Annotated in this window: 102 protein-coding genes, 2 tRNA genes and 1 pseudogene; 64 read left to right on the top strand and 41 right to left on the bottom strand. The window is 66.0% G+C overall.

Translation table 11 applies throughout. The features are described 5' to 3' along the window. Positions 1-40 precede the first annotated feature (40 nt). The 3 genes from F3K02_RS04360 to F3K02_RS04350 form a co-directional block, all read right to left on the bottom strand. Positions 41-1,468: a phospholipase D-like domain-containing protein gene (locus tag F3K02_RS04360; protein WP_177133696.1), complete on the bottom strand. Its 1,428-nt coding sequence runs from the start codon at positions 1,466-1,468 to the stop codon at positions 41-43. A 60-nt stretch (positions 1,469-1,528) separates the two neighbouring features. Then, positions 1,529-1,603: transfer RNA gene (locus F3K02_RS04355), tRNA-Arg, on the bottom strand. A 46-nt stretch (positions 1,604-1,649) separates the two neighbouring features. Next, positions 1,650-2,585 carry a LysR substrate-binding domain-containing protein gene (locus F3K02_RS04350; RefSeq protein WP_177133694.1) on the bottom strand — a complete coding sequence of 312 codons (936 nt, stop codon included), beginning with the start codon at positions 2,583-2,585 and terminating at the stop codon, positions 1,650-1,652. Positions 2,586-2,720: 135 nt separating this feature from the next. Between F3K02_RS04350 and F3K02_RS04345 the strand changes: the two genes are divergently transcribed. After that, positions 2,721-3,365, top strand: coding sequence for an FMN-dependent NADH-azoreductase (locus F3K02_RS04345; RefSeq protein WP_177133692.1), 645 nt, complete (start codon positions 2,721-2,723; stop codon positions 3,363-3,365). A gap of 108 nt (positions 3,366-3,473) precedes the next feature. Here F3K02_RS04345 and F3K02_RS04340 read toward each other — a convergent pair whose 3' ends face one another. The 4 genes from F3K02_RS04340 to F3K02_RS04325 are packed head-to-tail and all read right to left on the bottom strand — an operon-like array spanning position 3,474 to position 11,651. Beyond that, complete coding sequence (locus F3K02_RS04340; protein WP_177133691.1) at positions 3,474-7,598, bottom strand: translocation/assembly module TamB domain-containing protein; 4,125 nt, start codon at positions 7,596-7,598, stop codon at positions 3,474-3,476. A gap of 5 nt (positions 7,599-7,603) precedes the next feature. Further along, positions 7,604-9,577 carry an autotransporter assembly complex protein TamA gene (locus F3K02_RS04335; RefSeq protein ID WP_177133689.1) on the bottom strand — a complete coding sequence of 658 codons (1,974 nt, stop codon included), beginning with the start codon at positions 9,575-9,577 and terminating at the stop codon, positions 7,604-7,606. A 6-nt stretch (positions 9,578-9,583) separates the two neighbouring features. Then, on the bottom strand, positions 9,584-10,771 hold the full coding sequence (locus F3K02_RS04330; RefSeq protein ID WP_177133687.1) for a vWA domain-containing protein: 1,188 nt from the start codon (positions 10,769-10,771) through the stop codon (positions 9,584-9,586). A gap of 37 nt (positions 10,772-10,808) precedes the next feature. Next, complete coding sequence (locus F3K02_RS04325; RefSeq protein ID WP_177133685.1) at positions 10,809-11,651, bottom strand: AAA family ATPase; 843 nt, start codon at positions 11,649-11,651, stop codon at positions 10,809-10,811. Positions 11,652-11,814: 163 nt separating this feature from the next. On the opposite strand from F3K02_RS04325, the gene F3K02_RS04320 reads away from it, so the two are divergent. Further along, on the top strand, positions 11,815-12,483 hold the full coding sequence (locus tag F3K02_RS04320) for a c-type cytochrome (RefSeq protein ID WP_177133683.1): 669 nt from the start codon (positions 11,815-11,817) through the stop codon (positions 12,481-12,483). A 46-nt stretch (positions 12,484-12,529) separates the two neighbouring features. On the opposite strand, the gene F3K02_RS04315 is transcribed toward F3K02_RS04320, so the two are convergent. After that, positions 12,530-12,967, bottom strand: a complete 438-nt coding sequence (locus F3K02_RS04315) for a DUF1841 family protein (RefSeq protein WP_177133681.1) — start codon at positions 12,965-12,967, stop codon at positions 12,530-12,532. A 77-nt stretch (positions 12,968-13,044) separates the two neighbouring features. On the opposite strand from F3K02_RS04315, the gene pcaF reads away from it, so the two are divergent. Further along, the gene (gene pcaF, locus F3K02_RS04310; protein ID WP_177133679.1) at positions 13,045-14,247 is read left to right on the top strand and encodes a 3-oxoadipyl-CoA thiolase; all 1,203 of its coding nucleotides are present in this window, start codon (positions 13,045-13,047) and stop codon (positions 14,245-14,247) included. A gap of 43 nt (positions 14,248-14,290) precedes the next feature. Here the strand turns inward: pcaF and F3K02_RS04305 are convergent, their stop codons facing one another. After that, positions 14,291-14,929 (bottom strand): trimeric intracellular cation channel family protein, encoded by a 639-nt coding sequence (locus F3K02_RS04305; protein ID WP_177133677.1) that lies wholly within the window; start codon positions 14,927-14,929, stop codon positions 14,291-14,293. Positions 14,930-14,949: 20 nt separating this feature from the next. On the opposite strand from F3K02_RS04305, the gene F3K02_RS04300 reads away from it, so the two are divergent. The 3 genes from F3K02_RS04300 to F3K02_RS04290 all read left to right on the top strand — a co-directional run bounded on the left by F3K02_RS04300 (position 14,950) and on the right by F3K02_RS04290 (position 17,021). Next, positions 14,950-15,699 carry a sulfite exporter TauE/SafE family protein gene (locus F3K02_RS04300; protein ID WP_177133675.1) on the top strand — a complete coding sequence of 250 codons (750 nt, stop codon included), beginning with the start codon at positions 14,950-14,952 and terminating at the stop codon, positions 15,697-15,699. A gap of 49 nt (positions 15,700-15,748) precedes the next feature. Continuing rightward, a complete protein-coding gene (locus tag F3K02_RS04295; RefSeq protein WP_177133674.1) occupies positions 15,749-16,366 on the top strand; it encodes a ParA family protein in 618 nt (205 codons plus the stop codon). A gap of 199 nt (positions 16,367-16,565) precedes the next feature. Continuing rightward, positions 16,566-17,021, top strand: a complete 456-nt coding sequence (locus tag F3K02_RS04290) for a MaoC family dehydratase (protein ID WP_177133672.1) — start codon at positions 16,566-16,568, stop codon at positions 17,019-17,021. Positions 17,022-17,141: 120 nt separating this feature from the next. Here the strand turns inward: F3K02_RS04290 and F3K02_RS04285 are convergent, their stop codons facing one another. The 3 genes from F3K02_RS04285 to F3K02_RS04275 form a co-directional block, all read right to left on the bottom strand. After that, positions 17,142-17,465, bottom strand: coding sequence for a hypothetical protein (locus tag F3K02_RS04285; RefSeq protein ID WP_177133670.1), 324 nt, complete (start codon positions 17,463-17,465; stop codon positions 17,142-17,144). Between the two features lie 145 nt (positions 17,466-17,610). Then, on the bottom strand, positions 17,611-18,084 hold the full coding sequence (trmL, locus tag F3K02_RS04280) for a tRNA (uridine(34)/cytosine(34)/5-carboxymethylaminomethyluridine(34)-2'-O)-methyltransferase TrmL (RefSeq protein WP_177133667.1): 474 nt from the start codon (positions 18,082-18,084) through the stop codon (positions 17,611-17,613). 173 nt (positions 18,085-18,257) lie between these two features. After that, positions 18,258-18,995, bottom strand: coding sequence for a ComF family protein (locus F3K02_RS04275; protein WP_177133666.1), 738 nt, complete (start codon positions 18,993-18,995; stop codon positions 18,258-18,260). Positions 18,996-19,053: 58 nt separating this feature from the next. Here F3K02_RS04275 and F3K02_RS04270 point away from each other — a divergent pair, with 58 nt between their 5' ends. From F3K02_RS04270 to F3K02_RS04240, 8 genes and pseudogenes are all read left to right on the top strand, one after another. Next, on the top strand, positions 19,054-19,962 hold the full coding sequence (locus tag F3K02_RS04270; protein WP_218179351.1) for a methyltransferase domain-containing protein: 909 nt from the start codon (positions 19,054-19,056) through the stop codon (positions 19,960-19,962). A 198-nt stretch (positions 19,963-20,160) separates the two neighbouring features. Next, complete coding sequence (locus tag F3K02_RS04265) at positions 20,161-20,643, top strand: DUF2244 domain-containing protein (protein ID WP_177133664.1); 483 nt, start codon at positions 20,161-20,163, stop codon at positions 20,641-20,643. 176 nt (positions 20,644-20,819) lie between these two features. Next, a pseudogene (gene coxB / locus F3K02_RS04260) lies at positions 20,820-21,620 on the top strand (cytochrome c oxidase subunit II); the annotation flags it as partial. Positions 21,621-21,669: 49 nt separating this feature from the next. Then, complete coding sequence (gene ctaD, locus F3K02_RS04255; protein WP_177133662.1) at positions 21,670-23,289, top strand: cytochrome c oxidase subunit I; 1,620 nt, start codon at positions 21,670-21,672, stop codon at positions 23,287-23,289. A 22-nt stretch (positions 23,290-23,311) separates the two neighbouring features. Continuing rightward, positions 23,312-23,422 (top strand): cytochrome oxidase small assembly protein, encoded by a 111-nt coding sequence (locus F3K02_RS27275; protein WP_218179350.1) that lies wholly within the window; start codon positions 23,312-23,314, stop codon positions 23,420-23,422. A 33-nt stretch (positions 23,423-23,455) separates the two neighbouring features. Then, on the top strand, positions 23,456-24,064 hold the full coding sequence (locus F3K02_RS04250) for a cytochrome c oxidase assembly protein (RefSeq protein ID WP_177133660.1): 609 nt from the start codon (positions 23,456-23,458) through the stop codon (positions 24,062-24,064). Continuing rightward, on the top strand, positions 24,061-24,270 hold the full coding sequence (locus F3K02_RS04245) for a DUF2970 domain-containing protein (RefSeq protein WP_177133658.1): 210 nt from the start codon (positions 24,061-24,063) through the stop codon (positions 24,268-24,270). The genes F3K02_RS04250 and F3K02_RS04245 overlap by 4 nt, the downstream gene beginning before the upstream one ends. Before the next feature lie 70 nt (positions 24,271-24,340). Continuing rightward, positions 24,341-25,222: a cytochrome c oxidase subunit 3 gene (locus tag F3K02_RS04240; RefSeq protein ID WP_177133656.1), complete on the top strand. Its 882-nt coding sequence runs from the start codon at positions 24,341-24,343 to the stop codon at positions 25,220-25,222. Between the two features lie 86 nt (positions 25,223-25,308). Here the strand turns inward: F3K02_RS04240 and F3K02_RS04235 are convergent, their stop codons facing one another. Continuing rightward, a complete protein-coding gene (locus F3K02_RS04235; RefSeq protein ID WP_177133654.1) occupies positions 25,309-25,554 on the bottom strand; it encodes a twin transmembrane helix small protein in 246 nt (81 codons plus the stop codon). Positions 25,555-25,640: 86 nt separating this feature from the next. On the opposite strand from F3K02_RS04235, the gene F3K02_RS04230 reads away from it, so the two are divergent. The 5 genes from F3K02_RS04230 (at position 25,641) to F3K02_RS04210 (ending at position 29,887) form a co-directional block, all read left to right on the top strand. Beyond that, positions 25,641-26,405, top strand: coding sequence for an SURF1 family protein (locus F3K02_RS04230; protein WP_425485563.1), 765 nt, complete (start codon positions 25,641-25,643; stop codon positions 26,403-26,405). Then, positions 26,386-27,057, top strand: a complete 672-nt coding sequence (locus F3K02_RS04225) for an SCO family protein (protein WP_177133652.1) — start codon at positions 26,386-26,388, stop codon at positions 27,055-27,057. Before F3K02_RS04230 ends, F3K02_RS04225 begins: the two co-directional genes overlap by 20 nt. Before the next feature lie 159 nt (positions 27,058-27,216). Further along, positions 27,217-28,368, top strand: a complete 1,152-nt coding sequence (locus F3K02_RS04220) for a COX15/CtaA family protein (RefSeq protein ID WP_177133650.1) — start codon at positions 27,217-27,219, stop codon at positions 28,366-28,368. Next, complete coding sequence (gene cyoE, locus F3K02_RS04215) at positions 28,368-29,276, top strand: heme o synthase (protein WP_177133648.1); 909 nt, start codon at positions 28,368-28,370, stop codon at positions 29,274-29,276. Before F3K02_RS04220 ends, cyoE begins: the two co-directional genes overlap by 1 nt. Further along, positions 29,273-29,887, top strand: coding sequence for an SCO family protein (locus F3K02_RS04210; RefSeq protein ID WP_177133646.1), 615 nt, complete (start codon positions 29,273-29,275; stop codon positions 29,885-29,887). The genes cyoE and F3K02_RS04210 overlap by 4 nt, the downstream gene beginning before the upstream one ends. A gap of 73 nt (positions 29,888-29,960) precedes the next feature. Here the strand turns inward: F3K02_RS04210 and F3K02_RS04205 are convergent, their stop codons facing one another. Both F3K02_RS04205 and F3K02_RS04200 read right to left on the bottom strand, forming a co-directional pair. Continuing rightward, the gene (locus F3K02_RS04205) at positions 29,961-30,935 is read right to left on the bottom strand and encodes a Bug family tripartite tricarboxylate transporter substrate binding protein (protein WP_177133644.1); all 975 of its coding nucleotides are present in this window, start codon (positions 30,933-30,935) and stop codon (positions 29,961-29,963) included. Between the two features lie 46 nt (positions 30,936-30,981). Then, positions 30,982-32,013, bottom strand: a complete 1,032-nt coding sequence (locus F3K02_RS04200; RefSeq protein ID WP_177133641.1) for a CDP-6-deoxy-delta-3,4-glucoseen reductase — start codon at positions 32,011-32,013, stop codon at positions 30,982-30,984. A gap of 82 nt (positions 32,014-32,095) precedes the next feature. Here F3K02_RS04200 and F3K02_RS04195 point away from each other — a divergent pair, with 82 nt between their 5' ends. After that, a complete protein-coding gene (locus tag F3K02_RS04195) occupies positions 32,096-33,016 on the top strand; it encodes an SDR family oxidoreductase (protein ID WP_177133639.1) in 921 nt (306 codons plus the stop codon). Here the strand turns inward: F3K02_RS04195 and F3K02_RS04190 are convergent, their stop codons facing one another. Continuing rightward, entirely contained in the window at positions 33,017-33,991 is a 975-nt protein-coding gene (locus tag F3K02_RS04190; RefSeq protein ID WP_177133637.1) for a calcium/sodium antiporter, read from the bottom strand. It abuts the gene before it with no gap. A 122-nt stretch (positions 33,992-34,113) separates the two neighbouring features. On the opposite strand from F3K02_RS04190, the gene F3K02_RS04185 reads away from it, so the two are divergent. The 21 genes from F3K02_RS04185 (at position 34,114) to F3K02_RS04090 (ending at position 50,666) form a co-directional block, all read left to right on the top strand. After that, a complete protein-coding gene (locus F3K02_RS04185; protein WP_210828637.1) occupies positions 34,114-34,857 on the top strand; it encodes a glycoside hydrolase family 24 protein in 744 nt (247 codons plus the stop codon). A gap of 99 nt (positions 34,858-34,956) precedes the next feature. Then, the gene (locus F3K02_RS04180) at positions 34,957-36,162 is read left to right on the top strand and encodes a tyrosine-type recombinase/integrase (protein WP_177133635.1); all 1,206 of its coding nucleotides are present in this window, start codon (positions 34,957-34,959) and stop codon (positions 36,160-36,162) included. 466 nt (positions 36,163-36,628) lie between these two features. Continuing rightward, positions 36,629-37,144, top strand: coding sequence for an ImmA/IrrE family metallo-endopeptidase (locus F3K02_RS04175; RefSeq protein ID WP_177133633.1), 516 nt, complete (start codon positions 36,629-36,631; stop codon positions 37,142-37,144). After that, positions 37,144-37,563: a hypothetical protein gene (locus F3K02_RS04170; protein WP_177133631.1), complete on the top strand. Its 420-nt coding sequence runs from the start codon at positions 37,144-37,146 to the stop codon at positions 37,561-37,563. The genes F3K02_RS04175 and F3K02_RS04170 overlap by 1 nt, the downstream gene beginning before the upstream one ends. Before the next feature lie 71 nt (positions 37,564-37,634). Beyond that, complete coding sequence (locus F3K02_RS04165; protein ID WP_177133629.1) at positions 37,635-38,132, top strand: hypothetical protein; 498 nt, start codon at positions 37,635-37,637, stop codon at positions 38,130-38,132. A 486-nt stretch (positions 38,133-38,618) separates the two neighbouring features. Next, positions 38,619-38,858, top strand: coding sequence for a hypothetical protein (locus F3K02_RS04160; RefSeq protein WP_177133627.1), 240 nt, complete (start codon positions 38,619-38,621; stop codon positions 38,856-38,858). A gap of 3 nt (positions 38,859-38,861) precedes the next feature. Then, complete coding sequence (locus F3K02_RS04155; RefSeq protein WP_177133625.1) at positions 38,862-39,158, top strand: hypothetical protein; 297 nt, start codon at positions 38,862-38,864, stop codon at positions 39,156-39,158. Further along, a complete protein-coding gene (locus F3K02_RS04150; RefSeq protein ID WP_177133623.1) occupies positions 39,155-39,433 on the top strand; it encodes a hypothetical protein in 279 nt (92 codons plus the stop codon). The genes F3K02_RS04155 and F3K02_RS04150 overlap by 4 nt, the downstream gene beginning before the upstream one ends. After that, on the top strand, positions 39,430-39,756 hold the full coding sequence (locus F3K02_RS04145; RefSeq protein WP_177133621.1) for a hypothetical protein: 327 nt from the start codon (positions 39,430-39,432) through the stop codon (positions 39,754-39,756). Before F3K02_RS04150 ends, F3K02_RS04145 begins: the two co-directional genes overlap by 4 nt. A 130-nt stretch (positions 39,757-39,886) precedes the next feature. Next, complete coding sequence (locus tag F3K02_RS04140) at positions 39,887-40,618, top strand: hypothetical protein (protein WP_177133619.1); 732 nt, start codon at positions 39,887-39,889, stop codon at positions 40,616-40,618. Positions 40,619-40,807: 189 nt separating this feature from the next. Further along, positions 40,808-41,125 carry a helix-turn-helix transcriptional regulator gene (locus tag F3K02_RS27945; protein ID WP_425485562.1) on the top strand — a complete coding sequence of 106 codons (318 nt, stop codon included), beginning with the start codon at positions 40,808-40,810 and terminating at the stop codon, positions 41,123-41,125. Further along, positions 41,122-41,334 (top strand): helix-turn-helix transcriptional regulator, encoded by a 213-nt coding sequence (locus tag F3K02_RS27940; protein WP_177133615.1) that lies wholly within the window; start codon positions 41,122-41,124, stop codon positions 41,332-41,334. The genes F3K02_RS27945 and F3K02_RS27940 overlap by 4 nt, the downstream gene beginning before the upstream one ends. Continuing rightward, complete coding sequence (locus F3K02_RS04125; protein WP_177133613.1) at positions 41,331-41,687, top strand: hypothetical protein; 357 nt, start codon at positions 41,331-41,333, stop codon at positions 41,685-41,687. The genes F3K02_RS27940 and F3K02_RS04125 overlap by 4 nt, the downstream gene beginning before the upstream one ends. Next, the gene (locus F3K02_RS04120) at positions 41,684-41,971 is read left to right on the top strand and encodes a hypothetical protein (protein ID WP_177133611.1); all 288 of its coding nucleotides are present in this window, start codon (positions 41,684-41,686) and stop codon (positions 41,969-41,971) included. The genes F3K02_RS04125 and F3K02_RS04120 overlap by 4 nt, the downstream gene beginning before the upstream one ends. Beyond that, a complete protein-coding gene (locus F3K02_RS27745; protein WP_281362716.1) occupies positions 41,961-42,089 on the top strand; it encodes a hypothetical protein in 129 nt (42 codons plus the stop codon). The genes F3K02_RS04120 and F3K02_RS27745 overlap by 11 nt, the downstream gene beginning before the upstream one ends. A 32-nt stretch (positions 42,090-42,121) precedes the next feature. Next, the gene (locus tag F3K02_RS04115; RefSeq protein ID WP_177133609.1) at positions 42,122-42,697 is read left to right on the top strand and encodes a hypothetical protein; all 576 of its coding nucleotides are present in this window, start codon (positions 42,122-42,124) and stop codon (positions 42,695-42,697) included. A 68-nt stretch (positions 42,698-42,765) separates the two neighbouring features. Next, on the top strand, positions 42,766-43,869 hold the full coding sequence (locus F3K02_RS04110; protein ID WP_177133607.1) for a hypothetical protein: 1,104 nt from the start codon (positions 42,766-42,768) through the stop codon (positions 43,867-43,869). Positions 43,870-43,953: 84 nt separating this feature from the next. Continuing rightward, positions 43,954-47,091, top strand: a complete 3,138-nt coding sequence (locus tag F3K02_RS04105; protein WP_177133605.1) for a tape measure protein — start codon at positions 43,954-43,956, stop codon at positions 47,089-47,091. A 3-nt stretch (positions 47,092-47,094) separates the two neighbouring features. Continuing rightward, the gene (locus F3K02_RS04100) at positions 47,095-47,391 is read left to right on the top strand and encodes a hypothetical protein (protein ID WP_177133603.1); all 297 of its coding nucleotides are present in this window, start codon (positions 47,095-47,097) and stop codon (positions 47,389-47,391) included. Continuing rightward, entirely contained in the window at positions 47,388-49,766 is a 2,379-nt protein-coding gene (locus tag F3K02_RS04095) for a DUF927 domain-containing protein (RefSeq protein ID WP_177133601.1), read from the top strand. The genes F3K02_RS04100 and F3K02_RS04095 overlap by 4 nt, the downstream gene beginning before the upstream one ends. Before the next feature lie 372 nt (positions 49,767-50,138). Then, positions 50,139-50,666, top strand: a complete 528-nt coding sequence (locus tag F3K02_RS04090) for a hypothetical protein (protein WP_177133599.1) — start codon at positions 50,139-50,141, stop codon at positions 50,664-50,666. An 895-nt stretch (positions 50,667-51,561) separates the two neighbouring features. Here the strand turns inward: F3K02_RS04090 and F3K02_RS04085 are convergent. Continuing rightward, positions 51,562-51,646 (bottom strand) — tRNA-Leu (locus tag F3K02_RS04085). A gap of 39 nt (positions 51,647-51,685) precedes the next feature. Here F3K02_RS04085 and cysM point away from each other — a divergent pair. From cysM to F3K02_RS04065, 4 genes are all read left to right on the top strand, one after another. Then, complete coding sequence (cysM, locus tag F3K02_RS04080) at positions 51,686-52,588, top strand: cysteine synthase CysM (RefSeq protein WP_177133597.1); 903 nt, start codon at positions 51,686-51,688, stop codon at positions 52,586-52,588. Between the two features lie 4 nt (positions 52,589-52,592). Beyond that, positions 52,593-53,153 (top strand): NUDIX domain-containing protein, encoded by a 561-nt coding sequence (locus F3K02_RS04075; RefSeq protein ID WP_177133594.1) that lies wholly within the window; start codon positions 52,593-52,595, stop codon positions 53,151-53,153. 91 nt (positions 53,154-53,244) lie between these two features. Continuing rightward, a complete protein-coding gene (locus F3K02_RS04070; RefSeq protein WP_177133592.1) occupies positions 53,245-53,472 on the top strand; it encodes a sulfurtransferase TusA family protein in 228 nt (75 codons plus the stop codon). Positions 53,473-53,523: 51 nt separating this feature from the next. Then, the gene (locus tag F3K02_RS04065) at positions 53,524-54,567 is read left to right on the top strand and encodes an NAD(P)-dependent oxidoreductase (protein ID WP_177133590.1); all 1,044 of its coding nucleotides are present in this window, start codon (positions 53,524-53,526) and stop codon (positions 54,565-54,567) included. Positions 54,568-54,603: 36 nt separating this feature from the next. On the opposite strand, the gene F3K02_RS04060 is transcribed toward F3K02_RS04065, so the two are convergent. The 3 genes from F3K02_RS04060 to F3K02_RS04050 all read right to left on the bottom strand — a co-directional run bounded on the left by F3K02_RS04060 (position 54,604) and on the right by F3K02_RS04050 (position 59,514). Further along, positions 54,604-57,510, bottom strand: coding sequence for a valine--tRNA ligase (locus F3K02_RS04060; protein WP_177133589.1), 2,907 nt, complete (start codon positions 57,508-57,510; stop codon positions 54,604-54,606). Positions 57,511-57,580: 70 nt separating this feature from the next. Further along, the gene (locus tag F3K02_RS04055; protein ID WP_177133587.1) at positions 57,581-57,781 is read right to left on the bottom strand and encodes a DUF2783 domain-containing protein; all 201 of its coding nucleotides are present in this window, start codon (positions 57,779-57,781) and stop codon (positions 57,581-57,583) included. Then, positions 57,778-59,514 carry an FAD-dependent oxidoreductase gene (locus F3K02_RS04050; RefSeq protein WP_177133585.1) on the bottom strand — a complete coding sequence of 579 codons (1,737 nt, stop codon included), beginning with the start codon at positions 59,512-59,514 and terminating at the stop codon, positions 57,778-57,780. The genes F3K02_RS04055 and F3K02_RS04050 overlap by 4 nt, the downstream gene beginning before the upstream one ends. Positions 59,515-59,831: 317 nt before the next feature. Between F3K02_RS04050 and F3K02_RS04045 the strand changes: the two genes are divergently transcribed. The 6 genes from F3K02_RS04045 (at position 59,832) to queF (ending at position 65,001) form a co-directional block, all read left to right on the top strand. Further along, positions 59,832-60,254, top strand: coding sequence for a rubrerythrin family protein (locus tag F3K02_RS04045; protein ID WP_177133584.1), 423 nt, complete (start codon positions 59,832-59,834; stop codon positions 60,252-60,254). 184 nt (positions 60,255-60,438) lie between these two features. Beyond that, positions 60,439-61,788 carry a (Fe-S)-binding protein gene (locus tag F3K02_RS04040; RefSeq protein ID WP_177133581.1) on the top strand — a complete coding sequence of 450 codons (1,350 nt, stop codon included), beginning with the start codon at positions 60,439-60,441 and terminating at the stop codon, positions 61,786-61,788. A 10-nt stretch (positions 61,789-61,798) separates the two neighbouring features. Beyond that, positions 61,799-62,389, top strand: a complete 591-nt coding sequence (locus tag F3K02_RS04035) for a DUF3501 family protein (protein WP_177133579.1) — start codon at positions 61,799-61,801, stop codon at positions 62,387-62,389. 75 nt (positions 62,390-62,464) lie between these two features. After that, the gene (gene yaaA / locus F3K02_RS04030) at positions 62,465-63,241 is read left to right on the top strand and encodes a peroxide stress protein YaaA (RefSeq protein WP_177133577.1); all 777 of its coding nucleotides are present in this window, start codon (positions 62,465-62,467) and stop codon (positions 63,239-63,241) included. A 3-nt stretch (positions 63,242-63,244) separates the two neighbouring features. After that, on the top strand, positions 63,245-64,144 hold the full coding sequence (locus F3K02_RS04025; RefSeq protein WP_177133575.1) for a 2OG-Fe(II) oxygenase: 900 nt from the start codon (positions 63,245-63,247) through the stop codon (positions 64,142-64,144). Positions 64,145-64,155: 11 nt separating this feature from the next. Next, complete coding sequence (gene queF / locus F3K02_RS04020) at positions 64,156-65,001, top strand: NADPH-dependent 7-cyano-7-deazaguanine reductase QueF (RefSeq protein ID WP_177133573.1); 846 nt, start codon at positions 64,156-64,158, stop codon at positions 64,999-65,001. A 13-nt stretch (positions 65,002-65,014) separates the two neighbouring features. Here queF and F3K02_RS04015 read toward each other — a convergent pair whose 3' ends face one another. From F3K02_RS04015 to F3K02_RS03995, 5 genes are all read right to left on the bottom strand, one after another. After that, positions 65,015-65,794 carry an anti-sigma factor gene (locus F3K02_RS04015; RefSeq protein ID WP_177133571.1) on the bottom strand — a complete coding sequence of 260 codons (780 nt, stop codon included), beginning with the start codon at positions 65,792-65,794 and terminating at the stop codon, positions 65,015-65,017. Further along, on the bottom strand, positions 65,791-66,363 hold the full coding sequence (locus F3K02_RS04010; RefSeq protein WP_246309166.1) for a sigma-70 family RNA polymerase sigma factor: 573 nt from the start codon (positions 66,361-66,363) through the stop codon (positions 65,791-65,793). Before F3K02_RS04010 ends, F3K02_RS04015 begins: the two co-directional genes overlap by 4 nt. Before the next feature lie 68 nt (positions 66,364-66,431). Beyond that, a complete protein-coding gene (locus tag F3K02_RS04005) occupies positions 66,432-67,091 on the bottom strand; it encodes a cupredoxin domain-containing protein (RefSeq protein ID WP_177133569.1) in 660 nt (219 codons plus the stop codon). After that, positions 67,088-67,570, bottom strand: coding sequence for a group I truncated hemoglobin (locus F3K02_RS04000; protein ID WP_177133567.1), 483 nt, complete (start codon positions 67,568-67,570; stop codon positions 67,088-67,090). The genes F3K02_RS04005 and F3K02_RS04000 overlap by 4 nt, the downstream gene beginning before the upstream one ends. A 34-nt stretch (positions 67,571-67,604) precedes the next feature. Continuing rightward, positions 67,605-68,558: a DUF3034 family protein gene (locus tag F3K02_RS03995; protein ID WP_177133565.1), complete on the bottom strand. Its 954-nt coding sequence runs from the start codon at positions 68,556-68,558 to the stop codon at positions 67,605-67,607. Between the two features lie 262 nt (positions 68,559-68,820). On the opposite strand from F3K02_RS03995, the gene F3K02_RS03990 reads away from it, so the two are divergent. Together F3K02_RS03990 and F3K02_RS03985 are read left to right on the top strand one after the other, a co-directional pair. Next, positions 68,821-69,420, top strand: coding sequence for a ferritin-like domain-containing protein (locus F3K02_RS03990; RefSeq protein ID WP_177133564.1), 600 nt, complete (start codon positions 68,821-68,823; stop codon positions 69,418-69,420). A 93-nt stretch (positions 69,421-69,513) separates the two neighbouring features. Beyond that, positions 69,514-70,062 (top strand): DUF3455 domain-containing protein, encoded by a 549-nt coding sequence (locus F3K02_RS03985; protein WP_177133562.1) that lies wholly within the window; start codon positions 69,514-69,516, stop codon positions 70,060-70,062. Positions 70,063-70,203: 141 nt separating this feature from the next. Here the strand turns inward: F3K02_RS03985 and F3K02_RS03980 are convergent, their stop codons facing one another. Continuing rightward, a complete protein-coding gene (locus F3K02_RS03980; RefSeq protein WP_177133560.1) occupies positions 70,204-71,265 on the bottom strand; it encodes a histone deacetylase family protein in 1,062 nt (353 codons plus the stop codon). A 157-nt stretch (positions 71,266-71,422) separates the two neighbouring features. On the opposite strand from F3K02_RS03980, the gene F3K02_RS03975 reads away from it, so the two are divergent. The 3 genes from F3K02_RS03975 (at position 71,423) to F3K02_RS03965 (ending at position 73,818) form a co-directional block, all read left to right on the top strand. Continuing rightward, positions 71,423-71,791 (top strand): TspO/MBR family protein, encoded by a 369-nt coding sequence (locus F3K02_RS03975; RefSeq protein ID WP_177133558.1) that lies wholly within the window; start codon positions 71,423-71,425, stop codon positions 71,789-71,791. 64 nt (positions 71,792-71,855) lie between these two features. Continuing rightward, positions 71,856-73,073 carry a 6-phosphofructokinase gene (locus tag F3K02_RS03970; protein ID WP_177133556.1) on the top strand — a complete coding sequence of 406 codons (1,218 nt, stop codon included), beginning with the start codon at positions 71,856-71,858 and terminating at the stop codon, positions 73,071-73,073. 154 nt (positions 73,074-73,227) lie between these two features. Beyond that, positions 73,228-73,818, top strand: coding sequence for a CBS domain-containing protein (locus tag F3K02_RS03965; protein WP_177133554.1), 591 nt, complete (start codon positions 73,228-73,230; stop codon positions 73,816-73,818). 27 nt (positions 73,819-73,845) lie between these two features. Here F3K02_RS03965 and F3K02_RS03960 read toward each other — a convergent pair whose 3' ends face one another. Together F3K02_RS03960 and F3K02_RS03955 are read right to left on the bottom strand one after the other, a co-directional pair. Continuing rightward, positions 73,846-74,691: an enoyl-CoA hydratase-related protein gene (locus F3K02_RS03960; protein ID WP_177133552.1), complete on the bottom strand. Its 846-nt coding sequence runs from the start codon at positions 74,689-74,691 to the stop codon at positions 73,846-73,848. Beyond that, complete coding sequence (locus tag F3K02_RS03955; protein WP_177133550.1) at positions 74,654-75,964, bottom strand: Y-family DNA polymerase; 1,311 nt, start codon at positions 75,962-75,964, stop codon at positions 74,654-74,656. Before F3K02_RS03955 ends, F3K02_RS03960 begins: the two co-directional genes overlap by 38 nt. A gap of 83 nt (positions 75,965-76,047) precedes the next feature. Between F3K02_RS03955 and F3K02_RS03950 the strand changes: the two genes are divergently transcribed. Beyond that, positions 76,048-76,770 (top strand): SIMPL domain-containing protein, encoded by a 723-nt coding sequence (locus F3K02_RS03950; RefSeq protein WP_177133548.1) that lies wholly within the window; start codon positions 76,048-76,050, stop codon positions 76,768-76,770. 204 nt (positions 76,771-76,974) lie between these two features. On the opposite strand, the gene F3K02_RS03945 is transcribed toward F3K02_RS03950, so the two are convergent. Continuing rightward, positions 76,975-77,205 carry a DUF3079 domain-containing protein gene (locus tag F3K02_RS03945; RefSeq protein ID WP_177133546.1) on the bottom strand — a complete coding sequence of 77 codons (231 nt, stop codon included), beginning with the start codon at positions 77,203-77,205 and terminating at the stop codon, positions 76,975-76,977. An 8-nt stretch (positions 77,206-77,213) separates the two neighbouring features. Next, the gene (locus F3K02_RS03940) at positions 77,214-77,732 is read right to left on the bottom strand and encodes an anti-sigma factor (RefSeq protein ID WP_177133544.1); all 519 of its coding nucleotides are present in this window, start codon (positions 77,730-77,732) and stop codon (positions 77,214-77,216) included. A gap of 117 nt (positions 77,733-77,849) precedes the next feature. On the opposite strand from F3K02_RS03940, the gene F3K02_RS03935 reads away from it, so the two are divergent. Beyond that, positions 77,850-78,854, top strand: a complete 1,005-nt coding sequence (locus F3K02_RS03935; RefSeq protein WP_177133543.1) for a BLUF domain-containing protein — start codon at positions 77,850-77,852, stop codon at positions 78,852-78,854. Positions 78,855-78,979: 125 nt separating this feature from the next. Here F3K02_RS03935 and F3K02_RS03930 read toward each other — a convergent pair whose 3' ends face one another. Beyond that, positions 78,980-80,137 carry an alpha-hydroxy acid oxidase gene (locus F3K02_RS03930; protein ID WP_177133541.1) on the bottom strand — a complete coding sequence of 386 codons (1,158 nt, stop codon included), beginning with the start codon at positions 80,135-80,137 and terminating at the stop codon, positions 78,980-78,982. Between the two features lie 203 nt (positions 80,138-80,340). Between F3K02_RS03930 and F3K02_RS03925 the strand changes: the two genes are divergently transcribed. Beyond that, a complete protein-coding gene (locus F3K02_RS03925) occupies positions 80,341-81,645 on the top strand; it encodes a hypothetical protein (protein WP_246309165.1) in 1,305 nt (434 codons plus the stop codon). A 15-nt stretch (positions 81,646-81,660) separates the two neighbouring features. Here the strand turns inward: F3K02_RS03925 and F3K02_RS03920 are convergent, their stop codons facing one another. The 3 genes from F3K02_RS03920 to F3K02_RS03910 all read right to left on the bottom strand — a co-directional run bounded on the left by F3K02_RS03920 (position 81,661) and on the right by F3K02_RS03910 (position 87,372). Beyond that, entirely contained in the window at positions 81,661-83,214 is a 1,554-nt protein-coding gene (locus F3K02_RS03920; protein WP_246309163.1) for a bifunctional aminoglycoside phosphotransferase/ATP-binding protein, read from the bottom strand. A 99-nt stretch (positions 83,215-83,313) separates the two neighbouring features. Continuing rightward, a complete protein-coding gene (locus F3K02_RS03915) occupies positions 83,314-85,110 on the bottom strand; it encodes a sensor domain-containing diguanylate cyclase (RefSeq protein ID WP_177133537.1) in 1,797 nt (598 codons plus the stop codon). Positions 85,111-85,122: 12 nt separating this feature from the next. Next, on the bottom strand, positions 85,123-87,372 hold the full coding sequence (locus F3K02_RS03910; RefSeq protein WP_343066979.1) for a carotenoid biosynthesis protein: 2,250 nt from the start codon (positions 87,370-87,372) through the stop codon (positions 85,123-85,125). A gap of 103 nt (positions 87,373-87,475) precedes the next feature. On the opposite strand from F3K02_RS03910, the gene F3K02_RS03900 reads away from it, so the two are divergent. Both F3K02_RS03900 and F3K02_RS03895 read left to right on the top strand, forming a co-directional pair. Then, positions 87,476-88,999 (top strand): class I adenylate-forming enzyme family protein, encoded by a 1,524-nt coding sequence (locus F3K02_RS03900; protein WP_177133535.1) that lies wholly within the window; start codon positions 87,476-87,478, stop codon positions 88,997-88,999. A 157-nt stretch (positions 89,000-89,156) separates the two neighbouring features. Further along, positions 89,157-89,663 (top strand): hydrolase, encoded by a 507-nt coding sequence (locus F3K02_RS03895; RefSeq protein ID WP_177133533.1) that lies wholly within the window; start codon positions 89,157-89,159, stop codon positions 89,661-89,663. A 142-nt stretch (positions 89,664-89,805) separates the two neighbouring features. On the opposite strand, the gene F3K02_RS03890 is transcribed toward F3K02_RS03895, so the two are convergent. Next, positions 89,806-90,762 carry a hypothetical protein gene (locus F3K02_RS03890; protein WP_177133531.1) on the bottom strand — a complete coding sequence of 319 codons (957 nt, stop codon included), beginning with the start codon at positions 90,760-90,762 and terminating at the stop codon, positions 89,806-89,808. Between the two features lie 165 nt (positions 90,763-90,927). Beyond that, the gene (locus tag F3K02_RS03885; RefSeq protein ID WP_425485561.1) at positions 90,928-91,359 is read right to left on the bottom strand and encodes a GNAT family N-acetyltransferase; all 432 of its coding nucleotides are present in this window, start codon (positions 91,357-91,359) and stop codon (positions 90,928-90,930) included. A gap of 171 nt (positions 91,360-91,530) precedes the next feature. Here F3K02_RS03885 and F3K02_RS03880 point away from each other — a divergent pair, with 171 nt between their 5' ends. Then, complete coding sequence (locus F3K02_RS03880) at positions 91,531-91,734, top strand: YjfB family protein (RefSeq protein ID WP_177133529.1); 204 nt, start codon at positions 91,531-91,533, stop codon at positions 91,732-91,734. Between the two features lie 14 nt (positions 91,735-91,748). Here F3K02_RS03880 and F3K02_RS03875 read toward each other — a convergent pair whose 3' ends face one another. Together F3K02_RS03875 and F3K02_RS03870 are read right to left on the bottom strand one after the other, a co-directional pair. Then, complete coding sequence (locus F3K02_RS03875) at positions 91,749-93,278, bottom strand: MFS transporter (RefSeq protein ID WP_177133527.1); 1,530 nt, start codon at positions 93,276-93,278, stop codon at positions 91,749-91,751. 97 nt (positions 93,279-93,375) lie between these two features. Continuing rightward, positions 93,376-93,738 carry a GFA family protein gene (locus tag F3K02_RS03870; protein WP_177133525.1) on the bottom strand — a complete coding sequence of 121 codons (363 nt, stop codon included), beginning with the start codon at positions 93,736-93,738 and terminating at the stop codon, positions 93,376-93,378. A 215-nt stretch (positions 93,739-93,953) separates the two neighbouring features. On the opposite strand from F3K02_RS03870, the gene F3K02_RS03865 reads away from it, so the two are divergent. Together F3K02_RS03865 and F3K02_RS03860 are read left to right on the top strand one after the other, a co-directional pair. After that, a complete protein-coding gene (locus tag F3K02_RS03865; protein WP_177133523.1) occupies positions 93,954-95,144 on the top strand; it encodes a hypothetical protein in 1,191 nt (396 codons plus the stop codon). A gap of 116 nt (positions 95,145-95,260) precedes the next feature. Continuing rightward, the gene (locus F3K02_RS03860) at positions 95,261-96,451 is read left to right on the top strand and encodes a hypothetical protein (protein ID WP_177133521.1); all 1,191 of its coding nucleotides are present in this window, start codon (positions 95,261-95,263) and stop codon (positions 96,449-96,451) included. A 17-nt stretch (positions 96,452-96,468) separates the two neighbouring features. On the opposite strand, the gene F3K02_RS03855 is transcribed toward F3K02_RS03860, so the two are convergent. From F3K02_RS03855 to F3K02_RS03845, 3 genes are all read right to left on the bottom strand, one after another. After that, positions 96,469-97,671 (bottom strand): ammonium transporter, encoded by a 1,203-nt coding sequence (locus F3K02_RS03855; protein WP_177133519.1) that lies wholly within the window; start codon positions 97,669-97,671, stop codon positions 96,469-96,471. A 203-nt stretch (positions 97,672-97,874) separates the two neighbouring features. Then, positions 97,875-98,669 carry a Crp/Fnr family transcriptional regulator gene (locus F3K02_RS03850; protein ID WP_177133517.1) on the bottom strand — a complete coding sequence of 265 codons (795 nt, stop codon included), beginning with the start codon at positions 98,667-98,669 and terminating at the stop codon, positions 97,875-97,877. A 146-nt stretch (positions 98,670-98,815) separates the two neighbouring features. Next, on the bottom strand, positions 98,816-99,311 hold a 496-nt coding region (locus F3K02_RS03845; RefSeq protein WP_343066978.1), incomplete at its 5' end, for a bacteriohemerythrin.

The raw sequence follows: 99,311 nt of genomic DNA, 5'->3' as shown, positions 1-99,311 counted from the left end.
GCATGGGGGTCTCCTGGAAGGTGGAACACACAGGTTTGCGCTACAGCCAGTATTCGGCGAGCCGCGCCGCCCATTCCTGCAGCCGCAGCAGGATCGAGCGGCGCTCCCACTGTTTCAGATCGATGGCGTTGGATTCGGCCAGGTCGCGGGCAAACATGGCCTCCAGCTGCGCTGCGAAATCGCGGCCCAGCACCGCGGCATTGATCTCGTCGTTGTGCAGGAAGCTGCGCCAGTCCAGGTTGGTGGAGCCGACGGTGGACCACACGCCATCGATGGTGGCGGTCTTGGCGTGCATCACGGCGCCTCGCCGTTCGTGGATGCGCACGCCGGCGCGCAGCAGCGCGCCATAGTGCGAGCGACCGGCGTGAAACGTCGCCCACGAGTCGGTGTGGCTGGGCAGGATCAGCTTCACATCGACACCGCGCTGCGCCGCAGCGGTCAGCGCCGCCATCAGCTGCGGATCGGGCACGAAGTACGCGATCGTGAGGTGGCTGCGCTGCTCGGCGTGCTGGATCGCCGACAGCAAGGTGAGGTAGATCAGGCTGCGGGGATCGCCGGCGGCGCTGCCGATCGCGCGCACGATGTTGTCGCCCTGCGGTTCCAGCCGCGGGAAGGGTTGGCCGGTGGCCAGCGCCGGCCCCTTTTGTTTCTGCCAGGTGTCGAGGAACAGTTTCTGGAACTCCGCCACCACCGGCCCTTCGATCTGCAGATGGGTATCGCGCCAGCCCGCATCGCCGGTGGCTTTGGGCCCGCTCAGGTGGATGGACGAACCGCTGGAATAGGCCTCGCTGATGTTGATGCCGCCGATGAAGGCGATGCGGCCATCGACCACCAGCAGCTTGCGGTGGTCGCGGTTGTTCAGCCGCCAGGCCTTCTGGTGGCTGGCCAGCGGATTCACGGGGTTGAATTCCAGCACCTGGATGCCGCCCGCGCGCAGGCGATCGAAAAACGCACGGGGCGTGTTCAGGCAGCCCACACTGTCGTAGATCAGGCGCACCGGGACGCCGGCCGCCTGCTTGGCCAGCAGCAGGTCGGCGAACTGCTGGCCCACCTCGTCGTCGGCAATGATGTAGGTTTCCAGGTGGATGTGGTCCCGGGCCTCGCGCATCACGGCAAACATGGCCGCGTAGGTGGCGGGGCCGTCCTGCAGCAGCGTGAGCTTGTTGCCCAGCACCAGCGGGCTGTCGGCGTTGATCGCCTGTTCCACGGCCAGGTGTTTGTCGAGGATGTCGCTGTCGCCAGCGCTGCGTTCCAGCGACTGCACGATGGCCGCGCTCTTGCCAGCCGACACCTCGCCGCGGGCGTTCTCGAACGCCACCGCGGTCACGGGCTGATCGGTCGGCTCCAGGGCCTCGGGCGACAGGCTGGTGCAACCGGTGGTGGTGAGCGCACAGGCCACAGCCAGCGCGCCCAGCGCTGCGGCCTGCCAGCGGAGCCAGGTCGGGATCGGAGTGGGGAGGCGGGACATGCGCACGATTCTCGCGTGCCTGCTGCTCGGGCGTGCGACTTTGTTGCGTGCGGTCCGGGGTGGTACCACCAACAGGAATCGAACCTGTATCTAGCGCTTAGGAGGCACTCGTTCTATCCATTGAACTATGGCGGCGGGGAACGGCGCATTGTAAAGGTGGACTGCGGCCCGGGCCTCTGGCTCACGGCGTACCGACGGGGGCCTCGCGGCTGCGCAGGCTGCTGTGGGTGGGTACGTGGTCGCCCAGGAAGTCGAGGAAACAGCGCACGGCGGGCGTGAGGCCGCGGCGCGAGGGGAACACCGCGTGCACCAGGCCGCGCGGTGTCTGCCAGTCGGGCAGCAGCCGGACCAGCCGGCCCTGGCGCAGATCGTCTTCGCACATGTAGCTGGGCAGCCAGCACATGCCGGTGCCGGCGAGCGCGGCCACGTGCAGCGTGAGCAGGTCGTCGGCCACGTAGCGCGGGGTGTGCTGCAGGGTGGTCTGGCGCCCGTCCGGGTCGGTCAGGGGGATGCTGGCGCGGCCGTCGGTGGTGGACATGGCCATGCTGTCGAGCCGGCTCAGCTCGTCCAGTGTGGTCGGTGTGCCCTGGCGGGCCAGCAGGGCGGGGCTGGCCACCAGCACGGGCGCGTCGTCGCCCAGGCGCTTGACCACCAGGCTGCCGCTGTCCTCCAGCGTGGTGCGCACGCGCAGCGCCACGTCCACGCCTTCTTCCACCAGATCGACCACGCGGTTGCTCACCAGCATCTCCATGCGCACCAGCGGGTGGCGCGCCAGGAAGTCCGGCATCAGCTCGGCCAGCACGGTCTGCGCCAGCGTGACCGGGCAGGCCACGCGGAGGGTGCCGCGTGGTTCGGTCTGCACCTGGGCCACGGTGTCGGCCGCGGCCTGGGCCGATTCGCGCAACGCCTGGCAGTGGCGCAGGTAGGCCTCGCCGACCTCGGTGAGCGAGAGCTTGCGCGTGGTGCGCTGCAGCAGGCGCACACCCAGCTGCGCTTCCAGCCCGGCCACACGGCGCGACAGCCGCGACTTGGGCAGGCCCAGCGCCCGGCCGGCCGCGGCGAAGCCGCCGCGTTCCACGACTTCGGCGAACAAGAGCATGTCGTTCAGGTCCTGCATGGCGCATCTCTCCCGGGTAATTGTCCTGATTATGGAACGATCAATATTAAATATGGGGACTTATCAATGAATCGCAACGAAATCACAATCAATTCACCGCCACGCCACGTGGCCCACCCCTTTCAGGAGATCACCATGCAACTGCTGCACATCGATTCCGCCATCACCGGCGAACAGTCCGTTTCCCGCCAGCTCACCGCCCGCACCGTGGCCGCCTGGGTGGCCACCCACCCCGGCACGCAGGTGCAGCACCTCGACCTGGCCGCCGACGTGGTGCCCCACCTGGGCGCTGACGCCCTGGGCTTTCGCACCGGTCAAGCCGCCGAAACCGCGATCCAGCGGGAAGAAAACGCGCTGTCCGAAGCGCTGGTGAGCCAGTTCCTGGCCGCCGACGTGGTCGTGATCGGCGCTCCGCTCTACAACTTCTCGGTGCCGAGCCAGCTCAAGGCCTGGATCGACCGCGTGGCCCAGATCGGCCGCACCTTCAAGTACACCGACAAGGGCCCGGTCGGTCTGGCCGGCGGCAAGACCGTGATCGTGGCGATCACGCGCGGTGGCGTGTATTCGACCAGCGAAGCCGGTCGCGCCATGGAGCACCAGGAGAGCTACCTGCAGACGGTGTTCGGCTTCCTCGGCATCACCGATGTGCGCTTCGTGCGCGCCGAAGGCGTGGCCTTGGGCCCGGACGCCAAGGCCCAGGCCCTGACCACCGCCGAAGGCGAGATCAGCCGCCACACCGCGGCAGCGGCGAACCAGGCAGTGGTGGCTGAAGCAGCCTGAGTAAACACGGCTCCGGAGCGCAGTGTCTGAACCCAGAACACGGCGGAACCGGCTTTGCCGGGCCGCTCGTGTTGCCCCCTGGGGGGTCGCGCGCAGCGCGGCGGGGAGTCAATCAAATCTTTTGGTGAAGATCAGGTCGACCGCGTTCTCGGTGCCGGCGCGCGCGCGCAGGGTCAGGCGCTTGGAGAGGTCGTACAGGATGGACACGGTGCTCATCGCGCCGGTCACGCTCTGTTCGTAGCTCAGGTAGAGGTCGTTGGAGAGGCGCTTGCCCAGCGTGAGGGCGGCGTCGGTGGTGGTGGTGCCGTCGGCGTTGGTGCGGGTGCCGGTGCTGGAGAACCCGATTTCGTCCAGCCCGAGCGACTGGGCCAGCGCGCCTTCCAGCGGTTCGCCGCCGCGCGAAAGCAGCCGGCGCGCAGCCTGCTGCAAGACGAAGGCCTGTGCGCCAGCTGAGGACGCCGGGCGGCCGAGCACCAGCCAGGCCAGCTTGTCGCCATCGGGCAGGTCGGGATCGGCGAACAGGCCCACGCGCGGCGCCTGTGCGTTGCCGGTGATCAGCACGCCCACACGCTGTTCGATGTTTTCAGGCAGCTTGCGCGTGGCACGTATGTCCAGCGCCGGGTCGTCGTAAGGCCCGGTGAAGCGCATCACGCCGGTCTCGATGTTGAGTTGCTGGCCGTAGGCGCGGTAGGTGCCGCTGGCGGTGCGCACTTCGCCGATCACGCGCGGTGTGGGCAGGGCCGGCGTGGCCAGCACGGTGAGCTGGCCTTCGAGCCGGGTCTGTATGCCCTGGCCGCGCACCTCGAACTGCGGACCCAGGTCCAGGCGGATGGACACGTCGGGCAACACGCGCTGCGCATCGCCGGCCTCGGTGGGCAGGGTGCGGGTGGTGCGCACGACCACGTCGGCGTCGAGGCTGGGGGCCGTTTCGTCGGGCAGGATGAACAGCGCCGAATCGGCCTTGAGCTGTCCGCGCAATTGCAGCTCGCGGCCGGCGAGTTTCGCGCTCACTTCGCCCGAGAGCGTGAGGCGGCGGTCGGCCCGGTTGGACACGCGCAGGCGCTGCGCCTGCACCTGCAGCTCGATGAAGGGCTGGCGCAGCAGGCTGCCGGGCACGGCGCGCCATTCGGCCTGGCCGCTGGCTTCCAGGGTGCCGCCGACGGCGGCGCCACCTGGGCCTTGCAGGCTGAAGCGGTCCACGCTGATGCGGTCGCCGACGAGGGTGGCGCGCAGTTGCCCGTTGCTGAAGGCGAAGCCGTCCACCAGCGAGCGCAGCGCCAGCTCGTCGCCCTGCAGGTTGCCGCGCCATTCGGGCGCGCCGCGCGTGCCGCCCAGTGTGGCGTCGGCCGTGAGCGTGCCGTTCATGCGCCAGCCCGGCGGCGCCAGCATGGACCACACGCCCACCTGCGGCAGCCGCACCTGCGCCGTGCCGCGGATCGGCGTGCTGGTGGGCCACCAGCGTTCGAGCGCGCTGGCGTTGGCCGGCGCGCTGCCCGGGTTGAGCCGGGAGGACGCGTCGGCGCTGGCCTGGCCCAGGCGTTCGGTGTCCCAGCGCAGCAGTGCCTGCAGCTCGCGGTCTTTCACGCTCAGGCTGATGCGCGCGTCTTTCACGCCGGCCGTCACCGGGCTGCCGGGGGTGGCACCGGGTGTGGCCGACGCGGCGCTGCCGTTGCCCTGCCAGCGCAGGTCGCCCGCACGGCGCTGGAGCGAGGCCGAAAGCGTCAATGGCGAGGCCGTGTCGGCGGGCACGCGCAGGTCCCATTCGCCATCGAACACCAGATCGCCGCTCAGGTTGTTCGCCGCGATCAGCCCGCGGCCCGGCGGCTGGCCCAGCGCCGTCAGCGCATCGATCCAGGGCAATGAGAGGCCTTGCAGGCGTCCCTGGGTCTCCAGCGCCTGCGCACGCCAGACCAGGCGCTGCCAGCCGAGGGTGACGGGCGTGTTCAGGGCCGGTGCCGCGCCGGGCTGGGGCCGCAGCTGCAGCTCGCCCGTGCCGGCGTCCACGGCCAGACCGGTGGCCGCCGTGTTTTGCCAGCGCAGCTGGAGCGGCTGGGCGTTTTGCAGCGTCCAGCCGGTGGGGGTGGTGGTGTCGCCCGGCTGGTTTGCCAGGCTCAGCGACAGGCGGCTCAGGTCCAGTCGGCCAGCGCCGGGTGTCAGGGTGCTGTTGCCGGCGGCGGCCAGCGTGGCCTGCCAGGGTGGGGCGCTGGCGCTGCCCTGGGCGCTGAGTTGCAGGGCGTTCATCGGACCCTCGGCCCGGAGCGACACGCCGCTGAACACGGTGGCGGTGGCCTGGCCGGTCTGCAGGCTCAGGCGCGGCACGGTCACCGAGGCTTGCAGCCGGGGCGCTGCAGCGCCACCTTCCGGGCGGGTCTCACCCGGCGGCACCGGCCAGCCCAGGGCACCCAGACCCCCCACCCAGCCCAGACGGGCACCGCCGCTGCCCTCGGCACGCAGCGCGTCCTGGCCGTCCAGCGCCGCGCGCACGGACTTGCCCACAAAAGGCAGGTTCTGCAGGCTGCGCACCCAGGCCAGCACGCGGGCTGCGCTGTCGAGCTGCAGGCTGGTTTCGCCCTGTCCCTGCGCGTAGGCGGCCTGGCCCTTCGCTTCAAGCCGGGCGCCGGGCACCTGCAGGCTCAGCAGGCCGTCGTAGGCCCAGCGCGTGGTATCGAGTTGGCCGCTGGCATCCAGCTGGGCGTCGGCCATGCGCACGCGCGCCTCAACGAGTTCGAGCACCCCCCGGGCCGGCGAGGCGGCGTCCGGTCGCCATTGCCCTTTGACGCGCACCTCGCTCAGGCGCAGGCCACCGAGTTGGGCGCCGGCCGGCTGGCGGGCCGAAGGCAGGACGCGGGCACTCAGGTCCAGCGCGTTGGGTGCCTTGGCGTCGGGGGCGGCCTGGGCGCTGAACTGGCCGTCCAGCGCACCCGGGGCCAGCGGGCTCCAGAGCAGGGCGGGGCGGATGCCCTGGGCCTGGAGTTCGCCCTGCCACTGGCTGACGGTGGTGGTGACGCCCGAGGTGTCGAGGTTGAAACCGCCCTGGCCCTTCAGTTCACCACCGCCCAGGCGCGCTTCCAGGCCGGAGACGGTCCAGCGCTGGCCGAGCTGCTGGATGTCGGCCTTCAGGCTTTGCAGCGGCAGGCCTCGCTGATCGGCGGGGCCGATGAGCGTGTTGTCGAGCGCGAGCTGCGCGCGCCAGCCCTCGCCCTCGGGCCGGGCCTGCAGCCGGCCGCTCAAGGCCGTGGCGGGCGCGGTGGGCCAGAGCGCGGCGAGGTTCAGGGCTTGGGTGTTCAGGTCGGCGCTCACCAGCGGCTGGTCGGCCCAGGGCAGGACGCGGGCGGTGAGCGCGAGCGTGGTTTCAGGGCCGGCGGTGCCGGGCGCGCCCTGAGCGTTCGCGCTCAGGTCCAGCGCGGCTTGTGCACCGGCGAGCGTGCCGCGTGCCCGGGCTTCGGCGGCCAGGCTCAGGCCGGCACCGTCGGGCACGGTGGTGCGGATGTCGCCCTGCAGGTCCAGTGCCAGCGGCATCGGCGCTTCGCCGCCGAGGCTGAGTTGTGCGCGGTAGTGGCCGTCGGCGAGCTGCAGCGCGTCCAGGCGCAGGCGGTGGGCGGTGCTCAGGCCGGGGGTGTCGGGCAGCGCGGGGGCGTCCCCGCCGTCGCTCAGGGCGCCGTAACGGTAGTGCCCGCGGATGCCGTCGAGCTGGAGCGTTGTCTTGCCCGTGAGTTCAAAGTGGTCCACGCTGAACGCCAGGCTCAGCGGCAAGGGCAGCGTGAGCGCCTGCATCGGTTCGCTGGGCGTGGGCGGGCGCTCGTCGTTCACCCGCAGCGTGCGGATGGTCAGCGCCTTCGGGTGCGCACCGCGGCCGAGCAGCGCGCCGGTCCACAGCGCCTCGTTCCAGTCCAGCTGCACGCCCTCGGCCTGCACGCTGAGCGCACCCCGCGTCCAGCGCAGCGCGGCGATGCGCCCGCCGCCGCGCAGGCTGCCTTCGACGCCTTCGGTGTGCAGCTGGCCCAGGGTTTCGGTGCGCCCCTGCATCCAGCGTTGTGCCCAGCCCAGCGACTGCGCCAGCGAGCCCGGTGTGGCGGCCCAGAGCCAGAACGCCACGCCGCCGGCGAGCAGCAGGGCGAGCGCCGCGCCGGGCAGCCAGGCAGCCACCCAGCCCAGGCGCCGCCAACCCGAGCGCGCGCCGTGCTGGGGCGCCGTGGCTTCGGGCGCTGGGGAAGGGCTGTCGTGTTCGGCCATGCGGATCAGAAGCTGAAGCCGACGTTGAGGTGGACGCGGAACCGTTTGGCGTCCACGCCGTAGGCCAGGTCCAGCTGCAGCGGCCCCACCGGGCTGTTGTAGCGCAGGCCCGCGCCCACACCCAACTGGGCATCCACCTGCGAGGTCTGGTTGCTCACCACGCCCGCGTCCACGAACAGCACGCTTTCCCAGGGTGTGCGCACGCTGTTGCGCCAGATCGGGCGCTGCCACTCGAAGCTGGCCACGCCCAGGTAGCGCCCGGCGGTGACGCTGCCGTCGGGCTGCACCACGCCGATGTCGCGCAGGCCGTAGCCGCGCACCGTGGTGTCGCCGCCGGTGAGGAAGAGCAGGGTGTCGGGGATGGGGGCGTCGGCGTCGGCCAGCACCGCGCCGCCTTGCAGGCGCAAGGCCAGGCGGCCGTTGCGGCTGCTGGACGCGGGTTTGTCCGGCGCCTGGCCGATCGTGAGCAGGTCGTCCAGCACCTCGGTCACGGGGTCCAGCGGCCAGTAGCCGAGCCAGCGCGCCTGGGTGCTGACGAAGGGCTGGCGCACGCCGCCCAGCGTCGTGCCGACACCGAGCGTGAGCCCCAGGCCGTAGCCCCGGTTGGGGTAGGGCAGGGTGTCGAAGCGGCGCCAGGTCCAGCCATAGTTGGCCGAGATGGCGGCGTCGTTGCCGTCGGACGAGGCCAGTCTTGAGACGGTGTTGACGGTGCGCGCGCGGTCGAACTGCAGGAAATAGCGGCGATCCAGCAGGGCGCTGGCCTGCGCCTTGCCCGCGCTCAGCCGCAGGCTGGAAATGGTGGTTTCGTCGTCGATCTGGCGCGCCAGGCGCCCGCCGGCGAGCCAGTGCCAGCCGTCGTCTTCGATCGGCGCGCTCCAGTCGGACGAGAGCTGCTGGTCGTTGCGTTCGAGCTGCAGCTTGCTCAGCGCCTGCCAGCCGATGACGGGCAGGCGCAGGTGTTTGTGTTCGGCCGAGAGGCGCGGGCCATTGTTGGTGCTGCCGCCCACACCGAGCACGACACTTTGCAGCTGCGCTTCTTTCACCTGCACCACCACCGGCGCCCCGGTGGCCGGGTCGTCGCCGGGCTCCAGATCGACGTAGGCGAAGACCGAGGTGTAGTAGCCGCTGTCGGCGATTTTCTGCTGGGCGTCCTGCAGCCGGGTGAGGCTGTAGTCGGCGCCGGGCCGCAGGCCGGCCAGGCGCACCAGGCGCTCCACGGTGGCCGTGCCGTAGCGCTCGGCGCCCTCCACCCGCACGGTGCCGACCTGTACCGGCAGGCCGGAGTCGAGCTCGATGTGCCAGTGGGCGGCGTTCGCCGTGGCGTCGATGTCGCTCAGGCTGTTGACGATGCGGCCCCGCGGATAGCGCTCGTTGGTGAGCAGGCGCAGGGTGTCGGACTTCACGCGGCCCCAGCCGGCTTGCGTGAAGTCCTGGCCCACCGCCTGCTGGCCGCTGCGCTGGATGGTTTCGCGCTGGGCCGTAGCGGCTTCGGCGTTCGCGATGTCGCCCCGGAAATAGACGTTGGAAGAAGCCACCGAGGTGATCGGACCCGGCTTGATGCGGATGCGCACCGTGCCCAGCGCGGGCGCCGCTGCGCCGCCCGGGGTGGCGGGCTCGCGGCCGACGCTGATCTGCGGTGAAAAGTGGCCCTGCGTGCCCAGCAGGTCGCGCAGGTTGTCGGGGGCCGCGATCAGCAGCCGGTCGAGTTCGCTGCCGTCGAGGTCCTGCAGGTTGCGGTAACGCTGGAGATCGAGGTGGCGCAGCAGGAAGGGCTGGATCGTTGCGGGCGCTTCGAGCTGGATGTCGAAGCGCGCCGGGCCTGTTGCGGCACCGTCGGGCTCAAGCTGCGGAGCGGCGGCCGTGCCGGCGGCGTCGGGTCCGGACGCGGCGGGTGTCTGCGCCGCGGCCCCGAGCGGCAGCAACAAAAGCAGACAAAAAAGCCGTGTGGAAGCCACACGGCGCAGAAGGGGGAGGTTCATGCGGGGCTATTTCGAGAGCATCCTCATCGTGTCCTCCAGCCCCTTGAGGGTCAGCGGGTACATGCGCTGGCCCATCAGTTGCTGGATCACGCTGATGCTCTGTCGATACTGCCACACCCCCTGGGGTTCCGGATTGATCCACGCGAATTTGGGAAACGTGTGTGTGAGCCGTTGTAACCACTCGGCGCCCGCTTCCTCGTTGTTGTATTCCACGCTGCCGCCGGGTTGCAATATTTCATAGGGGCTCATGGTCGCGTCGCCCACGAAGATGAGTTTGTAGTCCTTGTTGTACTTGCGCATGATGTCCCAGGTCGGGAACTTCTCGGCGTAGCGGCGGCGGTTGTTCTTCCACACGAAGTCGTAGACGCAGTTGTGGAAGTAATAGAACTCCAGGTGCTTGAACTCGCTCTTGACCGCGCTGAACAGCTCCTCGACGCGCTGGATGTGTTCGTCCATCGTGCCGCCCACGTCCATCAGCAGCAGCACCTTCACGTTGTTGTGCCGCTCCGGGATCATCTTGATGTCCAGCCAGCCGGCGTTGGCGGCGGTGGCGCGGATGGTGTCGGGCAGGTCGAGTTCGAGGTCGTTGCCTTCGCGCGCGAACTTGCGCAGGCGGCGCAGCGCCACCTTGATGTTGCGCGTGCCGAGTTCCTGCGTGTCGTCGTAGTCGCGGTAGGCGCGCTGCTCCCACACCTTGACGGCCGACTTGTTGCCGCCCTTGCCGCCGATGCGGATGCCCTGCGGGTTCTTGCCACCGTGCCCAAACGGCGAGGTGCCGCCGGTACCGATCCACTTGCTGCCGCCCTCGTGGCGCTCCTTCTGTTCTTCGAGCCGCTTCTTCAGCGTCTCCATCAGCTCGTCCCAGTCCATCTTGGGCGCGTTGGCGATCTGCTCGGCCGAGAGGATGCGTTCCAGTTCCTGGCGCAGCCAGTCGGCGGGGATCGGCTTGGTGAAGTCCGCGATCATCTCCACGCCCTTGAAGTAGGCGGCGAAGGCGCGGTCGAACTTGTCGAAATGCTTCTCGTCCTTCACCAGCGCCGTGCGGCTGAGGAAGTAGAAGTCGTCCATGGTGCAGGCGTCCGGATTCGTCGGCCCCACCACGTCCTGCTTGAGCGCTTCAAGCAGGGTCAGGAATTCCTTGACCGAGACCGGCAGCTTGGCGGCTCGCAGGGTGTAGAAGAAGTCGATCAGCATGGCAGGACCTCCAGATCGAGGACGCAAGAACCGCCGGTCACCGGTTCCGCTGGTTCATGAACACCAGCTTCTCGAACAGCGTGGTGTCCTGTTCGTTCTTCAGCAAGGCGCCCACCAGCGGCGGGATGCTGACCTTGCTGTCGGCGCTCTGCAGCGCTTCGAGCGGGATGTCTTCGGCCAGCAGCAGCTTGAGCCAGTCCAGCAGCTCGCTGGTGCTGGGCTTTTTCTTCAGGCCGGGCAGGTTGCGCACGTCGTAGAACGTTTTCATCGCCGCGGTCAGCAGGTCCTGCTTGAGGTCGGGGAAGTGCACGTCCACGATGCGCTTCATGGTCTCGGCGTCGGGGAACTTGATGTAGTGGAAGAAGCAGCGGCGCAGGAAGGCGTCGGGCAGTTCCTTCTCGTTGTTGGAGGTGATGAACACCAGCGGGCGGTGTTTGGCCTTGACCAGTTCGCGTGTCTCGTAGCAGTAGAACTCCATGCGGTCGAGTTCGCGCAGCAGGTCGTTGGGGAACTCGATGTCGGCCTTGTCGATTTCGTCGATCAGCAGCGCCACCGGCTGGTCGGCGGTGAAGGCCTGCCAGAGCACGCCCTTGATGATGTAGTTGTGGATGTCCTTGACCTTCTCGTCGCCGAGCTGCGAGTCGCGCAGGCGGCTCACCGCGTCGTATTCGTACAGGCCCTGCTGCGCCTTGGTGGTGCTCTTGATGTGCCACTGCAGCAGCGGCAGCTTCAGCGCTTCGGCCACTTCCTCGGCCAGCATGGTCTTGCCGGTGCCGGGCTCGCCCTTGACGAGCAGCGGGCGCTTCAGGGTGATGGCCGCGTTGACGGCCAGCATCAGGTCCTGGGTGGCGACGTAGTTCTGGGTGCCTTGGAATTTCATGTCGGGGGCTTCGGGTTGGGAAGGGAAAACGCTGCGGGTGTGGGCCGCGATCCACAGGCCGCAGGGCCGGGGATCAGGGTAATCAATAAGTGGCCGGTGATGATCGAGTCTATATAATCGAGCATTGATTTTTATCAATCATTCATCTCATTGTGCTTGCAAAATGAACCAACTGTTGCCCATGATCGCCCGTTCACTTGTCGCCGCTGCGACGTTTTCTGCGGTCGCGTTGACCGCCCAGGCGCAGGGCCTCACCGGCAACGCTGAGGCGGGTCAGAAGAAGGCCGACATGTGCATCGGCTGCCACGGCATTCAGGGTTACCAGAACAGTTTTCCTGAAATCCACAAAGTCCCCAAGATTTCGGGCCAGTCGGACAAGTACATCATCTCGGCCCTGACGGCGTACAAGAAGGGTGAACGCAAGCACCCGTCCATGCGCGGCATCGCCGGATCGCTGAGCGAGCAGGACATGGCCGATCTGGGCGCTTTCTACGCCTCGCAGGCTTCCAAGACCGCGGCCGAGACGCCCAAGGCCCCCGACCAGGTCACGCAAGCCCTGATCGAAAAGGGCGCCTGCGCGTCCTGCCACGGCGCCAACTTCAGCAAGCCGATCGACCCGACCTACCCCAAGATCGGTGGCCAGCACGCCGACTACCTGTTCGTCGCCCTCAAGGCCTACACGGTCGAGGGCAACCAGGTGGTGGGTCGCGCCAACCCCATCATGGCCGGCATGGCCAAGCAGTTCTCCCCCACCGAAATGCGCCAGATCGCCAAGTACCTGGCTTCGCTCGATGGCGAACTGTCGGTCGTGCCGCAGCCGCGCTTCCGCTGATCGCTGCAAGCTTCAAAAAAGCCGCTCAACGAGCGGCTTTTTTGTTTCAGTCTTTCGTCGCCCGGCGGCGCACCTGGTCGATGTAGGCCTGGCCGTCGGGCGGTCGGCCGGCGCGCTGGCTTTCCCAGAGCATGGTGCCCAGGCACTCCATCACCTCGTGGTGCGCAGCGTGCAGGTCGCCACGGCGCGCGGCCAGCAGCTCCACCGCCTGGCGGATGCCCGGTGGCTGGTCGATGCTGCACTGCTCGCTGATGGACAGGTGCATGGACAGGTGCAGGAACGGGTTCTCGCTGGTGCCGCTGCCTGGTTCGCCAAGGCGGGTGAGGGCCGCGTCCACGTCGGACAGCTCGGCGTGGTATTCGGGGTGTTCGGCGATCCACTGGCCGGCCAGGGTTTCGATGGCCTCCATGGGTTGTTCGTCCAGGCGCTTGGCGTGGACCGAACAGAAGAATCGCCGCACATCGGTTTGAGACGGATTGAACATGGGGGCATTGTCCCGCAAGCAACGACACCCCGTGACCCGCTTGGGTACAGTGGTGCCCACTGTTCAGGAGACACAACATGACCCAGGCCTTCATCTGCGACGCCATCCGCACCCCCTTCGGCCGCTACGGCGGCGCACTCTCCAGCGTGCGCACCGACGACCTCGGCGCCATCCCGCTGCGCGCCCTGATGATGCGCAACCCGAACGTCGACTGGGCCGCCATCACCGACGTGCTCTTCGGCTGCGCCAACCAGGCCGGTGAAGACAACCGCAACGTGGCCCACATGAGCAGCCTGCTGGCCGGCCTGCCGCTGGAGGTGCCGGGCGCCACCATCAACCGCCTGTGCGGCTCCGGCCTGGACGCCGTGGGCACGGCCGCGCGCGCCATCAAGAGCGGCGAAGCCGGCCTCATGATCGCCGGCGGTGTGGAGAGCATGAGCCGAGCGCCCTTCGTCATGCCCAAAGCCGAGAGCGCTTTCAGCCGCAACAACGCCGTCTACGACACCACCATCGGCTGGCGCTTCGTCAACAAGCTGATGAAAGCCCAGTACGGGGTGGACTCCATGCCCGAAACGGCAGAGAACGTGGCCACCGACTACGGCATCGAACGCGAAGCCCAGGACCGCATGGCGTTGGCCAGCCAGATGAAAGCCGTGGCCGCGATCAAAGCCGGGCACCTGGCGCGCGAGATCTGCGCCGTGAGCATCCCGCAGAAAAAGGGCGACGCCATTGTCGTGGACACCGACGAACACCCGCGCGAAACCAGCCTCGAAACACTCGCCAAGCTCAAGGGCGTGGTGCGGCCCGACGGCACCGTGACCGCCGGCAACGCCAGCGGCGTGAACGACGGCGCCTGCGCACTGCTGCTGGCCGACGAAGCCACCGCCGCCAAGAACGGACTCACACCGAAGGCCCGCATCGTCGGCATGGCCACGGCCGGCGTGGCCCCGCGCATCATGGGCATCGGCCCGGCGCCGGCGACGCAGAAGGTGCTGGCGCTCACGGGCCTGACGCTGGAGCAGCTCGACGTGATCGAACTCAATGAAGCCTTCGCCGCGCAAGGCCTGGCGGTGCTGCGCACCCTGGGTCTGCAGGACGACGATGAACGCGTCAACGCCTGGGGCGGCGCCATCGCGCTGGGCCACCCGCTGGGCGCCAGCGGTGCAAGGCTGGCCACCACGGCGGTCAACCGCCTGCACGCCACCAGCGGGCGCTACGCGCTGTGCACCATGTGCATCGGGGTGGGGCAGGGCATTGCGCTGATCATCGAACGGGTCTGAAGTCCAGGGTCGGGCACGCGAAGCAGCGAAGGGGGGTGCCCAGTCAATGCCTCCAGGCCGGCAGCTGCCAGTTGCGCCACAGCGCCAGCGCCCGCAGCCCGGCCGTGACGGCCACGCAGGCGACCAGCGCCAGCCAGCCGGGCGCGTCCATCTGCCACAGGCCCACATACACCCAGCCACCCACGAAAGCGCACACCGCGTAGGGGCGGTGGTCGTGGAAAGCGGTCGGGATTTCATTGCACACCACGTCGCGCAGCACACCGCCGAATACGCCCGTGATCAGGCCCATGAGCACGGCCACCAGCGCGGGCAGTTCCAGCAGCAGCGCCTGGTGCACGCCGGTGGCGGCGAACAGGCCCAGGCCCAGCGCGTCGGGCCACTGGATGGCCTTTTCGGTCAGGGCAAAATGGCGCACCCGCAAAAACAGCATGGCCAGCACGCACAGGGCCAGCACCCCCCACAACATCTCCACATGGCGCACCCAGAAAAACGGCCGCTGGTCCAGCAGCAGGTCGCGCAGCGTGCCGCCGCCGAACGCGGTAAGGAAGCCCACCACACACACGCCGACCGCGTCGAGCCGCTTGCGGGCGCCTTCCATGATGCCCGACAGCGCGAACGCGGCCGTGGCCGCCAGCTCCACCAGCAGGCGCAGGGTTTCGCCCCAGAATTGAACGTTGTGCATCGCCGGATTGTCGTCGCCCCATGCCCCTGATCACCGATCCCTTCTTCTACGCCGTGGCGATCCCTGCGGTGCTGCTGCTGGGGGTGAGCAAGAGCGGCTTTGGCGCCGGCTTCGGCTCGCTCGCCGTGCCCATGATGGCGCTGGCGGTCACGGTGCCGCAGGCGGCGGCGATCCTGATGCCGGTGTTGCTGGTGATGGACCTGCTGGGCATGGCGGCGTTTCGAAAGAACGTGGATCGCCGCTTGCTGCGTTTTCTGCTGCCCTTTGGCCTGCTCGGCATCGTGATCGGTGCGCTGCTGTTCAAGGTGCTGGACGCCCAGGTGGTGGCCGGCATCGTGGGCGGCTTCACCCTGCTGTTCCTGGCCCAGCGCCTGCTGTTCCCGCCCAGGGCCGACAGCCCGCCGCCACCCCAATGGGTGGGCGCCCTCCTGACGGCCACCTCCGGTTTCACCAGCTTCATTGCTCACGCGGGCGGTCCCCCGATCAACGCCTATGTGATCCCGTTGCGGCTCTCGCCGGTGCTGTTCACCGGCACCATGGCGTTCTTCTTTTTCTTCATCAACCTTTCGAAGTGGATTCCCTACGCCTGGCTGGGCCTGCTGGACCTGCGCAACATGCTGACCTCGCTGGCGCTGCTGCCGTTTGCGCCGATCGGGGTCTGGGTGGGGGTGCGCATTGCGCACCGCATCCAGCCGCTGCTGTTCTATCGGCTGGTCTACACCGGCATGTTCCTCACCGGCGTCAAGCTCGTGTGGGACGCCTGGCGCTGAAGGCGTGGCGATAACATAGACCCAGTTTTTAGACAACGAGGAGGTCGGTATGCCGGTCGTGGTGGTTGCGAATCCCAAGGGTGGCGTGGGCAAGTCCACGCTGTCCACCAACGTGGCCGGTTATTTCGCCAGTCAGGGACACAGCGTCATGCTCGGCGATGCGGACCGCCAGCAGTCCTCCGCGCTCTGGCTCAAGCTGCGGCCCGAGGCGGCCCGCCCGATCGCCACCTGGGCCATCTCGCACGACCTGATCGCCCGCCCGCCGCGCGACGCCTCGCACGTGGTGCTCGACACCCCGGCTGGCCTGCACGGCTGGCGCTTCAAGGACGTGCTCAAGCTGGCCGACAAGGTGCTGGTGCCGCTGCAGCCCAGCATTTTTGACATCTACGCGACCCGGGCGTTTCTCGACGAGCTGGCTGAGACGCGCCACGCCGACCAGCTCGACATCGGCATCGTCGGCATGCGGGTCGATGCGCGCACCATCGCCGCCGACAAGCTGCACGAGTTCGTCGACAGCCTCGGCCTGCCGGTGCTGGGCTACCTGCGCGACACGCAGAACTACATCCACCTTGCCGCGCGCGGGCTCACGGTGTTCGATGTCTCGCCGAGCCGGGTCGAGAAGGACCTGCAGCAGTGGCAGGGCATCTGCGACTGGTTGAACAGTTGAAACACCCCCGCCGCGCTGCGCGCGACCCCCTCAAGGGGGCGGCACTGGCCGTCCGGCAAAGCCGGCCCGGCGGTGCCCTGGGCTGCACCCCTTCATGCATCGGTGTGGCGCTCCGGCGCCATTGAAAACAGATATCCACGGCGGTAGCTTGTCGCGCGGCCGACACCCGCAGCAGGGTTGGCCGACTAGAGTCGCGGCCATGAAAACCTTTGAAACCCTGGCCGATCTGGCCGCGTGTGTGGGCCAGGAAGTGGCCGTGAGCGACTGGGTCACCATCACCCAGGAGCAGGTCAACCGGTTTGCCGAAGCCACCGGGGACCACCAGTGGATCCACGTGGATGTGGAGCGGGCCCGCGCCGGTCCTTTTGGTGCGCCGATTGCACACGGCTTTCTCACGCTGTCACTTCTGCCGGTGTTTTTCGACTCGTCCTTCGAGATACGGCAGGCTGGCGTGGGCGTGAACTACGGGCTCAACAAGGTGCGTTTCACGGCGCCGGTGCCGGTGGGCAGCCGTCTGCGCGGGCACCTGACGCTGCTCAGCGCGGAGCCGATCGAGCGCGACGGTCTGCAGATGCTGTGGTCGGTGGCGGTCGAACGCGAGGGCTCGGACAAGCCGGTGTGTGTGGCCGAGTCGCTGGTGCGGCGCTATCCCTGATACCGATTGGCCTTCAAAGCGATAACGGCCTTGCGCAGCCTGGCCATGCCAAAGCACTGTCTGCGGCTTCGCGCCTTGTTCTCACTTTGAATGCAAACGGTGTGCGCCACGAGCGCGCGGCTATTTGATGCGCACCAGCTGGCTCGGTTCGAGCCAGCCTTCGAAAGCCGAGATGAGGTCGTTGATGCGGGCTGCCGCCGCGCTCTGGCTGTGTTGTTGCGAAATCAGCTGGTAGGCGTCGTTGCGCAACATCCAGAGTTCCTTGGCGGTCTGGGTGGCGGCGATTTTGTGGCGCAGGCGTTGCGCGGGCGCGCTGTCGCAATCCTCCACGCTTTGAAGCAGGGCGTTGCGAATGACTTGAATGTCTTTCAGGCTGGGCGTCTTGCGCGCGGTCGAGCGCGGGCTGAGCGTCCCCCTGATGATGCGGGCGATGGTGGGAATCAAGCGGGCCTCCGGGCGACCTGGTGGGGCGCAGGGACAGGTGGTGCGGCGGCGGGTCTCGCTCGGCGCGGGCAAAGGAAGCTCGTTATTGTGTTGGAACCCTGGGTGCCGGTGTGGGTGTGGCTCCCCATTGCCAAAGTGACGGTTTTCACAGACGTGTGGTCCCGAAGTCCTGCTGGCGCCAGGCTTCGTAAACAACCACCGCCACCGAGTTGGACAGGTTCAGGCTGCGCTGGCCTTCGATCATGGGCAGGCGCAAACGCTGGCTGTCGGGAAACTGCGACCGCACCGCTTCGGGCAGGCCCTGTGTTTCCGAGCCGAAGACCAGCCAGTCGCCGGGCTGGAAGCGGTTGTCGTACACGCTGCGGCTGCTGCGGGTGGTGCAGGCAAACAGGCGCTGCGGGTCGGGTTGTTCGGATTCGAGAAAGCGGGCCCAGTCTGCATGGCGACGGACCTGTGTGTACTCGTGGTAGTCGAGTCCCGCTCGCCGCATCTGCTTGTCGTCCATCGAAAAGCCCAGGGGCTCGATCAGGTGCAGTGTGCAACCCGTGTTGGCGCTGAGCCGAATGACATTCCCCGTGTTGGGTGGAATTTCGGGCGCAACGAGAACGATGTGGAACATGAAGACAGGTCAAGGTGCTGTGGCGCGCGCAAGGTGTCGGGCCGTTGGCCTGACCTTGTGTGCTCCCTGCTTGGCCGCGATGATAAGCGCAATTCGGCGTGTTCCCGTTGCACCGCGCCGTCCCTGGTTGCCCATCGCAACCGTCCCTGCTTTTGATCAGAAGCCGGTGAGATTCAGTGGCCGCTGGTTCGGGCCAGCACCAGGGCGCTGACACGACCGGTGCCCGCCTTCAGCAGCGCCTGGGCGGCGCTGTTGAGCGTGGTGCCGGTGGTGCTGACGTCGTCCACCAGGAGCACGTGGGTTTTCTGCAGGCGGGCCACGTGGTGCGGATGGGTGACAAAGCTGCCCTGCAGGTTGCGCAGGCGCTGTTCACGGGGCAGCGGGTGCTGGTCGGGCGCGTTGCCGATGCGCACCAGGGCGTCGGACAGCGCCAGCGCCCGGGTATCGGCCGCCTGTCGACGCAAGGCCTTGATCAGTTCCCACGCCTGGTTGTAGCCGCGCTCGGCCAGTCGAGCCGCGGTGACCGGGACCGGCACCACCACATCGCACGCGCGCAGCAGCTCGCCCACCCCCGGCTGGCGCAGCATGAGGGCGGCGAGTGGACCCGCCCAGCCGGGCTCGCCCCGGAACTTGAAGCGGGCGATCAGACCGTCCCACGGGTAGGCGTAGTCCACCGCGGCCACCAGGGTCTGCAGGCTGTGCGCGTGCGAGCCCTCGCTCTGTGAGAGGCAGGCGCCGCAGTGCGTGGAGCCTGGCGGCAGGCGCCGGGCGCAGGTCGGGCAGCGGGGATCGGGCGGCGCGTGGCGTGTTTCGCAGGCCGGGCACACCGGCAACGAAGGCCAGCGGCCACACACCTGACAGGTGCCGGGCAGGCGCTGCATGAGCTGGTACAGAGGGTGGCGGCCGGACATGGGACCAATATACTGGCGCCGACGCCGCATACGCGCGCCCGAGCGAGCACCACGACCCTTGAAAACCACACCTGAAACCGCTTCTGCCGTGCCCGGATTGGATCCGCGCGCGGCCTCGCGCTGGCTCGATCAGCCGCGGACCCAGAGCCCGTGGCTGCACGAAGAGGTGGCCACACGCATGTCGGAACGGCTGAAGTGGTTCCGGAATGCCCCCGCAAGCTGGCTGCATTGGGAGCCGGTCGACGGTGGCCTGACGGCGCACCGGCGCCTGCGCGAGCAGCTGCCCCTGGCCGAGTGCCATGTCGAGTCGCGGCACATTCAGCGGGCCCTGCAGGCCACGCTGGAGCCGGCGAAACGGTCCTGGAACCCGGCCCACTGGCGCCGCGCCTTCAACCCGCAGCCGGCGACCGACGACACGCGCGTGGCGATGCTCTGGGCCAACATGGCCCTGCACCACGAACCCCAGCCCCTGGACCTGCTGAAACGCTGGCACAGCCGGATCCAGACCGATGGTTTTCTGATGTTTTCCTGCCTCGGTCCGGACACGCTGCGCGAGCTGCGGGCGGTGTACGCGCGGGCGGGCTGGCCCGATCCGGCGCATGCATTCACCGACATGCACGACTGGGGTGACATGCTGGTGCACAGCGGGTTTGCCGAGCCGGTGATGGACATGGAACGCATCAACCTCTCGTACAGTGGCGCAGAGCCCCTGCTGCGCGATCTGCGCGAACTCGGGCGCAACCTCAGCGCCGGGCGTTTCCAGGGCCTGCGTTCCCGCGGCTGGCATGCCGAACTTTGCCGGGCGATCGAGGACGGGTTGCCACGGTCCGACGATGGGCGCCTGTTGCTCACTTTCGAGGTGATTTACGGGCACGCTTTCAAGCCCGCTCCCCGTGTGCCACTGGGCCCCACCCAGTCGGTTTCGGTCGAGGACATGCGCGCCATGCTGCGCGCCGGCCGCAGCTGAGAGGCCTTCCCGGATCGTCTGCCGGGTCGTCGCAAGGTCTGGAAAACCAGGCACGGACGGGCAGAATTTGGCCGCGGCGCCAGAAAAACCGGGGTGTCCGGCCGCTACAATTGACATAAATCAAACCTTTCGGAGCGTTTTCTCCGCAAGGCTGATCCGGTCTGCGGGCCGCGCAGGGCCCGGTCTGACGAGGCAAGGATGAGTCCATCCCTCCCACCCTTCCGCTGGGCAACCGTGTCTGCCGAGGGCACGCTCTGGCTGTTGCGGCGCAATTGTTCGGTCTCGCCGAAGCAGGTGGGCTGGTTTTTTGCGGGCTTGTGCGGGGTGTCGCTCGGTGTGGCCGGATTCTTCTGGTCGCAGGGCGCCACGCTGGTGCTGCCGTTCACGGCGGTGGAGCTGATGGCGGTGGGCACGGCCTTTCTGGTGTTTGCCCGCCACGCCACCGACCGGGAGCGCATCAGCCTGCGGGACGGTCGCCTGGTGGTGGAGCTGGAGATGGCGGGTGAGACGCGGCGGTGTGAGTTCGTGAGCCAGGGCGTGCGGATCGACACCGGGCAGGGCCGAGAGGGGTTGATCGAGCTTCGAGGGGGCGGTCATGCGGTTCACGTGGGCCGCTACCTGCGGCCAGACCTCAGGCCCGAGCTGGCCAGGGAAATCGCCCTGGCGTTGAGAGAAGGTTGACAGGTGTGGGTCGCGCGTTTGGGTATTCCCTGAGTGGGGCGGTGCACGGAATTTGTTCTAATTGGCATTGATATAAATCAATACTTATATTTGAGGCGGAAAAAGTGAGAATGACCAATCAAGCAGGAAAGCTCCTCGGCAACGCACTGTCCCGGTTCCGGTCGGTGACCGCGACCATGGCCCTTGGCTCGGCCGTCTGGGTGATGGAGGCGGCACATGCGGTCAACGACCTGCCGGGCGGCCCGGCGGTCAACCAGCTCAACTTTGCGCCGCCAGCCACCAAGATCGCCGAAGAACAGCACTGGCTGCACTGGTTCATGATGGCCATCTGTGCCGTCATCTTCGTGGTCGTGTTCGGCGTGATGTTCTATTCCATCGTCAAGCACCGCAAGTCGGTGGGCCACAAGGCGCAGGCGCTGTCCGAGCCGATCTGGGTGGAGCTGGGCTGGACCATCATTCCGTTGCTGATCGTGATCGGCATGGCGCTGCCCGCCACCAAAGTGCTGGTGGCGCAGAAAGACACCACCAACAGCGACCTGACCATCAAGGCCACAGGCATGCAGTGGAAGTGGGGTTACGACTACATCAAGGGCGAAGGCGAAGGCATCTCGTTCCTGTCGACGCTGGACAACAGCCACCGCGAAATGTCCAACAGTGGCAACCCGCCTGCGACGGACGACTACCTGCTCAAGGTGGACAACCCGCTCGTGGTGCCTGTGGGCAAGAAAATCCGCATCATCACCACCGCCAACGACGTGATCCACGCCTTCATGGTGCCGGCCTTCGGCATCAAGCAGGACGCCATCCCCGGCTTCGTGCGCGACACCTGGTTCCGCGCCGAGAAGACCGGTGACTTCTATGGTCAGTGTGCCGAGCTGTGTGGCAAGGAACACGCCTACATGCCGATCCACGTCAAGGTGCTGAGCGCCGAGGCGTACACCGCCTGGGTCACCGAGCAACAAAAGGCCGTGGTCGCTGCGAAGTGAGCAGTGGACTGAAGAATTCAAAGTATCCAAGGAATCAACGATGAGTGCAGTTCTCGACCACCACGACGCGCACGGCCATGACCACGACCACCACGCCCCGTTGGGCTGGCGCCGCTGGGTCTACGCCACCAACCACAAAGACATCGGCACGCTGTACCTGCTGTTCGCCTTCACCATGCTCATGGTGGGCGGCGTGCTGGCGCTGCTGATCCGCGCCGAGCTGTTCCAGCCCGGCCTGCAGCTGGTCAACCCCGGGCTGTTCAACCAGCTCACCACCATGCACGGCCTGATCATGGTGTTCGGCGCCATCATGCCGGCCTTCGTGGGCTTCGCGAACTGGATGATCCCGCTGCAGATCGGCGCCGGCGACATGGCCTTTGCCCGCATGAACAACTTCAGCTTCTGGCTGATGATTCCTGCGGCCATCATGCTGGTGGCCTCGTTCTTCATGCCCGGTGGCGCACCGGCGGCCGGCTGGACGCTGTACGCGCCGCTGACGCTGCAGATGGGTCCCTCGATGGACGCCGGCATCTTCGCCATGCACATCCTGGGCGCCTCGTCCATCATGGGCTCGATCAACATCATCGTGACCATCCTGAACATGCGCGCGCCCGGCATGACGCTGATGAAGATGCCCATGTTCTGCTGGACCTGGCTGATCACCGCCTACCTGCTGATCGCCGTGATGCCCGTGCTGGCCGGCGCCATCACCATGACGCTGACCGACCGCCACTTCGGCACCAGCTTCTTCAACCCCGCCGGCGGCGGCGACCCGGTGATGTACCAGCACATCTTCTGGTTCTTCGGCCACCCCGAGGTCTACATCATGATCCTGCCGGCTTTCGGCATCGTGAGCCAGGTCGTGCCCGCGTTCTCGCGCAAGAAACTGTTTGGCTACGCCTCCATGGTGTACGCCACCGGCTCCATCGCCATCCTGTCCTTCGTTGTGTGGGCGCACCACATGTTCACCACCGGCATGCCGGTGACGGGCCAGCTGTTCTTCATGTACTCGACCATGCTGATCGCCGTGCCCACGGGCGTGAAGATCTTCAACTGGATCGCGACCATGTGGAAGGGTTCGATGACCTTCGAAACGCCCATGATGTGGGCCGTCGGCTTCATCTTCGTGTTCACCATCGGTGGCTTCACCGGCCTGATCCTGTCGGTCGCCCCGATCGACATCCAGATGCAGGACACCTATTACGTGGTGGCGCACTTCCACTACGTGCTGGTGGCCGGTTCGCTGTTCGCCATGTTCGCCGGCATCTACTACTGGCTGCCCAAGTGGACCGGCGTGATGTACAGCGAAACCCGCGGCCAGATCCACTTCTGGTGGTCGATGATTTCCTTCAACGTCACCTTCTTCCCGATGCACTTCCTGGGTCTGGCCGGCATGCCGCGCCGCTACGCCGACTACCCGATGCAGTTCGCCGACTTCAACGCCATCGCCTCGGTGGGTGGTTTTGCCTTCGGTATTGCCCAGGTCTATTTCTTCCTGGCGGTTGCGCTGCCCGCCATGCGCGGCAAGGGTGCCAAGGCCCCGCAGAAGCCCTGGGAAGGTGCTGAAGGCCTGGAGTGGGAAGTGCCGTCGCCGGCTCCGTTCCACACCTTCGAGAACCCACCCAAGCTGGACGCCAGCGCCACCCGGATCGTTGGCTGAAGCACGGGCCATCGTTGGAAAAATGACATCTGACCAAAAAAAGAACAACCTGCGCCTGGGCCTGATCCTGGGATCGGTGGCGCTGGTTTTTTTCCTCGGCTTCGTGGGCAAGATGGTGCTGCTCGGCGGCTGATCGCCACCCGGCACCCGTTATTTCGGAACACCCATGGGACTGCGTCGCGAAAACTTCAAGATGGTGGGCAAGCTCGGCGTGATCACGCTGGGCATGTTCGGCTTCGGCTATGCGCTGGTGCCGATCTACAACGCCATCTGTGAAATGACGGGCATCAACGTGCTGGCGCTGGCCGAGCGCGAAGTGCCCGGCCAGCGCGCGGCGCTGCCGGCCAACACCCAGGTGGACCGCACGCGCAGCATCACGGTCGAGTTCGACGTCAACACCCGCGGGCCCTGGCATTTCAAGCCGGCGGTGCGCTCGTTGCAGGTGCACCCGGGCGAACTCACCACCGTGGTCTACGAGTTCCAGAACATCCAGGACCGCACCATGGCCGCGCAGGCCATTCCGAGTTACGCGCCCAAGCAGTCGGCCGCCCATTTCAACAAGCTGGAGTGTTTCTGCTTCACCCAGTACACGTTGAAGGCGGGCGAAAAGAAGGAATGGCCGGTGGCATTCGTGATCGATCCGCGCCTGCCCAAGGACGTCACCACCATCACGTTGTCCTACACCTTCTTCGAGGTGGGCGGCAAGGTGCCGGCGGCGCCCCAGGACGTGGCGGTGCACACGCTGCCCGTCGCCCAACCGGCGGATCCGGTATGACCCAGGTTCCTCTGCACCGGCGCAAAGGCTCCATCGGCGCCACCGTGAAAGCCGTGCTCTGGGGCTTTCTGGGCGTGCGCCGCAATGCCGACTACCAGAGCGACATTGCCAAGCTCAACCCCATCCACATCCTGGTGGTGGGCGTGATCATGGCCGTGCTTTTTGTCGTTGGCCTGATTCTGTTGGTGAACTGGGTGGTGCCCTGAGCCCCGGTTACCGAACACACTTTTCATTCTTCCAGCTATTCATACAAGCGTTCAGTACATAGGAGAGAGCATGTCAGCAGCAGCACACGGCACAACGCCTTATTACTTCGTCCCGGGGCCATCGCGCCATCCGGTGATGGCGGCCATTGGCCTGTTTTTTGTCATCCTGGGCGCAGGTCAGTGGGTCAACGGCGCCGAGTGGGGCATGTACTCGCTGGCGTTTGGCATGGCCTTCTGGCTCATCGTGCTGTTCCAGTGGTTTGGTCAGGCGATCGGCGAGAGCGAGAGCGGCATGTACGGGCGCAAGATCGACCTGTCGTTCCGCTGGAGCATGAGCTGGTTCATCTTCTCCGAAGTGATGTTCTTCGGCGCCTTCTTCACCGCGCTGTGGTGGGCCCGTACCCACTCGGTGCCGGCATTGGGCAACATTGAAAACTCGCTGATCTGGCCCGACTTCACTTCGGTGTGGCCCAGCCTGCAGGCCGGTGCCACCGCTTCGCCGGCCGGCATCATCGAGCCGTTCCAGACCATGGGGCCGTTTTGGCTGCCCACCATCAACACGGCTTTGCTGCTGAGTTCGGGCGTGACGCTGACCATCGCCCACCACGCGCTGCAGGCGGGCAACCGTGGCAAGACCATCGCCTTCATGTGGATGACGGTGCTGCTGGGTATCGTGTTCCTGTTCGTCCAGGGCTACGAATACGCCCACGCCTACAGCGAACTGAACCTCAAGCTGTCGTCGGGCATCTTCGGCTCGACCTTCTTCATGCTCACGGGCTTCCACGGCTTCCACGTGTTTGTCGGCATGCTGATGCTGCTGTTCATCACGCTGCGCCTGCAAAAAGGCCACTTCAGTGCCGATCGCCACTTTGGCTTTGAAGGCGCCGCTTGGTACTGGCACTTCGTGGACGTGGTCTGGCTGGGTCTCTACATCCTTGTTTACTGGATGTGAGTCCGGGCACGGGGCGCGAAAGCGTTCCGGACGGACGAGAAAAAAGCGCCAGCAGGCGCTTTTTTCTCGTCCGTCGTGGCCCCGGCTCAGCGCTGCAAGGGCAGGCCGGTGGGCTGTATCCAGCCCATCAGGTAACTGACGAGCACCGCAACAAACAGCAGGATGGAGAATCCCACCCGGAAGGCCAGTGCCCGCGCCATGTGGTTCTTGCGCGGGGCGGCCGTTTTGCCATCTTCTCCGGTTTCGCTGGCGCCGCCGCGCATCATGAAGACCAGCGCAGCCGCCAGGCTGCCGATGATGGCGACGAAGGCCGCGATGACAAGGTATTTCATGCGATCAATTATCGGTTTGTTTGTGATCTCCGCGGGTGCTGTTGCATGAGCGTCGCTCGGCCGCTCCGAAGACGCTCAGCCCCGCAATGCGCAGCACGGAGGGTAGTCCAGTGAGCACCCGGCCCGCGCGTTTCTGGGTCGTGACGCTGGCCACCGTCGTCACGATGGCGGTGACCGCCGCGCTGGGTTTCTGGCAGCTGGACCGTGCCGGGCAGAAGCGCGCGCTGCAGGACCAGATCGAACAGCGGGGCCATCTGGCACCCTGGTCGACCCGTGAGCTCTTGCAGGCACTCGACCCTCAGGCCGGCCTGCACCGTCCCGTGCAAATCAGTGGCCGCTGGGTGCAGGGCGCCACCCTGTTTCTCGACAACCGGCAGATGAACGCCAGGGTGGGCTTTTTTGTGATCACACCGCTGCGACTGGCCGGCAGCGACCGCGCGATCCTGGTTCAGCGGGGCTGGGTGGCGCGCGACTTCAACGACCGCAGCCGCGTGCCGGCGGTGGATACGCCCGAAGGCGATGTCCGCCTCGAAGGGCGCCTGGCACCACCACCGGGCAGGCTTTTCGAGCTGGGTGAGTCAGGCTCTGGGCCGATCCGGCAAAATGTCGACATCCCCGGTCTGGCCCTGGCGTTCGGCGTGTCTCTGCTGGACGTCTCGGTCCTGCAGACCGGTAACGCAGACGACGGCCTGCAGCGCGACTGGCCGCGTGTCGCAGCCGGTGTCGAAAAACACCACGGTTACGCCTTCCAGTGGTTTGGCCTGTGCACCCTCGCGGGTGGCCTCTATGTCTGGTTCCAATTCATTTCCCCCCGCCGAAAGCGCACCCCCCATGGCCCAGAAGCCCGATGAACCGTTGATGCTGACCGTGCACAGCCTGCCCCAGCTGGACCAGGCGAGCGCCCAGGCCGCCGCCAGCACGCGCGCCGGTCGCTGGAAGATGCTGCTCCTGTTGCTCGTGAGCGCAGCGCCTGTGGTCGCCTCGTATGTCACCTACTACGTGATCCGTCCGGAAGGACGCCGCAACTACGGCGAGCTGATCCAGCCGCAGCGTCCCTTGCCAGGCTTCACCGGGGTCAACGCGCAGGGGCAGGCCGTGCCGCTGACGACACTCAAGGACCAGTGGCTGCTCATCAGCGTGGCCGACAGCGCCTGCAACGAGACCTGCCAGCAACACCTTTATCTGCAGCGCCAGCTGCGCGAGACCCTGGGCAAGGAGAAAGACCGGCTGGACTGGGTCTGGCTGCGCACGGGCGATGCCGATCTGGGCGAACCCTTGCGCCAGGCCACGGCCGCGGCTCAGGTGTTGCAGGTGGACGCGCAGCAGCTGGCCGAATGGTTGCAGCCAGCGCCGGGCCAGCGCCTGGAAGACCACCTGTATCTGGTGGATCCGCTGGGCAACTGGATGATGCGGTTTCCCGCGCCGCTGGACCCCAAACGGGCCAAGAGCGATCTGGACCGCCTGCTGCGTGCGTCCGCGTTCTGGGACAAGGCCGGAAGATGATGAAGCACCCCCCGCGCCGCTTCGCGTCACCCCCCTCTCTCGCCTTTGGCGGGAGGGGGGCAACACCTGCGCCCCGGCGAAGCCGGTTGCGCGGTGTTTCTGGGTGGCTTCCCCGCGCTGGCGTGTCTCTTGTATCCGTGCCGTTCAGGAACCAGTGACATGGACACCCAGCCGCTGTACGACCTCGCCCCCATCGCCCGCATCATGCTGCTGGGCGTGGTGCTTGCGCTCGGGCCGCTGGCCTGGGTGTGGCTGCGCAACCGCGATGCCGCGCCCGCGCAGCGCCTGCGCGTGCTGACCCTCATCACCCTGTTTCTCACCTTCGACCTGGTGCTCTTCGGTGCCTTCACGCGCCTGACCGATTCGGGCCTGGGCTGCCCCGACTGGCCAGGCTGCTACGGCAGCGTGAGTCCGGTGGGCGCGAATGCGGCCATCGCGGCCGCGCAGGAAGCCATGCCGACGGGGCCTGTCACGCTCTCCAAGGCCTGGATCGAGATGATCCACCGCTACCTGGCCACCGCCGTCGGGGTGCTGATCCTGGTGCTGGCCAGCGTGAGCTGGGTCGAGCGCCGGCGGCTGACGGTGTCGTTCTGGTGGCCGCTGCTCACGTTGGCCTGGGTCTGCTTGCAAGGCGCCTTCGGTGCGCTCACCGTCACCATGAAACTGTTCCCGGCCATCGTCACGATGCACCTGCTGGGCGGGCTGGTGTTGCTGGCCTTGCTGCGCGCGCAGGCCGTGGGCTACGCGCTGGCCGATCCTGCCCACCCCGGGCCGGTGGCCCTGTCCAACAGCACGCGGGTCGCGCTGGTCCTGGTGTTCGCGCTGTTGTGGCTGCAGATCGCGCTCGGCGGCTGGGTGAGCACCAATTACGCCGTGCTGGCCTGCAGCGAGTTCCCCACCTGCCAGGGCAGCTGGTGGCCCAGCATGGATCTGCGCGAGGGTTTTTCGCTCTGGCGCGAGCTCGGGCTGAGCCGCTCGGGCGAAGCCATTCCGTTCGCTGCGCTGACCGCCATCCACTACGTGCACCGCCTCACCGCCTACGCGGTGCTGGCGGCCCTGGGCTGGCTCGCGTGGCGGCTCTGGGCGGTGCCGGCCCTGCGTGGCACGGCGCGATCCCTGCTGGCGCTGGCGGGCCTTCAGTTGCTCAGCGGGTTGGCCAACGTGGTGCTCGACTGGCCGCTGCTGGCGGCGGTCGGCCACACCGGCGGAGCCGCAGCCCTCGTGATCGTTATGACCGGTGCCCTCTCTGGCACCCGCAACGCGGTGCACACCGTGAGCGCTTCCCCATTCAACGTTTCCCGACCGACCTGATGAGCACCGCGCCCACTTCTCCCGCCACCGCCCTGCCGACCCCGGTCTGGCGCCAGTTCCACGCGCTGACCAAGCCGCGCGTGATCCAGCTCATCGTCTTCTGCGCCCTGATCGGCATGGTGCTGGCCGTGCCCGGTGTACCGTCCTGGCAGCAGGTGCAGCTGGCCGCCATCGCCTCGTTTGGCATCTGGCTCGTGGCCGGCGCGGCCGCGGCTTTCAACTGCGTGGTCGAACAGCAGATCGACGCCAAGATGCGGCGCACCGCCTGGCGGCCCACCGCCAAGGGCGAGCTCTCCAACGTGCAGACGCTCTCGTTTTCGGCGGTGCTGTGTGCGCTGGGCTCGGCCATCCTGTACTTCCTCGTGAACCCGCTCACCATGTGGCTGACCTTCGCCACCTTTGTCGGCTACGCGGTGATCTACACCGTGATCCTCAAGCCGCTGACGCCGCAGAACATCGTGATCGGTGGCGCCTCGGGTGCCATGCCACCGGTGCTGGGCTGGGCCGCCATGACGGGCGTGGTCTCGCCAGAAGCCCTCATCCTGTTCCTGATCATCTTCCTCTGGACACCGCCGCACTTCTGGGCGCTGGCGCTCTACCGCGTCGAGGACTACCGCAAGTCCGGCCTGCCCATGCTGCCCGTGACCCACGGATCGGACTTCACCCGGCTGCAGATCCTGCTCTACACGTTTGTGCTGTTTGCCGCCTGTCTCATGCCCTTCGTGATGCGCATGAGCGGCTGGTTCTATCTGGCCGTGGCCGTCGTGCTGAGCATCGGGTTCTCCGGCTACGCGTTTGCGCTCTGGCGCGATTATTCGGACGCCCTGGCGCGCAAGACCTTCCGCTTCTCGCTGATCCACCTGTCGCTGCTTTTTGCAGCGCTCCTGATCGACCACTACCTGCCATGAATACCTTTCGCCGTTTCCTTCTGCTGGCCGGCCTGTCCGTGGCCATGTTGGCTGGTTGCTCCGACAAACCCGCCGACGCCACCGCCTCCGGCTTCTCGGGCATCGACATCACCGGTGCGGACTACGCCACCGGTTTCTCGCTCACCGACCACAATGGTCAGGCCCGCACGCTGGCCGACTTCAAGGGCAAGGCGGTGGTGGTCTTCTTCGGGTTCACGCAGTGCCCCGACGTGTGCCCCACATCGCTGGGCGAACTGGCGCAAGCCCGACAGCTGCTCGGTGCCGATGGCGAACGGCTGCAGGGTCTGTTCATCAGCGTCGACCCCGAGCGCGACACCCCCGAGGTGATGAAGGCCTACATGGCCAGCTTCGACCCCAGCTTCCTCGCGCTCTACGCCGCGCCCGAAGCGCTGCCCGATCTGGCCAAGAGCTACAAGGTCTACTACAAGAAGGTCGACGGCAAGACCCCGACCAGCTACACCATGGACCACTCAGCGGGCAGCTACGTGTACGACCCGCAGGGGCGCATCCGTCTCTACCACCGCTATGGCAGCGGTGCACAGGCGCTGGCCGATGATGTGAAGAAGCTGCTGGCCGAGGCGGGCAACTGAGCACGCAGGACCGAATCACCAACAAAAACGGCACCCGAGGGTGCCGTTTTTGTTGGTCGCGCTGCAGCGAAGCTCAGTCCACCTTGGCACCGCTGAGCTTGACGACCCGCTCGTACTTGGTGCGCTCGGCGTTCATGAACTGGCCAAACTGTTCCGGGCTGCTGGGTGCCGGCTCGGCCATCAGCAACGCAAAGCGGGACTTCACTTCCGGGCTCTGCAGGGCCTGGGTGAACGCGGCGTTGAGCTTGCGCACCGTGTCGGCGGGCGTGGCCGCCGGCACCACCAGACCCCACCAGGTGTCGATGCTGAAGCCGGGCAGGGTTTCGGCCACGGTGGGCACGTCGGGCATGGTGGCCGTGCGCTGAGCCGTGGTGACGGCCAGCGCCTTGAGCTTGCCCCCACGGATGTTGGCGGAGGCCGTGGCGAGGTTGTCGAAGTTGAAATCGACCTGGCCCGAGAGCAGGCCGAGCTGGGCCGGGTTGCCGCCGTTGTAGGGGATGTGCACCGCGAACACGCCCGCCTGGTTCTTGAACATCTCGCCCGCCAGGTGGCCGGCGCTGCCGTTGCCTCCCGAGCCGTAGTTCAGCTTGGCGGGGTTGGCCTTGGCGTAGCGGATCAGGTCGGCCAGGGTGTTGATGTTCAGCCGCTGGGCGGTTTCGGCGTTCATCACCAGCACGTTGGGCACGCGCAGCATCTGCGTGACCGGTGCGAAGTCCTTCACCGGGTCGTAGGGCAGCTTGCTGAACAGCCACGGATTGATGCCGTGCGATGCCGTCGTGGCGATGCCGATGGTCAGACCATCGGGCGCCGCCTTGGCCACGGCGCTCACGCCGATGTTGCCGCCCGCGCCCGGCCGGTTCTCCACGATCACGGTACCCAGCGAGCCTTTCACGGCTTCGGCCAGCACGCGCGCAGTCTGGTCGATCGGGCCACCGGCGCCGAACGGCACGACGATGCGGGTGGTGCTCTGAGCCTGCCCCAGCGCAGGCAGCATCAGCGCGGACGTGGCCAGCGCAACGGTGGTGACGAGGTGGCGGCGGTTCAACATGGGGCGGTCTCCTGGGGTTGTTGTTGGAACGGGATGAAGGCGGCGGTCACAGCTTGTCGGCCTCGCTGGTGAACGAGTCGGCGTAGAACTCTTCCGGTGGCAGCCCAGCCTGTGCGCTGTACTGGGTGCGCGCCGATTCGACCACGATGGGCGCGCCGCAGGCATAGACCTGGTGGCCCGACAGGTCGGGAAAATCCTGCAGCACCGCGAGGTGCACAAAGCCCGTGCGACCGCTCCAGCCGTCTTCGGGCAGGGCATCGGAGATCACCGGCACATAGTGCAGGTTGGGCATCGCGGCGGCCTGGGCCAGCAGCCAGTCGTGGTGGTACAGATCGGCCGGGCGCCGGCCGCCCCAGTACACGGTGGTCGGGCGCTGGATGCCCTTGAAATGCATGTGCTGGAGGATGGCCTTGATGGGCGCAAAACCGGTGCCCGACGCCAGCAGGATCACCGGCTTGTCGCTGTCTTCTCGCAGGTAGAAGCTGCCGTAAGGCCCTTCGATGCGCAGGATGTCTTTTTCTTTCATGGCGCCGAACACGTGGTCGGTGAACTTGCCCCCCGGCATGTGGCGCAGGTGCAGTTCCATCGCTGGCTGGCCCGCTTGCGTGTGCGGCGCGTTGGCCATGGAATAGCTGCGGCGGTCGCCGTCGCGCAGCAGGAACTCGATGTACTGGCCCGCGTGGTACTGGAAGGTGTCGGACGCGGGCAACTGCAGGTGCATCACGATCACATCGTGCGAAGCGCGATCGAGCCGGTTCACGCGCACCGGCATCTTCTTGATCGGGAAAGCACCGGCTTCGGTGACCTGGCGCGATTCCAGCACCACGTCGCTGTGGGCCACGCCGCAGCAGGTCAGCGCATAGCCGGCGGCTTCTTCCTCGGCGCTCAGGGCCTTGGCCTGGTGCGGACCGTGGGTGATCTGGCCGCTGACCACTTTGCATTTGCACGAGCCGCAGGCGCCGTCCTTGCAGCCATACGGCAGACCGATGCCTTGTCGGATGCCCGCGGCCAGGATGGCCTCGGTGGGCTCTGCCGTGAAGCTGCGCCCGCTGGGTTCGATGGTGATGGTGAATGTCATACTGGCGGCGAGTGGTGGTTGGGGCGCCTTGGTGTGTCTCGACACAAAAGCAATCGAACATTGTCGCAAATCTGGAAATCGCATGAGCCTTCTGGGCGCTTTGCCCGCACGCTTCCGGCGTGAGCGGGTGCTGATCATTGGCTGTGGCGACGTGGGTCAGCGCGCGGCCCGCGTGCTGGGTGGCGGCCGCCGTGTGCGGCTGCTCGCCCTCACATCGACACCCGGGAGCGCGGCTGCGCTGCGCGCGCAGGGCATCACCCCCTTGCCGGGCAACCTGGACGACGCCCGCAGCCTGGGCCGGCTGGCCGGACTGGCCACCCGTGTGCTGCACCTCGCGCCACCACCCGCGGGCGAATCGCCCGACTGGCGGCTGGACACCCGCACCCGGTCGCTGGTGCGGGCCTTGGCGCAGCGCTCGTTGCCGGCGGCTCTTGTGTACGGTTCCACCAGCGGCGTCTACGGGGACCGGCAAGGGCAATGGGTGAGCGAAGCCACCCCGGCCCAGCCGCTCACGCCGCGCGCCTGGCGGCGGGTGGATGCCGAGGCGGCGGTGCACTGGCTGGGGCGCGCCACCGGCGTGCGCACCAGCGTGCTGCGCATCCCCGGCATCTACGCGCCCGACCGTGAGGGCGGCACGCCGCGCGATCGCCTGCTGAGGGGCACACCGGTGCTGCGCGCCGAAGACGACGTGTTCACGAACCACATCCACGCCGATGATCTGGCGCGCGCCTGTGTGCTGGCGCTCTGGCGCGGGCAGCCGCAGCGCAACGTCAACGTGAGTGACGACACCGATCTGAAAATGGGCGACTACTTCGATCTCGCGGCCGACCTGTATGGACTGCCCCGTCCGCCGCGCATCGCGCGCAATGCCGCGGGGGACCAGCTGCCGCTGATGCTGCTGAGCTTCATGAGCGAGTCGCGCCGGTTGCACAACCAGCGCATGAAAACCGAACTCGGGCTTCGCCTGCGCTACCCCACGGTGGCCGAAGGCCTTCGGGCCTGATCAGGCGCCGGGCGTCATGGAGGCCAGCAGCCAGCCGGTGTACCCCACATACAGGGCCAGCAGCACCAGCGCCTCCAGCCGGTTGATGCGCCCGGGGCCGCGAAAGCCCCAGCCCATGGCGAAGAGCAGCACGGTCAGGCCGGCCATCATCGGCAGGTCGCGCGTGAGCACATCGGTGCCGATGTCCATCGGCGCGATCACGCCCGCCAGCCCCACCACGGCCAGCGTGTTGAAGAGGCCCGACCCCAGCACGTTCCCCAGTGCGATGTCGTGCTCGCCCTTGCGCGCCGCCGCCACGCACGACGCCAGCTCGGGCAACGAGGTGCCTATCGCCACCACCGTCAGGCCGATGATCAGGTCGCTCACGCCCAGCGATTGTGCGATCGACACCGCGCCCCAGACCAGCAAGCGCGAACTGCCCACGAGCAGCAGCAGACCCACACCCAGCCACAGCAGCGAGCGCCGCAGCGGCATCGCATGCGCCCGCAGCTCGGTGGCCGTCTCGGTGGCCAGCGTGTCCCCGCCTCCGGCGCGGGCCTCGACGATGGACCAGGTCACCAGCGTGCCAAACACCAGCAGCAACACCGCGGCGTCGAGCCGCGACAGCACACCGTCCCAGACCAGCAGTGCCGACAACGCGGTCACCGCCATCAGGATCGGCAACTCCTTGCGCAGGATGACCGAGCGCACCAGGATCGGTGCGATCAGCGCCGTGATGCCCAGGATCAGCGCCATGTTGACGATGTTGGAGCCCCAGGCGTTGCCCAGCGCGAGCCCGGGGTTGCCCTGCGAAGCCGCCAGCACCGACACCACCATCTCGGGTGCCGAGGTGCCGAAGCCGACGATCAGCATGCCGACCAGCAGCGGGGGCACGGCAAAGTGCTGGGCGGTGGCCGAAGCCCCGGCCACGAAGCGGTCGGCGCTCCACACGAGCAGCAACAGTCCGGCAAGGATGGCAAGCGATGGCAGCAGCATGGCAAGTCGGGTCGGCGTTGTTGGACAATGCCTTGGATTGTGTCAGCTGACTCCCGATCCCCCTTCCTGTCGGACATGACGTCCCGCGGGTTCATCCAGCGCCGCTACGTTGTGTTTGCACCATGAGTTCATTGCCACCGGATCGGTCAGACGCCCCTGCTGACGTCCCGCCATCGGGGTTCTGGGACTCGCCCCTGCGCTCGCGCCTGGCCCTCACGGCGGGCGCCGTGGTGCTCATGCTGCTGCTGCTCTGGTGGTGGCGGCCCCTGCTGCTGATCCCGGGCACGCAGCCCCTGGTCATGTCCGGCGGTGACCCCTACCTGCGCGCGCTGATGCGCACCATCTCGGCCAGTGAGTCCAACGTGCTGCGGCCCTACCACGTGGTGTACGGGCACGACTATGTGTGGACGCTGGACGTGCACCCGAACCGCTGCGAATCCATTGGACAAGGGCCCAACCGGGGCAACTGCTCCACGGCCGCCGGGCGTTACCAGCTGCTCTACAGCACCTGGCTCGAACTGGCCGCCCGCTACCACCCGCAGCGCACCGACGATCCACTGGATGCCACCGGACTGAGTTTCGCGCCCGAGTACCAGGACCTGGTGGTGCACGCCTGGCTTTCCGAGGGGCGCTGGGGCAACCTGTCGGCCCAGTTGCGGCAGGGCCGGGTGCAGCCGGTGTTGCGCCGACTCTCCGGCACCTGGACCAGCCTGGGGTACGGCATCGAGACCAACAGCATGAGCCGCCAGCTGCCGCGCATCTACCAGCAGGTGCTGAAGGAAGAGCTGGCCCGTGCAGGGACGGATGCGGCGGAGCAGGCTGCTGAAAAACAAAAAGGCCGCACAGCGAAAACTGTGCGGCCTTGAGTGTGGTGCCGGGGCCGCACACGAACTCCCCTATGAAAGCGAGGCAAAATTCGTAAAAATGCCCCCAAATGTGCCCCCAGACTGTGAAGGATGCCCCTCATGAAGCTGACCGATGCCAAGCTGCGAACGCTGACCGACCCCGGCAAGCACTTCGACGGCGGGGGGTTGTACCTGGAGGTGACGAAGGCGGGCGGGCGGTACTGGCGACTGAAATACCGGCACGGGGGCAAGGAAAAGCGCCTGGCATTCGGGGTGTATCCGGCTGTCACCCTGCGCGATGCACGCGCTCGGGCTGCGGAGGCCCATGCCTTGCTGAAGGCCGGCGACGACCCCGGGGCATTGCGCAAGGCCTCCAAGGTCCGCGCCCTGTACGAACAAGAGAACACCCTTGAGGCGGTGGCGCTGGACTGGATCAAGCACCAGTCGTCCCGCTGGGAGCCTGTCACCCTGCAGCGCATCCGGGCATCGTTGGAGGCGGACATTTTTCCCACGCTCGGGGGCCGGCCGCTGGCCAGCATCAAGCCAGGCGAACTCATGGCCGCCGTGAAGGCTATCGAAGCCCGGGGCGCTGGTGAGCTGGCAAACCGCGTGCTGCAGCGGGTGAAGGCGATCTACCGATGGGCCGTGACGCATGAGCGCATCGAATCGAATCCCATGCTTGACCTGGTGCCCTCGGAGATCCTGAAACCCCGCGAAGTGACCCACCGGGCCGCGCTGGCAGACAAGGACATACCTGAGTTCTTGGGCAAGCTGTCCACCTACGTGGGCGAGCCCAGCACTGTGCAAGCCCTGCGCCTGTTGATGCTGACCGCGGCCCGCCCCGGCGAAGTGCGCGGCGCACGCTGGGCAGAGATTGACCTTGACGGGGCGCTGTGGGTCATTCCAGCCGAGCGCATGAAGATGCGCGCCGAACACCGCGTGCCCCTGTCCCGGCAAGCCCTTGAGGTGCTGCGCACCATGGAACCCCTGAGCGGTGACAGCGAGCTGGTGTTCCCCAGCCCGAACTACCGCAGCAAACCACTGAGCGAGAACACCTTCAACAGCGCCATGACGCGCATGGGCTTCAAGGGCAGCGCGACCGCCCACGGCTTCCGGGCGCTGTTCAGCACCACGGCCAACGAGTGCGGCTGGAATGCTGACGTGATCGAGCGCCAGCTGGCACACAAGGAACGCAACAAGGTGCGCGCCGCCTACCACCGGTCGAGCTACATGCCCGACCGCACCAGCCTCATGCAGTGGTGGGCGGACTATCTGGACGGCCGCAAGGCTGGAAACGTCGTCAAGATGCCCAAGCGGGCTGCGTGATCAAGCCCTCGGAATCCTTTCGGCGGTGGCGTTTCCGAAGAACCACCGGGGCACCGGGGCACAACAACCCAGAAGTGAGGATTCATGCGGGTTTGCGGCCTGTTTTGGTACCGGGGTAAAACCGGGGCAGTATAGGAGTTGAACAGGGGCACTCATTCATTGAAGTAGTCTTCATCCCCTTCCTTTTCCGCCATCCCGCCCCGCTGCAGCACGGCCCCGCACAGCTATGGAAGCCTTGGGAATATGGCGCGAAAAAGATAACCCGCCGGCGCCCACGCGCTTGCACACAGCTCGGAGGTATTCGACCTCGTCATGAGTTGGATATGTGTCCTGTACAGCGTAGGTGCCTCATTCAGTCTTTTCACACCGGCGTTTTCATGTGGTGGTATCCTGATAAAAATGGCAGATGGCGGTTTTATATCCATCTGCCAGAGTAGTTTGCAACGCAATTCTCAGGAGGCACACCATGACAACGGAGGTTCAGACCCGCCCGCTGCCTACACGTGCAGCCGCTACGCCAGCCGCCGCCGCGCGCGCGCTGTTGGAGAAGCATTGGAATGGCCGTCTGCCGGTTGATCCTGCAGCGATCGCCATCGCCGAAGGAATAAAGGTTGAGCGGCTGGGTGTATTTGAAGACTTCCCATACAGCGGAGAGTTTCTGCGTGAGCAGGGTGTTATTCGCGTGAATGAGTGGGAGGCTCAGGTACGACAGCGCTTTACGTTGGCCCACGAGTTGGGACACTATGCTCTGGGTCACGATGATGCACCGCGAGACTTCGCGGAAGCTTTTTCATCGAAGGCATCTGCTCCCATAGAGCGCGCGGCCAACCAGTTTGCCGCGGAGCTGTTGATGCCTGCATCTGCCGTTGCAAAGTTGGTTCAGACGGGCATTTTCAAGACAGTCGATGACCTGGCCAAGGCTTTCAATGTGTCCAAGGTTGCCATGACGTATCGGATCAACAACCTCGGTCTTTTTGTTTGATGCCAGACGAACCGACAAGCAGTCAACTTGATCTTAGTGCGGGGGACACTCCGTATGAGCCTGACTACACCAAGGCAAATGCACTGCTGGATGATGCTGCATCGCGACGCAGATATCGGCGTTTCTCCTTTGTTCTGTCGGTTGTCGTGGTCGTGTTTTTTGGCTTGGTACTTTTCAAGCTGATTCGCGCGGTGGCCAGTCATGCGACAACCTTTTCCCCTTGGATTGTTGGCATGTTTGCAACTGTAGTCGTTGCTATGTCGGTCATCACTTTGGCCTTGCTGCGTGCGACCTTTGCGTCGCCTGGCGGGTACGAAGAAAAGACCACCGAGTCCATGCCGCAGGTTTCAGTTTTGTCTGAAGCGCTCAAGGCTCTTAGCGATGCAGTCGGAGCGCTCAGAGAAACCGTCGGCAAGTAGTAAATTGCATCGGTTCGAGTTTCCTTCGCTTGGAGGGTCCAGTGTCAAACTCGCCAGAGCGACCTAAAGATGTGATTGATCTCGCAGAGGTGCACAGCGCCGGCGTGGCGGCCTTCAGCTATGAGGGGGTGAAAGATGCCCGCCAGCGCGCCGCCGCGCTCCTGGTGGTTCTTTTGGGCGGTGGCGCGGGTTTGGGTGGCCTCGGGTTGACCCAATGGGCGATCAGCAAGCCTGTGGCCTTGGCTGCGTTGCTTTCCGCGGTCTATTGGTTCTGTATTGCGGCATACCTGGCATGGGAGGCGTTGCGTTCGGCCACTGTGCGTTCCTGGCACACCCAAGGGTTGGTGGAAATGTTGCCGAAGTGGGACGTCTACGCTAGAGAACTGACCGACGAAGGTACTCCAACCAACGGCCTCAACGAGCTTCGCATGAGCACAGTCAGGAACATGGAAACGGCAGCAGACGAGTATCGGAAAGCAAGCACTGCCGCCATGTCCGCGATCGACAACAGCTACCTGTTGATGTCACTGACTCCGCTTGTTTCGTTTGCGGCCGTGATCTTGGTTTAACCCAGTTTCTTCGGGCGTGGCCGATCGCTTGGAAGCTTGTCGCGGCGCTCGCCTGGTGACGGTTGATCGCCTGGTCTTGTGGCCATTGTTCTCTCCTGCTGTTGGAGCATGCGCCGAAATTGGCAATGCTCATGATTCATGGTAGCCGTATCGCGGCCGCGCTGGAATACCGAGATGTGAACGGTTGAGGCACGGTGGAAGTCCCGTGCTATAGTCCGCCCAACCCGAAAGGGCCGATGCGTAAGAACATCATTGGATAAGCGGTGTAACCTCCCCGATAGCGAGGTTTTGTCACGTCTGAACACTTGGGCCGCTGCCACTGCAGCGCCCGCCGAATGGGCCACCCGGCGCATTCAAGGTTTTGGACGGGATGGCCAAAGTGGCAACACCTGGCGCACGGCTTATCCCGTGTTCTTAACATCCCGTCCACCATTTGCGCGTAAGAACGCAGACGGTGGTTTCAAGTCTCGATAAGGAGCCGAAGCCATGACCACGGTCACTTCCATTGCCAGCCGCCGCGCTGCGCCCACCTCGCCCCCCGCCTCGCTGGAAACCATCCAGCTACACGCCCAAGCTCACAACGCGCTGTCCACCGCGTTGCACTTCCTTGGTCAACCCGAATGCACAGCACAGCAGCTGCAGACCGCCACGGCCCGCGCTGTGCGCGCAGCCACGCTTTTGAAGCGAGCCAGCGCCGCCGCTACCATTGAGCGCAAGGAGGTCTGAGTCATGAACACGCCCAACCAACAAGCCAAGTTCTTGAACCTGACGCCAGCCCTCGTTGACACCGAATCGGCGGTGCTGATCGTCAACCCGGATGCCACGTTGAGCCAACGCGCCTCGCTCGCGTGGACCATGGCCTATGAAAACCTCAACATCCTGGAGGCCAGCCAGTCTGCACATGGCGACGACCCGGGCAACGACAAGGCGATGCTGTGCGTGGCGATAGAGCGCATGCACCAGCTCACCACCCTCCTGGCAGACGTTCACGAGCGCACGAGAGCGCTGGAGAGGGGTGCAGCATGAGCGCCGATATCACCAGCCTGCTGGCCGAAGATGAAGACCGCATCTTGCCCCTGTTGCGCCTGGCCAAGTGGGCGTCTGAGGCCTCGCCGGTCATTTCGCAGCTGTACTTCCTGCGAAACGAAGTGCCGAGCCTGCGCCAGGTGTTGGACCCTCTGACACCCGAGCTGAACTATCCCGAAGTTCGCAACGCTGGCGAGCTTGTGGCCGGCGTGTTGAATGTCGCCATCGATCTGCTGGAGAGTCGCAGCGCACGCAGTGAATGGGGTGCAGCATGACCAGGAAGGCACCCCAGACCGACACCCTGAGCCGGAAGCAGATGGGCATGGTTTTCCAAGAGATCGCCAACACGGCCGATGTAGTCAAAGACCTCTTGGGAATCATCATCGTGGAGTCGCTGGACGATCCGCGCGAGAGTGCGGCCGTGGTTTCTGCCGCCGAAATGTTAACCAAGCGTATGGGATTGCTGGCCGAGCTTTACGGGGACCGCTGTGGGGCACCGTACCCCTTGGTCAGGGGTGGCACTGATGAATGGTTGATGCCACATGGGTTCCGCGAAGCGGCAGACGATGCGCGTCCGCCGGTCGGAACCGTGCGGTAGGCTGTTGCGTCGTCGTTACGCGTTGCTGATCATGTTCCCCAAGTATCCTAGAGCACCCGAGCAAGAACGCCCGCAACCGCCGTGGGAGACCGCTACAAAGCGCGATCTTCCTGGCGGTGGGCGAGCCGCGATGGTGTTCCTGGTGGACCTGCTTCGATGGGTTGCGTTGACTGAGCGTCTTGGGGTCCAAGAGGCCTTGAATGACATGTTGCTCCGCCTTGATGCGAACTGCCAGATTCGGATGTACCTTGCCTGGGAGTTTCAGCCGATAGAGTTGATCGAGCATCAGGTGTTCGGCCTTGACCGGCCAGATGCGACAGACGAGGCAGAGGCCTTCATCAACGGGGTATATCGGTACAGGTTTTCCCCGTCGGTCGTATCGGTATTCACCAGCAGGCCGGTCAGGAGGCCCCTCCCTGATGGGGTGTCTCCGGGGCGGTCAGCTGCGCTGTTTCGCTTCAGGCGTGCGCTTCAGGATGAATTCACAGTCTCGGACCTCGACAGCACACTGTCAATGAACAACGGCGATGGCATGGCCTCGCTGCTTGATCTGCCACACAGTCAGTGGGTGGTAATGGCGATTCGCGGGGAAGATGCACACGCCTTGTGGGGTGCATCGGAGCACTTTGATTCGGTGCAGACGTTCAATGACTTGTGCGCCTTTGCGAGAAATCTGCCAGAAGGCCAACGCATTCCGTGGGCGAAGCGCCCGAAGTACCGGGCCTTGCTGCTGGAGCGCAAAGCGCAGCTAGGAGGCGTCAAGGACGCAGACGGCGTGATTGCCAAGGAGTTGGGCATCAGTCCACAGGCTGTCCGGGATCAGCTGAAGATAGCGCGACAGCCCGTAAAGCGTAAGACGTAACGACGACACACAGCCTGCCGCCCAAGTCATTGGCGGCAGCTTGCAGACAGCTTGCAAACAGCTGCCATGCGACAGACTTTGTTTTCAGCAGAGGCGCGGCATCCGCGTTTTGCAAGCTGATTGCAAGTTGCAGCCTTTGACTTGCCGCACCTATGGTCCGGTTGCCAACGCACACAGCCAATCAGGGCCATGCGTAGCAACTCAAGGAGTAACACCGTGCAGCTTGTCAATCAATCTCATCTACCTGCGCCACCAGTGGCGTCCGATCGGCTTTTGCCGATCAAGGAAACCTGTTCGCGCGTCGGGTTGTCTGCCTCTTCAGTCCGCGCCATGGAGCGCGCCGAACTGTTCCCGAGGTCAATCCCGCTGACGCCTACCGGCAGCCGTGTTGCGTGGCTGGAATCACAGGTCAACGCCTGGATTCAACAGCGGGCGCGGCTCGCTATGCAAGTGGGCGGAGCCGGCCGGCTCAAGAGCCCGAACCCACGTGGGAGGGCCGCCCAATGACGCCCCACGTACACCACAACCTTGACCCCTTGCTGCGAGAGCCCGCGCGCCGTGCCGTCACTGGAGTTTCTAGATCGGCCTGGTATGTGTTGATGGCCAAAGACGAGGCACCCAAGCCCGTTCACGTCAGCTCCCGTTCCGTCGCCTGGAGATCGAGCGATTTGCAGAAGTGGGCGGAGTCTCGCCAGGCCCTGGAGGCCGCGAAATGACGTTCTCCAGGTCCTGCCCCCAGCCCAGCGCCGAAGACATCGCCAGGGTCATCCTGCAGTTTGCAAAGCGGCGCTATTTCATCCGCACCTTTGAACGTGATGAACCGCTGTTCAAGTGCGCTCTGGTGATGCCCAAACTGGGCAAGCATGTTCATGTTGAGTTGTTGCCGTCGCTGGCCCTGCGCGTGCGTGATCGCGTCACGGGCGAAGTCCTCGCGCAATCCATGCCCGGCGACTTTGACACGTTGGACGTCGGCGCGCCTGCAATTGAGAAGATGTTCCTCAACTGGCAGGCAAATCGAGAGACCTGTCCGGTGGTCGTCACACCTACGCAACCAGGGGGTGACGAATGAGCCCGCGCGCACCCCAGTTCTTCGACGCCGATCTGCTGAACAAGAGAGAGGCCGGCGACTTTTGGCGCCGCTGCATGAAGGTCATCGACGTGGCGAACAAGCACAAGCAGACGCCCGGCACTCTGCACGTCAAGCACATGCATGCCGAGCTGGTCACGCTCTATGACAACAGGGGGCGACTGGTGCGCTTTTGGCTGCGCACGGTGGTTGGCAACCGGCTGTTGATCGTGGGCAATCGCGACGGCCTGCTGCCGTTGGATGTGGAGCCGGTCCATGTCCGCTGAAGACTTCAAGCCCGGCGAAGCTGCCGCACTGCTGCAGTTGGCCGCCATCCAAGAGGCCCAACGAGCGAGAGAGCGCTACGAGGCGACGGGCGAACTCCAGAGCCTTGACGTCGAGTAGTTCACGCCAAAGGTCTGAGCCTGGCCGTCGTCGTGTCCACCCATCACTTCAACCTATTCAACATCATCATGAGCAATACAACGAACCGCAGAACCTACGTAGGCAGCGAGAACCACAAGCTGAACATGCGCTGTGGCGTGGACCCATTAGGAACAGCGCCCGCCCCTACGACGCAGCAAGCCACCGCCACCAAACCAGCACCATGGCCGCCCAAGCTGCAGCCGGTCAAGTCGGTGGCATCCCCGGCCGCCATGTTGGAACAGCCCGGCCAGGCTGAACAAGACCTTCGCGCGGAGGCCGCCGAAATCGTGCGCGTGCACCGTTTGACGACAGGGCGCATGCCCCTGGTCAAGAGCTGGAACGAGTGGGAGCGCGTGGGAGCTGTGCGCGCCGCGAAAGACGGTTGCACCCTGGTCATGGGAATTAAGCGTGAAGGCTATTTGCATCCCTACGTGTCGCAGACTGACCCCGGAAAGCGCGGAACACCTGGCGCGAAGCCGTCGATTCAGCTGACGAAGGCGCAGATGGCTGAGCGCGCGGCGGCATGGTCCCAGTTCAAGGGCTGCAGCGTGATAGATGCCTTCAAGTACCTGGGCCTCCAGTTCTGACCTGACCCCCTCTTTTCATCAGCGCGGGCGATGGCCTGCGCACTCAAGACCACATCCAAGGAAACACCATGAACCTGAAATCAATTCTCGGCCTGAAGACCACCCCCGCACTCTCCACCGAAGCCCAAGCGATCGCCGACCGTGTATCCACCGCCGAAGGCTGCCAGGCCCTGGCCGACGAGCTGAACCGGCAACGCGAGGCCCTGCCCGTTCCGTCGGCTGGTGCCTCTCTCTTGCGCCGCAAGCTGGACGAGCTGTCCCGCGTCATGAAGGGTCACGCCATCGCCACCGACCGGCCACGCGCCGCCGCCGTGCTCAAGCGCGACATGGACAGCGCATCCAAGTCCATCAAGGCCGCAGAGGCCCGCCTGAAATCGGCGAGCGAAGCCGCCAGCCTGGCCAGTGGTGCACTCGCTGAACGTGTCGCGCTGGTCAACCGCTTGAACCTGGAGCTGGTCGAACTCCATGCCGCAGCCGATAAAGCGGTCGAGATCGCGCGCAGCGGTTTCAAAGACGCGTTGGCCGCGGACGATGCGACCGACGCCGACGAGGCCGCAGCCTTCGACACCGTGAAGGAAGCAGAGCACCATCGGGCCACCTGCGGCGAATCCCTCGCCAGCCGGATCAAGGGCCACGACAACGAATGCCAACGCCTGGAGCAGGCCAGCGCCGAAGCATCGGCCGCAGCCCGCCAGGCGCAAGACGATGTGAGTTTGTGCCGCCTGCAGCTGGCTCGGGTGGAATATGACGAGGCCGCGCAGCAGATGATTGACGCGGCCATCAAGGTGCGCGCTCTGCGCAACGCAGACAGCAGCGGCCAGGCCTTTGCCCTGAGCACCATCCACCCCATGGATCTGACCATCGCTTCAATCGATCGCGTGACGTGGGGTGACAAGCTGTGCGGCGAATCCGGCCGCGTGCGCGATTACGTGCTGGTCGAGATGGCAAAGGCAATGGCCCCCGCAAACCTTGAGCTGCTGGCCGCTTCGGTGGCACCAGTGGTCCCTGAGCCTGCGGCGGTGCTGCCTGACCCGTTCAGCTTCTTGCCCGGATCGATGGAATTCCACAACGCGCTGCAGGAGGTCGAACGCGCCCGCGTTGGGGCGGACCGGTATGAGGCCAATCAGCGGGCCGAACAGCACAGCCCGCTGCGGCTTGGTGCACCCGCCTGATGACCCAAGGGCCGGCGACACGCCGGCCCGGCAGCATCCGCCGCGCGAGCGCAGGCGACACACCCCACCAGACAAAAGGCACCCATGGCCACCAGTAACCAGAAGATTCGCTACGACATTGAAGCCGCTGTCTCGGGCAGCGACGGCGTCGCCAAGCTTGAGCGCGAGCTTGACCGACTTTCCAACACCCTGGAAGGCGACCTTGCTGCATCGGCGCAGCAGGCCCGACAAGAGCTGACACAGGCCCTCGAATCCGCCGCCGCGCTGCAGGGTGTGAAGCGCCTGGAACAGGGCGTCAGTGATGCGTCCAGAGAGTTCGCCCGCGCCCGTGCTGAGCTGGTCGAGTACGGGGAGGCCATGCGGGCAGCTGGCGTGCCCACGGCGGCCACCATCGCCCGAGAACAGCAGTTGGCCGCCGCAGTGTCGCGAGCCGACCAGGTGCTGAAGGGCAAACGCGCCACGCTGGCCGCCGCTCAGACCCAGCTCGCGCAATATGGCCTGACGGCTGATCGCGCGTCCGATGGGCAGCGCCGAATTTCGGCGGCGATCGAGAGCGTGGAAGCCCGCGTGCGCCGCCTGAGCCCAGCCTATGCCGCGGCCGCCACCGCGGCGGAACAGTCGGGGAACCGCCAGGCTGTAGCGGTCGAGAAAACCGAGGGCCGGCTGGCTGGCCTGAACAAGCAGCTGACCACGCTGCGCAACGTCGCCGGCGTGGCCCTGGGTGGCACGCTGGTGGGCTCGCTCGCCAAAGACCTCGGAGAGACAGCCGACCAGTACGCCAACCTGGCCGCCCGCGTGAAGCTGGCCACGGGCGAGGGTGAAGCCTTCACACAGGGCATGGCCGATGTGCAGCGCATTGCCCAGAGCACCAACAGCGAGTTGGACGCCACGGCTACGCTGTACACGCGCTTGGTGCAAACGGGCAAGGATGCAGGCCTGAGCGCGAAAGACGCACAGATCGAGGCGGCCAGCCTGACCGAGGTCATCAACCAATCAATCCAGCTGTCTGGCGCCAGCTCGCAAGCGGCGCAAGCCGCCGTCACGCAGCTGATTCAAGGCCTGCAGTCGGGTGTGCTGCGGGGTGAAGAGTTCAACAGCGTTGTGGAACAGTCGCCACGCCTGGCGCGAGCCCTGGCCGATGGCCTGGGGGTGACCATCGGCCGGTTGCGCGAGATGGCCCAGCAAGGGCAGATCACCACCGAGGTACTGAAAGGCGCCCTGGGCGGCCAGGCTCATGCCATAGCCGCCGAGTTCGAAAAGCTGCCCCCCACCATCGGCCGGGCCATGCAGAGCCTGAGCAACGCATGGACCGCCTACGTGGGTGAGACCGACAAGGCCACCAGCTCAAGCCGGGCGGTGGCCGAAGCCATCGCAGCAGTCTCGCGCAACCTGGACACCATCATTGGACTGTTGATCGATGCCGGCCAGGCCGCTGCAGCGTTCACGGCGCTGCGCCTGGCTCAGAGCTTCCTGGCCATCGGCGCGGCAGGCAACACCGCAGCCGCAGGCATCGGCGCGGCCACGGTGGCGATGAATGCAGCGGGCGCCAGCGCAGCAACCACCGGGGCCGCTGTGGCCGCCACAGCGGGCCGCATCGCGACCGTGGTCCGAACCCTGCGCACGTTCACCCTGGTGGGCTTGCTGGTCAACATCAAAGACATTGGCGAATGGCTGGGTGTGACGGCCGCCAAGATGATGGGGTATCGCGACGCCACCGAAGAACTGAGCGAAGCCGACAAGCGGGCCGCAGTAGCCGCGCAAGAGTCGGCCCGCATGAAGGCCGCCCTGGCGCAGGAAATGGCAAAGGTTGCCGAAGCGGCGCGGGGCCTGACGCCGGCCGCTCGCGACATCGTGACCGAGTTCGACAAGGCCCGCACCAGCGGCAAGGGCCTGGCCGAAAGTCTGGCCGATCTGGCAAAGAATGCCGACCTCTCAGAACCCAAGGGCATCAACGATTTTGCCGTCGCGCTGCGCGACCTGCAGCGCCAGGGCCAGGCCACTGGCGACGACGTGAAGGCGGCCATGGCCGAAGCCCTGAAGGGTGAAGACCTCGAACGCTTCGAAGCCCGCGCCCGCGCCGCGTTCTTCGGGGTGGGCGACGGTGCCGAGCTGCTGGCTATCGCCATGGATGCCAAGCTGACAGCGGCTGTTGAGCGCACCGGCTTGAGCTTCGGGCGGTTGACCACGGGCATGTCAGACGCGGCCCGCAGCGCCCTGTCCGATACGCAGGCCATCATCGACGGCATGGACCGGCTGGAAGAGCAAGGGGCAGACGTTGCCCTGGCACTGACGGCCAGCCTGGGCAAGGGCATCAACACGGCCGACAGCCAAAAGGCCTTCGAAGCGCTGCGCCTGCAGGTGGAGGACGTGCGCAAGGTCTTGGGTGACCAGGTGGCCGATGGCTTCCTGCAGCAGATCGAAGCCAAGGCCCGCGATGCTGCCAAAGAGGTGGGCGGCCTGACTGACGCGCTCAAGAAGCTGGGCATCACCAGCGACGCCGATCTGAAACGTGCCGCAGATTCCACGCGCAAGCTGTATGAAGAGGTGCGCAACGCCGGTGGCAGCGCCCGCGAACAGGCAGAGGCATTCCGCAAGATGGCAGAGGCGGCCATTGCATCGGGCGATGAAGCGGCGCTGTCCTACGCCAAGTCTCAGGCCGCTGTGCAGGGCTTTGAGATCGCCACCGACAGCGCAGGCCGCACGGTGGTGCGCACGATGGCAGAGGCCAAAGCAGCGGCAGAGAGCTACCGCAAAGGCATGGAGGGTGCCACCGGGGCAGTTCAGGAACACGTCGGCTGGCTTGAGCGCATGGCGAAGCGCAACGCCGAAGTGAAAAGCTCGATCGAGCGCGACTGGGAAGGCTTCGCGGTCGATGAAAAGGGCAACCGCATTGTTCAGTCCATCGAAAACCCGCAGTCAGTCGCCGGCCGCCTGGAAGGCATGGGCGTTGATCCCGAGCAGGCGCGGCGCGTTGCTGCATCGATGTTCGACGCCAAAGGGAACTACGCGCCGCGCAGCTCCGGTGCCTGGCAGGAAGGCGACACGATGGACGCCACGCTCGCACGCCTGGCGCAGCGCGGCGCGGGCGCGGCTTCAGTTGGGCGCACGGTCAATGTGAACCTGATCACCAACGGCCGAACCCGCACCGTGCCGACAACGGAGAACGGAGCGAAAGACCTTATCGAAACGCTGCAAGCTGCCCAGCTCGCAGCCGGGAGATAAGCCTTGAGCGACCTCAATCAAGACGACGAACCTATCGACGCAACCCCCATCCTGTTCATGCCCTCTGATTTGCTCATGGGGCTGTTCGCGGACGTGCTCCCCGGGAGCACACAGGCGGCCAGCGTCGCCCGCTTGCTGCATGCCATGGCCGCCTTCCTGACAGGTGAGCGCGGATCAGAGAACGACCCTAGGCTGATGGAATTGACGCCTGAACAGGCCTCAAAGCGGGCAGTGGAACTGATCGAGCTTGCGGAACGGCTGGACGGCATGGGTGGCGCTCCAAGGGGCGCAGCTCGATGACCGGCGCACTCCCAATAACCCCCGAGCTGATCCGCGAAATCCTGGCGCATATACCCGCTGAAAAGCACCGGGGGGAGCGTGCACTGATCGGCGAGGCGATCAAGCACTATCTCCCCAACGATGGAGGTCTCGCCCTGTTCGATGCCTGGGCGACCGGTGACGCGAATCTCTATGACCGCGCCGGTGTTCAAGCGAACTGGCAAGGCTTTCGGATTGATGGACCCGGCCTTGCGACTCTGCTGAACCTGGCCATGGCCAACGGATTCCAACTACCCGACAACTGGCAACCTCCCGAGACACAGACGGGCGTCACGCTATCCGGTGCAGTGAAGAAAAATCGCCGGACAAAGGGACAGGCAGAGCGGGGCTTGAAAAACGACGCCAGCAAAGCGTCTGTCGGGCAGACAGAGAATGATGAATCGGGCGAAAGACCAGTGCCCGATGGTGGCAGCGACTTCAAAGACCTGGCCGCTCACGTCACCACCGAACAGGGAACAGGCGCAGGGCTTGAGGCGGTGCTCCGCCAAATAAACGGCGCCAGCGGCCCGCCATCGATGCAACCAGGTGCGCCACCGGGCGACCCTGAAGAACCTGGCGGCAAGGCAGCGCCGGACTGGGACCGCTTCAGCGTCACCGATGCGGGCGTGTTCCACCAAGGTGTTGACCGCAACGGCGAACCGACGAAGCCCGAATGGGTGTGCAGCCGGCTGGACGTGGTTGCCCTAACCAACGACCAGGACGGTAACGGCTGGGGCTACCTGTTGAACTTCGCCGATCCACTGGGGCGCCACAAGCAATGGGCGATGCCTTCGCGCATGCTGGCCGGCGACGGTGCGGAGTACCGGGGCGCCTTGATGGGGATGGGGCTGCGCATCGCCACCAACCCGCGCGCCCGCAACCTGCTGACGCAGTACATCCAGACGCGCCAGCCGGGCGAGTTCGCTGTTTGTACAGATAAGACAGGGTGGCATGGACGGTCATTTGTGTTGCCCCATGAAACCATCGGCGACGGCTCCGAGCGGGTAGTGTTTCAGAGCGAGAGCGCCCAAGAGAACACTTTCCGAGTGAGGGGGTCAACAGAGAAATGGCGCGAGCGCGTGAGCCTGCTGTGTGCGGGCAACACTCGTTTGGTGCTCGCTGTGTCTGCTGCTTTTGCTGGGCCGACGCTCAGGCTTGCCGGCATGGAGGGGGGCGGTTTCCACATGCGCGGCGACAGCAGTACGGGCAAGTCCACCACGCAGGTGGTGGCCGCCAGCGTGTACGGCAACCCTGAGCGGTTCAAACAGTCCTGGAAAGCGACTGACAACGCCTTGGAGGGTGTGGCGGCGCAACACAATGATTGCCTGCTGATCTTGGACGAGATCGGAGAGGTTGACCCCAAACTGATCGGTGATATCGCCTATATGCTCGCGGGAGGTTTCGGAAAAGCTCGCGCGGCTAGAACCGGCGTGCCGCGCCCGCGCCAAACGTGGCGGGTTCTGTTCTTCAGCACAGGTGAAAAATCACTGTATGACCACATGCAGGAGGCTGGAAAGCGGACCAGAGCCGGGCAAGAAAACCGGATGGCTGACATTCCCGCTGACGCCGGCAAGGGCATGGGCGTATTCGAGGAATTGCACGGCCACGACGGCGGAGCCGCTTTCTCCCGGCACCTGGTGGCACAGGCCGGCGCGTGCCACGGTGCAGCGGGCCGCGCATGGCTGCACTGGCTGACAGACAACGCCGAAGGGCTACGCGAGCGCATCCTCACGATGGCACAGCGCATAGAGCAACAGATAGTCCCCGAGGCGGGCAGCGGCCAGGTGCAGCGCGTGGGCGCCCGCTTTGCCCTAGTAGGCGCAGCGGGCGAGCTGGCCACAGTCGCAGGCTTGACGGGCTGGACAGAGGGCGAGGCAGAGCGCGCCGCGCGTGAATGCTTCAACGCCTGGCTGGTGGCACGGGGCGGCATCGGCAACAGCGAGGAATCATCGATGTTGCGCCAGGTGCGCCTATTCCTGGAAGCCAACGGAGACGGCCGCTTTGTGACCTGGCACCGTGCACATGACGACCACGCGCCGCGTGTGGGCCTGCGTGCTGGCGTCAGGCGATTGATTGGGTCGAACGGCCTGCCAATCGGGATACGAAAGACGCCCGAGTTCGCTCACGAGATCAGCAGCCCCGAGGGTGAGAGCGTGGAATTCTTCATCCTGCCCGAGGTGTTCAAGGCGGAGATCTGCAAAGGCTATGACCCCGAGGCCGTGGCCCGCGTGTTGCGCGATCGCGAGTGCCTGCAGGTGAAAGAGCCGGGGCGCTTCACGGTGAGCATGTCCCTGCCGGGTGGCATCGGGAAGGCGCGGTGCTACCACGTCAATGCCCGCATCTTCGCCCTCGACTGATGAGCACAGCGAAGCGAAGCCGCGCGGGCCGCCGATGGGGCGGGGGGACAGGATTTCTTTTGCGCGGTGTTTTGCCTGGGATGAGTCACCAAGGAACACAAGTGGCTGCGCCTGGTCTTGGTGGCTGCTGTCCTGTGCTGGGTGCGCCAGCTGCTGCGACCGAGTACGGCCCGGGCGCATCGTCGCGCACGTGGCACGGTCAAGGTCGGCGGTCAACCCGGCACCGGGCAGGGGTTTTGGGGTACCCCCCTATAGGTACTCCCCCAGCCCAAAGTCACGGGGGTAATTCGGCCCCCGCGCACGCGCCAGTGGCAGGTCTCCGGCATTTGTCAATTTAGCTCGATCAAGTCAATAAATAGGGTAAGTCGATACATGAAAACTATTGCAAAACCTACTCAAAAGGCCCTTGCTGCGGCATTGGGCATCGATCCGGCCATGGTGTCGCGGGACAAGCGGAAGGGGATGCCGATTCACAGCATCGAGGCCGCCCAGCGGTGGCGGGACGAGAACTTGCGGGTTCGGTACACCCCAGAAAAGGACTATGGGGCGGTGACTCGAGCGATCGATGGGGAGAGCGCTGCCAAGCAGGCAAGTTCGCTACTGCATGCGGCTGGTGAATTGTGGGAGGCGGGGGGCGACGTGTTCCCGATGCTCTACACGATCAGACAGGCCATGGCGTCGGTGCCACCTTCGCAGCGCAACCGGGTGTTGGTCTCATTCGAGGTGATGGACCTTCTGACCGCAGAGGTACGCCTGTTTAAGGACCGAGACGACTTCTTTGATCTCATTGAAGGGAAATGCTATCCCTGCGACAAAGAGGCCGGTGACGATGGCTTCATGGGGGCATTCTGGTATGCCGTGGCTGCCGGCGAGATCCGACTGAAGCATGCGCAAACGTGATCAGTTGGCGCTCTCAAGGACGTGCGGCTAAGTACGTTGGCCGCGCGCTTTGCGCCTTTTCACAAGCTCAGTTTTCAGCAGTTGCAGCCGTGCTGAGTAATAGGCGCTGTGGACTGTTGTCCCAATCAGGAGAATCCCAAGGACACGGACGGCTAGAGCGAGCCAATGAGGAATATTCGCCTGAAGTGGCAGCCAAAAAAGCGCCGCAACCGCCACGGCAAAGATCACCAGTCGCGGGCCAACGACTGAGGCAATGTAGACGTGATCGCCGCGTGCTTTTGCGCGGCGGAGGATTTTTCTTCTGAGCTGTCCGAACAATGGCATTCTCCAGTGTCGTGACTTTACCTGTGGGCCGGCCCCTACCTGTACGAGGTCGACGCCAAACGGAGGCCGGGCATTGACATGGGGAGATCTACCTCGCGGCGCGCCACTGAATCTCACGGCGCGCCGCAAAACTGGTCACCATGAAGCTGCACGCGATTATTCCAATAATCACGCATAGGGGGCATTTTGGTATTCAGTGGCCGCCGGCGAGGTGTGGCTGAAGTGCCCGACCAGGTGAAGGGTTGCCCCGGTTGCCCCGGTAGATGTGATGAGCGCCCCGGTTCGACCGGGGCGCTTTTTTTTCAATGCTGACAACCACTTACCGAGTTGTGCCCCGGTTGCCCCGGTTGCCCCTATAGAAAATGCAGGAAGGGGAAAGAAAACGAGCAGAAAAATGGAACTGTGGGGATGGGCATGTGCCCCCATTTTTGCTTTTGTTGCCCCCAAATGTGCCCCCAAGTTCGGCCGGATTGTGTAGGACGACTGAGGACAATCTGGGACAATGAAGCGCCGCGCTTCATAGGAGAAAAAAGAAAAGCCGGACGGTCTGGGACCGTGCCGGCTTTTGTTCTGGTGCCCGGGGCCGGAATCGAACCGGCACGCCTTGCGGCGGGGGATTTTGAGTCCCCTGCGTCTACCAATTTCACCACCCGGGCTGGAATCTGGGAGACGGAAATTATGGCACAGTGGGGCTCATGAACTACCCAACCATTGAAGATGCGATTGGTAAAACACCGCTGGTGGCGCTGCAGCGCATCGGGGCGGCGGACAACCGGGCACGGGGCAACGTCATTCTGGGCAAGCTGGAAGGCAACAATCCGGCGGGCTCCGTCAAGGACCGGCCCGCCGTGTCCATGATCCGGCGCGCCGAGGAGCGTGGTGAGATCCGGCCCGGGGACACGCTGATCGAAGCCACCTCGGGCAACACCGGCATCGCGCTGGCCATGGCCGCCGCCATCAAGGGCTACCGCATGGTGCTGATCATGCCGGAGGACCTGTCGATCGAACGCGCGCAGACCATGAAGGCCTTTGGCGCCGAACTCATCCTCACACCCAAGAGCGGCGGCATGGAATACGCCCGCGATCTGGCTGAAAAAATGCAGACTGAGGGCAAGGGCCGCATGCTGGATCAGTTCGCCAACGCCGACAACCCGCGCATCCACTACGAGACCACCGGACCCGAACTCTGGGAACAGACCGGCGGACGCATCACCCATTTCGTGAGCGCCATGGGCACCACCGGCACCATCACCGGCGTGTCGCAGTTCCTGAAAGAAAAGAACCCGGCGGTGCGCATTGTGGGCGCCCAGCCCAGCGAAGGCTCGCGCATCCCGGGTATCCGCAAATGGCCCACCGAATACCTGCCGAAGATTTACGACCCCAGCCGGGTGGACGAGCTGGTTTATGTGAGCCAGGGCGATGCCGAAGACATGTGCCGTCGCCTGGCGAGCGAAGAGGGCATTTTCGGAGGCATCTCGGCAGCGGGTGCCTGCTGGGTGGCCCAGCAGGTGGCCCAGCAGGTGGAAAACGCCACCATCGTTTTTGTCGTCTGTGACCGGGGCGACCGCTACCTGTCCACCGGCGTCTTCCCCGCCTGATTCCGTGAGTGCCGACTACCGTTTCTGCCCCTGCTGCGCCACGCCGCTGGCGCTGATCGGCAGCGAAGAGGACGGCGGTTTCAAGGAGCGGCTGCGTTGCCCGGCCTGCGACTTCACGCACTGGAACAACCCCACCCCCGTGCTCGCCGCCATCGTGCAGGTCGGCGAACAGGTTCTGCTGGCGCGCAACGCCGCCTGGTCGAACCGCATGTTCGGGCTGATCACCGGCTTCATGGAGGCGGGCGAGACACCCGAAGACGGCATCCGGCGGGAGATTGCCGAAGAAACCGCGCTCGAGGTGACCGCCCTGCAACTGGTGGGTGTGCACGACTTCCAGCGCATGAACCAGATCATCATCACCTACCACGCGCTGGCCCGCGGCGAGGTCCGGCTTTCGCCCGAGCTGGTCGAATACAAGCTGCTGGATCCATCGCAGCTGAAGTGCTGGCGCGCGGGCACCGGGCTGGCCCTGGCCGACTGGTTGCGCGGGAGGGGCATCGAGCCGGTGTTCATGGAAACGCTGCCTTCAGAACCGGTCCAGAGCAACCCGGCTGAGTCGCACTGACAGCCGTTGGCGGCCGGTATCTCGGCAGGTGGACTGCCGATTTGCCGAAAACCCGCTTGACATAGAATCGTTCAACCACAGGAATCCCCCCATGAACGCCGACAAAGAACTCGATGCCCGCGGCTTGAACTGCCCCCTGCCCATCCTGAAAGCCAAGAAAGCCCTGGCCGACATGAGCAGCGGACAGATCCTTCGCGTGGTCTCAACCGATGCCGGATCGGTGCGTGATTTCCAGGCCTTTGCCAAACAGACTGGCAACGAGCTTGTGGAACAGCAGACCGTGGGCACCGAGCATTTCACCCTGCTCAAACGCCGCTGAGGACGTGAACGGTTGTTGCCCTGAACCGCAGCAGCCGGACGCGTTGAAACCATGGAAGTCCTGCTGATCGACCCGCTGGTCCCCGAGGCCCTGGGCTGGTTGCGCGAGCGTTACGAGGTGGCTTTCCGTCCGGAGCTGGCCGACGATGCCATTGCGCTGCGCAACACCGCCTACAAGACGCGCGCCATCGTCCTGCCGCCCCATGTGGTGGTGTCGCAGGAGTTCCTGGACTTTGCCCCCAAGCTGCAGCTGGTCGCCCGGATGCAGATCTCCAGCGACAACACCGATCTGGACGCCTGCGCCCGGCGCCAGGTGCGCGTGGTGCAGGCGCGCAGTGCCACGGTGCGCTCCAACGCCGAATACCTGCTGTATGGCCTGCTGATGCTGTACCGCCGGGGCATGATCAGCGCCTTGCTCGGCCGCCAGATCGCGCAGGTGCGCATGGGGCGTGAGCTGGCGGGCAGCACCGTGGGCCTGCTCGGGCTGGCCCCGGTGGCCCACACGCTCGCACCCATGCTCAAGGGGCTGGGCGTGCGCCTGCTGGGCTACGACCCGGCGGTGCACCACGCCGCACCCATCTGGGCCAAGCTCGGTGTGGAGCCGGTCCCGCTCAACGAATTGCTGGAACGCTCGGACGCGGTGTCGCTCCAGGTGGTCTATGCCTCGCGCTTCCGGGGCTGGATCAACGAGCGCCTGCTCAACCATTGCAAGCCCGGCCAGCTGTGGGTTGGTGTGAGTCGCAGCTCGTTGTTCGATCCGGAGGCGCTGGCCCTGGCGCTCACCGATGGCCGCATCGACGCCTGTCTGCTCGACGGTGCCAATCCGGCCTTTGCGGCCGAGGGCACACCGCTTCACAACGTGCCCAACCTGCACCTGACGCCGCGCCTGGGTTCGCACACGCGCGAGGCCAAGCTGCGCGCCAGCTGGTACGTTTCCCACCGCATCCATGAGACGCTGTCGCCCGCCACGGCGAAAGCCGAGTCCAGACCGAGCGATTTTTCGGAGCTCGACAGCCTGCACCTCCCCGACCAGGAAGACCCCCAGGCGGTTTCGCCATCGCAGTGGGAGTCGCTGGCGGTGCACCACCGCCGCTGAACGCGGCCCGGACCCGCGCGGCGGCGGGTCAAGGGATCAGCGGCCCAGTCGGGCCAGCTGCTCGCGCACTTTGTCCAGGGTGGCGGTGAAATCGGCCACGCGTTTCTTTTCCTGATCGATCACCGCCGGCGGCGCCTTGGCCACGAAGGCCTCGTTGCCCAGCTTGGCCGTCGCCTTGGTGATTTCACCTTCCAGGCGTGTGGCTTCCTTGGACAGGCGCACTTTTTCGGCGGCCACGTCGATCTCCATGAACAGGCACAGGCGGGCTTCACCCGCCACGGCCACGGGAGCGGCCTGCGCGGCGGCGGCCCAGGCGGCCTCGTCGGTGAACACCTTCACTTCACTCAGCTTGGCCAGGCCCTGCAGCACGGCGGCGTTGGCCTGCATGAAGGCGGTGTCGCCCAGCACGTACAGCGGCAAGCGGGTGGCGGGTGAGACGTTCATCTCGCCACGCAGCGTGCGGCAGGCGTCCACCAGGCCCTTGAGCTTGGCCACAGCCGCTTCGGCGGTTTGATCGATGCGCTCGGGCTGGCTGACCGGGTAGGCCGCGACACTGACCGATTCACCGGCACGGCCGGCCACGGGTGCGACCTTCTGCCAGAGTTCTTCGGTGATGAAGGGGATGACCGGGTGGGCCAGACGCAGGATGGTCTCCAGCGTGCGGATCAGGGTGCGGCGGGTGGCGCGTTGCTGCGCTTCGTTGCCGGTGTTGATCTGCACCTTGGCGATTTCCAGGTACCAGTCGCAGAACTCGTCCCAGACGAACTGGTAGATCGTGTTGGCCACGTTGTCCAGCCGGTATTCGGCAAAGCCCTGCGCCACTTCGGCTTCGACCCGCTGCAGCCTGGAGACGATCCAGCGGTCGGCGGGGCTGAAGCTCATGTAACCGTGTGCCTTGCCGCCCACGTCGCAATCGGCTTGGGTGTGCTCCATCAGGCCGCAGTCCTGGCCTTCGCAGTTCATCAGCGTGAAGCGCGTGGCGTTCCAGAGCTTGTTGCAGAAGTTGCGGTAGCCTTCGCAGCGCTTGCTGTCGAAGTTGATGCTGCGGCCCAGCGAGGCCAGCGCGGCGAAGGTGAAGCGCAGTGCGTCGGCGCCGTAGGCCGGGATGCCTTCGGGGAATTCCTTTTCGGTCTGCTTGCGCACTTTCGGAGCCGTCTCGGGCTTGCGCAGGCCGGTGGTGCGCTTGTCCAGCAGCGGCGCGAGCGAGATGCCGTCGAACAGGTCCACCGGGTCCAGCACGTTGCCCTCGGACTTGCTCATCTTCTGGCCTTGCGCGTCGCGCACCAGGCCGTGGATGTAGACATGCTTGAACGGCACGCGGCCGGTGAAGTGGGTCGTCATCATGATCATCCGGGCCACCCAGAAGAAGATGATGTCGTAGCCCGTGACCAGCACGGTGCTGGGCAGGTACAGGTTGTAGTCGTCGGTGGCGCTGGTGCCCTGCTCGGGCCAGCCCATGGTGGAGAAAGGCACCAATGCGCTGGAGTACCAGGTGTCGAGCACGTCTTCATCGCGCGTCAGCGTTTTGCCCGCGCCGGCCTGGGCCTGCGCTTCTTCCAGATTGCGCGCCACGTAGACCTGGCCCTGTTCGTCGTACCAGGCCGGGATCTGGTGGCCCCACCAGAGCTGACGCGAGATGCACCAGTCCTGGATGTTGTTCATCCACTGGTTGTAGGTGTTGACCCAGTTCTCGGGCACGAACTTCACCTCGCCCGACTGCACGGCGGCAATCGCCTTGTCGGCGATCGAGGTGCCGCTGGTGTTGTGTTCATTGCCTTTGCTGGTCATGGCGACGAACCACTGGTCGGTCAGCATGGGTTCGATCACCTGGCCGGTGCGCGCGCAGCGCGGCACCATCAGCTTGTGCTTCTTGGTCTCGACCAGCAGGCCGGCGGCTTCCAGGTCGGCCACCACGGCCTTGCGCGCGACGAAGCGGTCCAGGCCGCGGTACTTCTCGGGCGCGTTGTCGTTGATGGTGGCGTTGAGGTGCAGCACGCCGATGATGGGCAGCTGGTGGCGCTGGCCCACCGCGTAGTCGTTGGCGTCGTGCGCGGGCGTGACCTTCACCACACCGGTGCCGAAGGCGCGGTCCACGTACTCGTCGGCGATCACCGGGATCTCGCGGTCGCACAGCGGCAGCTTCACGTATTGGCCGATCAGCGCGCTGTAGCGCTCGTCTTCCGGATGCACCATCACCGCCACGTCACCCAGCAGGGTCTCGGGCCGGGTGGTGGCCACGGTCAGGTGGCCGCTGCCGTTCACCAGCGGGTAGGCGATGTGCCAGAGTGAGCCGTCTTCCTCTTCGCTTTCCACTTCGAGGTCGGACACCGCCGACATCAGCACCGGGTCCCAGTTGACCAGGCGCTTGCCGCGGTAGATCAGGCCCTGCTGGTACAGCTTCACGAAGGTGTCGGTGACGACCTTGCTCAGCTTCTCGTCCATGGTGAAGTACTCGCGGCTCCAGTCCACCGAGTCGCCCATGCGGCGCATCTGCGTGGTGATGGTGTTGCCGCTTTCTTCCTTCCATTCCCAGACCTTGGCGACGAAATTCTTGCGCGCCTCGGCGGGCGTGGGTCCCATGTCGTGGCGGCTGATGCCCTGGGCCTGCAACTGGCGTTCCACCACGATCTGCGTGGCGATGCCGGCGTGGTCGGTGCCGGGCACCCAGACCGTGTTGGCGCCGCTCATGCGGTGGTAACGCGTGAGGCTGTCCATGATGGTCTGGTTGAATGCGTGGCCCATGTGCAGCGTGCCGGTCACGTTGGGCGGCGGCAGCTGGATGGCGAAGGACGGCGCGCCTTCTTTCGGTGCACCGGTGCCGCGAAAACCCGCCGCACCGTAACCACGCTGTTCCCACTCGGGGCCCCAATGGGCTTCGAGCGCGGCGGGCTCGAACGATTTGGACAGGGAGAGCAGGCCGGGTTGTTGCAGGGTGTCAGACATGGGGTGGGCGCAAAAAATGCAACGGCGCCCCGCAGGGCGCCGTCAGGAAGAGCGGGGGAAGCGGCTGATTTTATTCCGCCGCGGGGGTGGGCATCTCGCGGGCCGCCTCGATGCACTCGCGCAGCGTCCGAGCGTCGCCCACCTGGTTGGCCAGCAGCAGGATCAGCCGGGCATTGAGCAGCTCGCTGTCTTCGCGGCTCAGGCCTTCATGGGCGTCGAGCAGCTGCTCGTAGAACGCATCGGCATCCTGGAAGTGGATCGCGAGTTTCATGGGGTTTCTCCACGCAGTCCGAGGCAACGCTCGATGGCCGATACCAGCTGTGCGTCGACCGACTCGCCGGTGGCGGCCAGATAACCATCCGGGCGCAGCAGCGCCCAGGCGTGGCCAAACACATGGCAGGAACCCTGCAGGTGGCCCTGGGGGTCGCGCACATGCTCCAGCGCCTGCGCCGTGGCGTCCAGGCCGAGCACCTGCACGCTGCGCACCGGCGCATCCAGGCACAGGCGCCGCAAACGTTGCAGCGCCGCGGCCGACAGATCACCAAACACCAGCACCAGCAGGCTGCCTGCGGCCCAGTCGAGCAGATCGTTGACACAGCCACGTGTACCGTCGGCCCAGGCGAAACGCACGTTCTGCACCGACAACCCCGCGCCGCTGCCAGCCCGGTAGGTGCAGGCGCTGGAGCGGCTGTAGGGGTTGGCCACCGCCATGCGGCCGGTGTTGATCAGGCTGCGTGCAAACGGGTATTGCCTGGCCAGCCCGATGGTGGCCTGGCGGAACAACCGCTCGACGCCGTCGGCTGGCCGCAGAAACCGCGCGGTGCGGTTGGTCACGCACACGTTTTGCTGCGCGGCCTCGATGCGTTCTTCGTTGTAGCTCGCCAGCAGGGAAGCGTCGGCCTGGCCCTTTAGCACGGCGGCGAGTTTCCAGGCCAGGTTGTCGGCGTCCGCAATGGCGGAGTTGCCCCCGCGCGCGCCAAACGGGCTCATGACCTTGGCCGCGTCGCCGATCAGGAACACGCGTCCATGGCGCATGGCGTGCACGCACTCGCTGCGGTAGGTGTAGGGGCCGACCCAGACAATTTCGATTTCCACGTCGGCACCGAAATGGCGCGCCAGCCGCTCGCGCACGGCCGATTCGCGGCTCACGGCTTCGGGGTCGCTGTCGGGCGCCATCTGGTAGTCGATGCGCCAGACCTCGTCGGCCATCAGGTGCTGCCAGACCGCGCGGTTCTCGTTGAAGGGCGCCTCGATCCAGGTGTGGCGCTCCACCGGCGGATGCTTGGAAAAGCGCACGTCGGCGATGCACCATCGGTCATCGCCCCGACGGGTGTCGAACGGCACCTGCAGCCATTGCCGCAGCGGGCTGTGCGCACCCGTGGCATCGATCACATGTTCGGCCTCGATGCGGTAGCGGCCCACGGGGGTCTCCACGGTGAGCGTGGCGCAGGCGTCGTTTTGCTCGAAGGCCACCAGGCGGTTTTGCCAGCGCAGTTCCACATGGCCGAGGGTGCGGATGCGCTCGACCAGATAGCCTTCGATGTAGAACTGCTGGATGTTCAGGAAGGGAGGCTGGCGCGAGAGGTGGAAATTGCCTTGCTGCTTGAGATCGAAGCTGAAGACTTCGTCCTCGCCCGCGAAGGTTCGCCCCACACTCCACTGCACGCCTTTGGCCACCACCCGCTCGTAGATGCCCAGGCGCTCAAAGATCTCCAGCGATTTCTGGGTGTAACAGATGCCGCGCGAAGAGGCGCCTTTGACGCCCACGGTGTTGTCTTCGTCGATCAGCACCGCCGCCACGCCGTAGCGCGCCAGCGAGCAGGCCAGCGTCAGCCCGGCGATGCCGCCGCCGACGATCACCACTGGATGTCGCACCAAGGGGCCGCCCTGCAATTCCGGGGGGGCCTCAAACGGGTATTCGGGCAGGTCGTAGCCTGCGCCACTGCTGAATTCGTATCCGTTGGAGGGAGCTGTTTCCCGGTATGTGCTCGCGCTGCCATTCATGAATGGGTCCTCTTCGGTTCTGTACACGGGCCATCATGCCCGGGCGGTCGTTGTTCAGGACCGCGAAAGTGATTCATCCCATGACAATTTGGTACCAAGCGTAACCGCGCCAGTTTGCGGGTTTCTGGCCGCGCTGTCGATGAGGTTGAGAACCATTATTCGATCTATCAAGTAGATAGCGATAAACAATGTGACACATAGGCCAGAACAATTAGACGGGGTCTGCCAACGGGCGTAAGGTGCCATCTGTCTCAACGGGGTGATCCGGCGTGGGCACCTTGTTGGGCGTTTCTTCAACCACGACAAGGAGATACCCCATGGCCGCATTGAAAGGCTCGAAAACCGAGCAATGCCTGAAAGACGCCTTCGCTGGCGAATCGCAGGCCAACCGCCGTTACCTGTACTTCGCGAACAAGGCCGACGTGGAAGGCCAGAACGACGTGGCAGCGCTGTTCCGTTCGACCGCCGAAGGCGAGACCGGTCACGCCCACGGCCATCTGGAGTTCCTGGAGCAGTCGGGCGACCCTGCCACCGGACTGCCCATCGGTCCCACGCGCAAGAACCTGGAATCGGCCGTCGCCGGCGAAACCCACGAGTACACCGACATGTACCCGGGCATGGCCAAGACCGCGCGCGAAGAAGGCTTCGACGAAATCGCCGACTGGTTCGAGACCCTGGCCAAGGCCGAGCGCTCGCACGCGAACCGCTATACCAAGGCGCTGAACGAGCTTGTGGACTGACTGAATGGGCCCACCCCCGCCGCGCTGCGCGCGACCCCCTCAAGGGGGCAACGCTGGCGGCCCGGCGGAGCCGGTTCCGCGGCGTTCTGGGCGCTTGCTCCGGACGCCGCTTTTGAAAAGGCTACATCGCTGTAGCCCTTTCAAAAGCCCACGATAACAACCCGCACAGACGAGGAGAAGAGACATGGCGACCGAAGGCAACCTGCAGGCTCCGACGCGGCACGCACTCGACTGGAAGGGGCCCGACTTCCACGACGAGGAAAAGTGCTTTGTCGAGCTGGAACGCATCTTCGACATCTGCCATGGCTGCCGCCGCTGCGTGAGTCTGTGCGGGGCGTTCCCCACCCTGTTCGATCTGGTCGACGAGAGCTCGACCATGGAGGTGGATGGGGTCGCCAAGACGGACTACTGGAAGGTGGTCGACCAGTGCTACATGTGCGACCTCTGCTACATGACCAAGTGCCCGTACACGCCGCCGCACGAATGGAATCTGGACTTCCCGCACACCATGCTGCGCGCCAAGGCCATCAAGTTCAAGAAGGGCGAGGTCAAGCTGGCCGAGCGCTTCCTCGCCTCCACCGATGTGCACGGCCAGTTCGCTGGCATTCCCGTCGTGGTGCAGGTGGCCAATGCGGTCAACAAGACCAAGGCCATGCGCAGCGTCATGGAAAGCGTGGCCGGGGTGGACAAAGACGCCTGGCTGCCCGAGCTGGCGACGAAAAAATTCCGCTCCGGTACGCCGCAGGCCACATCGTCCAACGTGGTCGATGGCGCGAAGACGCCGGGCAAGGTGGTCATCTTCTCGACCTGCTACATCAACTACAACGAGCCCGGTATCGGCCTCGATCTGCTGAAGATCCTGAACCACAACGCCATCCCGTACATGATCGTGGAGAAGGAAAAGTGCTGCGGCATGCCCAAGCTGGAGTTGGGCGACCTCGATTCGGTGCAGGCCAGCAAGGAAGCCAACATCCCGGTGCTGGCGAAGTACGCCAAAGATGGCTTTGCCATCCTGGCCGCGGTGCCGAGCTGCGCGCTGATGTTCAAGCAGGAAATCCCGCTCATGTTCCCCGACGACGCCGACGTGCAGCTCGTGAAGGAACACCTGTGGGACCCGTTCGAGTACCTCATGGCGCGCAAGCGCGACGGCCTCTTGAAGACCGAATTCCCGCAGCCGCTGGGCAACGTGAGCTACCAGATCCCCTGCCACGGCCGGGTGCAGAACATCGGCCGCAAGACCGAAGAAATGCTCAAGATGATTCCCGGCACCACGCTCAACACCATCGAACGCTGTTCGGGCCACGCCGGCACCTTCGGCGTGAAGAAGGCCTACCACCAGCAGGCCATGAAAATCGGCAAGCCGGTGTTCAAGGCCATGGCCACCATGCAGGACGGCGCGAAGCCCGACTTCATCAGTTCCGACTGCCCGCTCGGCGGCCACCACATCGCGCAGGGCTTTGAGGTCAATGGCCTGGGCGCACCCGAGCTGCAGCACCCGCTGAGTCTTGTGGCTCGCGCTTATGGGCTCAAGTAAGGAACACACCATGCAACTCACCGGACACATCACCCCCGACAGCCTCATGAGCCTGGAGGCCTACAGCAAGTGGCGCAAGGCGCACAAGCCCGAGGTCATCGCGCACCGCAAGCTGCGCAGCGTGCAGCTGGGCGAACACGTCAACCTGCAGTTCGAGAGCGAGATGACCATCCGCTACCAGATCCAGGAGATGCTGCGCATCGAGAAGATCTTCGAGGAAGAGGGCATCCAGCAGGAGATCGAGGCTTACGCGCCGCTGGTGCCGGACGGGCGCAACTGGAAGGCGACCATGATGATCGAGTACACCGACGCCAACGAGCGCAAGCGCGAACTGGCCCGTCTCATCGGTGTTGAAGACCGGCTGTTTGTCGAGGTCGAGGGCCACACCCGCGTCTACGCCATTGCCGACGAAGACCTGGACCGCGAAAACGACGAAAAGACCAGCGCTGTTCACTTCGTGCGCTTCGAGTTCACGCCCGCCATGTGCGCCGCCATCCAGGCCGGCGCGGCGGTCAAGCTCGGCTGCGACCACACCCACTACCCGGCCCACACCCAGATCCCCATGGAAACGCTGGCCAGCCTGGCTGGCGACCTGAAATAACCGGTCCCGTTGGTCATAATCGGGCTTCCTGCGGGAAGCCCTTTTTGTGTTTCCTCCCGCTGCGTCCACGACAACATGCTGTTCCTCATCTCCCCCGCCAAGGCGCTCGATCACGAGACGCCGCCGCACGTCAAGACCCACACCCAGCCGCTGTTCGTGAAACAGGCGGCCGAACTCATCGACGTGATGCGCGACAAGTCGCCGCAGCAGATCGCCGATCTCATGGGCCTGTCGGACCAGCTCTCGGGCCTGAACTTCGCGCGCTACCAGGCCTGGGTGCCGAAATTCACCGCGAAAAATTCCAAGCAGGCGGTGCTGGCCTTTGATGGTGATGTCTATGGTGGGCTCGACGCAAAGAGCCTGGGCGAGGCCGAACTCGACTGGTTGCAGCAGCACCTGTGCATCTTGAGCGGCCTCTACGGCGTGCTGCGCCCGCTTGACTGGATGCAGCCCTACCGGCTGGAGATGGGCACGCGCCTCGTCACGCCCAAGGGCAAGAACCTCTACCAGTTCTGGGGCAGCCAGATCGCCGACTACCTCAACCAGAGGGCGCGCGCCGACAAGAGCCCGGTCGTGATCAACCTCGCCAGCGAAGAGTATTTCAAGGCGGTGGACCGCCGTGTGTTGCAGCCGCGCGTGGTCAGCTGCGTGTTCGAAGAGCGCAAGGGCGACGGCTACCAGATCATCAGTTTCTTCGCCAAGCGCGCGCGCGGCCTGATGGTGCGCTACGCGGTGAAACACCGCGTCACCACGCCCGAGCAGCTCAAGGGGTTTGATCTGGACGGTTACCGTTTTGTGGCCGCCGCGTCCGACACCGACCGCCTGGTGTTCCGCCGCGAACAGAAGCCTTGACCCATGGCAGGCGGAACCATGGTGCAAACCATCACCCCCGAGCTGCGCCGCTGGATCGTGGAGCAGACCGTCGCCGGCTTTTCGCCCGAATCGGTGCTGGATGCCATGGTGAAGGTGGGCTGGCGGCAGGAGCTGGCGGCCGCTGCGCTGGAAGACAGCTTGCGCGAACACCGGCGGCAACGCGGGGATGGCCGAGGTGCCGGTGTGGCGCCGGTGGTCGTGCCCGCGCGGTCCCAGGCGGTCGCCGCGCGCCTGCCCAAGATCAGCCTGTCGCCCTCCCTGTTGTGCCTGGACGCTGGCGACCGCCAGGTCCGTGTGCTCGCGACGCTGTCGCTGCCGCGGGTGGTGGTGCTGGGCGGGCTGTTGAGCGACGAGGAGTGCGAAGCGCTCATCGATGCGGCCCGTCCGCGCCTGGCGCGCTCCCTCACGGTGCAGACCCAGACCGGGGGTGAAGAACTCAACCCCGACCGCACCAGCAACGGCATGTTTTTCACCCGCGGTGAAAGTGAGCTGCTGCGCCGCATCGAGGCGCGCATCGCCCGCCTGGTGAACTGGCCGCTGGAAAACGGTGAGGGCATGCAGGTGCTCAACTACCCGGTGGGTGCCGAATACAAACCGCATTACGACTACTTCGACCCGGCCGAGCCGGGCACGCCCACGATCCTGCAGCGCGGCGGGCAGCGCCTCGCCACGCTGGTGATGTACCTCAACGAGCCGGCCGAGGGCGGCGGCACCATCTTCCCGGACGTGGGGCTCGAGGTGGCGCCGCAACGCGGCAACGCCGTGTTCTTCAGCTACGACAAACCCAGCCCGATCACCCGCACGCTGCATGGCGGTGCGCCCGTGGTGCAGGGTGAAAAATGGGTCGCGACCAAGTGGCTGCGCGAACGCGAATTCATCTGAACCGATCTTTCATGAACCTCCCCGAACATTCCCAGCTCGGCAAGGCCTCGGCCTACATCGACCAGTACGACGCGTCGTTGCTGTTCCCCTTGCCGCGCGAAGCGAAACGCCGCGAGATCGGTATCACCGGCAGCATCCCGTTTCTCGGCGCTGACATGTGGACCGCGTTCGAGCTGAGCTGGCTGAATGCGCGCGGCAAGCCGCAGGTGGCGCTGGCGCACATCACCGTGCCTTGCGAGAGCACGCACATCGTCGAGAGCAAGTCGTTCAAGCTCTACCTCAACAGCTACAACAACACGCGCTTCGAAAGCGCCGACGCCGTGCGCGAACGCATGCGCCACGACATCAGTGCGGCCATCTGGCACGGCGGACCGGTGCAGACGACCGCAGGTGTGCGCCTGCTGATGCCCGAGCTGTTTGATTGCGAACCGGTGCGTGAACTCACAGGCCTGTCGATCGACCGCCTCGACGTCGAGTGCAGCCTGTACCAGCCTGCGCCGGAGCTGCTGGGCGCCGCTTTCAACGAACAGCCGGTGACCGAGACCCTCACCAGCGACCTGCTCAAGAGCAACTGTCTGGTGACCGGTCAGCCCGACTGGGGCAGCGTGCAGATCAGCTACAGCGGCCCGCAGATCGACCAGGCCGGCCTGCTGCGCTACATCGTGAGTTTCCGCAACCACAACGAGTTCCACGAGCAGTGCGTCGAGCGCATCTACATGGACATCATGGCGCGCTGCAAGCCCACCAAGCTCATGGTCTACGCGCGCTACACGCGCCGCGGCGGACTCGACATCAACCCCTGGCGCAGCAGCCACCCGCAGCTGCCGCCAGCGAACGTGCGCACCGCGCGGCAGTGAGTGGGTCGCTCTCTCAGAGCATCTTCTGAATGAGCGCACCCTTGAACAACACCGGTCCGGTCGGGCCGGTTTCGCTCGGCACGCCGCCTTTCGGCTCCAGGCTGATCGCCAGCGCCGGCACTTCGCGCACGTCGCGCTGGTCGGCCGCCAGCTGCAGCAGTTTCTCCTGACTCAGCACGCCCAGTGAACGCGGTGCCGCGCCGGGCGGCAGCGCCCAGAGTTGCAGGGACTTGTCGGCCGCCTCCTGGTAGCCCCCCACGCGCTGCAGCGTGAGACGGCCGTTCTTCGGGTCGAAGGTCACCAGCATGGATGCGCTGGCCTGCTCGTCGTTGAGCACGGCCACGTATTCGATCTGCGGTTGCGCAGACAGCTGGGCCTGCAGCTCACCGATCTGCGCGCCCATCTCATCGCGCAAGCCCACAGCCGTGACGACCGCCAGCACGGTGGCCAGTGCGCCGGCCGCGGTGGTGCCGCGCCACAGCGCCAGGCTGCGCAGCCAGCCGCCCGGAGTGGGTGGCGCTTTCGCTTCGTGCGCGGCGGCCATGGCCACCTGCTCACGCTCTGCCTGCACCAGGTTGTGGATGCGGGTCCACACCACCGGCGACGGTTCGACGGGGGCCTGCAGCTCGTTCATGCTGGCCACGCGGCTTTGCCAGATGAGCGCGGCCGCGCGTACCGGTGCCTGTTCGCGCGCCAGCGCTTCAAAACGGCGGCGCGCACCACCGCGCAAGCTGCCCAGCGCGTAGGCGCTGGCCAGACGGTCCAGCAGTTCAGGGTGTTGGGGCAAGTTCATGCAAATCCTGCCATGCATTGGCGCAGCTGGTCCAGCCCGCGGCGTATCCAGGTTTTCACCGTGCCCAGCGGCAGCTTGAGCTGTTGCGCCAGCTCCCCGTGGCTCAGGTCGCGCAGGTAGGCCAGGCTCACCACCTCGCGCTGCCTGTTCTCCAGCCGCCCAAGGCATTGGTGCAGCGCCCAGGCCTGCTGGCTGGCGAGACTGGTGTCCATGGGATTGGGGGAGTTGCCTTCGAGCGTGTCGGCCATGGCCTCGTCGATTTCATCGGTCAGGTGTTCACGCTCGGCCTTGCGGCGGCGCAGCAGGTCCAGCGATCGGCTGCGCACGATCAGGCCCAGCCAGGCCATGGGCGGGCTCAACGACGCGCGGTAGTCGGGTGCGGTGCGCCAGATCTGCAGAAAGGTCTCTTGCAGCGCGTCTTCGGCCCACTCGTTGTTGCGCACCACCCGCAGCGCGAGACCGTAGAGCTTGCCCGAGGTCTGGTCGTACAGCGCTTTCAGGGCGGGCTCGTCGCGCCGGGCCACGCGGTCGATCAGGGCCATGAGTTCGTCGTCGGGTTGGTCTCGCATGCGCGCATTGTGCGGGAGCGCCCGACCCGCCGTGGACCACAGGGTCTTGAACGGGGCCAAGCCGATCATCATGGCCGCCGCCGGCGGGGCTGCACCTGGGTGGGCACGCTCAGGGCGGTGAGCGGCGTCACGTTGAGCGCGGTGGGTGCGGCCTCGACCAGCTGGTCGGTGTGCCACACGCGCAGGCGCGCCGCGCCTTCGGGCACGCCCTGCAAAGTGGCCACACCCGCGGCGTCGGTCCTGACGGCCCAAGGCGAGTCGGTGACAAAAAGGAAGCCGCGCATGGAGCCGTGGATGTGGCAACCCAGCTGCAGCGGGCCCGCCTGGCCGAGCGTCACCTCGGCACTTTCGGGCGGCTGGCCGTCAGCCTTGCCGCCCAGCCGCAGTTCAAAGCCCGCGCCCGGTCCGGCGCTGAGCCCGGCGAGGCCTGCGGGCAGGCCGCGCACATGGTGTTCCCAGTCGTCGAGGTTGGTGAAGCGCACGCGCGAACCCACCGGCACCAGGGTCAGCGCCGGATCGAACCGCATCTTCTGCTGGGTGATCGTCGCCTGCACTGGCGCGGGTGCCGGCGGCTTGGTGCCGTTGACCGGCTCGACCAGCACCACGGCGTCGGCCAGCGGCTGGCCATCGCGCGCGAGCAGGGTGATCTGCACCGTGGCAGCCTGGGCCGCACCCGCGAGCAGCGCGAGCGCGGCAGCCGCAACGCCTGACAGGACCCGGGCTTTCATCGCGTGTTCACCACGTCGCGGTGCATCGGCGCGAGCAGCGCGAGCAACTGGTTCTGGCGCGTGAACGGGATGCCGCGCGCGTCCATGCTCACTTGCAGTACTTCCACCAGCGCATTGAAGTGGCTGCGCGTCACGTCCATCTCGGCGTGGGCCTCTTTCATGTCGGGGCCTTTGTAGACGCAGGGGCCGCCCGCGAGCTGGCAGACCTGGTCGGTCAGCTGCTTGGACAGGTTGTCGAGCTTCGTATCCTTGAACTGCTCGCCGATGCGGGCATCGGCCTTCAGGCGGATCACGAAGTCGTCCATCAGGGCGCGGATGCCGGCCTGTTCGCCAAAAGCCTGGTACAGGCCGGGCGCGGGCGCCACCGGGTAGGCAGAGGCGGGCGTGGCTTTCTGGAGAGCGACCATGCTCTGGGCCAGGGTGTGGCCGCTGCCCAAGGCGAGCAGCGTGAGGGCGGTGGCGGTGATGAGGTGTTTCATGGGGGTCTTCAGGGGGTGATGGGATGGGGGATGCTCAGAAGGCGATCTGTGCCGAGAGGTACACGCCGGTCTGCTTCTTGTTGCCGGTGGTGGCGGGCACGATGCGGCCCAGGTCCACGTAGGCGGCGGTGAGCGAGACGTTTTTGCTGGGCGCCCAGGCGATGAAAATGTCTTTCCAGTCGTCGGCACGCAGGCCGTCGCCCAGGCCCGCGGCGGCGCCCGCGCGCTGCAGCTTGTTGGGCATGGCGCGGTACTCAAAACCCACGGCCACGTTCTTGCTCAGCAGGTAAGCCACCGACAGTTCGGGCATGAGCTGATAGCCGTTGTCCGCGCCGCCCAGCCGGGCGCCGAAACCGAGCAGGCCGTTCTGGTTGGCCTGGGTGGCGCGCAGCGTGCCGTTGACCAGCACGCCCTGGGCGAGGAAGAGCTTGGTCGCACTCACGTACAGGTCCACGCCGTCGCGTTGGGCGCCCAGTGCGTCGAGCGTGCCATCGAGCCCGCTGGAGCGCAGGCGTTTGGCCTGGACACCCACGGCGATCTGCGGCATCAGCGAGTCGCTGTCGAGCACAGCGTCGCCGGCCACGCGCAGCTTGGCGCCCAGGATGTCCTGCTTCAGGTGCAGGCCCGGCAGACCGAGCAACGTGCCGGTGATGCCGGTGTCGAAATCCTGATGGCCGAAGGAGAGCTCCAACCGGTCGTTGAAGCCCACGGCCACGCCCGCCGCGGTCAGGCCGTGGTCCCGGGTTTCGACTCGGCTCAGGTAGGCCGACACGCCTTTTTCGCCCTCGGTGGCCTGGCTGCCGATCACGGCCCAGGGGCTGATGCCGCCGCCGGCCGCGCCTTCCACCGTGCTCACGCCGCCGGTGAGCAGCAGCTTGCCGGTGTCGGCCTGGGCCGGCACGGCGGCGAGCAGGGCTGCCGTAGCGGCCAGGGCCAGCAGGGTGGTCGATGGGGCCTGGCGGCGACGGGTCTCGGTGAGGTGATTCATGGGGTGGTTCATCGCTTGGTTGGGGTGAGGTGGTTGCTGTGGGGCGCCGTTGCCTGTGCAGCGTCTGCACAGCTGGCCCACCCACTACGCAACCCGGCGCCTCGTGGATTCAGCGACTTGAATCACCTCAAAAATTTGTGGGTTTCTGAATCCACCCGTTGGGGCGTCTGCGTACCCGGGGTGTCGGCAGCGCTGGTTCCATCCGATCAGCACCACCGGCCCCACGACAACCGAACCCACCCCTCCTCAAGGAAACACCACCATGTCACGCATCACCACCGCATCCACCTCGCTGATCGCCGCCACCCCGTCACGCCGCTCCTTCATGGGCACCGGCGGCGCTCTCTCTGCCGTCGCTGTGGCCCTGCTCGCCGGCAAAGACGTCATGGCCGCCGGCATGAAGGGCGACATGACCAAGGATGTGTCCATCCTCAACGTCGCGCTGGGCCTGGAACACGAAGCCATCAACGCCTACCAGCTCGGCGCCGGCAGCGGCCTGCTGCAGAAGCCGGTGCTCGACGTGGCCGTGCAGTTCCAGGGCCACCACAAGACCCACCGCGACGCGCTCATCGCCACCATCCAGAAGCTCGGCGGCAAGCCGGTGGCCGAGATGAAGCTGGAGGAATACGCCAGGGCGCTCAACGCTGCTTCGCTGAAGAGCCAGGGCGACGTGCTCGACCTTGCGGCCCGCCTGGAGCTGGGCGCGACCAACGCCTACCTGAGCGTGATCCCCGCGCTGGGCGACCGCGAACTCGCCAAGGTGGCCGCCCGCCTGGCCGCCGACGAGACCATGCACTTCACGGTGTTGAACAACGCCCTGGGCCGCTCGCTGCCACCGGGCGCGTTCTCGTTCGGCGCCTGATTCGCGCGTCTTCCGGGCCGGGGCCGCCTGGCCGGCCCGGCTTTTTCGTTGTCACACCTGTTTTTCTTTTCAACCGCCACGAGGAGTTTTTCCATGTTCATCAAAACAACCCTGGCTGCCGCCGCAGTTCTTGCCCTGTCTGCCTGCGCCTCCAACATGAGCGCACCGGCCATGGCGTATTCGCAGGCCGGCCTGCCCGCCACCGTGCAGGTGCCCGCCGGTCACAAGGTCGCCATGGAAACCGTGGGTGTGGGCCAGATCACGTACGAGTGCCGCACCAAGAAAGACATGGCCGGCCAGTTCGAGTGGGTCTTCGTCGGCCCCGACGCCAAACTGATGGGCCGCAACGGCCAACAGGTCGGCAAGTACTACGGCCCGCCCGCCACCTGGGAGAGCATGGACGGCTCCAAACTCACCGCCACCCAGCTCGCCGTGGCGCCCGCCATGGCCGGCAGCATCCCCCTGCAACTGGTGAAGGCCAACCCGGCCATGGGCATGGGCGCCATGCAGGGCGTGAGCTACATCCAGCGCGTGAAGACGCAGGGCGGCGTGGCGCCGGCCATGGCCTGCGATGCGGCCAAGATGGGCAGCAAACAGATCGTCAACTACCAGGCCGACTACATCTTCTGGAGGCCCGTGTGACACCCCCCGCGCCGCTTCGCGGCACCCCCCTCCAGGGGGGCGGCACTGGCCGTCTGGCGGAGCCAGCCCGGCGGTGCCCTTGGGTAGGCGGTGCTTCGTGCGAAGGGGTGTGGATCCCACGCAAGCCAGGGCTGTATGACATCAGATTGAGCGGCAGAAACCTTCGAGCAGGTTGACCGCGTTGACGCCGACCTCGGCCACCGCGTAGCCGCCCTCGAAGACGAAGACCGTGGGCACGCCGGCCGCCGCGATCATCCGGCCCACGGTGTCGTAGTCCTCGCTCTTGAGGGTGAAACCCGAGATCGGGTCGCCCTCGAAGGTGTCCAGCCCCATGGGCACCACCAGCGCGTCGGCGTTGAAGTCGTCGATCGCGTCGATGGCGGTGTCCAGCGCCGCACACCAGGCTTCGAAACCGGTGCCGCGCGGCAGCGGCAGGTTGAGGTTGAAGCCCAGTCCTGCGCCGGCGCCGCGCTCGTCCGCATGGCCGAGGAAGAAGGGGTATTCGGTGGCCGGGTCGCCGTGGATCGACACCGTGAGCACGTCGGCGCGTTCGTAGAAGATGGTCTGCGTGCCGTTGCCGTGGTGGTAGTCCACGTCCAGCACCGCCACGCGCTGCTGGCCGCCGTCGCGCAGCGTTTGCGCCGCGATCGCGGCGTTGTTCAGGAAGCAGTACCCACCAAAGAAGTCCGGCCCCGCGTGGTGGCCGGGCGGACGTGTGAGCGCGAACGCGCTGCGCGCACCGCCCAACACCTCGCGCGCTGCGGCCAGCGCACAGGCCGCGCCGCCACGCGCCGCCGCCCAGGTGCCCGCCATCAGCGGCGAACCCGAGTCGAAAGAAAACAGGCCCAGGCGCGCCGTAAAATTCTGTGGCAGCACGTCGGTGCGGAAGGCGTGGCGGTTGCCCAGCGGCCAAACCGAGGGCAGGGCATCGCGCTGCGCGTTCGCCGGATCCATGGCGACCCACTCGTCCCAGGCGCCGGCCAGGAAAGCGGTGTAGCGCGCGCTGTGCACGCCGGCGATCGCCGTGTCCAGTTCGGCATCGCTGATCCCGGGTGTGAGCAATTCGCCCAGCGGCCGGCGCTGCAGCTCGGTCAAGACAAAGTCCAGCCGCGCCGGCACCTCGTGGCACGGCACCATCCGGCCGCGGAACATCTCTTCGCGCCCCTGGTGCAGGGCGTGGTGGGGGTTGTGGAAGGTTTTCATCTCCGGCAGTTTCGCATGGGGCACATCAGCGGTCAGCACCACTTTCCCAGGGGATGATCGGTACCGAACGGTCGGGCGCCACAAAGCCAACTACGATGCCCTCCAGGCACCAGACGTGGCCTGCACGCGCTCATGCTTCTTGACCAGAGCACCCCACATGACGACCCTGAGCCTTCCCCGCTCCCGGCAACTGATCGGTCTTGCCGGTTGGCTGACGCTGTGTTTCTCCACCGCAGGCGTGGGCGCGGTTGCCTCTGTGAACGCCAAGGCGTTCTACAGCGGACTCGCGCAACCTTCCTGGGCACCCCCGGACTGGCTGTTCGGTCCGGTGTGGACGCGGTTGTTCGCCATGATGGCGGTCGCCGCCTGGCTGGTGCTCTGGGGGCTGATCGCACTCACCTGCGCTGCTTTCTGGAGCATCCGGCCTCTGGCGGGCGCGCTGCTCTTGCCTTACCTGGCCTGGGTGGCATTTGCGTCCTGTCTAAACTGGACACTTTGGCAGACCAATCCCGCGTTGCTGGGGTGATCCCCGATCCAACGCACGACTCTCAAGTCGTCCCGATTTCCTTTCACCCTCCGAAGGAGCACCCATGTCATCCGGAAAAATCCTCGTCGCCCAGGGCGGCGGCCCGACCGCCGTCATCAACCAGTCGCTCGTGGGCGTGGCGCTGGAGGCGCGGCGCTTCCAGAACGTGAAGCTGGTCTACGGTGCGCGCCACGGCGTGCGCGGCATCGTCGATGAAAACTTCGTGGACCTCACCCAGGAGACCAGCCACAACCTCGAAGCCGTGGCGCGCACGCCGGCCTCGGCGCTGGGCTCCACGCGCGACAAACCCGACCTGAAGTACTGCCAGGAAATCTTCAAGGTGCTCAAGGCGCATGAGATCGAGCACTTCTTCTACATCGGCGGCAACGACTCGTCGGACACCGTGCGCATCGTGAGCGAAGAGGCGCGCAAGGCGAACTACCCGCTGCGTTCGATCCACATCCCCAAGACGATCGACAACGACCTGGTGGGCAACGACCACACGCCGGGCTTCCCCTCGGCGGCGCGTTTCGTGGCCCAGGCTTTTGCCGGCGCCAACCTCGACAACGCTTCGTTGCCCGGCGTCTACGTGGGCGTGGTGATGGGCCGGCACGCGGGTTTCCTCACCGCCGCGTCGGCGCTGGGCAAGAAGTTTCCGGACGACGGCCCGCACCTGATCTACGTGCCCGAGCGCGTGTTCGAGATCCCGAAGTTCCTCGCCGACGTGAAGGCCATGTACCAGCGCCACGGCCGCTGCGTGATCGCGGTGAGCGAAGGCATCCACGACGCATCCGGCCAGCCCATCATCACGCAGCTGGCGAAAGACGTGGAGAAGGACGCGCACGGCAACGTGCAGCTCAGTGGCACCGGCGCGCTGGCCGATCTGCTGTGCGAAGAGATCAAGAACAAGCTGGGCATCAAGCGCGTGCGCGGCGACACCTTCGGCTACCTGCAGCGCAGCTTCATCGGCTGCGTTTCCGACGTGGACCAGCGCGAGGCGCGCGAGGTGGGCGAGAAGGCGGTGCAGTTCGCCATGTGGGGCAAGGTCGACGGCTCGGTGGCGATCAAGCGCACCGGCTTCTACTCGGCCGACTACGAGCTGCTGCCGCTGGAAGCGGTGGCCGGCAAGACGCGCACCATGGAAGACGAGTTCATCACCGCCAGCGGCACGGATGTGACCGATGCCTTCCGCCTCTACCTGCGCCCGCTGCTCGGCTCGGACATGCCCGACGCCTACCGCCTGCGCTACAACCCGGTGGCCAAGGTGCTGAACCAGGGCTGATGGTCGGATTCATATCGCGCTGATTGGGGCTTGGTCTCTTGTGAACGGTGGCGGGGGCTGATAGTCTGTTGTCCAGCCGAAGCACCGCCAGCGCGGCTGGTGCGTGGCGCACGTCCTGCCCTCTGTGACCCTGTTGTCAGAAAGCGAGCGAACCGTGAAATCTGCCATCCTCCCCACCTTCCGTTTCCCCCAGGGCACCTGCATCGCCCAGGCGCAGCCCCACATGGGCGTGCCCGTGACGCTGAGTTCCCCCGGGCGAGCGGTCATGACCGATCTCACCCATGTGCGCGCGGCCACCATCGCGCCCGACATGGGCCTGAACGAGGCGCGCCAGACCATGATCCACCAGGGGGTGCGCCTGCTGTTCGTGGTCAGCGAGATCCCCTGGATGGACGGGCTCATCACCTCGACGGATCTGGAGGGTGAACGCCCGATGCAGGTGATCAACCAGCGCGGCGTCCGCTACGAAGACCTGACCGTGGCCGACGTGATGTCGCCCCTGGGCCAACTGGATGCGATCGACCTCGACGACCTCGCGCACGCCACCGTCGGCAAGGTGGTGGCCACGCTCAAGCATGTGGGCCGTCGCCACATGCTGGTGGTGCAGAAGGGCGAGAACGGCCAGGGTCCGCGGGTGCGCGGTGTGTTCTCGCAAACGCAGATCGAGCGCCAACTGGGCAAGCCCATCGACGTGATTGAAACGGCGAGCAACTTCGCCGAAATCCGGGTGTCGCTGGCAGCCTGAAAGCGCGCGGACCGGCCGCCGCAGGCTTCAGCCCAGTGCCTTGAACGACTGCAACGCCGAGAGCGGCGTGAAGCTGCCGGCGCGCTTTTCCTTCATGGCGGTGATGGACTCGCGCACGTGCGCGTTGCTCCAGATTGCGCCCTGCAACCAGCCCATCTGGCGCAGGCTGTCTTCCACCGAGTGGTCGCGCGCGTAGTTCACGGCCTGTTTGGTGCCCCAGATCGCGATCGGCGGCTTGCTGGCGATCTCTTTCGCGCATTGCAGCGCGGCGGCCAGCATCGCCTCCGCCGTGTCGAACACCTCGTTCACCAATCCGTAAGCCAATGCGCGCTGCGCCGGCAGGCGGCGGCCGGTGTAGGCCATTTCCTTCACCACGGCGAACGGGATCAGCTTGGGCAGGCGCTGCAGCGTGCCCACGTCGGCCACCATGCCGATGTTGATTTCCTGGATGCAGAAGAAGGCGTCGGCCGTGGCGTAGCGGATGCAGGCGGCCGTGACCATGTCCACCGCGCCGCCGATGCAGCCACCCTGGATGGCGCAGATCACCGGGAAACGCAGGGCCTCGATCTTCGTGAACGTGGCCTGCATGTCGGTCAGCAGGTCGAAGATGGCGGCGCGGCCTTCGGGGCTCTGGTCGTCCATGGCGATGGCGCCGCTGAACGTCTCCAGCGCCATGCCGGCGCTGAAGTGTTTGCCCGTGCTGCTGATGACCAGCGCGCGCGCCGTGCCTTCGGTGTGGAGCTTCGTCAGCACCTCGTCCAGCTCGCGCCAGAAGGTGGGGTGCATGGTGTTCATCGCCTCGGGGCGGTTGAGCACCAGGTGGGCGACGTGGTCTTCAGTCGAGCTCAGGAAAAAGCAGGTCGGTGTGTTCATCGGAGGCCTTGTCTCTGGCGGTTCGGGTGGAATGGCTTTCACTGTAGCCCGAGGCTTGTTCGCCTTCTGTCCCGGGCTTGACCAGCTTGCCCACGCGCACGCCCAGCAGACGGATGCGGCGGGTCAGATCCACACGCTTGAGGCACAGGCCCGCCTGGCGGCGGATGGTGGCGGCGTCGGCGGTGAAGTGATCGATCGTCACGTCGCGCGTCACGCTCTGGAAATTGTCATACCGCAGCTTGATGCCGATGGTTTTGCCCGCATAACCCTTGCGCTGCAGGTCGTCGGCCACCTGTTCGCACAGCCGCGTGAACACCGCGCCCAGCTCGGCGCGGTCGCGCACCGCGTGCAGGTCGCGCTCGAAGGTTGTTTCGCGGCTCATGCTCACCGGCTCGCTCTCGGTCACCACCGGGCGGTCGTCGCGGCCCCAGCTCACGGCGTGCAGCCAGGCGCCGTAGCTCTTGCCAAAGGTCTCGATCAGCCAGCCGGGGTCGCGCGCCGCCAGCTCGCCGATGGTGTGGATGCCATACCCCTGCAGCTTCTCATCGGCCTTCGGTCCCACGCCGTTGACCTTGCGGCAGGGCAGGGGCCAGATCTTTTCCTGCAGGTCATCGGGCCAGACGATGCTGATGCCGTTGGGCTTGTTGAATTCGCTCGCCATCTTGGCGATGAGTTTGTTGGGCGCCACGCCGATGGAGCAGGTGATGCCGGTCGCCTGGAAGATGCTCTTTTGAATGAGCCGCGCCAGCACGCGCCCGCCCTCGCGCTGGCCGCCGGGCACGTGGGTGAAGTCGATGTAGACCTCGTCCACACCGCGGTCTTCCATCACCGGCGCGATCTCCAGGATGGTGCTTTTGAACAGGCGCGAGATGCGGCGCACTTCGTCAAAGTCCACCGGCAGCAGGATGGCTTGCGGGCAGAGCTTGGCCGCCTTCATGAGCCCCATGGCCGAGCCCACGCCGAACTGGCGCGCCGGGTAGGTGGCGGTGGTGATCACGCCGCGCCCGGTGTAGCCGGAGAGGCGGGGGAAAAATTCGAGCGGGATGCGGCTCAGGTCGCCGTCCGACCAGTCGCGTTCCGGGTAGGCCTCGCGCAGGCGGGCCAGCACATCGTCCTCGCGCCGCCGCCCGCCACCGATCACCACCGGCAGGCCCTTGAGCTGCGGGTAGCGCAGCAGCTCCACCGACGCAAAAAACGCGTCCATGTCCAGGTGCGCGATGCGCCGGGGCAGCGGGTCGGTCGGGTGGGCGGGAGCGGTCACGGCGCCAAGCATAGCGCTGTGGCGGTGCAGCGCTGCGGGCTAAGATGGCCGATCAGAGCAGCGCCGTCGCGCCGCCGTTTTCCGGGAGCACCAACATGAACACACTGTCCCGCCTGATCGCCGCCCTGCTCGTGGGCGCGGGCATCGCCGTCGCCGGGTTTTCGGTGAGCCAGGGCCTGGAGCGCTTCCGCATGTCGGACCGCTCGGTCACGGTCAAAGGCCTGGCCGAGAAGGATGTGGAGAGCGATTTCGCCATCTGGACACTGAGCTTTCGCCGCGCCGGCAACGAGTTCGGTACCGTGCAGCAGGCGCTGGCCGCCGACCGCGAAAAGGTGCTGGCCTTTTTGAAGGAGCGCGGATTCACCGACGCCGAACTCGAAGCCCGGCCGCTGCAGGTGCAAGACCTGATGGCGCGCGACTACGCGCAGGGCAATGTGCCGTTCCGCTTCAACGGCAGCGGCCAGGTGCTGGTGAAAACGAACCGGGTGGCCGACGTGGCCAGCGCCGCGCTGGCGGTGGACCCGCTGATCCAGGGCGGCATCCAGCTCGGGGGCGACGGCGAAGGCGCCAGCGGCCCGCGCTACCAGCTGCGCGGCTTCAACGACATCAAGGCCCCGCTGCTCGCCGAAGCCACGCGCAACGCCCGCGAGCAGGCCGACAAGTTCGCCGCCGAAGCCGGCGCCAGCCTCGGCCCGCTGAAGAACGCCAACCAGGGCGCGATCCGCATCACCGGCACCGACGGCAACGACTTTGATGACGGCAGCTCGCGCAGCAAGCGCCTGCGCGTGGTGAGCACGTTCGAATACGAGCTGGAGTGAGTCACCCCCGCCGCGCTTCGCGCGACCCCCTCAAAGGGGGCAACCCGATGCGGCCCGGCAAAGCCGGTTCCGCCGGGTTCTCGGTTCGGGCATGTCGCGCCGGAGATGCCCTGGGCTGCACCGCTTCATGTGTCGGGGTGGTGCTCCGGAGCCTGGAAATCTGAGGTGATCGGTCGCAGGCAGGCCACGCCGGGCTGAACGGGCTCAGCCGGTGGGGCCTGCATCGGTGGCAGGCATCTCTGCCTTCACCGCGTCGCCGTCCATGTCTCCGGGAATGCCGGACCAGTTTTCCCAGCCCGGGCCGAAGGTTTCGATCGGGTGTTGCGTGCGTTCCGATCCGTTGCCGCACAGCAGGGCATCGGCGGCGCAGAAGCGGTCGCAACCCCAGCAGTTGCGCTCCGGGTGGGGCGGGTTGACGGGGAAGCGTTTGGCCAAGGGGCGGATCAGATCGACTTCACCACCAGCCAGCCCTTGAACAGCCACGGCAGGCTGGGGCCGGTGCCGGCGGGCACGCCGCCTTTGTTCTCGGCGCTGACGGCCAGCTCGGTCACACCTTGCAGATCGGCCTCCTTCACCGGCATCTGCAGCGTCTTGTATTTGCTCTCGATCACGCCCAGCGAACGCGGTGCGGCGTCGCCCACGATGGCCCAGACCTGCATGCTGTCTTCACGGCCTTCTTTCACGTCGTTGAGCCGCTGCAGCAGCAGCGCTCCGTCCTTGGGGTTGTAGGTGGCGAGCATGGCGGGTTTTTGCTGGTTGTCCAGCAACAAGCTCACCTGGCGGATCTGCGGCACCTCGACCAGCCGGGCCTGTGCGTGCTGGATCTGCGCCTGCAGCTGCGTCATCATGCTGCTGTGGGCCGCCCAGCCGATCAGCAGCACCAGCAGCAAAAAAATGGCCAGTGCGCGCCACCAGGGGCTGACGCGGCGATCGGAAATTTCGGAGGAGTTGATGGATGTCATGGCTGTGGCGGTTTTCTTTTTCCCATCCAGGTGAAGTGGGATTACCATCGGCCCCTTTTCGGGAGCTTCAGGCACGCGCATTCTCCCACGCACCCCACGCTAGACGACTTCGCTGCGATGTCCATCAACGAATCCGACCAAACCATCACCGACTGGCCCGACAGCGGGTCAGAGGTGCCCACGCTGCCCGTTGGCCGCCTGGTGTATGCCAGTGTGTGTCTGGTGCAGGAGGCGGTGCTGGACGAGATGCGCCGCATCCGCGACCACGCTTTGGCACACAACGGGCCGGAGGGTATTCGTGTGGCGCTGCTGTACATGAGCGGCTGGTTCGTCGAATGGATGGAAGGACCGGAGGGCGCGATCCAGGCGCTGTTGCAACGCGTGGCGCAGGATCCACGGCATCAGGGGATCAAGGTGGTTCACCGCAGCGTGGGGCGGCCCCGGCTGTTCCGCCCCTGGATCGGCGCCATCGTGCAGACGCCCGAACGGCCCGACGCCTTTGGCCTGCGTGTGTTCGAGCAGCTGGACCGCTTCGAGTCGGGCCAGGTGGTGGACCCGGCCAGCGTGTGGCTGGCGCTCTGCTCGCCGGCCGTGGCCGCCATGCCGACACCCTTGGGCCAGTACCCCCGGATCATGCTGCTGTCGGCGCGAGGCGCCCGAGCGTTCGACCTGATCACCTGGCTGGCGCGCGTGCAGCGGCAGCCCCTGGTGCGTCGCCGCTTCGCTGGCGCCGCCGACGATGCCCCCGACGTGGAGAGCGACTACCTTGACCTGCCTGCCCATGGTCGGCAGGGGCTGCGGCTGATCGCGAACGCCCGCAAGGGGCTGGCCATGGGCATGACACACGCATTCCTGCCCGACTACACGGCGGTGGTGGTGCTGCTCGACCAGGATGCGACCGCCAACCAGCGCATCGTTGATCGGGTGCTGGCGGCCTGCCGCCAGGTGCACCATTTGCCCACCATCGTGGGACTGGGAACGCAAGCGGAGCTGACCACCGACCTGATGGAACAGGTCGAGCGCCAAGGGCTGGCCTGGTGCGTGGCCCGCACGCGCACGGGCAGGCCCGATCTGGAGGACTACTGGGCGGCCTTGCTGCCAGCGCTGAACGCGCTGGAGTGAATGGACACCCCCCCGTCGCTTGTTCGCTGCGCGTAACCGCTCCGCCCCTCAAGGGGCAGCGCGAGTGGCCCGGCGGAGCCGGTTCCACCGCGCTCTGGGTTTGGCACGTCGCTCCGGCTAGACCCTCAGGCGGCCTTGGGAAACGTTCCTGGCAGCAGGATGCTCTGGTCCACGTTCTGGATGTTGGTATGGCCGCAGAAGGCCATGGTGATGTCGAGTTCCTTGTGGATGATCTCCAGCGCTTTCAACACGCCTTCTTCTCCCATGGCACCCAGGCCGTAGACCATGGCGCGGCCGATCATGGTGCCGCGTGCGCCCAAGGCCCAGGCCTTCAGGACGTCTTGCCCGCTGCGGATGCCGCCGTCCATCCACACCTCGATCTGGTCACCCACCGCGGCCACGATGGCGGGCAGTGCTTCGATGCTGCTGGGCGCACCGTCTAGCTGGCGGCCGCCGTGGTTGCTGACCACGATGGCATCGGCCCCGCTGGCGACGGCCAGCTTGGCGTCTTCCACGTCCATGATGCCCTTCAGGATCAGCTTGCCGCCCCACTGCGCCTTGACCCAGGCCACGTCTTCCCACGACAGCGTCGGGTCGAACTGCTCGTTGGTCCACGAGGCCAGCGACTTCATGTTGGTCACTGCCTTCACGTGGCCCACCAGGTTGCCGAAGCTGTGGCGGCGCGTGCCCGCCATGCCGAGGCACCAGCGCGGCTTGGTCATCAGGTTGATGATGTTGGCAATGGTCGGCTTGGGCGGCGCGGTCAGGCCGTTCTTCAGGTCCTTGTGGCGCTGGCCGATCACCTGCAGGTCCAGCGTCAGCACCAGCGCGCTGCACTTGGCCTTGCGCGCGCGCTCGATCATGCGGGCCATGGACTCGCGGTCGCGCATCATGTAGAGCTGGAACCAGAACGGCGCCGTGGTGTGCTGGGCGATGTCCTCGATCGAGCAGATGCTCATGGTCGAGAGCGTGAACGGGATGCCGAAGCGTTCGGCCGCCTTGGCCGCCTTGATCTCGCCGTCGGCGCTCTGCATGCCCGTCAGCCCCACGGGCGCGATGCACACCGGCATCTTCACGGCCTGGCCCACCATCGTGGTGGCCGTCGTGCGGTTCTCCATGTTCACCGCCACGCGCTGACGCAGCTTGATTTTCTGGAAATCGTCGCTGTTGGCGCGGTAGGTGCTCTCGGTCCAGGAGCCGGAATCGGCGTAGTCGTAGAACATGCGCGGCACGCGCTTTTGGGCCAGCACGCGCAGGTCTTCGATGGTGGTGATCACGGTCATGGGGTTTGTCTCCGGGGTGGCGATGGGTGAACTGCCCGCGATGTTAGCGAGGCCGACCGGAAAAGGCTTGTGAAAGCGGGACAGAGGGGTTTGAAATTTCTGATGCCCCAACCGGTGGATGTCGCCGTGCTGAACCGCCTTGGAGGCGTCAGGTGCCCGGCGTATCATGATTTGGCTGGGAGCCCACGCACCGGAGGAACACCATGAAGCACCGTTTTTCGAAGCACGCCGTTCAAGTCCTTCAACCCCTGGCGGCAGCCGCCACACTGGCGCTGGCGCCTGTGGTGGCGCAGGCGCAGACGGCGCCCACGCAGTTGTGGGTTGACCTGTCCACCTCCACCATGACCGGCATGCCCGAGATGTTGCAGGGCGGTGTTGGCGGCATGATCGGCGGACTCTTCGGCGGCGGTCGTGGCGGTGGCGGTTCGCAGACCTACGGCCACGCCAGCGGCCGTTTCATCCAGCAGGGCAGCGGACCCAGCCTGACCGGCGCCTTCCCGCCCAACCGCGTGATCGACCTCGCGCTTTACAACCCTCGCAAACCCGGCACCGAGGCGGTGCTCGCGATCCCGCCGACCATGGGCATGGGCGAGCAGCTGCCGCTGGTGCCGCCCAGCCCGAGTTTCAAGGAGCCGGGTGACAGCGCTCCCGGCGAGGTGCCCGAGGTCAAGGGCCGCCTGCTGGTGTACTGGGGTTGCGGCGACAAGGTGCGCCCCGGCCAGCCCAAGGTGATCAACCTCGCCAGCAACCCGGCGCAGTGGGCGCCGGTGCTGGCCGGGCGGCACGCGCCCGAGCGCGCCGCCAAGGTGGGTGCGCAGCACGCGCTCTACCCCAACGAGAAGAACACCGTGAACCCGAAGGCCGACACCTCGCTCGTGGGTGAACACCAGGTGCGCGGCGAAGGCGTGCCCGGGTCCATGCGCTTCCAGCTGGCCGAGCGGCAGGACCTCATGTCCGCCATCCGCCTGCAGAGCCAGGGGCAGCTCACGGAGAGCATCCAGCTGAGCTGGCTGACCGTGCCGCGCGCCCACGCCTACCACCTGCACGCCATGGGCGCGGTGGGGCAGGACATGGTGCTCTGGTCCAGCGCCGACAACGGTGACGCCGGGCTCGGCCTGTTCGACTACCTCACCGAAAGCACCAGCGCCAAGTGGGTGAAAGACAAGGTGCTGCTGTCGCCGGGCACCACCGAGTGCGCCGTGCCGCAGGGCATCTTTGCCAGCCCGGGGGGTGAGGCGGGCGGCGCCATGTTGCGCATGATCGCCTACGGCCCCGAGAGCCACCTGAGCCACCCGGCGCGCCCGGCCAATGCACCCAAGTCCTGGCAGCCGGAGTGGACGGTGCGCGTGCGCACCAAGAGCCAGACCATGGCCATGCTGGGCGTGGACATGGGGGGCATGGCCGGCGGCAGCGAGAGCAACAGCGCTCCCGCCGAGGCGCCGGAAGAGAAGCCCTCGGGTCTGCCCGGCGCGGCCGGCAGCATCCTGCGCGGCATCTTCGGCCGCTGACCCGGCGGCTGCGCTTCAGCCGGCGGCGGGCAGGGCCAGCGCCCGCTCGGCTTCCGACAGCGGTTCCAGCCAGCCCAGCTGCTGTTCCAGCACCGCCACGGTGGCCTCCGACGCATCGGCGCCGCGCGCCTGCCGCTCGGTGATGCGCGCGCGCAGCACGTCCACCGGCGCCTCGCAGGCGAGGATGTGAAACGGCACGCCCGCGCCCTGTGCCAGCGCCGCGAAATCGGCGCGCTCGGCCGCGCGCAGAAAAGCCGCATCCACCAGCACCGTCCAGCCGTCGGCGAGCAGCATGCGCGCTCGCGACAGCAGCGAGGCGTAGGTGTCGCCGTGCGCCTGCGGGCTGTAGAGCCCGGCGTTCAGACCCGAGCCGCTGGCCGCCAGCGCGCTCATGCCGTGCAGGCGCTTGCGCTCCACGTCGGAGCGCAGGCGGATCGCGCGTCCGCTGGTCTCGGCGGCGAGCCAGCGGCTGGAGGCCCAGGTCTTGCCGCTGCCCGAGAGGCCGTGGGTGATGAGCAGTTGCGGTGCGGGTGGGTGGGCGATGTCGCGCGCCAGCGCCAGGTAGCGCCGGGCTTCGGCCAGACACGCGTCGGCTTCGGGCGAGGCGCCCGCGCCACCCAGCTGCCCCAGGCGTATCGCCGCCACCTTGGCGCGCACCCCGGCGCGGTAGCTGGCGAAGAAGGTCCACACGGTGTGCGAAGACACATCGCCGCTCGCATCGAGCCAGGCGCTCAGCAGCACGTTGGCCAGGCCGGGGCGGCCGTGGGCCAGCAGGTCCATCCAGACAAAGGCCATGTCGTTGGCCACGTCGATCCAGCGCAAGCCGTCGTTGAACTCGATGGCGTCAAAGGGCAGGACCTCGTCGTCGATCAGCACCAGGTTGGCCAGGTGCAGATCGCCATGCCCCTCGCGCACGCGGCCCTTCTGCCGGCGCCGGGACAGCAGCGGTTCGATGGCGTTGAAGCGCTGCTCGGTCCAGTCGCTCAGCTCGCGCACCAGGGCGGCGTCGGCGGGGTCGGTCAGGGCCGTGCGCAGGGTGCTGAAGTTGTCGCGCGGCCAGCGCATGGCCGCGGTCGGGTGGCCCCAGGGGTCGCCGTTGCCGGCCACCGCGGCACGGGCCTGAAACGCCGCCATGCGCCGCGCCAGCCCGCTCATGTGTTCGGGCGTCAGCGCGCCGCGCTCGCACAGGTGGTCCAGCCGGGCCGCCTCGTCGAAGCGGCGCATCTGCACCGCGAACTCGATCGCCTGCCCCGCGCCGGCCTTGCCGGGCTCGCCCCAGCGCGGCGCCTCGGGCGTACCCACGATGGGCAACACGCCCAGGTAGAGCTGCGTTGCGGGCTGGTCCAGGTTCTGGAAGCGCCGGTTCACCCGGATCTCGGTCTCGCTGGCCTGGCGGCGCAGGGCCAGGGTGCTGAAATCCATGAAGGGAAAACGCACCGGCTTCTTGATCTTGTAGGCGAAATCCCCTGCCAGCAACACCCAGGCGCCGTGCGTTTCCATCAGCTCCACGCGCTCCACCGGCTGCGGATAGAGGGCCGGGTCCAGCAGGGCTTGAATGAACGTGGGCAAGGGGGGCATGTCCGCCACTGTACGGCAGGCCGCAGCGCCGGGTGGCCGATGCGCGTCAGATGACCCGCACTGTGGAGCGCCATCGCCGACCAGGCGCGCCTATGTCCGGGCCGGCACGCTCGGCGACAGATGCCGCACGACCCGGCGCGGGTCCGCCGCCATCCGGTCCAGTGACGTGTTCAGGCGCTCCAGCAGCAGGATCTCGTCAACCGGCTCGTCGGTCGTGTCGGCGGTGTCGGACAGGGTGGCCGACACCAGGCGAAAGCGCAGCGGCAGCCCGGCCGCCAGCGCGGGCACCCGCTCCAGCCCCTTGGCCACGATGTGCTGGGCCAGCAGCTTGAGCTCTTCGGGCCGCAACGGCCCTTCGACCAGCACCGCAAAGCGCGTGTCGGCGATGCGGGACACGGTGTCCACCTCGCGCACCACCGCCGACAGGCGCGAGGCAGCCACCACCAGCGCGCGGTCGCCGGCCTCGCGGCCCTCGCGGGCCACGATCTCGCCGTGGTTGGTCAGCTCCACCAGCACCAGGCCACACGGGTGGCCATAGCGCCTGGCGCGGCGCAGGGCGTCGCGCAGGCGCAGGTGGAGCACGGGCACGATGGTCAGGCCGGTCAGGGGTTCGGTGCTGTCGATGGCGCGCAGGCGGGCCCGGTTTTCGTTGAAATCCTTGGCGCGGCGGTGCAGGATGTACAGCAGCAACGGGATCTCGATGGCCGAGCCGATCAGCACCGCGTACTGCGTGGCCCAGCTGTCGGGCAGGATGCCCGCGCTGCGCAGCGCGGGAAAGGGGTAGCCCAGGTGCACCGGCAGGAAGCCCAGCGCCATCCAGCCGGCGTAGGTCTCGCCCAGGCGCCAGGTCCAGATGCACAGGGAAAAACTCAGCAGGACCGACAGCAGGCCGTAGACATTGAGCACCAGGAAGGCCGTGGGGCTCCTCCACGCCACGTAGACAACGGCGTACAGCAGGCCAAACACCGACCAGCCCAGCACGAAGCGGTCCACACCGCGGTGGTAACGCGAAACCGCGCAGACCTCGCGCACGAACCAGATGCCCGACGCCGTCAACCAGAGCATGAAAACCGCCGGCGCCGCGTCGTTCCACCACGCCGAGTGGCGCCAGAAAAACAGGCCACCGACACCGGTGAACGCGGCCTGGAAACCCAGCATGCAGGCCACGTAGCAGCAGTAGGCAATGAACACGCGGTCGGCGTAGAGCCGCGCGTGCACCCAGCCCAGGAAGAACACCAGCAGGCCAAAGCCGAGGTAGCCACCGATCATGAGGAAGGTCCAGTACCGCATGTCCTGCAGGCTGTTGTCGGTCAGCAGCAGCAGGCGCGGGCTGGTGGGCGCGGGTGCGTTCACCACCCGCAGCCAGACCGGGCCGGCGCCCTGGGGATCGAGGGCGAACACGGGGGTCTGACCCGGGTGGTCCCACTGCGACACCGGCAGGTGGTCGCCGGAGCGCTGTTCGCGCCAGGCGCCGTTGGGGTCACGGCTGTACAGGGATGCCTCGTCGGTGAACGCCGCCGCGCTCAGCATCAGGTGCCAGCGCTGGCGGGCGTCCAGCCGAGGCGGCTCCAGGCGCATCCACAGGGCGGTGCCATCGAGCTGGAAGGCGCGGAATGTCGCCATGGGCTGAAAGCTGTTGGGCGGCAGCGCCACCACATCGGCGATGCCCTTGGTGCCCGACTCGTCCACCCAGAAATGGGTCTGCAGGGTGACGTCGCCTTCGCCCTCGGTGGCCCGTGCATGGCCGGACCACAGGGCCAGCCCCAGGCCCAGCAGCAGAACCACCACCGCCACCACCCGGGTCATGAAAACAGCGCAGCGATGGGTCGGGTTGGGGTGGGCGGTGGTCCGATGCATGACGGCGTCGTGAATGTTTGTATCGCTCATGAAAGGCATTGATCAGGAAGCGACAGCTTCTGCGTCTGGAACGGGCCGCTTCGTCGTACCGACACCCTGCGCAGGCCGCCAGTGCCCGGTGGTCGTCCAGCGGTCTTCCAGGCGGTTGAGCCAGCCCGGGGCACCGGGGTCGTCGCTCCAGGCCGCCACCGTGTCGGTCAGCGGGTTGAGCAACTGGTCTGGCAGGTTCAGCGGGCGCGTCTGGTCCAGCAGAAAGTGCGTCAGCAGGTGGTAGCCCACGATCCGGGTGAACATCCGGGACAGCGAGAAGCCCGGCGAGAACAGCCGCACCACCGTGTCGATCAGGCGCACCAGCAACCGCCCCGCCCCGAACAGCAGCCGGGTGGGCCAGGACACGCGCTCGTCCACACCGATGGCGCGTGCGGTGTCCGGCCCGATCAGCCAGCGCGTCAGCGGCACCGGGATGCCCCGGACCACCGGCAGGCGGATCGTGCGCTCCATGGTCTGCATGAGCGCACGGCCCAGGGCCGGCCGCGCGTCCGGGCTCACCGTCTGCCCGCGCGCCTGTGCCTGGATGCGCTCGAACAGCGCTGCGGCTTCCTCCATGGTGTCGGCCATGAGCTCGCGCCGAACACCCAGCACATGACCCATCACGTTCCAGGCGTGCAGGTAGGCCTCTTCGTCGGCGCGCGGCAGGCCCAGGCCCAGCGTGCGCATGCCCTTGAGAAAGCTGTAGCTGAAGGTCAGCAGCGTGTAGGCCAGCTCGATCTGGTTGCAGGGCAGTCCCTGGCGGTCCACGTCCCAGCCGTGCGACATCAGGGCCGCGTGCATGCCGGTGGGCGCGCCGGCCTGCAGCCGCGGTGCCACCTGGCCGCGCACCGTCTGCGGCTCACCGCGCAGGATCAGGTGGCGGATGGTGGCGTGGATGAGCCGCACCTTGAGCACCTGGGCCACGCCGGCGCCGCTGGCGTCCATCAGCCCGCCCTTCATCATCACCGGGAACACCATGGCCGCGGTCTGGCGGATGCGGTGCTCGGTGTGCTGCTCCAGCTGGCCCGCGATGTGCAGCACCTCGGCCAGGTTGGGCAGCACGTAACACTCGGGCAGGCTCGAGCAGAACAGCAGCGTGCACGACAGCGGGCCTTGCTCCATGAAGATGGCCTCGGCGCGCTCGACCTTGGCCGCGTCGGCCCAGGCGGGCAGCGCGCGCCCCTCGCTCACGTAGGCGCGCAACGCCGCCACCACCGCCGGATCGGCCGCCGCGGCTGCGGCATCGTCCTGCCCCCAGTCGGCCAGGGCACCGTTGCTGGTCCAGCCCGCCATGAGCCGGGTGGCGGCGGCGAGCCGGTCCGTGGCCGGGCCGGTGGCCCCGTCGGCACCGGACCACGGCCCGATGAGCGCCGCCACGGTCTGGTCGGCCAGCGGGTCGGCCCGCAGCCCCATCGGCTCCAGCGGCACGCTGTGGACGGGCTGTGCCTGGGGCACCTCGGCGCGGGCCGGGGTCCAGTGCCGCCAGGCCACCCACGCGATCAGCGTCGGCATGCCCATGGCAAAAAAGGCGATGGCGCGGATTTCGATCGGGTGGCCAAACAGCACCTGAAACACCAGGCCGCTGGCGTACAGCCCGATCGGCACCCAGGCCGCGAGCCGGGTCTTGCGCCCGATGCCCGGCACACGGCGGGGTGCGGCGAGCGCCTGGAACACGGCGACGATCACACAAGACACCAGCATCCAGCCCGCGAAGCCCTGCAGCGTTTCACCGAACCAGCCACCGTCGGGCTTCTCCATGATCCAGGCCTTGAGCACGTACACGAAGTACGGGTCGGCTCCCAGATCGAAGGTGGTCACGATCATCGCGGCCAGCCAGGCGGTGAGCGCGCCGCTCTTGAGCGTGGGCGCCGCGTGCACCGGCGTGCGCCACAGCATGAGGCTGGCCAGCACATAACCCACCAGGCACAGCGCCAGCCACATCAGCGGAATCGCCAGCGGCACATCGCCCAGCCGGGGGCCCAGCACGTCGGTGTAGGTGTAGCGGCCGAAGAACCAGCCACGGGACGAACCCATCTGCTCGGCGAACCAGCCCAGTCCCAGCGCCAGCACGGCCAGCACCCGGGCGCTGCGGTGCCCCAGCAGCACGGCGGCGGACCACAGCGCGGCCCAGAACATGGCCACCGATACGGCCACCAGACCGAGCGTGAGCAGCGGGTAGTTCAGCGCGGTGGTGAGGATGAGGCCCGCAGAGAGCAGGGCGGGCAACAGGACTTGGAGCAAGCGCGAACGCAGATGGGCCACAGGAGCCTCCCAGAACATCGGTCACAGCCCCCTGCTGGCCTGCATTCTAGATAGCCCGCTCCGCGTTATCGTGGCGGCAATAAACCACCACCGGAGACAAGCCATGAACCTCGCCCACCTGCTTCAGCGCAGGGCCCTGCAACACCCGCAACGCCACGCCATCTTCAGCGGTACCCAGTGCGTGGCCAGCCATGGCGAATGGGCCTCGCGCGCTGCGCGAGTGGGTGCTCACCTGCATGCTGCCGGCCTGGCGCCCGGCGACCGCGTCGTGCTCTTCATGCGCAACCACCCTCGCTACCTGGAGCTGATGTTCGGCGCCTGGTGGGCCGGGCTGGTGGTCGTGCCGGTCAACGCCAAGCTGCACATCAAGGAAGTGCAGTGGATCGTGGACAACTCGGCCGCGCGCTGGGCCTTCGTCACCAGCGACGTGGCGCCCGACCCCGCCGCGCTCACCGGCCTGGACGGCGTGATGGACGCGGAATCCGCCGCCTGCACCGCCTGGCTGGAAGACGGCGCCGGCCTGCCCGCCATCGAAGAACGCGCCCCCACCGACACCGCCTGGCTGTTCTACACCAGCGGCACCACCGGCCGCCCCAAGGGCGTGATGATCACGCACCGCAATCTGATAACCATGGGGCTGACCTACTTCAACGACGTGGACCCCATCGCGGCCGGCGACGCCATCGCCTACGCCGCGCCCATGTCGCACGGCGCCGGCATCTACGCCATCCCGCACCTCATGGCCGGCGCGCGCCACGTGGTGCCCGCCTCGGGAGGCTTCGACGCGGCCGAACTGTTCGCGCTCGGCCGGCAGCTCGGGCCGCTCTCGCTGTTCGCCGCGCCCACCATCGTCAAACGCATCGTGGACGAAGCCGAGGCGGCGGGACTGTCGCCAGCGCAGTGCGGCCAGAGCTTCAAGACCATCGTCTACGGCGGCGCGCCCATGTACGCGGCCGACATCCAGCGCGCCCTGCGCGTGATGGGCCCGCGCTTCGTGCAGATCTACGGCCAGGGCGAAAGCCCCATGGTCGGCACCGCGCTCGGCCGCGCGCACCTGGCGGACGCCAGCCACCCGCGCCACGCCGAGCGCCTCGCCTCCGTGGGCGTGGCGCAGACCCCCGTGCGCATCCGCGTCGCGGGGCCGGACGGCGAGCCGCTGCCCGCGGGCGAGGTGGGCGAGGTGCTGATCCAGGGCGACAGCGTCATGGCCGGCTACTGGCGCAACCCCGAAGCCACCGCCGCCGCCCTCCGCGACGGCTGGCTCTGGACCGGCGACATGGGTGCGCTGGATGCCGATGGCTTTTTGACCCTGAAGGACCGCAGCAAGGACCTGATCATCAGCGGGGGATCGAACATCTACCCGCGCGAGGTGGAGGAAGTGCTGCTCACCGCGCCTGGCGTGGCCGAGGCGGCCGTGGTCGGCGCCCCCGACCCCGAGTGGGGCGAAATCGTGGTCGCCTTCGTGGTGCCGTTGCCGGGCGCGGCGCTGGATTCAAAAGTGCTCGACGCCTTCTGCCTCGACCACATCGCCCGCTTCAAACGGCCCAAGCGCTATGAGATCGTGGACGCGCTGCCGAAGAACAACTACGGCAAGGTGTTGAAGACGGTGCTGCGCGAGCGGCTGTAGATCGGCAAGCGAGCGCGTGGCTGTTGATGAAGCTCAATCGTGCTGGCTTTTTGCGGCCTATAAGGAGGGCGGTGCGTGCGCCACGTGCCGCGCCGGTGCCACCGAAACGCTGGCCTTGATTGAAAGACATCCGGCTTTTCAAACAGGAGGATCCACTGTGCAGACCAACGCAATCCCTCACTACGACATGTCGGTCAACACCACCGGCTGCTGCCCCAAGTTCAACCCCGAGGGTTGGGACGCGCAGGAACTCCACTTCCGCGACAAACCGTTCGTGCGCGCCAAGACACACAGCGTCATGCACGTGCCCGTTGACATGGGCAGGGTGTATTCGCGCGTGCAGAAGCACATGGAGGAAGCGGGCGCTGTGGACGCGTCGAACACCATCGTGCTCTCGCGCGACACATCCGCGTTCGCCGGAGAGCATTTGTTCGCGGTGCCGAAGGCGGTGCCAGAAGAAGAAATGACCACGCTCTCGGGCGACTTCGTCACCAAAGTCTTTGAAGGCCCCTACCAAGAGGCCCGCCACTGGCACGAGGACATGGCAGAACTGGTTCGCGCCCGCGGTGTCGAGCCGAAGTCGATCTGGTTTTTCTACACCACCTGCCCCAAATGCGCGAAGGCCTACGGGAAGAACTACGTGGTGGGTGTGGCCGAGGTTTGACTAGCGGGCTGATGGGGTTTGGGGCAAAAAGCAAGACCTGACCCCGTTCTCGGGAAGAGCAAATCCGTGAATCGGCAAACCAAACCAGCACGGGAGGCAAAAGGCAAGACCTGATCTCATTGCCTGTTGCCTGCGAATGATTTCACTCAAATAAATCGTCGTCGTCGCTTGATGTCTCTAATGGTTCTAGATTTGAAAAGTAAAGCTTTGGGCGGCGTGCGCCAATTCGGCCTTTTTCGTCAATTCGGTTGACTGTTCCAAATAGTCTGCATTTCAAAAATAGAATGGGCTTGTAGCGCACAATGCTGCCTGCATCTGGATGGGCGGTAAGAATATGATCCTTATATTTGAATCCCATTGAATTTGAGGTTTTGTTTTCACGGGTCACTTCTCCTTCAAGTACAACATAGTCACCATGTACTAATTCCGGAAATAGTATGTCCTCATCAATCTCATCTTCGTCGCAAAAGATCCATTTGTTTGACGAGTCGATGATTTCTTCATCGGTCGTGCCGTTCTCTAATGTGCCTATTACTAAGCTTCTCCCGGATTGAACGTTGATCGCGAGTTCCTCAAGCAGTTTTGGATTTGTGTTGATATATAAATCAAATATCTTCTTTGGTATGAAGAGGGTCTCTCCTGCGGAATTTACTATTCCGATCTGTGTTTGATCATCGGAAAATCTTACATTCTTGAATTCGCGAATCGTAACATCCCCAACGTGCTTTCCAATTCTGACAAACCACTTGATGCAGTTTAGAGAAATTCTAAATAGATCAGTTATTCCGAAGTCTGCGAAATCCCTTTCGGCCATCTTCTGAGCGGCTTTTGTGAAGTAGGCCGTTGCGACTGCGCCCAATCCGGCTTGAACCCAGCCTGCCACAGTTTCCGGAATTAGTGCTTCCCACGATCCCTTTCGGATTCTGACGGGGATCTCGAAGTCTAGATTTCGAAAGTCTGGGGCTTGCTTCGCTATGAAGTACCGTAGGGCTGAGTCGAACGAGATTAATGCTTTTGCTTGTCTTCGTGCATCCATTAGCCCATCTGCGACCAGTCTTCCTTCGTATTTAATGTAGCCAAGGTATTTTTCTTTTACCATTGTATTCCCTTGAGTCAGAGCGAATTAATGAATCTGAGCTATTCTTTTTTGGCTAAAGCGTTTTGCAACGCTATAGCGAAAAACCGACTGAACGGATCCTCCCGGTAATCCGCAAACGGCCCGCAGTCCACAAACCCGAACCGCCGGTACATCGCCATCGCCGGTTCAAACGCCGGCGTGCTGCCTGCCGGTTTCCAGACTGACCCGCGCGTAGCCGCGCTGCCGCGCGAGGGCGAGCAGTTCGGTGAGGATGGCTTGGGCGGCGCCCTGGCGCAGGTGGCGCGCGCTGGTGCGCATGGACTTGAGTTCGCCGTGCCCGCCGCCGAACGCGGTGGTGGGCGCCAGTTCCTTGATGGCGCCCATGGCGAGCAGTTCGCCTTTAGCGTCGCCGACTGAATCAGAAGGCGCGGGGCGCCAGGCGGTCAGGAACGTGATCTCCGGCCGGCGCAGACCGTCGAGGTCGAGCGCGAACACGCACTCGGGCGGTGACTCGGCGCGCATGCCGACAAGGTGTTCTTCCAGCAGGGCGATCACCTGCGGGTGCACGAGTTCGCGGTCGATGCGGATGTGGAACGGGCGCGGCTGGGCGTCCCTCATGGGCTCCCCTCCCTGGGCGGCGTTGTTGTGGGCTGATGCCTCGGCGGCCATTGTGTACGGTTTGTTACCAGAGAGGCAAGCAACACGAACGGGGTGGGGCGCCGGGGCGGATCAAGTTGTCTGTGCAGGGGGCCGATAACACTGAACATCTATCAAGGATTCAGCATGGACATGGACGTTTCTCCCGCATTGCTCATGGACCGCGTGCTTCAGACGCGCCAGGGCCAGACCGCGCAGGAAGCGCAAATCTTCGTCATGAAAAAAGCCATGGACATGCACGAGTCGGCGTCGGCGGCGCTGCTGAACGCGGTGGCGGGCGATTTGCCGCTGGCGAATGGCGGATCGGTGGGGACGCAGGTCAATACGCTGGTTTGAGGCCAGCGTCGCCGCTACGGTCGCCTCAGCATGCGCGCCGCCAGCACGCTGGCCAGCAGCATGAGCGCGCTGCCGGTGAGGGCGGTGAACTGCAGCGCGTCGGTGAAGGCGGCGCGGGCGATAAAGATCAACGCTTGCGCCGCTTCGGCGGGCAGTCGTTCGGCCACCGAGAGTGCGCCGCCTAGGGTGGCCAGCGCTTCCGGGGGCAGGCCTTCGCCGCCGGCCTGCGCGAGCTGCTGGCGGTAGATGAGGGTGCCCGCGCTGCCGAACAGCGCAATGCCCAGCGCGCCGCAGAATTCCGAGCTGGTTTCGGCGATGGCCGAGGCGGCGCCCGCGCGTTCGGGCGGCGCGGAGGTGATGATCTGTTCGGTGCCGATGGCGAACACCGGCGCCATGCCCAGGCTGACCACGACCATGCCGGCCACCAGCACCCACAGCGCCCAGGGGCCGTCGGCCCACACCATGATCAGCATGCCGGCCGCGGCCGCCGCGAGGCACCACACCATCACCGGCCCGGGCCCGAAGCGCCGCGCCAGCCAGGGCGCCAGCACCAGGGAGCCGAACACGAAGCCGCCCGCCCACGGCACCGTGGCCCAGCCGGCCTGCAGCGGCGAGAGCGCCAGCACCATCTGCAGGTGCTGGGCGATGAAGATGTAGATGCCGAACATGGCCAGGCACGACAGCCCGTAGGCCATGATGGCCGTGCGGAAGGTGGGAATGGAGAACAGCCGCAGTTCGAGCAGCGGGTAATCGATGCGCTTCTGGCGCCGCACGAACGCCACGCCGAGGGCAAGCCCGGCGAGCAGCAAGGCCAGCCGCCCTGGACTCGGTCCGTATTCGGCCATGGCCTTGACGGCGTAGATCAGGCTGAGCACGGCGGACAGCGAGAGCAGCACGCTCGGCGCGTCGATGCGGCCGGCGTTTTCATCGCGGTACTCGGGCAGCAGGCGCGGCCCGAGCACCAGCAGCAGGGCCATCACCGGCACGGCGGGCAGGAAGACCGAGCCCCACCAGAAGTGCTCCAGCAGCCAGCCGCCGACCAGCGGGCCGATGGCGCTGCCGACCGAGAACGCGGTGATCCACACGCCGATGGCGACCTGGCGCTGCGTCTCGTCATGAAACATGTTGCGGATCAGCGAGAGCGTGGACGGTGCGAGCGTGGCGCCGGCGATGCCCAGCAGCGCGCGCAGCACGATCAGCTCGTTCGGGGTGCGCGCGAACGCGGCCAGCACCGAGGCCACGGTGAAGAAGGCCGCGCCGATCAGCAGCAGGCGGCGGCGCCCGATGCGGTCGCCCAGCGTGCCCATGGTGATCAGGAAGCCGGCGACGAAGAAGCCGTAGATGTCGATGATCCAGAGCAGCTGCGAGGCGCTGGGCACCAGCGCCCGGCTGAGCGCGGGCACGGCCAGGTTGAGCACCGTGAGGTCCATGGCGTAGACCAGACAGGGCAGGGCGATCACGGCCAGCCCGAACCATTCGCGGCGGGTGGCTTTCGCGGGCGGGGTGGTCGAAGCGTCAGGCAGGGTGGGCGGGGAATGGCTCATGGGATCGGCGGCCTCTGGCACTGGCCTGGTCTGGCCAGGGCGGCGGCCGGTGGCCTGTGCGGATGATAGGGACGGCGGGCGGCTGGCGCCCCGGCGCTCAGAGGCTTTTGCCGTCGAAATGGTGCACAGGGATGGCCGCGAGGTCGATGCCGTCGATGCAGCGCAGGTTGATCGCCGCCATGGCGTTGCCCTTGGGGTCGGTGCCTTCGCCATAGGGGTGGATGCCGCAGACCGGGCAGAAGCGGTGGCGGATCACGTGTTTGTTGAACAGGTAGGTCGAGGCGGCGTCCTCGGGCGTCTTCAGGACCAGGCTGGCGCGCGGCACGAACCAGAGCAGCGAGCCTTTGCGCGAGCAGATGGAGCAGTTGCAGGCGAGCGCACTGTCGATCTCGCCCTGGACTTCAAATGCGATGCGGCCGCAGTGGCAGCTGCCGGCGTGGGTGGATGCGGTGGTGGTCATGGTGTCGGATGTGGCTGGTTCGGGGACGGCCCCCAAACAACACGACGATCACCGGAGCCTGTTTTCGACATCGGGGGGAAGCAGTTCCATTCAAGGCCGACGCTGACGGCCAGTTTAGACTGGCCGCGCCTTCGCGATGCCCGGTGCGGTTCAGCCGCAGTGGGTGTCTTCAAATGAGGGCTGACCGAACCTCGGATTCTCTGGAAACCCTGCTCATGAAAAGAATCGTCCTCCACGTCGGGATGCACAAGACGGGATCAACCGCCATTCAAGCCTCGCTGGCCGGTTACCGGGATGGTGTTTTCGAATACGCGCCGTTGCCGCCCGCGGTGGAGGCGGATCGCCAGCGTGCATACAACCACTCGTTCCTGATCAACACCGCATTTGACCGAGGCCACCAGAGAATGGGCAAGTTGCGGAAGTTTGGCGTAGCGGCCTGCGACTTTGATCGGTTCCGGGTGCAATGCCGGGATGCACTGGAAGCCTGCCTGAGGGCGTGTGAAACCGAGGCCCTGATTCTGTCGGCGGAAGCCATCACGGGTTTTGATCTGGAGGCTGTGCGGGAACTGGGGGCGCTGCTTCGCCAGCACGCCAGCGACATTCAGGTCTACGCCTATGTCAGGGACCCGTTTGGCTATGTCAAGTCCGCCACGCAGGAATGGATCAAGTGGGGATACACCGGGGATCACCTGCACCCCCTTTCATACCGGAACAACTTTGACCATATCGAAGACGTCTTCGGGGCGGAGTGCGTTTCCTATCGGCTGTACCGTCGTGAGAAGCTGCTGAACGGCGATGTGATCGCTGATTTTGGCTCGTGGATCGGGTTGAAGAAGGATCCTGCCCACCGCCTGGAGGCGAATGTGACCTTGTCGACCGACGCGGTCCGGTGCCTCTACGCCTTGAACAGTTATCCCATGTTCTCGTCCTGGAACGGGCTGTTGCACTACTCGTGGCGCGAACTGCTGGATGTTCTCAGACGCCTGTTTCCGGGCCGGTTTGAAATACCCGCCAGAATGGTTTCGCGGGAGATCGATGTCTGGGACATGGCCTGGATGGAGGCCCGGCTGGGGCAGAGCCTGCAGCTGCCGCCCCATTCCGGGCAAGATATGGACTGCACGGGGCTGAAGGATTGGCTGGGGCGCACGACGCCCGGGATGCTGACGACGATTCGCAGGGAGTTGACGAGCCGTGGCGCCGAGGTGCCTGAAAACGCCAGCCTTGTCGAGCTGCTGTTCCAGCTGTACCTTGAATGTATTCGCAGCTTCAGTGATCGGCAGCTCGATTACCGGAAGTTTTCAGCGGACCGGTATCTGGAGCGGTATCCCGATGTCCGGCAGGCGGGCCTGTATCCCTTTGGACACTATGTGCTCCACGGCCACGGCGAGGGGCGCGACGGTTCGTAGGCGGCGGTTGGTCAGGTCCGCGCCGTCGTGTGTCTATACCTGTTCCAGATGTAGGCCTATGCGAAGCCGACGATGACAGCTGTTTAGACTTTGTGATCACCTGGGAGAACATGCTGATGAAAAAGATCGTCCTCCACGTTGGGATGCACAAGACGGGATCAACATCCATCCAGGCCTCACTGGCCGGCTACCGGGATGGTGTTTTCGAATACGCGACGCTGCCGCCTGTGGTGAAGGCGGAGCGCGAGCATGCATACAACCACTCATTCCTGATCAACACCGCGTTTGACAAGGACAGCAAAAGAGTGGGCATGTTGCTGCGGGTTGGCGTGGTGGCCAACGACTTTGACCGGGTCCGGGTGCAATGCCGGGATGCACTGGAAGCCTGCCTGAGGGCGAGTGAAGCCGAGGTATTGATTCTGTCGGCGGAAACCATCACGAATTTCGATCTGGAGTCCACGCAGGAACTGGGTGTGATGCTTCGCCAGTACGCCAGCGACATTCAGGTCTACGCCTATGTCAGGGATCCGTTTGACTATGTCAAGGCCATCACTCAGGAAGCGATCAAATGGGGCCATGCCGGCGACCACCTGCACCCTCTTTCATACCGGAACAACTTTGACCATATCGAAGACGTCTTTGGCGCTGAGAACGTTTCCTATCGGCTGTACCGACGTGAGAAGCTGCTGAATGGCGATGTGATCGCTGATTTCGCATCCTGGATCGGGTTGAAGAAGGATCCTGCCCACCGCCTGGAGGCGAATGCGACCCTGTCGACCGATGCGGTCCGTTGCATCTACGCCCTGAACAATTACCCGATGTTCTCGTCCGGGAGTGGCCTGTTGCAAAGTTCTTGGCGTGAATTGGTGGGTGTTTTGGGGCAGTTGTTTCCGGGCCGGTTTGAAATGCCTGCCAGATTGGTGGCAAGGGAGATCGATGTCTGGGACATGGCCTGGATGGAGGCCCGGCTGGGGCAGAGCCTGCAGCTGCCGCCCTATTCCGAGCAAGATATGGAGTGCACGGGGCTGAAGGACTGGCTGGGGCGGACGACGCCCGGGATGCTGACGACGATTCGCAGGGAGTTGACGAGCCGTGGCGCCGAGGTGCCCGAAAACGCCAGCCTTGTCGAGCTGCTGTTCCAGCTGTACCTTGAATGCATTCGCAGCAACAGTGAACTGCAGCTCGATTACCGGAAGTTTTCTGCAGACCGGTATCTGGAGCGGTATCCCGATGTCCGGCAGGCGGGCCTGTATCCCTTTGGACACTATGTGCTTCACGGCCACGAAGAGGGGCGGGACGGTTCTTAGGCGGCGGGCGATCCGCTTTACCAGCTCACTTCCCGGTCCGGTGTGGCGCTGATGCGGTGGATGGTCAGGTCGGCGCCGTCGTATTCCTCTTCCTGGCTCAGGCGCAGGCCCATGGTGGCCTTGAGCGCGCCGTAGACCACCGCGCCGCCGAGCAACGCCCAGCTCACGCCCAGGGCGGTGCCGATGAGTTGCGCGCTGAAGCTGACGCCACCCAGGCCGCCCAGCGCCTGTTGGCCGAAGATGCCGGCAGCGAGGCCGCCCCAGGTGCCGCACAGGCCGTGCAGCGGCCAGACGCCGAGCACGTCGTCGATCTTCCAGCGGTTCTGTGTCAGCGTGAACATGCCCACGAACAACGCGCCCGCCACCGCGCCGACCACCAGCGCGCCCAGCGGGTGCATGAGATCGGAACCGGCGCAAACAGCCACCAGGCCGGCCAGCGGGCCGTTGTGCACGAAGCCGGGGTCGTTCTTGCCGGCCAGCAGCGCGGCCAGCGTGCCGCCGACCATGGCCATGAGCGAGTTCACAGCGACGAGACCCGAGATTTTCTCCAGCGTCTGCGCACTCATCACATTGAAACCGAACCAGCCCACGCAGAGGATCCAGGCGCCCAGCGCGAGGAAGGGAATGCTGGACGGTGGGTGGGCCGAGATGCCGCCGTCCTTGCGGTAGCGGTTGGCGCGGGCGCCCAGGAAGATGACCGCGGGCAGCGCGATCCAGCCGCCGACGGCGTGTACGACGACCGAGCCCGCGAAGTCGTGGAAGGCGGCACCGGTGGTTTCGGTGATCCAGGCCTGCACGCCGAAGTGGCCGTTCCAGGCGATGCCTTCAAAGAAAGGGTAGACGAAACCGACGATGACAGCCGTTGCGATCAGTTGGGGCCAGAACCTGGCGCGTTCGGCGATGCCACCGGAAATGATGGCCGGGATGGCGGCGGCGAAGGTGAGCAAAAAGAAGAACTTGACCAGCTCGTAGCCGTTCTTCTGTGCCAGGGTTTCGGCACCGACGAAGAACGAGGCGCCGTAGGCGACGCCGTAGCCCACGACGAAATAGGCGATGGTCGAGACCGAAAAGTCCACCAGGATCTTGACCAGGGCGTTGACCTGGTTTTTCTTGCGAACCGTGCCGAGTTCCAGAAAGGCGAAACCGGCGTGCATGGCCAGGACCATGATGCCGCCGAGCAGGATGAACAGGGCGTCAGCGCCCTGTTTGAGTGCGTCCATGAAAAATCTCCGTGCAGAAAAACTTATTTTGGTGCGTTGAAAGCGCCAAAACAGGGTCTGCATGGCGAATCGCACCAATCCATAGCAAGAAACGCACCAGTATGGAGGTATTGATGCGTTTAGCTGGTGCGATAGCGCGAAATCGGTGCGGCGCGAGCGCTGTCGCGCGGCCGCCTGGCTGCCGCCGGGGCCGGGGGAAAGCCTCAGGCAGCCAGCACGGCGTTGCCCGTGGGGAGCGTCACCGTCGGGATGGCGCTGGCGTCCTTGATCACCTGCCGCTGCGGCATGTAGTGCAGCAGCACGTCGGTTTCCTTCTTGACCACGCCGTAACACTCGCAGCTCAGGGCTTCGAGCTGGGGCCGGTCGAGGACCTTGATCAGGCCGCGGGAGTACGAAATCACCCCGAGCTGCTGCAGCTTCAGCGCCGCTTGCGTCACACCCTCGCGGCGAACGCCGAGCATGTTGGCGATGAATTCCTGCGTCATCGTCAGGTGGTTGTTTGACAGGCGGTCCAGGGACAGCAGCAGCCAGCGGCAGAGTTGCTGGTCGATGGCGTGGTGCCGGTTGCACACGGCGGTCTGAGCGACTTGCGTGATCAGTGCCTGCGTGTAGCGCAGCATCAGCAACAGCAGCTCGCCGTGGCGCTTGAATTCTTCCTTCACCCGCGATCGGGGCAGGCGGTAGGCGTGGCCGGCGCTCTGCACCACCGACCGGCTGGGCGAGCTTTCGCCGCCCATGAACAGGGTGATGCCCAGCAGACCCTCGTTGCCCACCACGAGGATCGCGGTGGACGCACCGTTTTCCATCACGTACTGCAGCGACACGATGGCGTCGGTGGGGAAGTAGACGTGGCGCATGGGGCGCCCCGATTCGTACATGAGTGCGCGCAGCGGCAAAGCCACCAGTTCCAGGTAGGGGAACAGCCGGTCTTGTACTTCAGGTGAAAGGGCGGCCAGCAGGTGGTTCTGCCGGGGATGAGGCGGGGGCTTGGGGGACATGCGGGTGCTGCGGTGGCTGGAGCTTGGGTGACACCCGCTCAAAGTGCATCGAGCTTACAGCACGGGCAGCGCAGGGTTTTCGGTTGGCGCACCGACCTTGAAACAAGGTGTGCGCCACCGTGCCGCTGGTGGCGGCACGGGCGCGTTCAGCTGCAGCTGACGCTGCCGCAGCCGCTCATCGTCGCCGGACGCACCCGGTCGGGGTCGGCCAGGGTTTCGGTGCGGGAATCGAAGCCGACGTCTTTCAGGTGCAGGGCCAGGCCGGCGTCCATGCTGGCGGCGTGTTGCGGGAACCATTCGACCAGCGCTTCGGCCAGGCGGGTGATGATTTCCGGGTCGTCGTTTTGATAGTGGGGAATCACCGCGTGCAGCGTTTCCATGATGGTCGCGTGGTGCGAAGCGTGGCAGTTGTCGGCGGTGAAGCCGGTGGCGAGCATCCAGCGTTCTTCTTGCGCGAAGTGGGCGGCGGTGTGTTCGACGAATTCTCGGTAAAGCGGCAGCTGCTGGGCTTGCGGGGTGGCGAGCAGCTGGTTCAGCATGGTGACGAACTCTTCGTGCGTCTCGTCCATGCGGTCGTCGCCGGTCTGCAGGCTGGGGACCCATTCCAGGCCGGTGGTGGTGGCGGGGGCTTCGGGCGTGGCG

It is taken from the genome of Hydrogenophaga aromaticivorans, from assembly GCF_013387465.1.
GTDB classification, from domain to species: Bacteria; Pseudomonadota; Gammaproteobacteria; order Burkholderiales; family Burkholderiaceae_C; genus Hydrogenophaga; species Hydrogenophaga aromaticivorans.
This window is presented reverse-complemented; position numbering and strand designations above follow the sequence as displayed.

Bases quoted from the DNA above. Each gene is read 5' to 3' on its own strand.
- F3K02_RS04360 (WP_177133696.1), bottom strand. From the start codon at position 1,468: ATGTCCCGCCTCCCCACTCCGATCCCGACCTGGCTCCGCTGGCAGGCC.
- F3K02_RS04350 (WP_177133694.1), bottom strand. From the start codon at position 2,585: ATGCAGGACCTGAACGACATGCTCTTGTTCGCCGAAGTCGTGGAACGC.
- F3K02_RS04345 (WP_177133692.1), top strand. From the start codon at position 2,721: ATGCAACTGCTGCACATCGATTCCGCCATCACCGGCGAACAGTCCGTT.
- F3K02_RS04340 (WP_177133691.1), bottom strand. From the start codon at position 7,598: ATGGCCGAACACGACAGCCCTTCCCCAGCGCCCGAAGCCACGGCGCCC.
- F3K02_RS04335 (WP_177133689.1), bottom strand. From the start codon at position 9,577: ATGAACCTCCCCCTTCTGCGCCGTGTGGCTTCCACACGGCTTTTTTGT.
- F3K02_RS04330 (WP_177133687.1), bottom strand. From the start codon at position 10,771: ATGCTGATCGACTTCTTCTACACCCTGCGAGCCGCCAAGCTGCCGGTC.
- F3K02_RS04325 (WP_177133685.1), bottom strand. From the start codon at position 11,651: ATGAAATTCCAAGGCACCCAGAACTACGTCGCCACCCAGGACCTGATG.
- F3K02_RS04320 (WP_177133683.1), top strand. From the start codon at position 11,815: ATGAACCAACTGTTGCCCATGATCGCCCGTTCACTTGTCGCCGCTGCG.
- F3K02_RS04315 (WP_177133681.1), bottom strand. From the start codon at position 12,967: ATGTTCAATCCGTCTCAAACCGATGTGCGGCGATTCTTCTGTTCGGTC.
- pcaF (WP_177133679.1), top strand. From the start codon at position 13,045: ATGACCCAGGCCTTCATCTGCGACGCCATCCGCACCCCCTTCGGCCGC.
- F3K02_RS04305 (WP_177133677.1), bottom strand. From the start codon at position 14,929: ATGCACAACGTTCAATTCTGGGGCGAAACCCTGCGCCTGCTGGTGGAG.
- F3K02_RS04300 (WP_177133675.1), top strand. From the start codon at position 14,950: ATGCCCCTGATCACCGATCCCTTCTTCTACGCCGTGGCGATCCCTGCG.
- F3K02_RS04295 (WP_177133674.1), top strand. From the start codon at position 15,749: ATGCCGGTCGTGGTGGTTGCGAATCCCAAGGGTGGCGTGGGCAAGTCC.
- F3K02_RS04290 (WP_177133672.1), top strand. From the start codon at position 16,566: ATGAAAACCTTTGAAACCCTGGCCGATCTGGCCGCGTGTGTGGGCCAG.
- trmL (WP_177133667.1), bottom strand. From the start codon at position 18,084: ATGTTCCACATCGTTCTCGTTGCGCCCGAAATTCCACCCAACACGGGG.
- F3K02_RS04275 (WP_177133666.1), bottom strand. From the start codon at position 18,995: ATGTCCGGCCGCCACCCTCTGTACCAGCTCATGCAGCGCCTGCCCGGC.
- F3K02_RS04265 (WP_177133664.1), top strand. From the start codon at position 20,161: ATGAGTCCATCCCTCCCACCCTTCCGCTGGGCAACCGTGTCTGCCGAG.
- ctaD (WP_177133662.1), top strand. From the start codon at position 21,670: ATGAGTGCAGTTCTCGACCACCACGACGCGCACGGCCATGACCACGAC.
- F3K02_RS27275 (WP_218179350.1), top strand. From the start codon at position 23,312: ATGACATCTGACCAAAAAAAGAACAACCTGCGCCTGGGCCTGATCCTG.
- F3K02_RS04250 (WP_177133660.1), top strand. From the start codon at position 23,456: ATGGGACTGCGTCGCGAAAACTTCAAGATGGTGGGCAAGCTCGGCGTG.
- F3K02_RS04245 (WP_177133658.1), top strand. From the start codon at position 24,061: ATGACCCAGGTTCCTCTGCACCGGCGCAAAGGCTCCATCGGCGCCACC.
- F3K02_RS04240 (WP_177133656.1), top strand. From the start codon at position 24,341: ATGTCAGCAGCAGCACACGGCACAACGCCTTATTACTTCGTCCCGGGG.
- F3K02_RS04235 (WP_177133654.1), bottom strand. From the start codon at position 25,554: ATGAAATACCTTGTCATCGCGGCCTTCGTCGCCATCATCGGCAGCCTG.
- F3K02_RS04230 (WP_425485563.1), top strand. From the start codon at position 25,641: ATGCGCAGCACGGAGGGTAGTCCAGTGAGCACCCGGCCCGCGCGTTTC.
- F3K02_RS04225 (WP_177133652.1), top strand. From the start codon at position 26,386: ATGGCCCAGAAGCCCGATGAACCGTTGATGCTGACCGTGCACAGCCTG.
- F3K02_RS04220 (WP_177133650.1), top strand. From the start codon at position 27,217: ATGGACACCCAGCCGCTGTACGACCTCGCCCCCATCGCCCGCATCATG.
- cyoE (WP_177133648.1), top strand. From the start codon at position 28,368: ATGAGCACCGCGCCCACTTCTCCCGCCACCGCCCTGCCGACCCCGGTC.
- F3K02_RS04210 (WP_177133646.1), top strand. From the start codon at position 29,273: ATGAATACCTTTCGCCGTTTCCTTCTGCTGGCCGGCCTGTCCGTGGCC.
- F3K02_RS04205 (WP_177133644.1), bottom strand. From the start codon at position 30,935: ATGTTGAACCGCCGCCACCTCGTCACCACCGTTGCGCTGGCCACGTCC.
- F3K02_RS04200 (WP_177133641.1), bottom strand. From the start codon at position 32,013: ATGACATTCACCATCACCATCGAACCCAGCGGGCGCAGCTTCACGGCA.
- F3K02_RS04195 (WP_177133639.1), top strand. From the start codon at position 32,096: ATGAGCCTTCTGGGCGCTTTGCCCGCACGCTTCCGGCGTGAGCGGGTG.
- F3K02_RS04190 (WP_177133637.1), bottom strand. From the start codon at position 33,991: ATGCTGCTGCCATCGCTTGCCATCCTTGCCGGACTGTTGCTGCTCGTG.
- F3K02_RS04185 (WP_210828637.1), top strand. From the start codon at position 34,114: ATGAGTTCATTGCCACCGGATCGGTCAGACGCCCCTGCTGACGTCCCG.
- F3K02_RS04180 (WP_177133635.1), top strand. From the start codon at position 34,957: ATGAAGCTGACCGATGCCAAGCTGCGAACGCTGACCGACCCCGGCAAG.
- F3K02_RS04175 (WP_177133633.1), top strand. From the start codon at position 36,629: ATGACAACGGAGGTTCAGACCCGCCCGCTGCCTACACGTGCAGCCGCT.
- F3K02_RS04170 (WP_177133631.1), top strand. From the start codon at position 37,144: ATGCCAGACGAACCGACAAGCAGTCAACTTGATCTTAGTGCGGGGGAC.
- F3K02_RS04160 (WP_177133627.1), top strand. From the start codon at position 38,619: ATGACCACGGTCACTTCCATTGCCAGCCGCCGCGCTGCGCCCACCTCG.
- F3K02_RS04155 (WP_177133625.1), top strand. From the start codon at position 38,862: ATGAACACGCCCAACCAACAAGCCAAGTTCTTGAACCTGACGCCAGCC.
- F3K02_RS04150 (WP_177133623.1), top strand. From the start codon at position 39,155: ATGAGCGCCGATATCACCAGCCTGCTGGCCGAAGATGAAGACCGCATC.
- F3K02_RS04145 (WP_177133621.1), top strand. From the start codon at position 39,430: ATGACCAGGAAGGCACCCCAGACCGACACCCTGAGCCGGAAGCAGATG.
- F3K02_RS04140 (WP_177133619.1), top strand. From the start codon at position 39,887: ATGGTGTTCCTGGTGGACCTGCTTCGATGGGTTGCGTTGACTGAGCGT.
- F3K02_RS27945 (WP_425485562.1), top strand. From the start codon at position 40,808: ATGCGTAGCAACTCAAGGAGTAACACCGTGCAGCTTGTCAATCAATCT.
- F3K02_RS27940 (WP_177133615.1), top strand. From the start codon at position 41,122: ATGACGCCCCACGTACACCACAACCTTGACCCCTTGCTGCGAGAGCCC.
- F3K02_RS04125 (WP_177133613.1), top strand. From the start codon at position 41,331: ATGACGTTCTCCAGGTCCTGCCCCCAGCCCAGCGCCGAAGACATCGCC.
- F3K02_RS04120 (WP_177133611.1), top strand. From the start codon at position 41,684: ATGAGCCCGCGCGCACCCCAGTTCTTCGACGCCGATCTGCTGAACAAG.
- F3K02_RS27745 (WP_281362716.1), top strand. From the start codon at position 41,961: ATGTCCGCTGAAGACTTCAAGCCCGGCGAAGCTGCCGCACTGCTGCAG.
- F3K02_RS04110 (WP_177133607.1), top strand. From the start codon at position 42,766: ATGAACCTGAAATCAATTCTCGGCCTGAAGACCACCCCCGCACTCTCC.
- F3K02_RS04105 (WP_177133605.1), top strand. From the start codon at position 43,954: ATGGCCACCAGTAACCAGAAGATTCGCTACGACATTGAAGCCGCTGTC.
- F3K02_RS04095 (WP_177133601.1), top strand. From the start codon at position 47,388: ATGACCGGCGCACTCCCAATAACCCCCGAGCTGATCCGCGAAATCCTG.
- F3K02_RS04090 (WP_177133599.1), top strand. From the start codon at position 50,139: ATGAAAACTATTGCAAAACCTACTCAAAAGGCCCTTGCTGCGGCATTG.
- cysM (WP_177133597.1), top strand. From the start codon at position 51,686: ATGAACTACCCAACCATTGAAGATGCGATTGGTAAAACACCGCTGGTG.
- F3K02_RS04070 (WP_177133592.1), top strand. From the start codon at position 53,245: ATGAACGCCGACAAAGAACTCGATGCCCGCGGCTTGAACTGCCCCCTG.
- F3K02_RS04065 (WP_177133590.1), top strand. From the start codon at position 53,524: ATGGAAGTCCTGCTGATCGACCCGCTGGTCCCCGAGGCCCTGGGCTGG.
- F3K02_RS04060 (WP_177133589.1), bottom strand. From the start codon at position 57,510: ATGTCTGACACCCTGCAACAACCCGGCCTGCTCTCCCTGTCCAAATCG.
- F3K02_RS04055 (WP_177133587.1), bottom strand. From the start codon at position 57,781: ATGAAACTCGCGATCCACTTCCAGGATGCCGATGCGTTCTACGAGCAG.
- F3K02_RS04050 (WP_177133585.1), bottom strand. From the start codon at position 59,514: ATGAATGGCAGCGCGAGCACATACCGGGAAACAGCTCCCTCCAACGGA.
- F3K02_RS04045 (WP_177133584.1), top strand. From the start codon at position 59,832: ATGGCCGCATTGAAAGGCTCGAAAACCGAGCAATGCCTGAAAGACGCC.
- F3K02_RS04040 (WP_177133581.1), top strand. From the start codon at position 60,439: ATGGCGACCGAAGGCAACCTGCAGGCTCCGACGCGGCACGCACTCGAC.
- F3K02_RS04035 (WP_177133579.1), top strand. From the start codon at position 61,799: ATGCAACTCACCGGACACATCACCCCCGACAGCCTCATGAGCCTGGAG.
- yaaA (WP_177133577.1), top strand. From the start codon at position 62,465: ATGCTGTTCCTCATCTCCCCCGCCAAGGCGCTCGATCACGAGACGCCG.
- F3K02_RS04025 (WP_177133575.1), top strand. From the start codon at position 63,245: ATGGCAGGCGGAACCATGGTGCAAACCATCACCCCCGAGCTGCGCCGC.
- queF (WP_177133573.1), top strand. From the start codon at position 64,156: ATGAACCTCCCCGAACATTCCCAGCTCGGCAAGGCCTCGGCCTACATC.
- F3K02_RS04015 (WP_177133571.1), bottom strand. From the start codon at position 65,794: ATGAACTTGCCCCAACACCCTGAACTGCTGGACCGTCTGGCCAGCGCC.
- F3K02_RS04010 (WP_246309166.1), bottom strand. From the start codon at position 66,363: ATGCGAGACCAACCCGACGACGAACTCATGGCCCTGATCGACCGCGTG.
- F3K02_RS04005 (WP_177133569.1), bottom strand. From the start codon at position 67,091: ATGAAAGCCCGGGTCCTGTCAGGCGTTGCGGCTGCCGCGCTCGCGCTG.
- F3K02_RS04000 (WP_177133567.1), bottom strand. From the start codon at position 67,570: ATGAAACACCTCATCACCGCCACCGCCCTCACGCTGCTCGCCTTGGGC.
- F3K02_RS03995 (WP_177133565.1), bottom strand. From the start codon at position 68,558: ATGAATCACCTCACCGAGACCCGTCGCCGCCAGGCCCCATCGACCACC.
- F3K02_RS03990 (WP_177133564.1), top strand. From the start codon at position 68,821: ATGTCACGCATCACCACCGCATCCACCTCGCTGATCGCCGCCACCCCG.
- F3K02_RS03985 (WP_177133562.1), top strand. From the start codon at position 69,514: ATGTTCATCAAAACAACCCTGGCTGCCGCCGCAGTTCTTGCCCTGTCT.
- F3K02_RS03980 (WP_177133560.1), bottom strand. From the start codon at position 71,265: ATGAAAACCTTCCACAACCCCCACCACGCCCTGCACCAGGGGCGCGAA.
- F3K02_RS03975 (WP_177133558.1), top strand. From the start codon at position 71,423: ATGACGACCCTGAGCCTTCCCCGCTCCCGGCAACTGATCGGTCTTGCC.
- F3K02_RS03970 (WP_177133556.1), top strand. From the start codon at position 71,856: ATGTCATCCGGAAAAATCCTCGTCGCCCAGGGCGGCGGCCCGACCGCC.
- F3K02_RS03960 (WP_177133552.1), bottom strand. From the start codon at position 74,691: ATGAACACACCGACCTGCTTTTTCCTGAGCTCGACTGAAGACCACGTC.
- F3K02_RS03955 (WP_177133550.1), bottom strand. From the start codon at position 75,964: ATGCTTGGCGCCGTGACCGCTCCCGCCCACCCGACCGACCCGCTGCCC.
- F3K02_RS03950 (WP_177133548.1), top strand. From the start codon at position 76,048: ATGAACACACTGTCCCGCCTGATCGCCGCCCTGCTCGTGGGCGCGGGC.
- F3K02_RS03940 (WP_177133544.1), bottom strand. From the start codon at position 77,732: ATGACATCCATCAACTCCTCCGAAATTTCCGATCGCCGCGTCAGCCCC.
- F3K02_RS03935 (WP_177133543.1), top strand. From the start codon at position 77,850: ATGTCCATCAACGAATCCGACCAAACCATCACCGACTGGCCCGACAGC.
- F3K02_RS03930 (WP_177133541.1), bottom strand. From the start codon at position 80,137: ATGACCGTGATCACCACCATCGAAGACCTGCGCGTGCTGGCCCAAAAG.
- F3K02_RS03925 (WP_246309165.1), top strand. From the start codon at position 80,341: ATGAAGCACCGTTTTTCGAAGCACGCCGTTCAAGTCCTTCAACCCCTG.
- F3K02_RS03915 (WP_177133537.1), bottom strand. From the start codon at position 85,110: ATGAGCGATACAAACATTCACGACGCCGTCATGCATCGGACCACCGCC.
- F3K02_RS03900 (WP_177133535.1), top strand. From the start codon at position 87,476: ATGAACCTCGCCCACCTGCTTCAGCGCAGGGCCCTGCAACACCCGCAA.
- F3K02_RS03890 (WP_177133531.1), bottom strand. From the start codon at position 90,762: ATGGTAAAAGAAAAATACCTTGGCTACATTAAATACGAAGGAAGACTG.
- F3K02_RS03885 (WP_425485561.1), bottom strand. From the start codon at position 91,359: ATGAGGGACGCCCAGCCGCGCCCGTTCCACATCCGCATCGACCGCGAA.
- F3K02_RS03880 (WP_177133529.1), top strand. From the start codon at position 91,531: ATGGACGTTTCTCCCGCATTGCTCATGGACCGCGTGCTTCAGACGCGC.
- F3K02_RS03875 (WP_177133527.1), bottom strand. From the start codon at position 93,278: ATGAGCCATTCCCCGCCCACCCTGCCTGACGCTTCGACCACCCCGCCC.
- F3K02_RS03870 (WP_177133525.1), bottom strand. From the start codon at position 93,738: ATGACCACCACCGCATCCACCCACGCCGGCAGCTGCCACTGCGGCCGC.
- F3K02_RS03865 (WP_177133523.1), top strand. From the start codon at position 93,954: ATGAAAAGAATCGTCCTCCACGTCGGGATGCACAAGACGGGATCAACC.
- F3K02_RS03860 (WP_177133521.1), top strand. From the start codon at position 95,261: ATGAAAAAGATCGTCCTCCACGTTGGGATGCACAAGACGGGATCAACA.
- F3K02_RS03855 (WP_177133519.1), bottom strand. From the start codon at position 97,671: ATGGACGCACTCAAACAGGGCGCTGACGCCCTGTTCATCCTGCTCGGC.
- F3K02_RS03850 (WP_177133517.1), bottom strand. From the start codon at position 98,669: ATGTCCCCCAAGCCCCCGCCTCATCCCCGGCAGAACCACCTGCTGGCC.